This window comes from Blautia intestinihominis (genome assembly GCF_040096655.1).
GTDB lineage: Bacteria > Bacillota > Clostridia > Lachnospirales > Lachnospiraceae > Blautia_A > Blautia_A intestinihominis.
This window is the reverse complement of record NZ_JBBMEI010000001.1, coordinates 1-115,343: the sequence shown is the minus strand read 5'-3', so window position 1 is coordinate 115,343 and position 115,343 is coordinate 1. Positions and strand designations below refer to the sequence as shown.

At 44.2% G+C, this 115,343-nt stretch carries 93 protein-coding genes and 2 pseudogenes (1 of these 95 running past the window's edge); 83 read left to right on the top strand and 12 right to left on the bottom strand.

The window, feature by feature from the left end:
* Nucleotides 1-535: the 5' portion of a TetR/AcrR family transcriptional regulator gene (locus tag WMO75_RS00475; protein ID WP_022214935.1), read on the bottom strand. It extends 86 nt beyond the left edge of the window; the window shows 535 of its 621 coding nt (coding positions 1-535); its start codon is at nt 533-535; its stop codon lies off the left edge, out of view.
* Nucleotides 536-764: 229 nt separating this feature from the next.
* On the opposite strand from WMO75_RS00475, the gene WMO75_RS00470 reads away from it, so the two are divergent.
* The 16 genes from WMO75_RS00470 to WMO75_RS00395 all read left to right on the top strand — a co-directional run bounded on the left by WMO75_RS00470 (nt 765) and on the right by WMO75_RS00395 (nt 17,155).
* Nucleotides 765-2,834 carry an efflux RND transporter permease subunit gene (locus WMO75_RS00470; RefSeq protein ID WP_022214936.1) on the top strand — a complete coding sequence of 690 codons (2,070 nt, stop codon included), beginning with the start codon at nt 765-767 and terminating at the stop codon, nt 2,832-2,834.
* 50 nt (nt 2,835-2,884) lie between these two features.
* Complete coding sequence (locus WMO75_RS00465) at nt 2,885-5,734, top strand: YhgE/Pip domain-containing protein (RefSeq protein WP_302247373.1); 2,850 nt, start codon at nt 2,885-2,887, stop codon at nt 5,732-5,734.
* 128 nt (nt 5,735-5,862) lie between these two features.
* Nucleotides 5,863-7,104, top strand: a complete 1,242-nt coding sequence (locus WMO75_RS00460) for an FtsW/RodA/SpoVE family cell cycle protein (RefSeq protein ID WP_022214938.1) — start codon at nt 5,863-5,865, stop codon at nt 7,102-7,104.
* Nucleotides 7,105-7,197: 93 nt separating this feature from the next.
* Entirely contained in the window at nt 7,198-7,431 is a 234-nt protein-coding gene (gene acpP, locus WMO75_RS00455) for an acyl carrier protein (protein WP_022214939.1), read from the top strand.
* Nucleotides 7,432-7,503: 72 nt separating this feature from the next.
* Nucleotides 7,504-8,952: a glutamate--tRNA ligase gene (gene gltX / locus WMO75_RS00450; protein ID WP_022214940.1), complete on the top strand. Its 1,449-nt coding sequence runs from the start codon at nt 7,504-7,506 to the stop codon at nt 8,950-8,952.
* A gap of 10 nt (nt 8,953-8,962) precedes the next feature.
* A complete protein-coding gene (locus tag WMO75_RS00445) occupies nt 8,963-10,792 on the top strand; it encodes an ATP-dependent helicase (RefSeq protein ID WP_173905187.1) in 1,830 nt (609 codons plus the stop codon).
* Entirely contained in the window at nt 10,789-11,337 is a 549-nt protein-coding gene (locus WMO75_RS00440) for a 4'-phosphopantetheinyl transferase family protein (protein ID WP_022214942.1), read from the top strand. Before WMO75_RS00445 ends, WMO75_RS00440 begins: the two co-directional genes overlap by 4 nt.
* A gap of 82 nt (nt 11,338-11,419) precedes the next feature.
* The gene (locus WMO75_RS00435; protein WP_118251947.1) at nt 11,420-12,187 is read left to right on the top strand and encodes an O-antigen ligase family protein; all 768 of its coding nucleotides are present in this window, start codon (nt 11,420-11,422) and stop codon (nt 12,185-12,187) included.
* Nucleotides 12,188-12,197: 10 nt separating this feature from the next.
* Nucleotides 12,198-13,154, top strand: a complete 957-nt coding sequence (gene spoIIIAA / locus WMO75_RS00430) for a stage III sporulation protein AA (protein WP_179978645.1) — start codon at nt 12,198-12,200, stop codon at nt 13,152-13,154.
* Nucleotides 13,148-13,678: a stage III sporulation protein AB gene (locus WMO75_RS00425; protein WP_118251946.1), complete on the top strand. Its 531-nt coding sequence runs from the start codon at nt 13,148-13,150 to the stop codon at nt 13,676-13,678. The genes spoIIIAA and WMO75_RS00425 overlap by 7 nt, the downstream gene beginning before the upstream one ends.
* Nucleotides 13,679-13,696: 18 nt before the next feature.
* On the top strand, nt 13,697-13,891 hold the full coding sequence (gene spoIIIAC / locus WMO75_RS00420) for a stage III sporulation protein AC (RefSeq protein WP_022214945.1): 195 nt from the start codon (nt 13,697-13,699) through the stop codon (nt 13,889-13,891).
* 12 nt (nt 13,892-13,903) lie between these two features.
* Nucleotides 13,904-14,290: a SpoIIIAC/SpoIIIAD family protein gene (locus tag WMO75_RS00415; RefSeq protein ID WP_022214946.1), complete on the top strand. Its 387-nt coding sequence runs from the start codon at nt 13,904-13,906 to the stop codon at nt 14,288-14,290.
* A complete protein-coding gene (locus WMO75_RS00410) occupies nt 14,287-15,504 on the top strand; it encodes a stage III sporulation protein AE (RefSeq protein ID WP_118251945.1) in 1,218 nt (405 codons plus the stop codon). The genes WMO75_RS00415 and WMO75_RS00410 overlap by 4 nt, the downstream gene beginning before the upstream one ends.
* A gap of 8 nt (nt 15,505-15,512) precedes the next feature.
* The gene (locus WMO75_RS00405) at nt 15,513-16,115 is read left to right on the top strand and encodes a stage III sporulation protein AF (RefSeq protein ID WP_118251944.1); all 603 of its coding nucleotides are present in this window, start codon (nt 15,513-15,515) and stop codon (nt 16,113-16,115) included.
* Nucleotides 16,003-16,386 carry a SpoIIIAG-related protein gene (locus WMO75_RS00400; protein WP_227222093.1) on the top strand — a complete coding sequence of 128 codons (384 nt, stop codon included), beginning with the start codon at nt 16,003-16,005 and terminating at the stop codon, nt 16,384-16,386. The genes WMO75_RS00405 and WMO75_RS00400 overlap by 113 nt, the downstream gene beginning before the upstream one ends.
* A gap of 10 nt (nt 16,387-16,396) precedes the next feature.
* A complete protein-coding gene (locus WMO75_RS00395) occupies nt 16,397-17,155 on the top strand; it encodes a SpoIIIAH-like family protein (RefSeq protein WP_118251942.1) in 759 nt (252 codons plus the stop codon).
* A gap of 57 nt (nt 17,156-17,212) precedes the next feature.
* On the opposite strand, the gene WMO75_RS00390 is transcribed toward WMO75_RS00395, so the two are convergent.
* Entirely contained in the window at nt 17,213-18,130 is a 918-nt protein-coding gene (locus tag WMO75_RS00390; protein ID WP_022214951.1) for a LysR family transcriptional regulator, read from the bottom strand.
* A gap of 181 nt (nt 18,131-18,311) precedes the next feature.
* Here WMO75_RS00390 and WMO75_RS00385 point away from each other — a divergent pair, with 181 nt between their 5' ends.
* The 19 genes from WMO75_RS00385 to xerD all read left to right on the top strand — a co-directional run bounded on the left by WMO75_RS00385 (nt 18,312) and on the right by xerD (nt 38,252).
* The gene (locus tag WMO75_RS00385) at nt 18,312-19,901 is read left to right on the top strand and encodes a peptide chain release factor 3 (protein ID WP_022214952.1); all 1,590 of its coding nucleotides are present in this window, start codon (nt 18,312-18,314) and stop codon (nt 19,899-19,901) included.
* Between the two features lie 114 nt (nt 19,902-20,015).
* Complete coding sequence (locus WMO75_RS00380) at nt 20,016-20,402, top strand: Asp23/Gls24 family envelope stress response protein (RefSeq protein WP_118251940.1); 387 nt, start codon at nt 20,016-20,018, stop codon at nt 20,400-20,402.
* Between the two features lie 58 nt (nt 20,403-20,460).
* Complete coding sequence (gene nusB, locus WMO75_RS00375) at nt 20,461-20,991, top strand: transcription antitermination factor NusB (protein ID WP_118698985.1); 531 nt, start codon at nt 20,461-20,463, stop codon at nt 20,989-20,991.
* 4 nt (nt 20,992-20,995) lie between these two features.
* Nucleotides 20,996-22,207: an exodeoxyribonuclease VII large subunit gene (xseA, locus tag WMO75_RS00370; protein ID WP_118698986.1), complete on the top strand. Its 1,212-nt coding sequence runs from the start codon at nt 20,996-20,998 to the stop codon at nt 22,205-22,207.
* On the top strand, nt 22,195-22,410 hold the full coding sequence (gene xseB / locus WMO75_RS00365) for an exodeoxyribonuclease VII small subunit (RefSeq protein ID WP_022214956.1): 216 nt from the start codon (nt 22,195-22,197) through the stop codon (nt 22,408-22,410). Before xseA ends, xseB begins: the two co-directional genes overlap by 13 nt.
* Nucleotides 22,388-23,287 carry a polyprenyl synthetase family protein gene (locus WMO75_RS00360; RefSeq protein ID WP_022214957.1) on the top strand — a complete coding sequence of 300 codons (900 nt, stop codon included), beginning with the start codon at nt 22,388-22,390 and terminating at the stop codon, nt 23,285-23,287. The genes xseB and WMO75_RS00360 overlap by 23 nt, the downstream gene beginning before the upstream one ends.
* 16 nt (nt 23,288-23,303) lie before the next feature.
* Nucleotides 23,304-25,166, top strand: a complete 1,863-nt coding sequence (gene dxs / locus WMO75_RS00355; protein WP_349077465.1) for a 1-deoxy-D-xylulose-5-phosphate synthase — start codon at nt 23,304-23,306, stop codon at nt 25,164-25,166.
* A complete protein-coding gene (locus WMO75_RS00350) occupies nt 25,163-25,972 on the top strand; it encodes a TlyA family RNA methyltransferase (protein ID WP_022214959.1) in 810 nt (269 codons plus the stop codon). The genes dxs and WMO75_RS00350 overlap by 4 nt, the downstream gene beginning before the upstream one ends.
* 25 nt (nt 25,973-25,997) lie before the next feature.
* Nucleotides 25,998-26,858, top strand: coding sequence for an NAD(+)/NADH kinase (locus tag WMO75_RS00345; RefSeq protein WP_022214960.1), 861 nt, complete (start codon nt 25,998-26,000; stop codon nt 26,856-26,858).
* 18 nt (nt 26,859-26,876) lie between these two features.
* A complete protein-coding gene (gene argR / locus WMO75_RS00340) occupies nt 26,877-27,332 on the top strand; it encodes an arginine repressor (RefSeq protein ID WP_022214961.1) in 456 nt (151 codons plus the stop codon).
* A complete protein-coding gene (gene recN / locus WMO75_RS00335) occupies nt 27,326-29,017 on the top strand; it encodes a DNA repair protein RecN (protein ID WP_118251937.1) in 1,692 nt (563 codons plus the stop codon). The genes argR and recN overlap by 7 nt, the downstream gene beginning before the upstream one ends.
* 103 nt (nt 29,018-29,120) lie before the next feature.
* A complete protein-coding gene (gene spoIVB / locus WMO75_RS00330) occupies nt 29,121-30,347 on the top strand; it encodes a SpoIVB peptidase (protein WP_022214963.1) in 1,227 nt (408 codons plus the stop codon).
* Between the two features lie 206 nt (nt 30,348-30,553).
* Entirely contained in the window at nt 30,554-31,363 is an 810-nt protein-coding gene (spo0A, locus tag WMO75_RS00325) for a sporulation transcription factor Spo0A (protein ID WP_302247390.1), read from the top strand.
* Nucleotides 31,364-31,457: 94 nt separating this feature from the next.
* On the top strand, nt 31,458-32,906 hold the full coding sequence (glgA, locus tag WMO75_RS00320) for a glycogen synthase GlgA (RefSeq protein ID WP_022214965.1): 1,449 nt from the start codon (nt 31,458-31,460) through the stop codon (nt 32,904-32,906).
* A 277-nt stretch (nt 32,907-33,183) separates the two neighbouring features.
* Nucleotides 33,184-34,245 carry a recombinase RecA gene (gene recA / locus WMO75_RS00315; RefSeq protein WP_022214966.1) on the top strand — a complete coding sequence of 354 codons (1,062 nt, stop codon included), beginning with the start codon at nt 33,184-33,186 and terminating at the stop codon, nt 34,243-34,245.
* Between the two features lie 8 nt (nt 34,246-34,253).
* Nucleotides 34,254-34,754: a regulatory protein RecX gene (locus tag WMO75_RS00310; protein WP_022214967.1), complete on the top strand. Its 501-nt coding sequence runs from the start codon at nt 34,254-34,256 to the stop codon at nt 34,752-34,754.
* Nucleotides 34,755-34,871: 117 nt separating this feature from the next.
* Nucleotides 34,872-36,431: a ribonuclease Y gene (rny, locus tag WMO75_RS00305; protein ID WP_022214968.1), complete on the top strand. Its 1,560-nt coding sequence runs from the start codon at nt 34,872-34,874 to the stop codon at nt 36,429-36,431.
* Nucleotides 36,432-36,542: 111 nt separating this feature from the next.
* Nucleotides 36,543-37,136: a stage II sporulation protein M gene (locus tag WMO75_RS00300; protein ID WP_022214969.1), complete on the top strand. Its 594-nt coding sequence runs from the start codon at nt 36,543-36,545 to the stop codon at nt 37,134-37,136.
* 231 nt (nt 37,137-37,367) lie between these two features.
* Nucleotides 37,368-38,252, top strand: coding sequence for a site-specific tyrosine recombinase XerD (gene xerD, locus WMO75_RS00295; protein WP_118698994.1), 885 nt, complete (start codon nt 37,368-37,370; stop codon nt 38,250-38,252).
* 133 nt (nt 38,253-38,385) lie between these two features.
* Here xerD and WMO75_RS00290 read toward each other — a convergent pair.
* Together WMO75_RS00290 and WMO75_RS00285 are read right to left on the bottom strand one after the other, a co-directional pair.
* Nucleotides 38,386-39,426 (bottom strand): annotated as a pseudogene (locus tag WMO75_RS00290) (3-deoxy-7-phosphoheptulonate synthase); the annotation flags it as partial.
* Nucleotides 39,427-39,630: 204 nt separating this feature from the next.
* The gene (locus WMO75_RS00285; RefSeq protein WP_302247392.1) at nt 39,631-40,968 is read right to left on the bottom strand and encodes a polysaccharide biosynthesis protein; all 1,338 of its coding nucleotides are present in this window, start codon (nt 40,966-40,968) and stop codon (nt 39,631-39,633) included.
* Between the two features lie 126 nt (nt 40,969-41,094).
* Between WMO75_RS00285 and WMO75_RS00280 the strand changes: the two genes are divergently transcribed.
* The 29 genes and pseudogenes from WMO75_RS00280 to WMO75_RS00140 all read left to right on the top strand — a co-directional run bounded on the left by WMO75_RS00280 (nt 41,095) and on the right by WMO75_RS00140 (nt 74,016).
* Nucleotides 41,095-41,529 (top strand): RrF2 family transcriptional regulator, encoded by a 435-nt coding sequence (locus WMO75_RS00280; RefSeq protein ID WP_022214973.1) that lies wholly within the window; start codon nt 41,095-41,097, stop codon nt 41,527-41,529.
* Nucleotides 41,530-41,564: 35 nt separating this feature from the next.
* On the top strand, nt 41,565-42,749 hold the full coding sequence (nifS, locus tag WMO75_RS00275) for a cysteine desulfurase NifS (protein ID WP_022214974.1): 1,185 nt from the start codon (nt 41,565-41,567) through the stop codon (nt 42,747-42,749).
* 49 nt (nt 42,750-42,798) lie between these two features.
* Entirely contained in the window at nt 42,799-43,239 is a 441-nt protein-coding gene (nifU, locus tag WMO75_RS00270) for a Fe-S cluster assembly scaffold protein NifU (RefSeq protein WP_022214975.1), read from the top strand.
* A 102-nt stretch (nt 43,240-43,341) separates the two neighbouring features.
* On the top strand, nt 43,342-45,768 hold the full coding sequence (locus WMO75_RS00265; protein ID WP_299318893.1) for a cation-translocating P-type ATPase: 2,427 nt from the start codon (nt 43,342-43,344) through the stop codon (nt 45,766-45,768).
* Between the two features lie 275 nt (nt 45,769-46,043).
* On the top strand, nt 46,044-47,735 hold the full coding sequence (locus tag WMO75_RS00260; protein ID WP_302247393.1) for an acetate and sugar kinases/Hsc70/actin family protein: 1,692 nt from the start codon (nt 46,044-46,046) through the stop codon (nt 47,733-47,735).
* A 17-nt stretch (nt 47,736-47,752) separates the two neighbouring features.
* Complete coding sequence (locus WMO75_RS00255; protein WP_302247394.1) at nt 47,753-49,576, top strand: hypothetical protein; 1,824 nt, start codon at nt 47,753-47,755, stop codon at nt 49,574-49,576.
* A complete protein-coding gene (locus tag WMO75_RS00250; RefSeq protein ID WP_302247395.1) occupies nt 49,566-50,798 on the top strand; it encodes a coiled-coil domain-containing protein in 1,233 nt (410 codons plus the stop codon). Before WMO75_RS00255 ends, WMO75_RS00250 begins: the two co-directional genes overlap by 11 nt.
* Nucleotide 50,799: 1 nt before the next feature.
* Nucleotides 50,800-51,297, top strand: coding sequence for a hypothetical protein (locus WMO75_RS00245; RefSeq protein ID WP_302247397.1), 498 nt, complete (start codon nt 50,800-50,802; stop codon nt 51,295-51,297).
* Between the two features lie 20 nt (nt 51,298-51,317).
* Nucleotides 51,318-51,788 (top strand): hypothetical protein, encoded by a 471-nt coding sequence (locus WMO75_RS00240; protein WP_302247398.1) that lies wholly within the window; start codon nt 51,318-51,320, stop codon nt 51,786-51,788.
* Between the two features lie 14 nt (nt 51,789-51,802).
* A complete protein-coding gene (locus WMO75_RS00235; protein ID WP_302247399.1) occupies nt 51,803-53,026 on the top strand; it encodes a hypothetical protein in 1,224 nt (407 codons plus the stop codon).
* Between the two features lie 11 nt (nt 53,027-53,037).
* Entirely contained in the window at nt 53,038-53,781 is a 744-nt protein-coding gene (locus tag WMO75_RS00230; protein ID WP_302247401.1) for a hypothetical protein, read from the top strand.
* Nucleotides 53,782-53,806: 25 nt separating this feature from the next.
* Nucleotides 53,807-54,280, top strand: coding sequence for a hypothetical protein (locus tag WMO75_RS00225; protein WP_302247403.1), 474 nt, complete (start codon nt 53,807-53,809; stop codon nt 54,278-54,280).
* Nucleotides 54,277-56,589 (top strand): ATP-binding protein, encoded by a 2,313-nt coding sequence (locus WMO75_RS00220; RefSeq protein ID WP_302247405.1) that lies wholly within the window; start codon nt 54,277-54,279, stop codon nt 56,587-56,589. The genes WMO75_RS00225 and WMO75_RS00220 overlap by 4 nt, the downstream gene beginning before the upstream one ends.
* A 68-nt stretch (nt 56,590-56,657) precedes the next feature.
* Nucleotides 56,658-57,707: an AAA family ATPase gene (locus WMO75_RS00215; RefSeq protein ID WP_302247407.1), complete on the top strand. Its 1,050-nt coding sequence runs from the start codon at nt 56,658-56,660 to the stop codon at nt 57,705-57,707.
* 16 nt (nt 57,708-57,723) lie between these two features.
* Complete coding sequence (locus tag WMO75_RS00210) at nt 57,724-58,689, top strand: hypothetical protein (RefSeq protein ID WP_302247409.1); 966 nt, start codon at nt 57,724-57,726, stop codon at nt 58,687-58,689.
* Nucleotides 58,667-60,220 carry a BspA family leucine-rich repeat surface protein gene (locus tag WMO75_RS00205; RefSeq protein ID WP_349077461.1) on the top strand — a complete coding sequence of 518 codons (1,554 nt, stop codon included), beginning with the start codon at nt 58,667-58,669 and terminating at the stop codon, nt 60,218-60,220. The genes WMO75_RS00210 and WMO75_RS00205 overlap by 23 nt, the downstream gene beginning before the upstream one ends.
* 31 nt (nt 60,221-60,251) lie before the next feature.
* Nucleotides 60,252-63,650 carry a BspA family leucine-rich repeat surface protein gene (locus WMO75_RS00200; RefSeq protein ID WP_302247413.1) on the top strand — a complete coding sequence of 1,133 codons (3,399 nt, stop codon included), beginning with the start codon at nt 60,252-60,254 and terminating at the stop codon, nt 63,648-63,650.
* Between the two features lie 22 nt (nt 63,651-63,672).
* On the top strand, nt 63,673-64,932 hold the full coding sequence (locus tag WMO75_RS00195; protein WP_349077460.1) for a BspA family leucine-rich repeat surface protein: 1,260 nt from the start codon (nt 63,673-63,675) through the stop codon (nt 64,930-64,932).
* A 55-nt stretch (nt 64,933-64,987) separates the two neighbouring features.
* Entirely contained in the window at nt 64,988-66,484 is a 1,497-nt protein-coding gene (locus WMO75_RS00190) for a BspA family leucine-rich repeat surface protein (RefSeq protein ID WP_302247417.1), read from the top strand.
* Nucleotides 66,485-66,520: 36 nt separating this feature from the next.
* A complete protein-coding gene (locus WMO75_RS00185; RefSeq protein WP_349077459.1) occupies nt 66,521-67,519 on the top strand; it encodes a BspA family leucine-rich repeat surface protein in 999 nt (332 codons plus the stop codon).
* 16 nt (nt 67,520-67,535) lie between these two features.
* Nucleotides 67,536-68,564, top strand: a complete 1,029-nt coding sequence (locus WMO75_RS00180; protein WP_302247420.1) for a hypothetical protein — start codon at nt 67,536-67,538, stop codon at nt 68,562-68,564.
* Nucleotides 68,565-68,634: 70 nt separating this feature from the next.
* Complete coding sequence (locus tag WMO75_RS00175; protein WP_349077457.1) at nt 68,635-69,693, top strand: BspA family leucine-rich repeat surface protein; 1,059 nt, start codon at nt 68,635-68,637, stop codon at nt 69,691-69,693.
* A gap of 136 nt (nt 69,694-69,829) precedes the next feature.
* Nucleotides 69,830-70,531 carry a DUF3990 domain-containing protein gene (locus WMO75_RS00170; RefSeq protein ID WP_302247423.1) on the top strand — a complete coding sequence of 234 codons (702 nt, stop codon included), beginning with the start codon at nt 69,830-69,832 and terminating at the stop codon, nt 70,529-70,531.
* Nucleotides 70,518-70,937, top strand: a complete 420-nt coding sequence (locus tag WMO75_RS00165; RefSeq protein WP_349077455.1) for a hypothetical protein — start codon at nt 70,518-70,520, stop codon at nt 70,935-70,937. The genes WMO75_RS00170 and WMO75_RS00165 overlap by 14 nt, the downstream gene beginning before the upstream one ends.
* A gap of 30 nt (nt 70,938-70,967) precedes the next feature.
* Entirely contained in the window at nt 70,968-72,608 is a 1,641-nt protein-coding gene (locus WMO75_RS00160; RefSeq protein WP_302247425.1) for an AAA family ATPase, read from the top strand.
* 70 nt (nt 72,609-72,678) lie between these two features.
* Nucleotides 72,679-73,191 carry a hypothetical protein gene (locus WMO75_RS00155; protein WP_349077453.1) on the top strand — a complete coding sequence of 171 codons (513 nt, stop codon included), beginning with the start codon at nt 72,679-72,681 and terminating at the stop codon, nt 73,189-73,191.
* Nucleotides 73,192-73,200: 9 nt separating this feature from the next.
* Nucleotides 73,201-73,254, top strand: a pseudogene (locus tag WMO75_RS00150) (hypothetical protein); the annotation flags it as partial.
* Nucleotides 73,246-73,539, top strand: coding sequence for a tetratricopeptide repeat protein (locus WMO75_RS00145; RefSeq protein ID WP_349077451.1), 294 nt, complete (start codon nt 73,246-73,248; stop codon nt 73,537-73,539). The pseudogene WMO75_RS00150 and the gene WMO75_RS00145, both read left to right, overlap by 9 nt.
* A gap of 48 nt (nt 73,540-73,587) precedes the next feature.
* Complete coding sequence (locus WMO75_RS00140; RefSeq protein WP_302247427.1) at nt 73,588-74,016, top strand: DUF1810 domain-containing protein; 429 nt, start codon at nt 73,588-73,590, stop codon at nt 74,014-74,016.
* A 145-nt stretch (nt 74,017-74,161) separates the two neighbouring features.
* On the opposite strand, the gene WMO75_RS00135 is transcribed toward WMO75_RS00140, so the two are convergent.
* Together WMO75_RS00135 and WMO75_RS00130 are read right to left on the bottom strand one after the other, a co-directional pair.
* Entirely contained in the window at nt 74,162-76,459 is a 2,298-nt protein-coding gene (locus WMO75_RS00135) for an alpha-amylase family glycosyl hydrolase (RefSeq protein WP_349077449.1), read from the bottom strand.
* Between the two features lie 55 nt (nt 76,460-76,514).
* Complete coding sequence (locus WMO75_RS00130; RefSeq protein WP_173905207.1) at nt 76,515-77,333, bottom strand: histidinol-phosphatase HisJ family protein; 819 nt, start codon at nt 77,331-77,333, stop codon at nt 76,515-76,517.
* A gap of 209 nt (nt 77,334-77,542) precedes the next feature.
* Here WMO75_RS00130 and gap point away from each other — a divergent pair, with 209 nt between their 5' ends.
* The 9 genes from gap to WMO75_RS00085 all read left to right on the top strand — a co-directional run bounded on the left by gap (nt 77,543) and on the right by WMO75_RS00085 (nt 92,928).
* Complete coding sequence (gap, locus tag WMO75_RS00125; protein ID WP_015541145.1) at nt 77,543-78,562, top strand: type I glyceraldehyde-3-phosphate dehydrogenase; 1,020 nt, start codon at nt 77,543-77,545, stop codon at nt 78,560-78,562.
* A 123-nt stretch (nt 78,563-78,685) separates the two neighbouring features.
* Entirely contained in the window at nt 78,686-79,882 is a 1,197-nt protein-coding gene (locus tag WMO75_RS00120) for a phosphoglycerate kinase (RefSeq protein ID WP_298088927.1), read from the top strand.
* Nucleotides 79,883-80,035: 153 nt separating this feature from the next.
* The gene (tpiA, locus tag WMO75_RS00115; RefSeq protein ID WP_022213724.1) at nt 80,036-80,785 is read left to right on the top strand and encodes a triose-phosphate isomerase; all 750 of its coding nucleotides are present in this window, start codon (nt 80,036-80,038) and stop codon (nt 80,783-80,785) included.
* A gap of 192 nt (nt 80,786-80,977) precedes the next feature.
* Nucleotides 80,978-82,273 (top strand): homoserine dehydrogenase, encoded by a 1,296-nt coding sequence (locus WMO75_RS00110; protein ID WP_022213725.1) that lies wholly within the window; start codon nt 80,978-80,980, stop codon nt 82,271-82,273.
* Between the two features lie 51 nt (nt 82,274-82,324).
* Nucleotides 82,325-83,473: a DUF2974 domain-containing protein gene (locus tag WMO75_RS00105; protein WP_349077448.1), complete on the top strand. Its 1,149-nt coding sequence runs from the start codon at nt 82,325-82,327 to the stop codon at nt 83,471-83,473.
* 84 nt (nt 83,474-83,557) lie between these two features.
* A complete protein-coding gene (gpmI, locus tag WMO75_RS00100; protein ID WP_349077447.1) occupies nt 83,558-85,099 on the top strand; it encodes a 2,3-bisphosphoglycerate-independent phosphoglycerate mutase in 1,542 nt (513 codons plus the stop codon).
* Between the two features lie 209 nt (nt 85,100-85,308).
* Nucleotides 85,309-90,495, top strand: coding sequence for an Ig-like domain-containing protein (locus WMO75_RS00095; protein WP_349077446.1), 5,187 nt, complete (start codon nt 85,309-85,311; stop codon nt 90,493-90,495).
* 261 nt (nt 90,496-90,756) lie between these two features.
* Nucleotides 90,757-92,610 (top strand): L,D-transpeptidase family protein, encoded by a 1,854-nt coding sequence (locus WMO75_RS00090; RefSeq protein ID WP_022213684.1) that lies wholly within the window; start codon nt 90,757-90,759, stop codon nt 92,608-92,610.
* A gap of 21 nt (nt 92,611-92,631) precedes the next feature.
* Nucleotides 92,632-92,928: a DUF3784 domain-containing protein gene (locus WMO75_RS00085; RefSeq protein ID WP_022213683.1), complete on the top strand. Its 297-nt coding sequence runs from the start codon at nt 92,632-92,634 to the stop codon at nt 92,926-92,928.
* Between the two features lie 70 nt (nt 92,929-92,998).
* Here the strand turns inward: WMO75_RS00085 and WMO75_RS00080 are convergent, their stop codons facing one another.
* The gene (locus tag WMO75_RS00080; RefSeq protein ID WP_022213682.1) at nt 92,999-93,619 is read right to left on the bottom strand and encodes an HAD family hydrolase; all 621 of its coding nucleotides are present in this window, start codon (nt 93,617-93,619) and stop codon (nt 92,999-93,001) included.
* Between the two features lie 179 nt (nt 93,620-93,798).
* Between WMO75_RS00080 and mutY the strand changes: the two genes are divergently transcribed.
* Both mutY and WMO75_RS00070 read left to right on the top strand, forming a co-directional pair.
* The gene (mutY, locus tag WMO75_RS00075; RefSeq protein ID WP_022213681.1) at nt 93,799-94,845 is read left to right on the top strand and encodes an A/G-specific adenine glycosylase; all 1,047 of its coding nucleotides are present in this window, start codon (nt 93,799-93,801) and stop codon (nt 94,843-94,845) included.
* Between the two features lie 23 nt (nt 94,846-94,868).
* Nucleotides 94,869-95,882, top strand: a complete 1,014-nt coding sequence (locus tag WMO75_RS00070) for a glycosyltransferase family 2 protein (RefSeq protein WP_118251907.1) — start codon at nt 94,869-94,871, stop codon at nt 95,880-95,882.
* Nucleotides 95,883-95,957: 75 nt separating this feature from the next.
* On the opposite strand, the gene WMO75_RS00065 is transcribed toward WMO75_RS00070, so the two are convergent.
* Nucleotides 95,958-96,884, bottom strand: a complete 927-nt coding sequence (locus WMO75_RS00065; RefSeq protein WP_118251906.1) for a diacylglycerol/lipid kinase family protein — start codon at nt 96,882-96,884, stop codon at nt 95,958-95,960.
* Nucleotides 96,885-97,042: 158 nt separating this feature from the next.
* Between WMO75_RS00065 and WMO75_RS00060 the strand changes: the two genes are divergently transcribed.
* The 3 genes from WMO75_RS00060 (at nt 97,043) to WMO75_RS00050 (ending at nt 101,508) form a co-directional block, all read left to right on the top strand.
* Nucleotides 97,043-97,708 (top strand): response regulator transcription factor, encoded by a 666-nt coding sequence (locus WMO75_RS00060; RefSeq protein WP_022213678.1) that lies wholly within the window; start codon nt 97,043-97,045, stop codon nt 97,706-97,708.
* Nucleotides 97,709-97,790: 82 nt separating this feature from the next.
* Nucleotides 97,791-99,983 (top strand): DNA topoisomerase III, encoded by a 2,193-nt coding sequence (locus WMO75_RS00055; RefSeq protein ID WP_349077444.1) that lies wholly within the window; start codon nt 97,791-97,793, stop codon nt 99,981-99,983.
* Nucleotides 99,984-100,023: 40 nt separating this feature from the next.
* Nucleotides 100,024-101,508 (top strand): AAA family ATPase, encoded by a 1,485-nt coding sequence (locus tag WMO75_RS00050; RefSeq protein ID WP_349077442.1) that lies wholly within the window; start codon nt 100,024-100,026, stop codon nt 101,506-101,508.
* Nucleotides 101,509-101,633: 125 nt separating this feature from the next.
* Here WMO75_RS00050 and WMO75_RS00045 read toward each other — a convergent pair whose 3' ends face one another.
* Both WMO75_RS00045 and pckA read right to left on the bottom strand, forming a co-directional pair.
* The gene (locus tag WMO75_RS00045) at nt 101,634-103,421 is read right to left on the bottom strand and encodes an alpha-amylase family glycosyl hydrolase (protein WP_349077441.1); all 1,788 of its coding nucleotides are present in this window, start codon (nt 103,419-103,421) and stop codon (nt 101,634-101,636) included.
* Nucleotides 103,422-103,547: 126 nt separating this feature from the next.
* The gene (pckA, locus tag WMO75_RS00040) at nt 103,548-105,152 is read right to left on the bottom strand and encodes a phosphoenolpyruvate carboxykinase (ATP) (protein WP_118699011.1); all 1,605 of its coding nucleotides are present in this window, start codon (nt 105,150-105,152) and stop codon (nt 103,548-103,550) included.
* 324 nt (nt 105,153-105,476) lie between these two features.
* On the opposite strand from pckA, the gene WMO75_RS00035 reads away from it, so the two are divergent.
* Nucleotides 105,477-107,279, top strand: a complete 1,803-nt coding sequence (locus WMO75_RS00035; RefSeq protein WP_173905221.1) for a glycoside hydrolase family 2 protein — start codon at nt 105,477-105,479, stop codon at nt 107,277-107,279.
* Nucleotides 107,280-107,297: 18 nt separating this feature from the next.
* Here WMO75_RS00035 and WMO75_RS00030 read toward each other — a convergent pair whose 3' ends face one another.
* Together WMO75_RS00030 and WMO75_RS00025 are read right to left on the bottom strand one after the other, a co-directional pair.
* The gene (locus tag WMO75_RS00030; protein ID WP_022215717.1) at nt 107,298-108,656 is read right to left on the bottom strand and encodes an MATE family efflux transporter; all 1,359 of its coding nucleotides are present in this window, start codon (nt 108,654-108,656) and stop codon (nt 107,298-107,300) included.
* Between the two features lie 123 nt (nt 108,657-108,779).
* On the bottom strand, nt 108,780-109,832 hold the full coding sequence (locus WMO75_RS00025) for an AraC family transcriptional regulator (protein WP_118699013.1): 1,053 nt from the start codon (nt 109,830-109,832) through the stop codon (nt 108,780-108,782).
* A gap of 145 nt (nt 109,833-109,977) precedes the next feature.
* Between WMO75_RS00025 and WMO75_RS00020 the strand changes: the two genes are divergently transcribed.
* The 4 genes from WMO75_RS00020 (at nt 109,978) to WMO75_RS00005 (ending at nt 115,210) form a co-directional block, all read left to right on the top strand.
* Nucleotides 109,978-111,546 carry an alpha-L-rhamnosidase-related protein gene (locus WMO75_RS00020; protein ID WP_349077440.1) on the top strand — a complete coding sequence of 523 codons (1,569 nt, stop codon included), beginning with the start codon at nt 109,978-109,980 and terminating at the stop codon, nt 111,544-111,546.
* Between the two features lie 65 nt (nt 111,547-111,611).
* Complete coding sequence (locus tag WMO75_RS00015) at nt 111,612-111,845, top strand: HPr family phosphocarrier protein (protein WP_118251899.1); 234 nt, start codon at nt 111,612-111,614, stop codon at nt 111,843-111,845.
* Between the two features lie 9 nt (nt 111,846-111,854).
* Nucleotides 111,855-114,368, top strand: coding sequence for a glycoside hydrolase family 3 protein (locus tag WMO75_RS00010; RefSeq protein WP_349077438.1), 2,514 nt, complete (start codon nt 111,855-111,857; stop codon nt 114,366-114,368).
* Between the two features lie 137 nt (nt 114,369-114,505).
* Complete coding sequence (locus WMO75_RS00005) at nt 114,506-115,210, top strand: hypothetical protein (RefSeq protein ID WP_022215712.1); 705 nt, start codon at nt 114,506-114,508, stop codon at nt 115,208-115,210.
* Nucleotides 115,211-115,343: the final 133 nt, after the last annotated feature.

Below are 115,343 nucleotides of genomic sequence, written 5' to 3'. Positions count from 1 at the left end.
GTGAAACCGGCTGCTGATAAAGAATACAGCTGTAACAGGTGGAGCTTGCCAGCTCGATCACCGAAAACAACATCATATCCGGATGTTCATACGTATGTTCATCCTTCTCAAGAAGTCCGAGATACGCATCATAAAATACAAGATCTTCGTCTGGAACTTTGTCATCCAGAGCTGCCTGAAAGACACCCCAGGAAAGATTGCGGGAAATAAACATCAGAAGAGGAGAGTCACTTTCCAGGGCATCCAGAATAAAATCGATCATAAAGTGAAGCTGATTCCTAAAGCCTGTGATCTCCTGGTCGATCACGGCACGGTAAGCCTGGTAAAAAAGCTCCGAGGTCTTGTGTGATACCAGTTTATTTCGAATATCATATTTGTCTTTAAAATAAAGATAAAAGGTCCCCTTGGCGACGCCTGCTTTGTTTACGATATCAGAGATGGTCGTCTGGTTGGTGCCTTTGGTGGTAAAAAGCTCGAATGCAGTATTGAACAGCGCATCTTTCTTTTTCTGCTTTTTTACTTCTACTTTTCCCATAAAATCTCTCCTTCTGACCATACCTTTTGTGCTTTATTATAATCAAAAATGACCAGAAGTCAATATTAATTACGGACCAATCAACACAATGAAAAAAATAAGTTGTTTTTTGGACACTTTCGCATAATCGTATATTGACTAACAGTCAGTTTTGGTATATAACTCTTAATGATGAAAAGAAAATGACTGATAGTCATAAATGAAAAAGATAGTCAACAAGGAGGACATGATGATTAAGGTCGGTAAATGGATAGCGAAGCATAAAGTGCTGATCGTACTGATCAGTATGATTCTGCTGATACCGTCAGTGATCGGTATGGCGGCAACAAGAGTCAATTACGATATCCTTAGTTATCTGCCGGATTCCCTGGAAACTGTAGAAGGCCAGGATATCATGGTAGATGAGTTCGGAATGGGTGCGTTTTCCATGGTCGTTGTGGAAGATATGGACCTCAAGGACGTAGCAGCATTAAAAGAAAAGTTTCAGGATGTAGAGCATGTAAAGGATGTTCTGTGGTATGACAGTGTGGCTGACTTAAGCATCCCGGTAAGCATGATCCCTGATAAATTCAAAGATGCATTTTTTAATGGCGATGCGACCATGATGATCGCACTGTTTGACAATACAACTTCCTCTGATGCTGCGATGGAAGCAGTTACAGACATGCGTAAGATCGCAAATGAACAGTGCTTTATCAGTGGTATGTCAGGTGTTGTAACAGATATCAAGAACATTGCCCTGGAGGAGATGCCGATCTATGTTGTGATCGCAGCAGGACTTTCCCTTCTGGTACTGCTTCTTGCAATGGATTCACTCGTGGTTCCAATTCTGTTCCTTTTGAGTGTAGGTCTGGCGGTCCTGTATAACCTTGGAAGTAATATTTTTCTCGGTCAGGTCTGCTACATTACCAAATCACTGACGGCGGTACTTCAGCTTGGTGTTACAATGGACTATTCCATTTTCCTGCTGAACTCGTTTGAAGCATATAAGAAGAAATATGATGAGAAAGAACGTGCGATGGCACATGCGATCGCAGATACCTTCAAATCCGTAGCGGGAAGTTCCGTTACTACGATCGCCGGTTTCCTTGCACTGTGTGTTATGACCTTTGCCCTGGGACGTGATATGGGTATCGTTATGGCGAAGGGTGTTGTGATCGGAGTTGTCTGCTGTGTAACTGTTCTTCCGGCAATGATCCTCGTATTCGACAAGGCAATCGAGAAGACAAAACACAAGGCTCTGCTTCCGAACATGGACAAAGCTTCCGGTTTTATCACCAAACATTACAAAGTATGGCTGATCGTATTCCTCGTACTTCTGTACCCGGCAATCTATGGAAACAACCATACACAGATCTACTACAATATTGATAAATCTCTTCCGGCAACCCTGGCAAGTAATGTTGCAAATGATAAACTGAAAGAGGATTTTGATATGAGCACGATGCATATGATCCTGCTCAGGAATGGTCTGGACAGCAAACAGAAAACACAGATGCTCGACAAGATCGATGAAATAGACGGAGTAAAATGGTCTCTGGGTATGAACTCCCTGATCGGACCAAGTTTCCCGGAATCCATGATCCCTTCCAATGTCAGGGAAATGCTGGAATCAGACAACTACGAAGTGCAGTTTGTCTGCTCTGAATATTCATCTGCAACAGATGAATGTAACGCACAGCTTGCTTCCATTCAGGAGATCGTTAAGGAATATAGTCCGGACTCCATGGTCATCGGTGAGGCACCTCTGATGAAGGACCTTCAGGATACGACAGATGTCGACCTTCAGCGAGTAAATATCCTTTCCATGGCAGCAATCTTCGTGATCATCCTGTTTGTATTCAAATCCATCTCCCTGCCGTTTGTACTTCTGGCGGTTATCGAGTTTGCGATTTATGTAAATATGGCAATCCCGTATTATCAGGGTGTAACCCTTCCGTTCGTTGCAAGTATCGTCATCGGTGCGATCCAGCTTGGAGCAACCGTAGACTATGCGATCCTGATGACAAGCAATTACCAGAAACAGCGTCATCTTGGCAAGACCAAGAAGGAATCTATTTCTATTGCACATAAATTCTCCATGAAGTCTATCATCGTAAGCGGATGCAGCTTCTTTGCAGCAACCTTCGGTGTAGCTCTTTACTCACAGGTAGATATGATCGGTTCGATCTGCACTCTGCTTGCGAGAGGTGCGGTGATCAGTACGGTCGTTGTACTGCTTGTACTTCCGGCGATGTTTATGGTATTTGACCCGATCATTGTTCGTACATCAAAAGGCTTTTTGCCGGACAAAAAATAAAATCAACACATAAATGAATGAAGCCCCCGGGCTGGAAAAGGAGTCAAGATATGAACAGAAACAGAAAGAAAGTAGTGGTAGCTTCTCTGGCAACAGGAATGGCAGTTGTTATGGGAACAGTGCCGGTACTGGCTGCGGACAGCAGTGTTTCAAAACAGGAAACTGTATATGTAAACGCTTCAGCAAGTGGTACTCCGCAGGAAATCACTGTATCTGAATGGCTGAAAAACTCAGCTTCCTCAGGAAATTTAAGCGATGTGTCCGATCTTAAAGATATCAAGAATGTCAAAGGTGATGAGACCTTTGACCAGGACGGCGATGACCTGACCTGGAATACAGAGGATAAGGATATTTATTATCAGGGAACTACTACCAAGGAACTTCCGGCATCTGTAGAACTTACCTATTACCTGGACGGTGTTCAGGTAAGTCCGGATGATCTGGCAGGCAAGAGCGGTCATCTCAAGGTCGAAGTAAAATACACAAACAATGCCAAGAACAAAGTAAAAGTCGGCAAGAAAAAGACAGACATGTATTCACCATTCGTCATGGTGACAGCAATGATCCTTCCGGTCGATAATTTCACAAATGTAACGATCGACAATGGTAAAGTCCTTTCTGACGGACAGAGAAACATTGCAGTCGGCGTAGGTCTCCCGGGACTGGCAGACAGCCTGGATCTCAAGAGCATCGATAAGGATATCGACATTGACATTCCGGAAGGCTTCACAATGGAAGCAGATGTGACAGATTTCAGCATGAGTTCTACCTTTACTTTCGGAATGACAGACCTTCTGGATTCCATTGATACAGATGATATTGACGGTCTGGATGATCTTAAGGATTCCATGAAAGAACTTACAGATTCTGCAACTAAGCTGGTGGATGGGGCCAAGGAACTTTCTGATGGTACTACCACATTGAATACGAAATACAAAGAACTGGATGACGGTATTGCTTCACTGAAAAGCGGCGTAAGTACATTAAACAGCGGTGCTGCAAGCCTGAAGAGTGGTGTTGCATCTTATACTTCCGGTGCAGATACCCTTGCGTCCGGTGTAAATCAGTATGCATCCGGTGTAAGTAAGCTGACCAGTTCCCTCACAGAATATAATCAGGGTGTAAATACTCTTGCAGCCGGTGCAAAAGCTTACGTCAGCGGAACAAACACTCTTGGAAGTGGTGTAAAGGCTTATGTACAGGGCGCTACACAGCTTGGAAACGGAATTACTACGTATGTTGATGGAATCGGAACACTGGTAGAGGGTGTTGGAAAGAGCGCAAAGGGTGTCAAGGAAGCGGCAGCAGGAATCAGTGCTTTTGCAGAAAAAGCAGGTTCAATGGTAGGAGAACTTTCCGATACAGTTACAAAGATCAACACATATGCAGACAGTGTAAGTGCTTATGCACAGGGAACAGCACAGTTTGCAGACAGCGTAAAAACATATGCGGCAGGCGTTGCACAGGCACAGCCGGTTGCTGAACAGCTTGCACAGCTTCTTGGAAGCATGACAGGAAGCAGCGAAAGTGAAGACTCCAAAACAGAGCAGATCACAAGCGGTCTTGCACAGGCAATGGAGGCAGCAGATTCCATTGAGGCATCTACAGATGATTCCGTAGCGGATCAGGTGAGTGAAGCAGCAGATGCAATCAGCGAAGCAGCGGGTGCAGGAGCAGCAATTCAGGGTGATGCAGGAACGATCGCCGGCGGTCTTGCAAGTGCAGAATCTGCAATTGATATTCTGAGCAGCATTGATACTTCTTCTATGGATGATGTAACAGCAGCGGCTGTAAACAGCGCAGTGGAAAGTGCGATCGGAGCAATTTCCAGTGGTGTGGATACCGCGCAGAGTGGAGTTGACAGTCTTCAGGAACATGCAGATCAGGTATCTGGTCTTTCTGAACAGGCTGGAGAAGTTCAGGCAGCAGCAGCTACGATCAGTGCACAGGGCAGCCAGAATGAGGCGGCAGCAGATGCAGTATCACAGCTTAAGGATGGTCTGGATCAGATTTCTGATGGTCTGGATGAGGATGACGATGCTGATTCCACAGGAGATGCAATTGACAGTGCAGCACAGCTTGCAGCAGGTCTGAATGCAGCCCTGACACAGCTTACCGGTAATAATGAAGCGTTAGAGACAGTAGCTGACAATCTGATCACGAACGGAACCGGAGAGGGAGAATCCCTGACAAATGCTTCCGCTCAGGTAAAAGAAGGAACAGCAGCACTTCAGACAGAAGTCGGAAGTATGCTGGATGGCGACCAGTTAACTAAACTTCAGAAAGGTGCAGAAGAACTCCAGACTGGTGCAGATCAGCTTCAGGAAGGTTATAATACAGCAAAGAAGTCAGCAACACAGCTGAAATCTGGTGCACTGAAACTGCAGTCTACCAATAAACAGCTTACAAATGGTGTAAGTCAGCTTCAGAAATCAGGAACAACGCTGACAAGTGGAGCAAACCAGCTTACAAGTGCAAGCAAGCAGGTTCAGAGCGGAGCAAGTCAGATTGACAGTGCAACAAGTACTCTGACAAGCGGAGCAAACCAGCTTTCTGCAAACAGTGGTACACTGAACAGCGGAGCAAGTCAGCTTGCAAGCGGAACACAGCAGCTTGCAAGTGGAACAGGCACACTTGTAAGTGGAAGTTCGCAGGTTAAGAGCGGAATCAATACGCTTGCCAAAGGAGCCAAGAAACTGGCTGACGGAACAAAGGAATTCAATGACAAGGGAATCAAGAAACTTGATGAAGCTGTAAATGATGATCTTCAGGATGTTCTGGATCGTCTGGATGCGCTTCGTTCTGATGATAATGCATACACAAGCTATGCAGGAAAGTCCGATAAGATGGATGGAAATGTGAAGTTTGTCATTGAAACAGAAGCAATTGACAACGACTGATAATGATGATAACTTTTTCAGGGGAACGGTTTCAGACCGTTCCCCTGTTTTGTCTTGCGATGGCGGAGGGAGTCTGCTATACTGTATAGCAGGACATAGAAATCACAGAGAAAGTATCAGGTGATAAAATGGAAAAAACGAAACAGCGGGGCAATGTACCGGTTTCGAAAAAGACCAAAAAGAAATCCAAAACCAAATCCAGATCCAGAAATAATATCGGAGTGAAGCTTATAGAGAAACCAGAGTATTATGATTACAATCTGGTAGCGGCGATTATCCTTCTGACCTGTTTCGGTCTGGTTATGCTGTACAGTACCAGCGCATACACATCAACGATCAAGTATGGTGATGATATGTATTTCTTTAAGAAACAGGCGGCGATCAGCTTTGTATGTATTGCCGGTGCTCTGTTTATATCCATGTTTGATTATCATATCCTGGCAAGGTTTACAGGGGTTCTGTATGGTGTTGCTGCCGGCTCTATGGTACTGGTAAGAACACCTCTGGGAACTGTTTCCAATGGTGCCAGGAGATGGCTCAGAATCGGACCGATTCAGTTTCAGCCGGCAGAGATTGCCAAGATCGCCGTGATCGTCTGTCTTTCCTACATGATCGTTCACATGGGCAAGAAGATGAATTCACTCAAGGCATGTATGACACTTGGGGCAATGGGAACATTTCTTGCATTGCTGGCATATGTCTGCACAGATAACCTCAGTACAGCCATTATTATTTTCTGTATTACAGTGGGAATGATTTTTGTGGCACATCCCAAGACCAGGATTTTTCTGATTCTTGTGGCGGTGGCAATTGCGTTTCTGGCGATTCTTGTATTTGTTATTGGTCAGAGTGTAAAGGAGACAGATGATTTCCGTCTGAATCGAATCATCGCGTGGCTTCATCCTGAGAATGCCACAGGAACTGCGGCATACCAGACCATACAGGCGCTTTATGCAATTGGTTCCGGAGGCTTTCTGGGACGTGGACTTGGTAACAGTATTCAGAAGCTTGGAAGCGTACCGGAAGCACAGAACGATATGATCTTTTCTATCATCTGTGAAGAACTTGGAATCGTAGGGGGCGTGATTCTTCTGCTTCTGTTTGGATATCTTCTTTACAGGCTGTGTTTTATCGCACAGAATGCACCGGATCTTTTTGGGTCGCTGATTGTCAGCGGTATCTTTATACATATTGCACTGCAGGTAATTCTGAACATTGCAGTTGTAGTAAATCTGATGCCAAATACCGGTGTCACGCTGCCGTTTATCAGCTATGGAGGTACCTCGATCATGTTCCTCATGGCCGAGATGGGACTGGCCTTAAGCGTGTCCAAACAGATTAAACTCAAGACACCCGAAAGGGCAGCCTAAAATAACAGAAAATCTATTGACAAATAGTTTTCCAGAATATATACTTTGCACATCAAAGTAGTGAAAAAGCATACTTGATAAAGGAGAAAAGCAATGTTAGATGAAATGAAAAAAATGCTCGCAGAACAGTTAAACTGCGACGAAAACGAGATCACAGCAGATACTTCTTTTAAAGATGACCTTGGAGCAGATTCCCTTGACCTGTTCGAACTGGTTATGGCACTGGAAGATGAGTACAACATCGAGATACCTGCTGAGGAACTGACAGAACTGGAAACAGTGGGAGACGTGATCGAGTATCTTAAAGGCAGAGGAATTGAGGCATAATTGCAAAAACACTCCCTGAGGCATATAATTGTCTCAGGGGTTTTACATTTTTGAAAGGCAGGAAATAATAAAATGACAAAGATCAGAACCAGATTTGCACCGAGCCCGACAGGCAGGATGCATGTAGGAAATCTGCGTACCGCACTGTACGCATACCTGATTGCAAAACATGAAGATGGAGACTTTATCCTTAGAATCGAGGATACAGACCAGGAGCGTTATGTAGAAGGAGCTGTAGATATCATCTATCGTACCATGGCAGGTACAGGACTTCTTCACGATGAAGGTCCGGACAAGGACGGCGGCGTAGGTCCTTACGTACAGAGTGAGAGACAGGCATCCGGAATCTATCTCAAATATGCACAGCAGCTTATTGAACAGGGTGATGCTTACTACTGCTTCTGCGGTCCGGAGGAACTGGAATCCATGAAACGTGTCGTTGCAGGCAAGGAGATCTCCATCTATGACAAGAGATGTCTGCACCTTTCCAAAGAAGAAGTACAGAGACGTCTGGATGCAGGCGAACCGCATGTTATCCGTTTCAATATGCCGACAGAGGGAACCACTACTTTCCACGATGTAATTTACGGAGACATCACAGTAAACAACGAAGAAATGGAAGACCTGATTCTGATCAAGTCTGACGGATACCCGACCTACAACTTTGCAAACGTTGTAGATGACCATCTGATGGGAATCACTCACGTTGTCAGAGGAAATGAGTATCTTTCTTCTGCACCGAAATACAACCGTATCTACGAAGCATTCGGATGGGAGATCCCGGTCTATGTTCATTGCCCACTGATCACCAACGAGGAGCATCAGAAGCTTTCCAAGCGTTCCGGACATTCCTCTTATGAGGATCTTCTGGAGCAGGGATTTGTGACAGAAGCGATCGTAAACTTCGTAGCTCTGCTCGGATGGAGCCCGCAGGACAACCAGGAGATCTTCTCTCTTCCGGAACTTGTCAAGGCATTTGATTATCATCACATCAGCAAATCACCGGCAGTCTTTGATATCACCAAACTCCGCTGGATGAACGGCGAGTACATCAAAAAAATGGATCCGGAAGAATTCTACGAGAAAGCACTTCCATACATGAAGCAGGTCCTCAAACGAGACTACAACTTCCGCAAAATCGCAGGAATGGTTCAGACAAGAATCGAGACATTCCCGGATATCCCGGCACTGATCGACTTCTTCGAGGAAGTTCCGGAATACGACAGCGCAATGTACTGCCACAAGAAGATGAAGACCAACGAGGAGACATCTCTGGCAGTCCTCAAAGAAGTTCTTCCGGTTCTGGAAGCTCAGGAGGACTATACTAATGATCCGCTGTTCGCATCTTTAAGTGCGTTTGTTAAGGAGAAAGGATACAAGAACGGTTATGTTATGTGGCCGCTTCGTACCGCTGTATCCGGCAAGCAGATGACACCGGCAGGAGCAACTGAGATCATGGAGATCATCGGCAAAGAAGAAACACTGAAACGTGTCAAAGCAGCTATCGAAAAACTCAGCTGATCACAGATATATGAAACGTAATCCATCTCAACAACGGGCAATCGCCCACCTGTCAGGACCCATGATGGTTCTGGCAGGCCCTGGTTCGGGGAAAACTTCCGTAATTGTAGAAAGAACAGCATATATGACAACCGAGGGCGGGATTTCTCCTTCCAATATCCTTGTCGTGACTTTTTCAAGGGCAGCGGCGAAGGAAATGAAAGAACGATTTCTGAATTTTACCGGTCAGGAGTATACACCGATCACATTCGGGACTTTCCATGGCGTTTTTTATGGAATTCTGAAGCAGGCGTATGGATTTACTGCGGCGAATATTCTGTCAGAGGAGGAGAAGTCTGCAATTCTCCGGGAACTTGCACTGAACCATGGCGGGGAACTGGCAGAGGAAGGTGATTTTTCGGAAGAAGTTGCCAAGGAGATCAGTGTTGTCAAGGGAAACAGGATTTCGCTGGAATATTATTATTCTTCGTGCTGTCCGGATGAGGTTTTCCGTCAGATCTACCGGGAATATGTCAAAACCTGTCAGGCGAGACGGAAACTGGATTTTGATGACATGATCCTCTACTGTTATGACCTTTTTGATAAGCGGAAGGATATTCTGGCAGCGTGGCAGAATAAATTTCAGTATATCCTGGTCGATGAGTTTCAGGATATCAACCAGCTTCAGTATGACATCGTGAAGCTTCTTGCGAAGCCGCAGGATAATCTGTTTATCGTGGGGGATGATGATCAGTCCATCTATCATTTCCGTGGAGCAAGACCGGAGATCATGCTGAATTTCACAAAGGATTATCCAGAGGCAGAGACGGTGACACTGGATGTGAATTACCGATGTAGCAAGAGGATCCTTTCTTCTGCAATGCAGGTGATCGGAACGAACAAGAAAAGATTCCAGAAGCATCTGCAGACTCCCAATCCGGAAGGTGATCCGGTAAAGATCCGTGAATTTGAAAATCCGAGAGAAGAATATCTCGAAGTTGTATCAGAACTCCGGGCGCGTCTGGAACAGGGCGACAAGCTGGAAGACACAGCGATCCTTCTTCGCACGAACCAGGAGGCGGAAGGTCTGGTCGGTGCGCTGATGGAACGTCAGGTTCCATTTAACATGAAAGAAAAACTTCCGAACCTGTTCCACCACTGGATCTGCCGGAACATTCTGGCATATCTGAGATTTGCGGCGGGCGATGAGAGCCGGAAGAATTTTGTTGAATTTATGAACCGCCCGAACCGTTATATAGCCAGAGATGCGGTATCACTTTCCCCTGTGATCTCCTTCGACCAGCTCAAGGATTTTTACAAGGATAAGGACTGGATGTGTGACCGGCTGACAACACTTGAGACGCATCTGCGTATCCTTCGGGGTCTGACACCTTTTGCGGCGATAAATTTCATCCGAAAGGGCATGGGATACGAAGAATACTTGCGGGAATACGCGGAATATCGTAAAATAAAACCAGAAGAATTAAGTGAGATCCTGGATCGGCTGACCGACAGCACGAAGGGAATGGACAGCCTCGGAGACTGGGAAGACTACATAGAAAATTACACCAGGAAACTGGAAGAACAGGCGAAGAAACAGGAGCAGGAAAGAGAGGGTGTACTGATCTCAACACTCCATGGAGTCAAAGGTCTGGAATATGACAAGGTATATATCCTGAATGTAAATGAAGGCAGCATGCCGTACAAGAAAGCAGTCCTGGAACCGGCGATCGAAGAAGAACGGAGGCTTTTTTATGTAGGGATGACCCGTGCCAGGAAGGAACTTGATCTGTGTTACGTGAGGCAGCAGCATGAGAAGAAACGGGAGCCTTCCCGCTTTCTGGAGGAGGTGCACATATGAAGGCAGTGATTTATTTTACAGAGGTCCCGGAGAAATATCTCCACAAGAATATGGAGCATATGATCGGAGAGAAACTACTTGCGACAGGACTTTACAAGGAATATGGACTGAAGCTTGCATTTGAGCCGCGGGCAGCAGGAGAGCACGGCAAACCATTCCTGACCCTGCAGCCAAAGATCCACTACAACATCAGCCATTCCGGCAAATATGTAATGTGCATCATCGCCGGAGAAGAAGTCGGCATCGATGTCCAGGAACACAAGAAAGTCAACTACGAACGAATGCTCACCAGAATGGTCCCGGCAGACATGGTACGCGAGATTCTTGAGAGCGAGCAGATGGAGAAAGCCTTTTTTACCCAGTGGGTGCTCAGAGAAGCCTACATCAAATGGACGGGAGAAGGTCTTTCCAAAGACCTCCGCAAGATCTCCCTGGACAAAGGCAGCTACCTGATGCTTGAAATGGAACCAGGCTACAGCGGAGCCGTCTGGTCCCGCGACCCGTTGGAACTGCGGTGGGTGCATGAGGAGATACAGTTGCCGTAATCGTGCGTAAAAATTAAAGTGAAACAATGAATAACAGACTGGACAAATAAAAATACCCTCCTTATACTGAATGTAACTACTTTTGGTACAGGGAGGGCATTTTTATGAATTCTGTCCGGTATCGTCAGATGAGGGAGATTCTCTGACAATCTATGATGAAGACAGGAACAGAATTCCTGCATACTGGGACATGGATCAGCAATGTTTTGTCGCGCAGGATGACGCGCTGAAAGAACTAAAATTTGACAGCTACATGGATTCAGGTACGCAGAATCTTCTGATGCAGTATCAGGATATCACCTGGGAATTTGTCAAGGCAAATGGATCACCACAGTTTGTATATATTAACTTTTATAAACGCGGAGACGAGATCCGGACAGCCGACAGCGTTCTGAAAGGCTATGAAAAGCTTTTTACCGGACGAGGCTATATCTGGGGCAGGGCGATTCCACTTCTGAAAGAGCATATTCTGGTCGGAAGCGGACCGGATACTTTCGTAGAAGAATTTCCACAGCAGGATTATGTTATGAAAGCAAACACAGGACGCTGGATGCTGGAGCAGATTCCGTCCAAGGCGCACAGTCTGTATTTGCAGAGTGCACTTCAGACAGGCATTCTGTCGCTGCTCTGTCTTCTGATATTCTGGGGAAGTTATGCAGTTTCGTCTGTTCGAAGCCTGAAACAGAAAAAAGACAGCAGTTTTTTTGCGGTGGATGCTGTGATTCTGCTGAGTGTGACTGCTTTTCTTTTCATGGGGCTTATGAATGATTCCAACCTGGCAGTATCCCCGTTGTTCTGGGGAATGCTCGGACTTGGCTGTGCCATGAAAAAAACGGATTTTTCCCGGTAATAAAAACAGATTGTCCACATATATTAACTGTAAAGAGGTGAGGACGATCGACAGGGAGAGTATTCAGAATCTGTTTGCAGGAAATATCCGCAAACTTCTCATTGAGGCGGGACCGGATTATGAGAAACTTTATGAGATCCGACTCCGGGTGGGACGCCCCCTGTTTCTTGTATATGCAGGGGGTGAACGCTTTTTGCAGATAAAAAGAGGCGAGCCGTATTTTGTGACGCGGCAGGATCTTAAGGAAACGCTGGAGTATGTGTGCGGATATTCGCTGTATGCGTATGAAGATGAGATCCGGCAGGGATACATAAGCGTACAGGGCGGACACAGAGTGGGCGTTACCGGCAAGGTACTTCTGAATGGCGACAGGATCCGTGGAATGAAATATATTTCCTGCATCAATGTCCGGCTGTCACATCAGATCCCGGGCTGTGCAGATGCAGTGATGCCGTATATTCAAAGTCGAAACCATATTTCACACACATTGATCATCTCACCGCCGAGGTGTGGCAAGACGACACTTCTGCGGGATGTGATCCGACAGCTCAGTAATGGGAGAGAGGGCATTCCTGGAGTGACAGTTGGGGTGGTGGATGAACGAAGTGAGCTTGCCGGAAGCTGGCAGGGTGTTCCACAGAATGACCTTGGAATGCGGACAGACATTCTCGATGCCTGTCCGAAAGCGGAAGGAATGCAGATGCTGGTGCGTTCGATGTCGCCGGATGTGGTGGCGGTAGACGAACTTGGCAGAGAAGAAGATTTCCGGGCGGTTGAAAGCGTGATCCATTGTGGATGCAGGCTGATTGCGACGGCACATGGAAATTCTGTGGAGGATATCTTAAACCAGCCGTTTTTTCAGAAGTTAAAAAAGATGGAAATATTTGAAAAATATATCGTTCTCGGAGACAGGAAGCAGATCGGTATCATAAAAGGAATCTACGATGAAAAAGGACAAAAATGCTGAAAATGGCGGCAAGCCTGTTGCTGATCCTGGGTGGAGCAGGAATCGGGTATGCCAGAAGTCGGGAGATCACAGAAAGAGAAAAGAACCTGGAGATTTTGCTTCAGATTCTTTTTTTTCTGAAAGGAGAGATCCGATGCGGCAACAGTTCTCTTCCAGACGCATTCCGGGAGATTGCAGCAAAAATCAGTGGATTTTTTGGGACAATCCTTCGGGATGCCGCACAGGAAATGGAAGACACCGGAGGCAAAAATCTGGAAGAGATCATGGAATTTTGTATACAAAGAAATTTTTATCAGGGAAATCCCGGAGGGTCGCAGAGGAAAGAAGAAATGGAGATTCTTCGGACTCTTGGGCGCAGACTTGGCTATCTTGACAGAGAAATGCAGATAAAACAGATCGAACTTCTGGAAACGGATGTGGAAGAACAAAGAAGACAGCTCAGAGAAAAAATGCCGGAGCAGAAGAAAATCTGCCAGTCCTTAGGGATTATGGGAGGCATTTTGCTTGCAGTATTGTTTTGGTAAGAGGAGAAGGGGGAGAGCGTGGAAGTCACCATTATTTTCAAAATAGCGGCGGTCGGGATTCTGGTTTCCATTCTCTCTCAGGTATTGAAACACAGCGGGAGAGATGAACAGGCATTTCTTGTAAGTCTCGCCGGCCTTCTTATCGTATTATTCTGGATCGTACCGTATATTTATGAATTGTTTGTGGATATTCAGAAATTGTTTGTGCTGTAAGCAGGAGGAAAGATGGATATTATAAAAATTTCTCTTCTGGGGATCTGCGGTGTTATATTATGCTTTTTTCTGAAAGAAACCCGGCCGGAATATACCGCTTTTATCACGATGGGAATTGGCATCATGATCCTGGGACTGGCTGTCGGAAAGCTGGAATATCTTTTCGGAACGCTGCGGCAGCTCAAGGACAGCCTGCCTGTGGAGCAGGAGTACCTGACGACGTTAATTAAAATGATCGGAATCACTTACATCGGACAGTTTTCGGCAGGAATCTGCAAGGATGCGGGGCATCAGGCTACGGCGGCGCAGATTGAATTATTCTGCCGGCTTTCTGTACTGGTACAGAGCGTTCCAATCCTTCTGGCACTACTGGAAACGATTCAGGAGTTTATGGCATGAGAGGGAAAAACTGGCTGGCGGTGCTGGTGCGTGTGGTATGTCTGGTAATTCTGATGGTAGCATGTGTAGCAGAAGTTTATGGAAGCAGTACAGGAATTCAGAGCCAGACACCAAAGAAAAGCCAGTCAGACGACATATCTGATTCTAATCAAAACGACACAGACATCGCACAGGAACTTCTGAACGAGATCGAACTGACAGATGTCCAGAACATGCTGGACGAACTTCTGGGCGAAGACAGTTTTTCCATGAAAGATGCGCTCATAAAACTGACAAAAGGTGAACAAGCATTTTCAAAAGAAGCGGTACAGGGAGTGGTGTACCGCTTTTTCTTTTATCGTCTGGAACAGGAGAGGGGACTTTTGGTCAAACTTCTCCTTCTGGTACTGTTTGCGGCTGTTTTTTCCAGCTTTGCGGATGTGTTCGAAAACGAACAGGTTGGAAATATCAGTTTTTTTGTCGTTTATCTGCTGGTTTTTACACTGCTGACAGATTCCTTTTCTGAAATGAGCCTGTCGTTGGAAAAGACGATCGACTGGATGACGGAAGTTATGAAAGGGCTGGCACCGGCGTTTTACATGACAGTCTGTGCCTCGTCCGGCGCGGCATCGGCGGCAGTTTTTTATGAGGGGGTTCTGATTCTGGTATGGCTGATCCAGTGGCTTCTTGCGACTGTCATCCTGCCTGCGTCCAGCCTGTATGTCCTTTTACAGCTCGTAAACTCCCTATCAAAAGAAGAAATGCTCGGAAAAATGGCAGAATTCCTCAACACGGCGATCTCCTGGAGCCTCAAAACACTCCTCGCGGCAGTGGTCGGCCTGCAGATCATCCGAAATCTGGTTGCACCGGTCATGGACAACCTGAAACGAGGACTTCTCGGAAGGGCGGCAGGGGCACTTCCGGGAGTAGGAAACGCCGTAAATATGGTGACAGAGCTGGTCGTGACAAGCGCAGTCCTGATCCGAAATTGTCTTGGCGTTGTGATACTCGTCGTATTTGTACTGGCGGGAGCAGGACCGATGCTGCATTATGGTGTCCTGTCGCTTTTGTATCGCTTTCTTTCGGCGGTATCACAGCCGATCTCAGATAAACGGATGGTCAGCGCGCTCAGTGCAATGGGCGAGGGATGCACCCTGCTTCTTCGGATCGTTTTTACTGCGGAAGTTCTGTGCATGCTGGCATTCCTTGTCCTGATGGCAGGGATCCAGAGTTAGGAGGGCAGATGAAGGCAGAAATCTATCAGTGGGTCAGGATCCTGGCGACGTTTTATATTTTATTTACTGCGGTCCTGCAATTGATGCCGGACAGAAAATATGAACGGTACATCCGGTCTTTCATGGGACTTCTTTTGATCTACATGCTGTGCACGCCGCTTTTTTCTTTCCTGCGGGGAAGCAGGGAGATGATTGGGGATTTCGCAGACTATTATAACGAGGAAGTACACCTTCTGGAGCAGAAAGAAACGCAGGATCTTCAGGGCTTTTACATCCGTAAAGGCTTTCGTCAGGAACTTGCATCCCAGATTGCAAAAAAATGTGAAGATGCAGGAATAAAAATACAGGAGACCATCGTAGATATAGAAGGAGAGACGATATCGGTGGAACTGAAGGCAGATCAGAACATGGACGGCGAACAGGAAAGGAGGATCCAGGATGAACTCCGGCAGAGCTTCGGGATCGAAGAGCAGAATATCAGAATTTTTGCAGAAGGGAATGACGAAACAGCAGTGGATCGTGATCCTGCTTCTGGGACTTCTTCTGTCGGTGATCGCACTTCCGGTATCCAAAAAGAGCAGTACACCAAAGCAGACGATCCTGATGGATAACAGTACACAGAGCACAGATGAAATCCAGTCCTCCCTGGAACGCAGGCTTCAGAATATTCTGGAGAATGTAGAAGGAGTTGGTGAAGTCAAAGTGATGCTGATGACGGAGGAACAGCAGGGAATCTATCGTTCCGGTGAAACAGAAGTCAGAGGAGTGCTGATCGCGGCAGAGGGAGCCTCTGATCCGGTGGTCGTGCAGAAAATTCAGCAGGCGGTAATGGCATTATTTCAGATCGAAGCCCATAAAATAAAAATAATGAAAATGAAATGAGGAGAGTAAAGTGAAAAAAATCGTAAAAAGGAATCAGGTCATCATCACTTCACTGGCAATCCTGATCGCAGTGGCGGGATACCTGAATTTTGCAGACGTGGATCTGGGATTCAAGGACAAAGAAGCGAGCACGGACAGTGCAAGTATTTTGGATCAGGTGGATTATGACATTACCGACGAAAGCGCACTTCTGGAAGAAAACAGTCAGAGCAGTCTTACCGATACAGAAGAAGACACGACAACGCCGGGGGAGGCGGTGCTGACAGGGGCATCCGGATTTGCGGCACAGGCAAAGCTTTCCCGTGAACAGGTGCGCTCCCAGAACAAGGCGGACCTGCAGGAGATCATCAACAATGCGGATATCTCGGATGATCAGAAACAGACCGCCATCAACACCATGGTAGAGATGACAGACGTATCCGAAAAAGAAGCTGCAGCAGAAATGCTTCTTGAAGCCAAAGGATTCGAGAATGCGGTAGTAAATCTTACCGGAGAGACAGCAGACGTAGTTGTGCCGGAAGCAGACCTCGAAGATGCAAAAAGAGCACAGATCGAGGATATCATCAAGAGAAAGACAGGGATCGCAGCAGAAAATATCGTGATCACGCCGCTTGACCAGACAGAGGATACAGGGGAAGAAAGCAGTTCGATGGAAGAAAATGCTGACGAGACCGCGGCCTATGACAGCACGGACGAAGCAGATACTACATACGAAGACCAGGAAACTTCCACCGATCAGGTGATCCAGACAGACGGTATCTATGATTAAGAAATGACACAGATCAAAACAGAGGGGAGCTTCCTCTCTGTTTTGACATAAAAAGCATTAAGAATGCCATACAACGCCGACTGGGATATGGAGATGCCGTTTTTCAAGAAAATGTTCCAGCTCGTGCTCAAAATATTCAACAGCGAGCTTGTTGGAAACCTTGGGATAACGATGCCGGATTTTGTAGCAGACACGGTTTGGCGGGGTGTTGACCAGTTCGCTGACATACAGAGAACGGTAATGCGAAAGCTCCTGAATGACAGATTCCGGTGCGATCATCCAGTTTTCGTCCTTTTTCCACAGGCGGTCAAGCAGAGTGATCGTGTCTGCTGAGATATGAGGTCTCGTAACAGAAGAAAGCCAGCGGTCATGCCAGATCTGGAAATTGTCATCCCAGCTCAGAAACAGTTCCATGGAGGAATCCAGTTCATCCGTATGTACCTGCGCCCGCGGGATCACCGGATGTTCGGACTGCACCAGATAAAGTTTTTCTTCAAAGATCTGCTCTGCGATGATGTTTTTGTAATGAAGATGCTGATAGACAAAACCGATATCAAATTTGTGCTCACTGAGCAGATCGTACAGTTCATTGGAGTGATGAGATTCAATATCCAGATCCAGATGAGAATGTGACTGAAGGATCTCATCATACAGCGGAGCAAATACGGCGATGTTCAGGCTGTCCGTGCAGCCGATTGTCAGAAGCATCCGTTCCTGGTTGTGCTGAAGTGTGAGTGTTTCTTTCCACAGGGACATCCACCGTTCGGCGAGGACGACAAAATCCATTCCTTTGGGTGTGAGTTCGACCTGCTTATGTCCTTTGTTTCGGATGACAAGAGGAAATCCCAGTTCATTCTCAAGGGAATTCAGACGATGGCTGACAGTTGGCTGGGACAGAAATAAAAGATCAGCGGTGCGGGTAATACTCTTGGTGTTTACGATAGTCAAAAAAGTTTCTATTTCTGCGAGATTCATAAAATTTCCTCCTGGCACGTATTCAAAAAATATGCCTCTATTATACAGAGAAAAGATTTGCTTTTCAATTATAACTTTATATCCTTTATATAAGGAAATTTCTTGACAGTCCGGCATAGTCTATAATAAAATAAAAAGTTGTATAGAAATTGGAAATAGGATAACAGACAGGAGGAAAAACGTGTCTAAGTACGCGAACGAAATAGAAAAAAGAAGAACTTTTGCCATTATCTCTCACCCGGATGCCGGTAAGACAACCCTGACAGAGAAATTTCTGCTGTATGGAGGTGCGATCAACCTGGCAGGTAGTGTTAAAGGTAAGGCAACTGCCCGCCATGCAGTATCTGACTGGATGGAAATAGAGAAAGAGAGAGGTATTTCCGTAACCTCTTCCGTATTACAGTTTCATTATGATGGATATTGTATCAATATTCTGGATACACCGGGACATCAGGATTTCTCAGAGGATACCTACCGTACTCTGATGGCAGCGGATTCCGCAGTCATGGTCATCGACGGAAGCAAGGGTGTCGAGGCACAGACAAGAAAGCTGTTCAAGGTCTGCGTCATGAGACACATTCCGATCTTTACTTTTATCAACAAGATGGACAGAGATGCAAATGATACGTTTGATCTTCTGGATGAAATAGAAAAGGAACTCGGGATCGCAACCTGCCCGATCAACTGGCCGATCGGTTCCGGTAAGAAATTCCGTGGAGTTTATGACAGAAATACACACAAAGTCCTGACCTTCTCTGACACACAGAAGGGAACCAAGGAAGGTGTGATCGAAGAAATCGATATTGACGATGCAAGACTTGACGACATCGTAGATCCGGATCAGAAGGAACAGCTCATGGATGAGATCGAGCTTTTGGACGGAGCAAGTGTGGAATTTGACCAGGAACAGGTAAGCAAGGGAAATATGACACCGGTATTCTTCGGTTCCGCGCTTACAAACTTCGGTGTGGAGACTTTCCTTGAGCACTTCCTCAAGATGACAACCTCTCCACTTCCGCGAGTATCCGATGAGGGTGAGATCGATCCGATGTCTGATGATTTCTCCGCATTCGTATTCAAGATCCAGGCAAACATGAACAAGGCACATCGAGACAGGATCGCATTCATGCGTATCTGCTCCGGTAAATTCGATGCATCCCAGGAAGTCTATCATGTACAGGGAGACAAGAAGATGCGTCTTCTCCAGCCTCAGCAGATGATGGCAGAATCCCGTCATGTGGTAGATGAGGCATATGCCGGAGATATTATCGGAGTCTTTGACCCGGGTATTTTTTCCATTGGTGATACGATCTGTGCGCCGGGACGTAAGTTTGCATTTGAGGGAATCCCGACTTTCGCACCGGAGCATTTTGCACGTGTGCGCCAGCTTGATACCATGAAGCGTAAGCAGTTTGTCAAGGGTATCAACCAGATCGCGCAGGAAGGTGCGATCCAGATCTTCCAGGAATTCAACACCGGTATGGAAGAGATCATCGTAGGCGTTGTCGGTGTCCTGCAGTTTGATGTCCTCAAATACCGTCTGGAAAACGAATATAATGTCGAGATCCGTCTGGAAAACCTTCCATATGAGCATATCCGCTGGATCGCAAACAAAGAAGAAGTCGATGTGGCCAAGATCACAGGAACTTCAGACATGAAGAAGGTTACAGACCTCAAGGGCAACCCGCTTCTTCTGTTCGTCAATGCATGGAGCGTCGGCATGACAGAAGACCGAAATCCGAATCTCGTACTGACAGAATTCAGTAAATAAACGCTTTTAATTTGCGGACAAATTTGATATACTAAACCTATGCAAAATTAGAATTTGATAGCTGTGAGAGGATTTCTTGCAGCTATGAGTCGGAGCCCGCAGGAGGTATTAGATATGGCAGAAAAGAGAACAACCTATAAATTACAGGATGTAGGAGGGATCGGTGAAGTCAAGATCGCAGATGAAGTAGTAACAGTCATCGCAGGACTGGCAGCAACCGAAGTTGACGGCGTTGCATCCATGGGAGGAAATATTACAAACGAGCTGGTAAGCAAGCTTGGAGTGAAGAACCTTTCCAAAGGAGTTAAGGTAACCGTCCTTGAGGGCGTTGTTACTGTTGACCTGACACTGAATATCGAGTTCGGCAAGAATATTCTTGAAGTAAGCAAGAAGGTTCAGGACAAGGTCAAATCGTCCATTGAAAACATGACAGGCCTGGAAGTGGCAGATGTAAATATCCGCATCGCAGGCGTTGATATGGAAAACGGAAAAGGAAAGTAAACTCTTTCCTTTTTTCTTTATAAAAGTCCCGGAGGGGGATATTGGTTTAGGAGGAAACATGCGAAGAAGCGAGCAGAGAGAACATATTTTTAAACTGCTGTTCATGACACAGTTTAATTCAGAAGATGAAATGTCAGATCAGGTGTCCATGTATTTTGAGACACTTGGAGAGCTGGAAGAGAAGGACCAGGAGGCAATGCAGGCGAAGTATCAGAAGATCCTGGAGAAGCTTGACGAGATCGACCAGATCCTCAACGACTACAGCCGTGGATGGAAGACAAGCCGTATGAGCAGAGTCGACCTGACAGCACTCCGTCTGGCAGTATATGAGATGAAATTTGATGAGGACGTTCCGGTTGGCGTTGCGATCAACGAGGCAGTAGAACTTGCCAAGATGTTTGGTGGAGACGATTCCGGTTCTTTCGTAAACGGGATCCTCGGCAAGATCGCCAGCGGTAAGAAGGACTCCGGTGAAGCACCGAAGAGACACCGTCCGACCCATCAGGCCAAGATCATCATCCGTTCATCCAAGAAAGATGCACCGAAATCCGAAACAAAGGCAGAGCCAGAAGAAAACTCTGATAATTAATTAAATGAAAACAGTTTATTCCGTAGGACAGGTCAACCGTTACGTCAAGAACATGTTCATACAGGACTATGTTTTAAGAAAAGTATACGTCAAGGGTGAAGTATCCAACTGCAAATATCATACCAGCGGACATATTTATTTTTCGCTCAAGGATGAGACAGGGGTGCTTTCCTGTGTCATGTTTGCGGGACAGAGACGCGGACTTGCTTTCCGTATGAAGGACGGAGACCGTGTTGTAGTCGGCGGCGCCGTGGATGTGTATGAGAGAGACGGCCGTTATCAGATGTATGCGAAGGAAATCACTCTGGAGGGCGCCGGCGCACTTTATGAGAGATTCCTTGCACTGAAGGCAGAACTGGAAGAAATGGGAATGTTTGCACCGGAGTATAAGCAGCCGATCCCGCGGTTTATCCGCAGACTGGGAGTGGTGACTGCGCCTACCGGCGCGGCTGTGCAGGATATCCGGAATATTTCCCTGCGGAGAAATCCGTACCTGCAGATCATCCTTTATCCGGCACTGGTACAGGGCGATGGAGCAGCAGACAGCATCGTGAAAGGCATCCGTATGCTTGACGAGGCCGGCGTAGATACGATCATCGTAGGACGTGGCGGCGGTTCGATCGAGGATTTGTGGGCGTTCAATGAGGAGAAGGTTGCCAGAGCAATCTTTGAGTGCCGTACACCGATCATATCAGCAGTTGGACATGAAGTGGATTTTACGATCGCTGACTTTGTGGCAGATCTCCGTGCGCCGACACCATCAGCAGCAGCAGAGCTTGCAGTGGATGATATGGCGCAGGTGATGTATACGCTTTCCAGTTATCAGGAGCGTTTCCAGCGTGACATGAGGGAGAAAATCGAGTTTCAGAGAGTACGGCTTGGGCAGTATCAGATGCGGCTTAAATATTTAAGCCCGGAAAGCCGTCTCAGAGACCGGCGGCAGGCCCTTGTGGATTTTGAGGATACACTGCGAAGGGCGATGGATAATAAACTCCAGCAGTACCGTCATCGTCTGGGAATCTATCTGGAACGCTACCAGGGACTGTCACCACTTGCGAAGCTGAATCAGGGATATTCTTTTGTTGCAGATACTGATGGCAGAGGGATCACTTCTGTTTCGCAGGTCAAGCCCGGGGACAGAGTCGAAATTTCTGTGACAGACGGTGTGATCCAGGCGGAAGTTTCGGACAGCAGGAGGGAAACATGGCAGAAATAACAGAATCAAAGACAATAGAAGAGGTCTTTCAGGAACTGGATACTCTTGCTGCGAAGCTGGAGGACAGTGAAACGTCCCTGGAGGATTCTTTTCGTTTTTATAAAGAAGGAATGGAGCTACTCAAATACTGCAGCGGCAGGCTGGACACAGTAGAGAAGAAGATGCTCCAGATGGACGAGGATGGAACATTACGAGAATTTTAAAGAAGAATTGCAGATAAGAACAGCACATGCAGAGGAAATCATCCGCAGATATCTGCCGGAGGAAGCCGGCTTTGCCAGGACAATGGCAGAGGCGATGAATTACAGCATGTGTGCCGGCGGCAAGCGCCTGAGACCGATCCTTCTTCTGGAAACATTCCGGATGTTTGGCGAGGATGAGCGTGTTGCAGAGCCTTTTATGGCAGGGATTGAGATGATCCATACACATTCCCTGATCCACGATGATCTCCCGGCGATCGACAATGATGATTACAGGAGAGGACGCCTGACTACCCACAAAGTTTACGGAGAAGCAATGGGAGTCTTAAGCGGTGTCAGTCTGCTCAATTATGCATATGAGACAATGCTCGGTGCATTTGATCTGACTTCCGATAAGGACAGAGTGATCCGTGCACTGAAGATCATGTCAAATAAGACAGGGCTTTATGGAATGCTCGGAGGACAGAGCGTGGATGTCGAGAATGACGGCAAGGAGATATCCAGAGAGATGCTGGATTATATCTACGAGCACAAGACTTCTGCGCTGATCGAGGCTTCCATGATGGCAGGTGCCATCCTTGGCGGAGCGGATGAAGAACAGACAGCACAGATTGAGAAGGCAGCTTCTGCTATCGGACTGGCATTCCAGATCCAGGATGACATTCTGGATGTGACAAGCACCAGCCAGGAGCTTGGCAAACCGGTTCACAGCGACGAGAAAAATAATAAAGTCACGTATGTGACACTGTTTGGTGTGGAGAAGGCATCTGAACAGGTTCAGAAACTTTCAGAGCAGGCAGAGACTGTTCTGGAAGGGTTAAGCAGCAAAAATAAATTTCTGACGGCACTTGTTATGGAGATGGCAAGCCGCAGAAAATGAAAGAGGGATACAAAGGATGTTGGAAAAGATCAATAAGCCAAATGATATACACAAAATAGCTTTAGCAGATTTTCCACAGCTTGCAGAGGAGATCCGTCAGTTCCTGATCGAATCTGTAAGCCAGACAGGAGGTCATCTGGCATCCAATCTGGGGGCAGTGGAACTGACACTGGCACTCCATAATGTACTGGAACTTCCGCAGGATAAGATCGTCTGGGATGTAGGCCATCAGGCATATACCCACAAGATCCTTACCGGAAGGAAAGAGGGTTTTAAGAAACTTCGCAAGGAAGGCGGCATGAGTGGTTTTCCCAAGCGAAGCGAGAGTGACTGTGATGCATTTGATGCAGGACACAGTTCGAACTCTATCTCAGCAGGTCTGGGATATGTGCGGGCAAGGGATCTTCTGGGACAGAATTACCGTGTGGTCTCAGTGATCGGAGATGGTGCGCTTACTGGCGGAATGGCATATGAGGCACTAAATAATGCCGCGGAACTTAAGACAAATTTCATTATTGTCCTGAATGACAACAATATGTCCATTTCCAAGAACGTAGGCGGGATGTCTTCCTACTTAAGTGCACTCCGGACAGCGGAATCCTACACGGGAATGAAGATCAATGTGACCAAAAATCTCAAGAAGATACCACGTGTCGGAACTGCACTGGTAGATACGATGCGCAAGACCAAGAGCAGCATCAAGCAGCTCATCATCCCGGGAATGCTTTTTGAAAACATGGGGATCACATATCTGGGACCGGTGGACGGACACGATATGCGCCAGATGATGCGCCTTTTTAATGAGGCGAAGAGAGTTGAGGGACCAGTGATCGTTCATGTCCTGACAGAGAAGGGCAGAGGATACGAACCGGCACGGAAGCATCCGGATCAGTTCCATGGAACAGGACCGTTTGACATCAAAACAGGGAAAGCATTATCGCAGAAAAAAGGACCGACCTATACGGATGTTTTTGCGGATGCGATGGTGAATCTCGGTGAAGAACATGACAGACTGGTCGGCATCACTGCAGCCATGAAAGAAGGAACCGGACTTGTCAGATTTGAGAAGAAATATCCTGACAGACTGTTTGATGTGGGAATCGCAGAGGAGCATGCTGTTTCTTTTGCAGCAGGACTGGCACTTGGCGGGATGATTCCGGTTGTGGCGATCTATTCTTCCTTCCTGCAGAGAGCAGTGGATCAGATGATGCATGATGTCTGTATGCAGAATCTTCATGTGATCTTTGCCATTGACCGCGCGGGTCTTGTCGGTGCGGACGGAGAGACACATCAGGGATGTTTCGACCTTTCTTATCTCACGATGATGCCAAACATGACCGTGATGGCACCAAAGAATGCATGGGAACTCAGGAAAATGCTGGAGTTTGCAGTCTGCGCCAGTGGACCGGTTGCGATCCGCTACCCGAGAGGCGGCGCATATCTGGGACTTGAAGAATTCGAAAGCCCGATCCAGTATGGCAGAAGTGAAGTCCTGTACAGAGGCGAAGATCTGGCAGTCATTTCCGTAGGAAGCATGACTGAGATCTGTGAACAGGTCTGTCGTGAACTTAAGGAGCGTGGCAGAAGGCCGACGTTTGTCAATGCAAGATTTGTCAAACCACTGGATACTGCGCTTCTGGATGAACTTTCCAGAGATCACAAATTAATCGTAACAGTAGAAGAAAATGTCAAAAACGGCGGATTCGGCGAACATGTGGCAGCCTATATGGAAGCCTGTCATCCGGAAGTACGTGTTCTTCCGATCGCGATCTGGAACCGTTTTGTAGAGCATGGAGAAGTCGGAAGCCTGCGGGCAAAGATCGGTCTGTCAGCACCGGACATTCTCGATGCAATAGAGAAATATGAGGAGCAGCAATGAAAAAAAGACTGGATCTTTTGATGGTTGAGCGTGCACTTGCACCTTCCAGAGAAAAAGCAAAAGCATATATCATGTCCGGAGATGTATATGTAAACGGACAGAAAGAAGACAAAGCAGGAACCATGTTCCAGGAAACAGTAAAGATCGAAGTGCGCGGAAACACACTTCCATATGTAAGCCGCGGCGGTCTGAAACTCGAGAAAGCCATGAACAATTTCGGCGTTTCCCTGGAAGGCAAGGTCAGCATGGACGTAGGGGCTTCCACGGGTGGTTTTACCGACTGCATGCTTCAGAACGGGGCAGTCAAGGTATATTCTATCGATGTAGGCTATGGTCAGCTTGACTGGGGTCTGCGCAACGACCCGAGAGTTGTCTGCATGGAAAAAACAAACATCCGTTATGTGGTTCCGGAGGATATTCAGGAAGCACCGCAGTTTTCTTCCATTGATGTTTCCTTTATTTCTCTGACCAAGGTCCTGCTTCCGGTAAGAAATCTTCTGACAGAGGATGGAGAGATCGTCTGTCTGATCAAACCGCAGTTCGAAGCCGGCAGGGAAAAGGTCGGCAAGAAGGGCGTAGTCCGTGATCCGGCAGTCCATCTCGAGGTCATTGAGAAAGTCATGGCTTATGCGATGTCGATCGCGCTGGAGCCGCAGCATCTTTCTTTCTCTCCGATCAAGGGACCAGAGGGAAATATCGAATATCTGCTTCATCTCAGGAAAAGACCGGAAGGCACGATCTGCGAATCCGCACTGGAAGTATCACCGGAGGCGGTGGTGCAGGAAGCGCACGGTCAGCTCGACTGATGACCGGGGAAGGCAGAATTGAGGGATGGATAAATTTTATATCATTACCAACAGTGACAAGGACAAAGACCTTGAATTCACAGGCCAGATCGTAGAATATCTGAAGGCAAATGGCAGGAAGTGCATGGTACAGCAGGCGGAGCGCAAGCAGGAAGGTGCGTATCATTACACCAATCCTGCACTGATACCGGAGGACACAGAATGTATCCTTGTTCTCGGCGGTGACGGTACACTTCTTCAGGCGGCGAGAGATGTTGTACACAGAGAGATCCCGATGCTTGGTGTCAACCTTGGAACACTGGGATTTCTTGCAGAAGTGGACAAACAGTCTGTTTACAGTGCACTTGACAAGCTGATGGAGGACGATTACGAGATCGAGGAGAGAATGATGCTTACGGGAACTGTCTGGAGAGATGGTAAGATCATAGGCAGGGATGTGGCTCTCAATGACATCGTGATCGGCAGGGACGGACATCTTCGAGTTGTCCGCTTCAAGAACTATGTCAATGATGTGTACCTGAATTCCTATAATGCAGATGGTATCATCATTTCGACACCGACAGGGTCGACAGGATACAGCCTTTCCTGTGGAGGCCCTATCGTGGCACCGAATGGTTCCATGACACTGATGACTCCGATCGCGCCACATACGCTGAATACAAGAAGTATTATCTTTCCGGCGGAAGATGTGATCACGGTGGAGATCGGTGAGGGCAGACGACAGGTTCAGGAATACGGTGTGGCTTCTTTTGATGGAGATACAGTGATCCCGATGGTAACGGGAGACAGGATTGTGATAGAGAAAGCAGCTGTAAGCACAAAAATACTCAAGTTAAATCATTTAAGTTTTGTTGAAGTACTTCGCCAGAAAATGCGCGACAGTTAAGTGTAATGGAGGTTGGATGTGAAGGTAGCAAGACATGAAAAAATAATAGAACTGATCCGTCAGTACGATATAGACACACAGGAGGAACTGGCAGCACGGCTCAATGAAGCCGGGTTCAAAGTAACTCAGGCTACCGTTTCCAGAGATATCCGTGCACTCAAGATGACAAAGGTCGCAGGAAAAGACGGGAAATCGCATTATGCGATCCTCTCAGGTTCTTCCGCGGAACTGGGCGACAAATATACAAGAGTGCTCCACGATGCACTCACATCGATTGACGTAGGTCAGAATATGATCGTGATCCGGACGGTTCCGGGCATGGCGATGGGGGTGGCGGCAGCACTGGATGCACTGAAATGGAAAGAGATCCTGGGCAGCATCGCAGGGGATGACACTGTGATGTGCGTGGCTCGGGATGGAGAACAGGCACAGACTGCGGCAAGGAAACTGAAAGGAATCTTGAAATTATGTTAGTACATCTTCATGTGAAGAATCTCGCACTGATTGAAGATATTGAAGTAGAATTTGGTCCGGGGCTGAATATCCTCACCGGTGAGACAGGTGCAGGTAAGTCGATCCTTCTTGGTTCGATGCAGCTGATCCTGGGCGGCAGAAGCACCCGGGATATGATCCGGGCAGGAGCATCCTATGCACTTGTAGAATTACTGTTCCAGGTGGAGAATCCGCGTGCAGAGGAAGCTCTTGGGGAACTTGGAGTAGAACTGGAGGACGGACAGATCCTTCTAACACGTAAACTGATGGACGGCAGGAGCATCAACAAGATCAACGGCGAAACCTGCACGGTAAGCCAGATGAAGGCGGCAGCTTCCTGCCTTCTTGATATCCACGGACAGCATGAGCACCAGTCTCTTCTGTACCAGGACAAGCAGCTTGAGATCCTGGATGCATACGGCAAGGACGAGATCTATCCTGCAAGGGACAAAGTCCAGGAGGCATACAGAGCATACCGCAAATGCATGCAGGAACTTAAGAAACTCGATACAGATGAGGAACAGAGAAACAGGGAGAGAGCTTTCCTGGAATTTGAGATCAACGAGATCGAGACAGCACAGCTTCGCCCGGGAGAGGACGAAGAGCTGGAAACTCTTTACCGTAAATTAAACAATGGCAAGAAGATCCTCGAGACACTCCAGAGTGTCCGTGACCTGACCGGATATGATTCCGCACAGGGTGCAGGAGACTCTGTCGGAATGGCAGTGAGAGAACTGACCAGAGTGACAGAATTCGACAGCCAGCTGGAATCCATGTCAGGGACTCTTCAGGAAGTGGACAGCCTTCTGAATGATTTCAACAGAGAGCTTTCTTCCTATGTGGAGGATCTGAATTTTGATGATGAGACTTTTTTTGAGACAGAGAAGCGTCTGGATCTTATTAATAATCTCAAGGCAAAATACGGTCAGAGCATAGAAGAGATCCAGAAATATGGTGAACGCCAGAAGCAGAAACTGTCAGATCTTGACAGATATGAGGAACTTTTCCAGGAAGCCAGAGAAAATCTTTTGAAATCCCAGAAAAAACTTGAAGAAGTTTCGTATGCACTTTCAGAGATCAGGCAAAAATACAGTAAGACACTTACCGACAAGATCATCGAAGGTCTCAAAGATCTCAATTTCCTGGACGTGCAGTTCAGGATTGATTTTAAACGCAAAGAAGAATATACAGCAGGCGGATTTGACGACATTGAATACGAAATTTCGACAAACCCAGGAGAGTCTGTGAAACCGCTTGGAAGAATCGTATCCGGTGGTGAGCTTTCCAGGATCATGCTGGCGATCAAGGCGATCCTTGCAGACAGAGACCAGATCGAGACACTGATCTTTGACGAGATCGACACTGGTATCAGCGGAAGGACAGCACAGAAGGTTTCAGAGAAGATGTCTGTCATAGGAAGACATCATCAGGTACTCTGCATCACACATCTGCCACAGATCGCTGCGATGGCGGACACGCATTTTGAGATAGAGAAGCACCAGAGGGGTACGGAGACGATCACGGAGATCCATCCGCTTGAAGGTGAGGATTCCATCCAGGAACTCGCGAGACTTCTCGGCGGTGCAGAGATCACACAGGCTGTGTACCAGAATGCAAAAGAAATGAAAGAATTGGCACAGGTACATAAAAATACAAGACTCAAATAAAACGAATTACAGCATAATAAGAGAGGAAGATCCGAAAGAGATCTCTTCTCTTTTTTATTGCTTTTTGATGCAGAAATAATCACAAAAGAAAGGATGTGACAGAGTGAATACAAAAAAACGGTACAGAAAGCTGATCCTCTGGTGTCTGGGGCTTGATCTCATTGCAATGCTGTGCCTTGGGTATCGTTATCTGGACCGGAGGATTCCGGATGAACTCCATGTCGAAGAAGACCAGGAAAGTCAGGTTCAAAAGGTTCTGGAGCATCCGCTTCTGACCTTTGAGGATTCAGTCTCCGTTTCCGGCGAGGGCAGTTATACGCTGAAATGCAGCATTCTCGGAGTGATTCCGTTCAAAGAGATCAAGGTCACACCGTCCGTCAGCCCATCGGTTTATGTCAGCGGAAGCACCGCGGGCATTTACATGGAAACAGACGGCGTACTTATCATTGATACCGGCGAGATCCTGTCTGAAGAAGGTACGACAGAAGAACCGGCGAAAGACGTTGTAAAACCAGGAGACTATATCGTAGCTTTTGACTCACAGACCATCCGTTCCAAAAAAGATCTGATCGAGGATATCAGGAATCTCAATGGAGAAAGTGTAGAACTGGAGGTGCTTCGAAATGACAGGATCATTCCGCTCTCACTTACTCCGGTAAAAGATATGCAGGGCTCTTATAAACTTGGAATCTGGGTCAGAGATAATACACAGGGTATAGGGACGATCACTTTTGTTGATGAAAACGGCAGTTATGGTGCACTGGGACATGGGATCAGCGATGTGGATACAGGAGATCTCCTCAAGATAGAAAAAGGCGCTCTGTACCAGGCAGAGATCCTTGGGATCCAGAAGGGAAGCAACGGAAGCCCGGGGGAGCTTGCCGGACTGATCCGCTATGATCCTGACAGGGTGATCGGGACGATACAAAAGAATACGGAGAATGGCATTTATGGTGAATTTACCGGCTTGGCGGACAAGATCGCAATGACAAAGATGACGGTTGCCTACAAACAGGAACTGGAAACAGGACCGGCCAAGATCCTATGCTGTGTGGATGGAAGTGTGTCCGCATACGATGCGGAGATCGTGAAGATCGACCTCAACCACGAGGATACAAACAAGAGTTTTGTGATCCGTGTGATTGATCCGGATCTGCTTGAAAAAACAGGAGGGATCGTACAGGGAATGAGTGGAAGCCCGGTGATCCAGAACGGGAAATTTGCCGGGGCAGTCACCCACGTATTTGTACAGGATTCTACAAGCGGCTATGGAATATTTGCGGAGACTATGCTGGAGAATGAAGAAAACGTGCAGGAACGAGCCGCATAAAAAGTCACAGAGAATGCCGCCGAAAAACCAAAATAAAGGATTTCTGGTGATAATAAAAGTCGAAACAGGTAGATTTAAAGTGAACGAAAGTTCAGTGTTTCTCCCTGTTTCGGCTTGATTTCGCAGGGAAGTTTACTCTATAATATTTCCTGTCAGCACATAAAATATTTGATAAGTGGCAGTAAGGTTAGGAGGAAACGGGCCTCATGGAAAAGTTAAATGTAGCAATCGCAGACGATAACGAAAAAATGGTAGAAATACTTGGTCGTATGATCGAAGAAGACAAAGACCTCACCCTGGTAGGTAAAGCACACAACGGAGAAGAAATCTGTAATATCATAAAAGAAAGAGAACCGGATGTTGTCGTTCTTGACATCATCATGCCGAAGATGGACGGGCTTACTGTCATGGAAAACTGTCAGCACGATCATATGCTCAAGAAAACGCCGGCGTTTATCGTCGTATCAGCGGTTGGACAGGAACGGATCACAGAGGACGCTTTCAGCCTTGGCGCAGAATATTATATGCTGAAGCCTTTTGACAAGCAGGTCCTTCTGAACCGCATTAAGAACCTGAGACGAAGAAGCGACCGCAGGATCCGCGAAAATGTCCGTCCGAGTGTTGCGAGAGAAGAACCGGGCGCATACGGAACAAGAAACCTGGAGACAGATGTCACAAATATCATCCATGAGATCGGTGTTCCGGCACATATCAAAGGTTATCAGTACTTAAGAGATGCGATCATCCTGGCAGTAAATGACATCGAAATGCTCAATTCGATCACCAAAGTCCTCTATCCGACGATCGCCAAGAAACACCAGACAACGCCAAGCCGTGTCGAACGTGCGATCCGCCATGCGATCGAGGTGGCGTGGAGCCGCGGCAAGATGGATACGATAGATGCTCTGTTTGGCTATACAGTAAGTACGGGCAAGGGTAAACCGACAAATTCTGAGTTCATTGCCCTGATTGCGGACAAAATTCGTCTGGAATATAAAAATCGCTCTTTCCAATAAGTACTTTTTAGGGTATAATAAACAAAAAAGCCGTTTCAGGACTGAGATATCTGTACAGCTTTTATAGAAATGGAAGCAAGGAGGGCAATCACAGATGAAAAATATTTTATTTGCAACATCAGAGGCAGTGCCGTTTATAAAGACAGGAGGACTTGCCGATGTAGCAGGAGCACTTCCGAAATGCTTTGACAAGCGTTACTTTGATGTGCGAGTTATTCTGCCGAAATACGCCTGCATGAAGCAGGAATGGAAAGACAAAATGGAATATATCACCCATTTTTATATGGATCTGGGATATAAGAACTGTTATGTAGGAATCATGCATATGGAGTATGATGGAATCCAGTTCTACTTCATTGACAATGAATACTACTTCAGTGGACCGAAACCATACGACAGCGCACCTTGGGATCTGGAGAAATTTGCATTCTTCTCCAAAGCAGTCCTCTCTGTGCTTCCGGTCATCAACTTCCGTCCGGATGTGATCCACTGTCATGACTGGCAGACAGGTCTTGTACCGGTTTATCTGCATGACTCTTTCCAGCAGAATGAATTCTTCTGGGGCATCAAGACTGTTATGACGATCCATAACCTCAAATTCCAGGGTGTATGGGATGTCAAGACCGTTCGGGGAATCACAGGACTTTCCGATTACTATTTTGCACCGGACAAACTGGAGGCTTACAAGGATGCAAACTTCTTAAAGGGCGGTATCGTCTTTGCAGATGCAGTAACAACAGTAAGTAACACTTATGCAGAGGAGATCAAGACACCATTCTATGGAGAGCGTCTGGATGGACTTCTCTGTGCGAGATCTCATGATCTCCGTGGTATCGTTAATGGAATTGATTACGATGTATTCAATCCGGAGACAGATGCCTGTATCACCCAGAAATACAACGCAAAGAACTTCCGCAAAGAAAAAGTCAAAAACAAGATCCAGCTCCAGCGTGATCTCGGACTCAATGAGGATCCGAATGCAATGCTCATTGGTATCGTTTCCCGTCTGACAGACCAGAAGGGCTTTGACCTGATCGCCTATGTGATGGATGAACTCTGCCAGGATGCAGTGCAGATCGTTGTTCTTGGAACAGGTGAAGAGCGTTATGAGAATATGTTCCGTCACTTCGACTGGAAATATCACGGCAAGGTATCTGCACAGATCTACTATGATGAGCCGCTGTCCCATCGTATCTATGCGGCTTCTGATGCATTCCTTATGCCGTCACTGTTCGAGCCATGCGGCCTCAGCCAGCTTATGAGCCTCCGCTATGGAACACTTCCGATCGTTCGTGAGACAGGCGGACTTAAGGACACTGTAGAGCCGTACAACGAGTTCGAAGGAACAGGAACAGGATTCAGCTTCACAAACTACAATGCACATGAAATGCTTGCAACTGTACGTAATGCAGAGCGTGTCTTCTACGACAACAAACGCGAGTGGAACAAGATGGTCGACCGTGCGATGGCAGCAGACTTCTCATGGAATCATTCTGCAAAACAGTACGAAGAGATGTACAACTGGCTGATCGGAGACAAATAAATTCTATTTAGATAAGGCAGATTTTTCGGGGGATACCAGATAAAACGGTATCCCCTTTTTCTTTCCGGAATCGAAAAAACAGAGATTTTGGCGAAAAGTTTTCCTTGACATCAGAGGGGATTTATAATAGCATATAAGAAGAAAAACGAACATAGGTTTGTGAAACATAAGTTCGCATGAACCATATTTTCATAATCAGATTCTATTTTGAATAATCTTTTGTCTACCTATGCATGAGGTAGTGAGTTGAAATTTAGAAAAAAGGAGATCCACAGGTATGATAAACGAAGAGAAACAGAAGGCACTGGAGGCGGCACTTGGACATATCGAGAAGCAGTATGGCAAGGGCTCGGTAATGAAACTGGGAGATTCCAGTGCACATATGCAGGTAGAGGCGATTCCGACAGGATCTCTTGGATTGGATATCGCACTCGGTGTAGGCGGCGTTCCGAAGGGACGTATCGTCGAGATCTACGGACCGGAATCCAGTGGTAAGACAACCGTTGCACTTCACATGGTTGCAGAGGTTCAGAAGCGCGGCGGGATCGCAGGATTTATTGATGCAGAGCATGCACTTGATCCGGTCTATGCCAAGAATATCGGTGTAGATATTGATAACCTTTATATTTCCCAGCCGGATAACGGCGAGCAGGCACTTGAGATCACAGAGACCATGGTACGTTCCGGAGCCGTGGACATCGTGATCGTTGACTCTGTTGCAGCCCTTGTTCCGAAGGCTGAGATCGAGGGAGACATGGGAGACAGCCATGTAGGTCTTCATGCACGACTGATGTCACAGGCACTCAGGAAGCTCACAGCTGCGATCAGCAGATCCAACTGCGTGGTCATCTTTATCAACCAGCTTCGTGAGAAGGTCGGTGTTATGTTTGGTAACCCGGAGACCACCACAGGTGGACGTGCTCTTAAGTTCTATGCATCTGTCCGTATGGATGTCAGAAGGACTGAGACTCTCAAGCAGGGCGGTGAGATGGTCGGCAACCATACCAAGGTCAAGGTAGTCAAGAACAAGGTTGCACCGCCATTCAAGCAGGCAGAATTTGATATCATGTTTGGTACAGGTATCTCCAGAGAGGGTGAGATCCTGGATCTTGCAGCAGAGTGCAACGTAGTCAATAAGAGCGGCGCATGGTACTCTTACAACGGTGAGCGGATCGGTCAGGGACGTGAGAATGTCAAGATCTATCTTAAGGATCATCCGGAGATCTGCGATGAGATCGAGAAGCAGGTAAGGATCCAGTACCACCTGCTCCCGGAGGAAGAGAATGCCGCTAAGGAAGCAGACAAGGCAGCAGCATCGGCTGAGACTGAGGAAGAATAAGCAGTACCATGACAGACTATTATCAGGAACAGCAGCAGGCACGCAGGAAGGCCCTCCGTCTTCTGGAACATATGGACAGGACGGAGCGGGGACTTACAGACCGTCTCCGCCAGGCTGGTTTTTCGGAGGAAGCAGCAGAGGATGCCGTCTCCTATGTGAGAGAGTTTGGCTATATTAATGATGAGAGGTATGCATTCAATTACATCATGTACCGGATACATGACAAGAGCCGCCAGAAGATTTTTCAGGAACTTCAGCAGAAGGGGGTGGACAGACAGACGATCCAGTCTGCCTGGGAGGAAGCAGAGGAACTTGAAGCCCCTGACGAACACGCACTTCTTCTGAGCCAGATCGAGAAGAAATATCCGCCGGATACAGAAATTGATGAACGGCAGATGCGCCGTCTTCTGGGATACTTTGCAAGAAGAGGATTCAGGCAGGGTGAGATCACCTCTGCACTGGAAGAACTGCACATTACATTATGTAAAAATATTCAAACAAATGGATAGAAAAACTTGACATAATTCCTAAAAACCGCTAAACTTGTATTGTTGTATTTGGTTACTGTTCACAGCATGGACGGTACCTGTATTTGTACAATGAAAACTAAATAAGGAGGTGCTCCTGTGGCAAGCACAATTATTGTTGCAATTGTCGCTGTAGTGGTCGCACTGCTTATTGCGGTTCCTGTTACTTGCAAGGTTGCTGTTAACAATAAAACTCAGAAGGACGCTGAAATTGTTGGCACAGCAGAAGACAGAGCAAGAAGCATCATAGATGAAGCTTTAAAAGCTGCTGAAACAAAAAAGCGAGAAGCATTATTGGAAGTAAAGGAAGAATCTCTCAGAACGAAAAACGAACTGGAGAAGGAAACCAAGGAACGTAGAAACGAACTGCAAAAATACGAAAGGCGTGTATTATCAAAGGAGGAATCCGTTGATAAGAAAGCTGATGTAGTTGAGAAGCGTGAGGCTGAGTGCACAGCAAAGATTGCTGAGTTACAAAAACGAGAAAAGAAAGTAGAAGAACTTGAACAAAAAGGAGTACAGGAACTGGAAAGAATTTCCGGTCTGACCTCCGACCAGGCAAAAGACGAGTTGCTCAGAAGTGTAGAAGATGATGTCAAGGTAGACGTAGCCAGACTCTACAAGGAATTAGAACACAAGGCAAAAGACGAAGCAGACAAAAAGGCTAAGGAATACGTGGTCAATGCCATTCAGAAATGTGCAGTAGATCATGTGGCTGAAACCACAATTTCAGTAGTACAGCTTCCAAGTGATGAAATGAAGGGAAGAATCATCGGACGTGAGGGACGTAACATCCGTACCCTTGAAACACTGACCGGTGTAGATCTTATCATTGACGATACTCCGGAAGCAGTTGTTTTATCTGCCTTTGATCCGATCCGCCGTGAGATCGCCAGAGTTGCTCTGGAGAAACTGATCGTTGATGGACGTATCCATCCGGCAAGAATCGAAGAGATGGTAGAGAAAGCACAGAGAGAAGTAGAAGCACAGATCCGTGAGGATGGTGAGAACGCAGCAATGGATGTTGGCGTTCATGGTATCCATCCGGAACTTCTCAAACTCCTTGGACGCATGAAATTCCGTTCAAGCTATGGACAGAATGCACTGAAGCATTCTATCGAAGTAGCACAGCTTTCCGGAATTCTTGCAGGAGAGATCGGTGTAGACGTACGTATGGCGAAGCGTGCCGGACTGCTTCATGATATTGGTAAATCTATTGACCATGAAGTTGAGGGCTCTCATATCCAGATTGGTGTGGATCTTTGTAAGAAATACAAAGAATCTCCGATTGTTATCAATACAGTTGCATCACATCATGGAGATGTTGAACCGGAATCTCTTATCGCATGTATCGTTCAGGCTGCCGATGCAATTTCAGCAGCAAGACCGGGCGCAAGAAGAGAGACACTTGAGACCTACACAAACCGTTTGAAACAGCTGGAAGATATCACCAACGAATTCAAGGGTGTAGACAAGTCCTTTGCTATACAGGCGGGCAGAGAAATCCGTGTTATGGTAGTACCGGAACACGTGACAGACGCAGATATGGTTCTGCTGGCAAGAGACATTGCCAAACAGATTGAAGCTGAACTGGAATATCCGGGACAGATTAAGGTAAATGTCATCCGAGAGAGCAGAGCTGTAGATTACGCGAAGTAATCAATTCTGGATTATAGAAATACTTACAAAGAGTGTGATACATAAAGTGTCGCACTCTTTTTTTTGTTCTAATTCCTGTCCGGGATCCGTAGACTGGTACAGGGTGAAGCTATGAAAAAAATTCCGAACTGGCACAGGAATACAGGATGCCCGGTGCAGATCCTGTTTATGGCAGGCTTCCTTATTGGGATGATCCTGCCGGATATCGCGTGGAAGATGGAATGGCATCAGAAGACGATCTCTGCAATGTACCTTCTCAGGAGTTTTGCAGCAGGAAGTGAAGCAGGAGTGGAGTACTTTCTGCAAGTGCTGGGGATGAGAGGAAGTGTTTATCTCCTCGGGGCAGCCTGTGGAATCTCTGTTTTTGGAGTACCGTTTGCTGTCGCAGGCAGTATGTATCTTGGAATTAAAATAGGGCTTCTGCTTACCATGTCTGTTCTGCAGTTTGGATTTCAGGGAGGGATGGTCGGTGTGGGACTTTTGTTTCCACAGTATCTGTTGTATATTCCGTGTATTTTTTATCTTTACAGGCAGAGTTATGAACAGTCAATGAGGATCTGGAAGAACAGGGGAATGCTTACCGGGGGCGTCTCCAGGTACTTTTTACGTGTTTTTCTGTGCGGTATCCTGTATCTGGGAGGGATGATAACAGAAGCATACTGCAATCCATTTATCCTGGAATGGCTGGTAAAAAAAGTGTTATAAAAAATTAATATTTTCAAAAATACAATATATAGTATGGTTTACCATAATCGGAACGACATTTTGTATAAATCGTCAAAAACATTGATTTTACGTTAAATTTCGCGAAAAAATGGTTTGATTTTATGTAAAATAGCAAGTATAATCATGGTACATCAGATATATAACAAGAATCGACAGGATTATCCTCCTGTTGGACAGACATGGTACAGGGTTAGGCAGGAAATAAAAGAAATGGAAAGAACACTCGCGGAATTTATTGCGTATTTACATACGACAAAGAATACATCAAATAATACAGAAATTTCATATCAGAGGGATTTAAAGAAACTGATCCGTTATCTGGACGGACAGAATATTCATGATTTCGCAGAAGTGACAAGTCTGGATCTCAAGGGCTACTTAAGCGAACTTAAGTCTGAGAATCTGGCATCTTCCACGATTTCCAGGAATATTGCGTCCATCCGTGCACTTTTTCAGTATCTTTTCAAGGAAGGCAGGGTTACAGCAGATCCGTCCGAAGAACTGAAACCGCCCAAGGTAGAGAAGAAGATGCCGGAGATCTTATCCGTTCAGGAAGTGGACCGTCTCCTGAAGCAGCCAAATATCAATACAGCGAAGGGACTTCGCGACAGTGCGATGCTGGAACTCCTCTATGCGACAGGCATGCGTGTAAGTGAACTGATCCATCTGCAGGTGTCCGATCTGAATCTGCAGTTTGGGTATGTTATCTGTCATGATACGGATAAGGAGAGGATCATCCCGATCGGAAACGTCAGCAAGAGAGCACTTGCAGAATATATGGAGCACGGACGGGATTATTTCGTCAAGAACAAGAATGAGAAATCCCTGTTCACCAACTGTTCCGGCAGATCCATGAGCCGTCAGGGATTCTGGAAAGTCCTCAAGGGATATGCAGAGGCGGCAGGCATTTACCGTGATATCACGCCGCATACACTCCGGCATTCCTTTGCAGTACATATGCTTCAGAATGGAGCAGACATCAAGAGCGTGCAGGAAATGCTCGGTCATTCCGATATTTCATCCACGCAGATCTATCTTGGGATGAATGTGGCAAAAATGCGCGATGTCTATATGAAGGCACATCCGAGACACTGAAATTAAAATAGACAACAAAGCAATGAAATAAGAACCCCGCAGTACAGAATATCACGGTTCTGTACTGCGGGGTTTTTGCATCATAAATTACTATTTCAAAAGTTACTGCTTCTGATCAGAACAATAACAATACTTAGCAAAGTTCAGCAATCGTATAAAGCAGTTTTTCAGACTCATCCCATCCAAGACACGGGTCAGTGATGGATTTTCCATAAATATGGTCGCCGCCGATCTTCTGGTTGCCTGGCTCGATATAGCTCTCGATCATCAGACCCTTGACAAGTTTATGAAGTTCCGGATCAACATTGCGGCTGTGCAGAACTTCCTTGGCGATACGAACCTGCTGGTCGTACTGCTTGTTGGAGTTGGAGTGGTTGGTATCCACGATTACTGCCGGGTTCTTGAGATCTTTTTCCTGATATTTTTCAAGAAGAAGACGAAGATCCTCATAATGATAGTTTGGCATTGCCTCACCATGTTTATTGACCGCACCACGCAGAATTGTATGTGCGAGAGGATTTCCATCTGTCTCCACCTCCCAGCTTCGGTAGATGAAACGATGAGAAGCCTGAGCTGCAACAACAGAATTTATCATAACACTGAAATCACCGCTAGTAGGATTTTTCATTCCGGCAGGGATATCCATACCGCTGACAGTCAGACGATGCTGCTGATCCTCAACAGAACGTGCACCTACTGCAACGTAGGAAAGGATGTCGGAGAGATAACGGTAGTTCTCCGGATAGAGCATCTCATCTGCGCAGGTAAATCCACTTTCCTGGATTGCATGAATATGCATTTTGCGGATAGCAACCAGTCCTGCGAGCATGTCAGGAGCTTTCTCCGGGTCCGGCTGATGGACCATACCCTTGTATCCCTCACCGGTAGTACGCGGTTTATTGGTGTAAACCCGTGGAATGATCAGAACTTTGTCTTCGATCTTTTCCTGAACCTTGCGGAGACGCAGAAGATAGTCACAGACAGCATCTTCATTGTCAGCAGAGCATGGACCGATGATTGCGAGAAATTTATCTGATTTGCCTGTAAAGACATCACGGATCTCCTGATCACGTTTTTCTTTTAATGCCTGTATTTCAGCATCAATGGGATACTGATTGCGGATTTCAGCAGGTGTAGGTAATTTCTTAATAAAATTGAATCCCATGTTTTCCTCCCTTTTGCGTTTTAACGCAACGCTTTTGTATACAACTAACGTAACTGTTCAGTACCCTCACAGTTACGAGTCAAAATGCATTCCAAATCACCTTCGGTGATGGCATTTTGCCTTGCATGTCTCGGGATTTTGGCAAAAAACATGCCAAAACGCCTCGCGGGATACTACCTACTGAACAGTTGTCAATTAACTATTATAAACGATTCAAAACTTCTTGTCGATAGGTAATGCAATGGAATTATGCATAAGTGCATAAATATGAAGGCTGCTGGAAAGAATCTCGCTGAAAAGGATTCCATATAGATAACCGCGGATTCCGGCAAGCGGAATCGCGAATACTACAAAAAGGATCCGGACAAGGATCCCCAGAGCACTGTGTACAAGACTTCGTCCTGTCTGACCAAGCCCATGCAGGATACTCGTAAGCGTTGTGTTCAGATAAAGAAACGGGCAGACGAAAGAAAGCGTCTGTATGTAAGTCCCGGCAGTCGGACTGTGAAACAATACTGTCCCCATAAACGGACCGATGCAGTAAAAACCAAACGCGCACAGAAATCCAAGCAAAAGGCTTGCACGGATCGTCTGCCAGGTAACATACCGGATACGTTTCCGATATCCAAGCGCCTGCATCTCTGCAACAGAAGGCATGAGCATCATGGAAGCAGAGTTTGTGATCGTAGCCGGAAAAAGAATGCACGGAAGCGCCAGTCCTGTAAAAATCCCGTAGATACTGAGTGATTCCGAAACGGAAAGCCCATACATCCGAAGTCGCTGCGGGATCAGAACGACCTCGATACCGGCGAGTACAGAAAGCAGCAGGCGGTTCAGCGTCACAGGGAAAGCAGTCCGGCAGATTTCCTTCAGACAGGCAAAAGGCAGTTCAATGTGAAAAATTTTATGCGCATATTTCTGAAAATGCAGAGAGATCATAAGCAGCGCCAGAACAGCTACAACGAGTTCCGAGACCAGTGTGCCGCCAGCAGCAATCACGGCAGTCACAGGCGTACCTTCAGAAATACAGACAAGATACAGAAGATACGAAGAACCGACGCGTACGATCTGCTCAATAAGCTGTAATCCGGAAGGAAATTCCGTTTTTTTACGGGCAAAATAATAACTGTTGATGCAGGAATGGAGCGTGGCAAAGGGAATACTGAAAGAAAGGATCCGAACAAGTTCCTCCGTGCGTGCTTCCTTTAAGATCTGCACAGCAAAAAAATCTGCCCGCAGATAAAGCAGGGCAGAGGCTGCACAGGAAAGTGCAAAGGCAAAAAAAGTCCCCAGACAGAAAAAGTCCCGGGCTTTTTTGTCCTCACCTGTTGCGAGATGAGCGGCGACCAGCCGTGAAAGGGCGGTCTGTATTCCAGAGGCAGTGACGGCAAGCAGAAGTGTCTGAAGCGGAATGGCAAGCTGGAACAGGCCGATCCCCTCTGCACCAATCGCATGAGACAGGAATATCCTATAAAAAAAGCCGATCACGCGGCTCAAAAGACCGGCGCATGTGAGAAGAAAAGTCCCCTTAAAAAAAGCTTTTTTTGACATAGAAAGCACCTGGTGCTTTTTTTGTCAGTATATGCACGAAACCTCCTTGACAGAACAAATGTATTCTGTTAAAGTAAGTCTTGAAATAAATCCGACGAAAACACTAGGAATTAAAGAGGTGAGTGGATGAAACTGTCAACAAGAGCAAGATACGGTCTTAAAGCACTGATCGACCTGGGTCTGCATTGTGAAACAGAAGCCGTCTCCATTCAGAGCATTGCAGGCCGACAGAATATTTCAGACAGTTATCTGGAACAGCTCATGGCGAAGCTCAAGAAAGCAGGTCTGGTAGAGAGCACCAGAGGTGCGGGCGGCGGTTATCGTCTGGGTCGACCGGCAGAGGAGATTTCCGTGGGGGATGTCCTGAGGGTTCTAGAAGGAAGCCTGGAAGCGGCACAGTGTTCCGGGATGGAAGATGAGAGTGCCTGTGAGAACCATGATATCTGCGTCACGAAATATGTGTGGAAACGAATCAACGACAGTATCACACAGGCGGTAGACACCATGATGCTGGATCAGTTGATCGAGGAAAGCCGGAAAAAACAAAAAGAAAAAATGTAAAATTCATTTTTATTTTTAAGCAGGAGGAAAAAAACATGAGTAAATTAATCTATCTGGACAACGCAGCTACAACAAAGACTGCTCCGGAAGTTGTTGAGGCAATGCTGCCATATTTTACAGAATACTACGGAAACCCGTCAAGCATCTATGATTTTGCACAGAAAAGCAAAGAAGCAGTGACCAAAGGAAGACAGCAGATCGCAGATGTTCTGAACGCAAAGAAAGAAGAAATCTACTTCACAGCAGGCGGAAGCGAGGCTGACAACTGGGCACTCAAAGCTACTTTTGAAGCATACAAATCCAAAGGAAACCACATCATCACAACCAAGATCGAGCATCATGCGATCCTTCATACATGTGAATACCTCGAAAAAAGAGGCGCAAAGATCACATACCTCGATGTAGATGAGAACGGTATCGTGCGCCTTGATGAACTGGAGAAAGCGATCACACCAGAGACCATTCTGATCTCCGTTATGTTTGCAAACAACGAGATCGGTTCCATCCAGCCGATCAAAGAAATCGGACGTATCGCCAAAGAACACGGCATCCTGTTCCACACAGATGCAGTTCAGGCATTCTGTCAGGTTCCGATCGATGTAGATGAATGCAACATCGATATGTTAAGCTCCAGCGGACACAAGATCAACGGACCGAAGGGAATCGGTTTCCTCTACATCCGTAAGGGCGTTAAGATCAGATCCTTCGTACATGGCGGCGCACAGGAGCGTAAACGTCGTGCAGGTACAGAAAATGTTCCTGGAATCGTAGGATACGGCGCAGCAGCAGAGCGTGCAATGAAAAACATGAAAGAGCGTACAGAGAAGGAGATCGAACTGAGAGATTATTTGATTAATCGTCTTACAACAGAGATCCCATACTCCAGACTGAACGGTGACAGAGTGAAACGTCTTCCGAACAACGTAAACGTAAGCTTCCAGTTCATCGAGGGAGAATCCATGCTTCTGATGCTCGACCAGAATGGCATCTGTGCATCAAGCGGATCTGCCTGCACATCAGGTTCCCTGGATCCGTCCCATGTACTTCTTGCTATCGGCGTGCCTCATGAAGTTGCTCATGGTTCTCTGAGACTTACCTTAAGTGAAGAGACAACTAAGGAAGACATTGACTTCACAGTAGACAAACTGAAAGAAATCGTGCCATATCTGAGAAGCATGTCTCCTCTGTATGAAGATTTCATGAAAAAACATCAGCAGTAATAATAAGACAATAATCGGATAAAAGACGAAAACAGGAGGAATAAATATTATGTACAGTGAAAAAGTTATGGATCATTTTCAGCATCCAAGGAATGTAGGAGAAATTGAGGACGCAAGCGGTGTAGGAACAGTTGGTAACGCAAAATGCGGTGATATCATGAGAATGTTCCTTGACATTGATGACGAAACACATATCATCAAAGAATGTAAATTCAAAACATTCGGCTGTGGTGCAGCAGTTGCAACAAGCAGCATGGCAACAGAGATGGTTAAGGGAAAAACGATCGAAGAAGCAATGCAGATCACAAATAAAGCCGTTATGGAAGCACTTGACGGACTTCCGCCGGTCAAAGTACACTGCTCCCTTCTTGCAGAAGAAGCAATCCATGCAGCTCTGTGGGACTACGCACAGAAACATAACATCGTGATCGAAGGACTGGACAAACCGAAGTCAGACATCAGCGAAGGCGAAGAGGAAGAAGAATATTAATTAAAAAGCGGCTGTGAGGGGAGAAACATCGACGGTAAAATAGAAATCACTGTTTGCAGGAAATTGACTGTGAACAAAGTGATCAGTAAATTGTGAGGTGAAATGTTGACAGGACTTACAGACGAACAGGTAAATGAACGGATCGAGCAGGGTAAGGTCAATGCGGACGAGAATCCGAATACCAGGACTTACAAGCAGATCGTCAGAGAAAACACCCTGACTTTCTTCAACTTCCTGAATCTGGTGCTCCTTATCCTGGTACTGATGGTTGGCTCTTACAAGAACGCGTTTTTTGTAGGGATCATCATCATCAATACTCTGATCGGAATCGCACAGGAGATCCGTGCGAAAAAGACGATTGACAAGCTGGCTATCCTGACAGCGAAGAAATCCATCGTCATCCGGGAAGGAAAGAAATGGACCGTTCCTACCGAAGACCTGGTACTTGATGATCTGGTCTGTCTCAAGACCGGAGATCAGGTTCCGGCGGATGCGAAGGTGCTGGAGGGCAGTGTAGAGGTCAATGAATCTCTCCTGACCGGTGAATCCGACAACCTTCCAAAGAACGTGGGTGATGAGCTTTTTTCCGGAAGCTTCGTGACATCAGGAGAAGCCTGCTGTCAGATTATTCATGTTGGCAAGGATAACTATGCAGCACAGATCACCAGCGAAGCGAAGGAATTCAAGCGTCATAACTCAGAACTTAAGAATTCCCTGAATGCGATCCTGAAAGTGATCAGTATCATCATCGTTCCGCTGGGCGCACTGTTATTCTACAAACAGTACTATGTAGTAGGAAATACTTTCAAGGATTCTATCGTAAGCATGGTGGCCGGTGTTCTGGGAATGATCCCGGAAGGACTGGTCCTCCTTACCAGTGTGGCACTGACGCTCGGAGCACTCGTTCTGGCGAACAAGAAAACTCTGGTACAGGAGCTGTATTGTATTGAAACACTGGCAAGAGTAGATACCCTCTGCCTGGACAAGACAGGAACCATCACAGAAGGAACCATGTGCGTGGAGCGCGTGGAACCATGGAGTGAAGCTTCCGAGAATAAAGATACTGATGAAATTCCGACAGAAGATGAGGATGAGCCAGATCTTCACGAGATCGAGAACATGATGGCAAACCTCATGTACGTTCTCAAAGATCAGAATGCGACGATCGACGCTCTGCGTAAACGTTTCCCGGCGAAGTCTTCCATGACACTGGAGCATATCGTTCCGTTTTCGTCCGACAGGAAATACAGCGGAGCCGTATTTGAAGACAACGGAACATACCTGATGGGAGCGGCACAGTTCCTGTTCCCGGAGGGAAGAGAAGATATCCTGGATGTCTGTCAGAACTATGCCGAAGAAGGACTTCGTGTCCTGGTGCTGGCGCACAGCACGCAGATGGCAGAGGGAACAGAACTTCCAGAGAACCTTGAACCGGCTGCACTTCTCCTTCTGACAGATGTCATCCGAGAAGAAGCACCGGATACGTTACAGTTCTTTGACAGCCAGGAGGTTGACCTCAAGGTGATCTCCGGTGATGATCCTGTCACAGTTTCCGCAATCGCGAAACGTGCAGGGCTCAAGAATGCCGAGAACTACGTAGATGCGACAACACTGGAAACAGAAGAACAGCTTGAGGAAGCTGTTGCGAAATACAGCGTTTTTGGACGTGTAACACCGCAGCAGAAGAAAGAAATGGTACAGGCTCTCCAGAAACAGGGCCATACCGTAGCGATGACAGGTGATGGTGTCAACGACGTTCTTGCCCTCAAAGAAGCCGATTGCAGTATTGCAATGGCACAGGGCAGCGATGCCGCAAAGAACATTGCAAATGTGGTGCTTCTGGATTCAAACTTTGCATCCATGCCCCACATTGTAAATCAGGGACGAAGAGTCGTAAACAACATCCGTACAGCAGCATCCATGTTCCTGATCAAGACGATGTTTTCCGTTATGCTGTCGCTGCTGACCATTTTCTTTGGAAACGCTTATCCATTTGAGCCGATCCAGATGTCACTGATCAGTGCCTGTGCAGTCGGAATCCCGACATTCCTTCTTGCCCAGGAAAACAATTACGACAAGATTGATCACACCTTCCTGAGACATGTGTTCCTGAATGCGTTCCCGGCAGCACTTACCATTACATCCTGTGTATTCGCAGTCATGCTTGTCTGTCAGAACGTTTACCATTCCAATGACATGCTGAGTACGGCGTGTGTGCTGGTAACGGGATGGAACTACATGGCAGCATTAAAGACTGTCTACGCACCGCTGAACACTTACCGTAAGGTCATCATCTACGGCATGCAGTTCATCTTCTTCAGCGCGGCAGTCATCTTCCAGAAGCTTCTTGGACTTGGCTCCCTGGACTTTGGAATGATCATCCTGGTATTCATCCTGATGACCTTCGCACCGCTTCTGATCGACGTGATCACAAGCTGGATCAAAGGCGTCTACGCGAAATCACTGGACAAAGAAAATCCGGGCAAGTTTACAAGCTTTGTGAATAAACTCAGCAGAAAAAAGAAATAACGAGAATTAAGAATGCAGCATTGTAGTGTGAAGCTATGATGCTGTTTTTGATATCCGAAACACAGAAAAAACAAATTTGATAAATTCTTTGTTATCATATATGGATGAAAGTATATGGATGAAAGAATTGTTCGATAAGTACAAAGATAACGGAAATTGAGAAATACTTTTGTTGCTTTTGATAGTTCAAGACGGTATAATAAAAAAGAAGTACTCTGAATATTTATAAAAATTCAGAAAACAGAGAAAAAATAGCAGTTTTAGGGGAGAACAGTATGAATCTGGGAATTGATTTTGGAAGTACTTATACGATTGCATCGTTATACGATGAAAATAATAAATCACTGGATGCACTGCTGCTCGGTGGAATGACATCACCGTGTATTCCTACTGTCGCAGCACTGAAAAAAGAAAAATTAAGCTTCGGTGTCACAGCCAAGAATGCCACCGGTCAGATCAAAACAAGAATGTTTGGTGGATTTAAGATGCTTATTTCCGAAAATGATCAGGATGAACTGGCTAAGAGAGGATTTGACCAGGAATATACACCAGTACGTTTGACAAAGGAGTTTCTTGAAAATATCGTACAGATGGCAGAAGCAAAATGTGGAGAATCAGAGATTGATAATCTGGTAATCGGAGCACCGGAAGTCTGGTTTCAGGAAATGAATACCGTATCAGGAAGAGGAACACTCAGAGATATCTGTCAGCAGCTGCCGAACGTGAGACCAGAGGGAGTCAAGGTTGTCAGTGAACCTTCCTGTGCAGGTGCTTTTTTTGCGTATAATTATATGGTCCTTAAGGGAAAACCATTTTCCGGACACATCCTTCTTGTCGATTACGGTGGAGGAACACTGGATATTAATCTGACCAGTATCAGTGCAGAACCAGGACCGGATGGCAGACAGGCGATGCAGATCAAAGTCCTGGAAAGTACAGGAGCCGGGGAGAATACAGAAGGTAAGATCGGGCAGGCAGGTATGCGTTACATGGAAAGTGTGGCAGAGCGTGCCCTTATCAAAAACGAACTATGGGATCCGGATGATCTTCCACAGCCGGACGGCAAATTTTACCGCCTTGTAAATCAGTTGGAGGCAAGCATTGTAGCGAGAACCGGAGAGATCAGAAGCCAGTTTATTGCCTACAATGGAATGGATCTTGAGGATCTGGAGGAAGAAGAATTCGATACACTGGAATACAAAGATGAAGAAGTTGTCATCAGTTATGCAACACTTCTGGAAGTTTACGATGAAGTGATCCGTGACGTTCTTGGCTCCAAACTTGTGGAGATGAAGAATTTTATTAAGAAGCATAACATTGATACCAGTGATGATGAGAAATTCAAGATCGCACTTGTAGGCGGTTTCGGCAATTATTATCTTGTTCGCAAACAGGTAGACGAAGTCTTTGAAAACGGCAGTCTTGACGGCAGCATGAAGGACATCATCCAGAAGGAAGAAGACCGTGAGAAAGCAATTTCCTATGGTGCGGCATTGTTTGCATCAGGAATCGTAGGAATCCGTCAGACAGCACCATATTCGATCGCACTGTACCAGACAGGACAGGACGGAAACCCGGAAGTAAATTATGCATTCCGATACAGAGCAGATATCAAATACGATATCCCATATTTTCCAAGCTACGAGAACGGACAGCCGGTGATCGTCTTTATGGCGTCAGGCGGCGTAAAGGAATTCGTTATCAACATGGGACATGAAAAAGAAACAGCTCTCCGAGTGCCGCTGAGAGAAGAATTCAGAAGCAAACTACTCGGTCTTATCACAAACCAGTACAAGACTGCAGCAATCGGATTTTCACTGGATTCCTCAGAAATCCTGAGAGTTCATGTACATGAGTACGACCTTCTCAAACAGAAATTTACAGAAAAAGGCAAGCTCATAGAACTTGCCAAATTCTCAGATCTGTTTGATATCACAGCTGTAAGACCGGTATATTCTTCCAAATAAAAAAGGAGAATGAGCGTATGAAAGGATTTGATTCAAAAGAAGGACTGATTCATTTTCTGTTTGCAGAAGAAGATGATTATTATCTGGACTGTCTTCTCAAACTGGATCTGACACATTTCCTTTATCATAATATCAGTAAACAGAATTACGATGGAATTTATTTTCTGAAACAGGAAAACGCCATCAAGACATTTCTTGGAAGCAAAGAAGAAATCTCCGTATACTGCATGGATCAGAAATCAGCGGATGCTTTTCCGGTAGAGGCAGGCTATCTTGGTGGAATGATCTACAAAACAGAAACAGCACAGAGAAAACACAGACAGTACTGTATGCGTGGCAAAAAAGAAGCAATCCTGACGCGCATTCAGATACTGATGAAGCAAGATAAGAAATACGCATTTGTAATTCCACTGTCTATGATGCTGAACCTGCTTCGAACCGGCACATTCAGGGAAAACTTAAGAGCTGCCTCAGATGGAAATAAAGACAATTGTATGATCCTGCTTGTTGCATCTAAGGCGGCAGAGGACTCCTTTGGAGAACTGTGTGCTCTGGCAGAAGAAGATGCTTTTTTGTTTAAAGAAGTGGCGGACATATTGAAGAGCCGGGAGAAACTTTCTTTTTATCAGAATATGAATCTGAAATATGGAAAACGAATGCAGGTATGGAATCAGATGGATCAGAATTCCATTTCCAATATGCTTCATAGGATGATCATTGAGGGAACTTTCCAGGGTGACAGAAACAGATGGAAAACATATGCGGATCTATTGTACATATATGCCAGTGACCAGCAATCACTGATGGAGCTGAAACCTTTTATGGAAAGAGAATCAGCACATTCTCTCAGAGCCATGCGCAGGAGCCTGGATAGTGGCAAAACATGGGATAAAATAAATCATCTTCTGGCAGAGGAACCGAAGGACGAAGTCTGGAAACAAAAAGTCAAAAATGTGCAGTGGAAGCGAGGTGTACGCTACCCTGTATTTACCAGAGAAGGCTCGACCCTGAATGCAATGAATCTTCTTAAGAAAGAATTAGAAAAACAGCGTGAAGAATACGGGATCCGCTGGGATGAAAACTGCCTCAAGGTTCAGAGAATCATGGATCATGTGCGGACACCGTGGAATATTTCCAATGACTATGAAGATATCGAAACCTACGTTACACAGTGTGTGATTCAAATGCAGAAATATACAGGACTGTATCAGACACATTCCAGAGATCTGAGATACAGTCCCGTTACAGTGATCATCAATGATATCTGGTACAAGATTGCGGGAAATGGCAGTTATTACGAAGAAGGAATCGAAAAAGAAAAACAGCAGACTTACGATGCTGCGATCAGGATGTCAGTAACATTGATGGAGTGTCTGAATAATTATGAATCTCAGAAGCAGGAGATCAATCGCCGCATGTCAGAATTAAACCGGAACCTGGAAAAGAGATCTGGCTTTGCGGGCTCTATAGACGAAGAACTGCAGATGAAAGACAGCGTGTTTACAGCGGAACAGAGCCTGCGGCTCAAAGAATTGGATGCCAATATTTCTGCTGCGGAAAAGTGGATCAAGCGTTATGCGAAATTAAATGAAGTACTGCTTAGTAATATCCAGAGCATCAAAGAAACACTGGATTCGGCAAGTCTTGGACTTTCGCAGCCGACGGGAGGAAGTGTGGCAGAGATGTCGGAACTTTTGAAACGGCTGAATAATCTGAATGGTTCTATGCAGAAACAGATGACAAAGGCAGATATCGCAAAACAGGAACTGGCAAGCGAGATACAGAACATGGATGACCTGTACGAAAGCCAGAAAACGGAGGTACATATATATGGAATTTAAACTGACGGAGGATACGCTGCAGCGTCTGGAACAAAAAGAAGAGATCACTGTCCGGGATATTATGGGATTTGTAGTTACAGATATCTGTCGGGATCTCCAGAATGGCTGTGGAGAACTGACCCGCCTCAAACTTGGGAATGATGACCAGGAAGAGGACGATGCAATTCTTTTTATCTGTAATCTCGCCCGGAAACTTGCCAAGATCCAGAGCAGAAATCAGGAGAAATTCGACGATCCGGATCACCGCCCGGTATGGAACGGAGCAAATAAGAAACTCCAGGAAGCTATGGAACAGCTTACATCCATAGAGGAAGAAATAAACAAAAAACAGCAGATCGTTGCCGAACTGGAAGAAACTCTTCAGAAGATTGGAGACAATCGGGCAAAGATCGATGAATATGAGAAACTGATCGAAGAAAAAGAAAACGCAATCCGGCTTGCCGAGAGTATCGAAGAGAAATGCCAGGAACTCCGGGAAGAAACTGCACAGATCAAGGAAACCAAAATTCCGGCAGTAATGCAGCAGCAGAAAGTACGGGAAGACGAATTTCAGGCGGCCGGGCAGAAACTGGAAAATGAAAAACAGAAATACCAGCAGTACATTGCAGAACAGGAAAAGGAACTGGAAATCAAAAAACAGGAGATACAGCAGCACATTGCGGAAATGGATCAGAAACTGGAAAATAAGAAACAGGGACTACAGCCGCATATTTCAGAGTTGAATCAGAAAAATCAGGAACTTCAGGATCTGGAAGAACGGGTAGAAGATCTGCACAAAAAAAAACGGACACTCATGGAAACAGCAGAGTCCATGCGAAATCAGAAAGCAGAAACCGAAAGAGAAATCCAGCAGACAGAAGCTGCGATCGAAGAGATCCAGCAGAAGATCAATGCAGACAAACAGCTCCTCACAGACAAAAAAGAGGAATACTCCTGGCAGTGCAAAGAACAGAAGCACGTGGACAAAGAACTGGAGAAACTGGAAGAAAGCTTTGGAGAGTCGCTTCTGACGGTACGAAGAAATCAGGAAGATCTGAAAGAACTCTACGAGTCCTTCACAAAAGAACAGATTCTGGAAAGCGGATGGTTCTTCGATCAGAGCAGGGCAATAGAACTGCAGAGACATTTTCAGGACAGTCTGACACAGACAAAGGAAAGTATAGAACAAAGCAGAGAGATTTATAATCAACTTTTGAATTATCTGGAAAATGGAGGAAATTAAAATGAAATGTCTTATATGTAATAAAGAACTGACAGGCAATGTATGCGAACGCTGCGGTTTCCCAAAGATTTCTGTTGTCGGCGGAGCAGAAGATGATCCGGTAGTAAAAACAGCGGTCCATGACTACAAAGAAAACATCCTCAAAAAAATCACTGTCGAGATGGAAACCTATCAGTACAAAGAAGACGGAAACAAACTGGTCCTCGCGCAGACAGACCGGATTCCGATTGGAAAACAGTTACAGAATCTGGATAAAGATCAGTGTACCTGGTTTCAGGAGGACTTCGCAAGAATGGAAGCCGGTGAGCCTATGACACTGACCCTGTTTATCAACAATGACGGCAGAGAAGTACGAAGAGAGATCAGCCTCAAAGCACCGGACATCCGTTCCTTCTGGAAAGCAGGACTTAAGTCACAGGGCGGTATGGATTACACAGTTGTTCTCGGAACGGCAGATCGCTATGCAGAGACAGAGAGCTTCTGCATACTTGATAAATAAGCAAAGGGACGGGGACAGGAATGAGAAACAGAAGAAATTCAGGAAATCTGTTTTCACAGCTCGGAATGATGGGAATCGGATCTGTTGTCTTTATTGCAATTTTGTTTGTGGCAGGAATCTTTGCATGGATGTATTTGTTTTCGGCAGGCAGTGAGATAAGTACAAAAGCGTTGCTTGTAGAGGGAATCGTTTATGGATTGATCTTTGTACTGTCCATGATCGGCATTTTTGTGACAGGATACGAAGATGATACAATGAAATATATCGGCCATTGTTACAGAGGCGGGATCTTGCTGACTGTGATCGGCTTTTATATTACGAAACTTCCGGTGCTGACTGCACCTGATAAACTTCAGGGACAGTACATTTATTATGGACTGCAATTCATCATTTATGTATTACTGGCAGCAGTGCTTGCCATGGTACCGATACTGGTCATCGCCGGAATTCGCCACATCATCCTGGATATATTTGATCTGATAACAAGATAGAAGGAGTGCAGAAAATGTTAGATTTTTTAAAGAAAAACAAAAAAGAAAAAGAAGCCCAGGCTGCCCGGGAGGCAGCAATGGAAGCTGAAAGGCAGCGTAAAGAAGAAGAAAAAAGAAAACTGGCCGAACAGAGAGCAAAGATTGACGAACACGCAAAAGGCGGCAAAAGGATTCAGCGTGCACTGGACAATATTGATCTTGAAAATATTGAAATGCTGGCAGAACAAAAGGAAAGCAGAATCAGTGTTGAAGCGGTCAGAAACTATGCAAAGGTGATAGATAATATTAGATGGATACTGGAGGATGCAACGATTTCCGATGTAGATACCAGAGAAATTGATGAAGATATTTTACAGCTGGTTGGTCTGTTCGGGGCGGCAGTGGAAGCTGGTAATGAAAAAACAGCGACACAGCTTCTTAAGGGAATCGCAGAGGGCGTGAAGTTTACAAGAACACCATTTATCTATTCTAATGAAGAGCACAAAGAAATGATTGCCCGTAAACGAAGAAAAGAAATCGATACACTTCTTCTGCTCGGAAGATGTCAGGAATACATAGATCGCGTAAACGAGTCGCTTGACAAACTGGAAATTTATACAAAGGAACTAAAAGACGATAGAGATAAGGCAGAGAAACAGGAAAAAGAACTGCGAGATTATGATCCGGATCTTCCTGATAAAGTTACAAAGGTCAAAATGAAAAAAGAGCCTCTTACCAGACAGGTGCTGCAGTATGTAAATGCATTAAACAATGCAATAGATGCCCGAAACAAACTCAAAGCCGTAGAACTTCTCAAAGGCAAAAAAGAACAGAATCTCCAGGTTATCGGAAATACAGTGAAAAATATCAATCTTATGGCATTTGGTTCACCGGAACTGTTTGGAAATGTAGCAATGGGACAGTTGGAGCGTCTTCATCAGGACTTTAAAGACGATGTAAAAGCAGCTGAGAACGAAACGGAACGTCTCAAAAACTTTAATCAAAATGTTGATGTCACAATAGAAACGATGTTCCAGAATGCGATTACTGACGAAGATCTTCGAAAGATGAGAGAATACTACGGAGATATTCAGGCAGAAAGAGAAGAAGAAGAACGACGCAAAAAGGCCGAAAAAGAACAGAAACGTAAAGAACAGGAAGAAAAAGAAAAGGCACAGAAAGAGCGTGAAAGAGAACTTCAGCTTGAGGAGCGCAGAGAAAGACACAGCGAAGAGCATCGCAGCACAATTATACAGTAGGGGTGATAAGAATGGGAAAACCGATTTTAGACAGATTATTCGAAAAGAAAAATAAAAACAAAATGACTGCTGCCGAAAAGAAAGCACAGGAAAGAGAACGCAAAAAAGAAGAAAAAACCCAGAGAAGGATTGAAGAAGAAAATATCAGAGATGATATTTTTGATACAGAAGAATTACTTCTCAAATCAGAAAAACAGTTTCAGAAAATGTTCTGGAGCGAACTGGAACAGGCAAGAATCGAGGAACAGGAAGGCAAAAAAAATCCAAGAAGACGTGCCAAGATGGGAGTGGCTTATTACTCCAACCAGATCATCCAGGCTGCCAAAATCCGTATTGAGGAACAGAGAGAAGATTTTGAACTTAAAAAGACCATGACAGATATGCAGGAAGCCCTGACCGCAATCAATCAGCTGAGTGGCGACATCGGAACCTGGGATATCCGCAAGATCAAGAAAGAGGCTGCAAAAATGGATGCTTCTTCCGGTGGGGCAGGCAAGAGCCTTATGAAAACACTTAAGATCTTCCGGAACATGGACATGGTTCAGGATGACCGTACTCCGCTTCAGAACATTATGGATGTAGAGGATATCGAGAAATGGATCCAGGATCCTGACTATGCAGCAAAATGCTGGAAGAGTGGAGATGCAATAAATATTTCACCAGATGATATTCTGGACAATATGTACCAGAACCGTGATATGGACAAGGAATACGAACAGATCCGCAAAGAACTTGAATCAGAAAGTCTGAACTGACTGTAAATATAAGGAGGATACCGCTATGAAATTCAGTGACGTAAGAAAACTTATGGAAAGAAACAGGGCTCTGACAGAATTCAGCTCCCTTCCTTTCGTTATAACAAAAGATGGAGAAAAAACAGTAACATGGTTTAATTTCTCTCTCGGAAAATCAGAGGATCAGTTATGTGTAAAGGTTCGTGAGATCCTTGATACAAAAGACGGAGTAGAACTCAACAAAGAAGCTTCTCAGATTGCAGTACCGGCAGACAAAGCAAAGAATTCTGTTCCGGAGATCACCGAAAAAGAATATTATCAGGAACTGGAGAAGATTTATGAGAAGTATTCCAGAAAAGAGATGGAAGCACTGATCCAGAAAGCTGCAAACGGACTGTTTGTGGAAACATATCACGAAGTCATCCTGCATGAAGCGGACGAAGAAAAAGAGACAGAAACAGAAGCACCAAAGATGACTTTTGATTTTATTACAGGCAGCAAAGCGGAGGATAAGAAATGAGTGTAGATAATTATCTGGAGATGCTTCAGGATATTCAGAGAGAATATAGAAGAATCCATAATAGGATCGAAATCAGTACTGCAGCGGATCCGTATACATCAGAACTGGCAGAACTTCATTCTGAAGCATCAGAATGCTGCCGCAAGATTACTTCACTTCTGGGAAATCGAGAGGATTCTTATGAACTTCGTAAATGGGAAAAAAGAAGGGCAGAGCATCTGGATGCATGCAAGAGAATCCTGGAACACATCAAGAGTAAGAAAAATGAAAACATTGCAGCCGCCAGTAAGTCTTCGGAGGATGACAATACAGTAGATGATGAGACAAAAAAAGGCTGGTTCTGTGAAACTCCGAAACAGTCGTTTGATGATGTTGCCGGAATGGAGTACATGAAGGAAGAACTCAGGAAGCATGTCAAAAATGCAGACAAAAAAGGACTCTTTGAACTGTTTGGAATGGATGCAATGACTGGTTTCCTTTTCTATGGACCTCCTGGATGCGGCAAAACTTACCTGATCGAAGCTTTTGTCCATGAACTGATGAAAGACGGATACAAATATATGAGTATTGAATCCGGTGACATTCTGAGTAAATATCAGGGTGAATCTGAAAAAAGAGTTAAGGAAATCTTCCGTACAGCAGAGGATTGTGCTCCGTGTATTCTGTTTCTGGATGAAATCGATAACCTGTGTACAGATCGTAATACTCCGGATCTGCCACCTCATAAGGTGTCCCTTACGGAAGCTTTTCTTACAGCGTTCAACCATATGAAGAGTTCAGGAAAAGAAGTATTCTTTATGGCGGCAACAAACTTCCCACAGAAGATTGATATTGCCATGAGCAGCAGAATGAAGCTGGAAAGAGTGCCGCTTCCGGATCAGGCAGCGATCACACATTACCTTGAGTTTAAATTTAATAAAGCCTCGATACAGATTGATGACAGTATTTCCTGGGAAAAAATGGCAAAAGATTTTAAAAACTGCAGCTACCGTGATATCGATGCCCTGATTAATAATGTAAAGCGTGAACTTATCACAATCAGCGATGAGCAGGGATTAAATGATGAGGAATCTGTAGAAGCTGTAGTTTCAGGAAAAATCCGTCTGAATGCGGAAATCTATAAGAAGTCACTGAGCAAAGTAATCTTTGCACCGATCAACAGTTATATGAAAGAACTGGAGGCCTGGGAAGCCAAGATGAACATCAACAGGACTCAGGACGGCGATGAGGGAGAAAATAAAGGCGGTAAAGACGACAAAGGTAATCAGGAAAATAGTGATACACCACGGAAACATACAAGAAAATCACTGTTCGGCGACAAGAGCAAGAGCGTATTAAAAGAAGGTAATACTCATTTCCAGAGCATACCGCAGGATGGAAACATGTTTAATTCCAATCCGTTTATGGATATTCAGAAGGCATTTATTTTTAATGAATGTATATGTCCTGCCACAGTTGCGCATCAGGAGTCTGGAGAACGTTATCTGGAATACCTGGAAAAATTAAAAGAAGCACTGCAGGCAGCAGGAGACAGCGAGACGGTTGAAGCACTGAACAATGAGATAAGCGGAGTCAGAAATGCGCTGTATTATCCGGCAGATGAGTTGCATACCAGATTCAGCGGAATGGCTGATACAGCATTTGATATATCCTATGATCCCTTCTTTACTCTGCTGCAGGGAAATTCGGTGCAGGGATTTTACGGAACCTGTGGAATTATTGCTTCCTGTAATATGGTAAACCAGCAGACGGGATCCCGGCTTACAGAAGCAGATGGAGTTGCTGAATTTACAGCAGCAGGTATCTGCACGGAAGAGGGAGGTACATCGACAGAAAACAGAGAATGCTTTATCCGAAGCAAAAATCTTCAGTTTGAGGCAGTTGAGCAGGATTGGATGGAGGATATACCGGGGCTGCCAGGACAGGAACTGGAGGAAGTCGCACGGAGATTTCGTGAGGGAGAAAGCGTGATGCTTGGTGTGATGGCAGAAGATCTTTCTCAGGACGAACTTTTCAGCAGAGAAGTGGATCCTGAATTTCAGATGGAAGTTCTGCTGAGAATGCTGGAAGATCCGGAAAGTGTACCGGTAGAAGACCAGATTGCAGCCTTTTATCCTGGTTTACGCAATCATATGGTATCTGTTGCAGGATTTTCCTACGCACAGGATGGAAGTGTGACCGGATTCTGGATCAATGATACCGGTGGATGGGCAAGCCTGATCACAAACAGAATTTTCCTTTCTGCAGAAAAATACAATCTGATGAAAGAAGCTACCAGAGGATTTTCTGTTGAATTCGTAAAAAAATAAACAGTACTTAATCCAAAAGAAAACTCCTTGTGAGTTTTCTTTTGGCATATAAACCGGGAGAAAATGATATGGGACTGCAATGGGAGAAAAAGATTATCCAGGAATATCATGGAAAACTAAGTTTTGGAGATCTGGTAGGAAGAAAAAACTGGATCAATTATTTTAACTATGCATTTGATCCGGAAGAGAAAGGTCTGTTATTCATCGGAGAACTTCATCTTGGCAAAAAAACTCTGATCAGGGCAGCAGCCGGGGAGTGGGAAGAGAAAGGCTACAAGGCATATGAGGTATATGGCGAAGATCTTTCCAAAGACAAAAAAGAACTCAGAGAACAGATAGAAACTATCTATAACGAAATTACGACTGGTAAAAAAATCCTTCTTTTGTATTCGCTGGATCAGATAAAAAAGAAAGAAGCAAGAACAACGCTTGCATTTGGGATAGAGCAGATTATGAATGATGCAGAAGATGCAGTCATACTGGCAACTGCACAGAGTGCGGAGATATTGCCAGAGCGTTTGCAGAAGTTTTTTACAATCTGTCCTGTCCGTAAGTTTGGAGAAGAAGAGCTTACAGAAGTTATGAAATCTTTTCTTGCACCATGCTGGCCAGAAAAAGAAGAAAGGCAGGAAAAACTTAAGAAATATCTCAAAGATCGAAATTGCTGGGAACTGGAGCGGATTGCAAATCTGGCAGTCAACTACGCTGTTCTGGAGCTGACGGATGAACAGCATAAGACACTGGAAGAAGCCCAGGAGCTTATCGGAGAAGGAAAAGTAAAGATCACTACGGTACAGATTAAGAAAGCCGCAGAAGATATAGAAACTGTACGCTGGAAAAAAGAACCAAAAGAATATATTTACTCGGACAGATTCATCGAAAGACCACAAGTGCGGGAAAAAAATGCAGAACAACCAAGCAAAGATGATATCATTCCAGATGAAAAAATAACAGGTTTGGCAAATCTTGATGATCAGGAAGTTCAGAGTGGTTTGGATAAAACGGCTGAAATTTTGAACTCCAAGGAGCCAACGATGGAAGAAGCGACAGAAATACTGGCAAATAAAGGAGAACTTGAAGAGCTGGTTGATCTTTCTGGAATGGAAGTAGTTGATTGATATGAGGGAGAAAGGTATGTCAGAAATCAGAATAAAAGAAGTGATGGAGGAAATTTACCATAAACTTCAAAATGGAGATACACGTCTGAGTGATGAACAGGCAGAAACATACAAGGACATATTGATGAAACTCTGGAAGAGTACAGAGGATGAAGCACCGTTCGAACTTGGAAATATAGACAAAGAGATCATCAGCATGCTTGGCTTTTTTGAAAATGCTCTGATTCGTGGAAATGAAAAAACAGCGAATCAAATTCTGGCAGCAGTGACAGAAGGAATCCATTTTGCCAGACTTCCGATCGCAGGAGCTACAAGTCAGGAACAGGAAAAAATCCGTAAGAAAAGAGAAGAGAATCTTCACAGACTGAATCTTCTTATTAAATTTCAGGATTATTATGATGAACTGCAGATTAAAATCAATGCGATGCAGGAGAAGCAGGATGAATACCTTGCTGAGATCGATCTTGCAGAGAAGGACGTGGACACTTACCAGGATGAAAGATCTTACTATGAGCAAAAAGTAAGCCGTGTTATCAGTGGCAAGGAAAAACTTACATCAGATGTCAAAGAATTCGTAAACAAGATGAACCGTCTGGCAGATGCAAAGAATAACTACAAACGATATAAACTTCTGCAGCAGCTTCTCGCAGAGCGAAGCCAGACTCTGCTGAATTCCATCCACACGATCAACCAGATTGCTTTTGGCAGTGTGGAAATTCTCGGTCAGGAAACCATAGACGACCTGAAAAATACCATGGATCGGTTCGAACAAAACATACAGGACCAGAAGCAGCAGAACAAAGAACTCAAAAAGATCACCCGCCGTATGGATGATATTCTGGATAATGCCATTGATAATGATGACGAATCCTACCAAAGAAGCGAAGAACTGGCAGCCGACCAGAAACGCTGGAAACAAATGAACCAATCCCAGAACGAAAAGAAACGAGGACAGACAGATGTGGAAGTGCGTACGCTGTAACAAAGAAAACCAGGATTCCGCAGAAAAATGTATAAACTGTGGACATGGAAAAACAATGGACTACACAGGTCACCGCTCAGTCAGCAAACTCTGCCCGGAAATGACCAATAACTGGAAGAAGAAAAAAGAAAAGTCAATGCTGATGGCTGACTGCATGGGTAATGATGAGACGGTATTTGGTAGTAAACTTTTGAGAAAGGAAGTTTGCAAAATTGATTTTGTAAAAATGAATCTTGCGAGTATTCCATCCGGTGCCTGGGATGTATCAGAAGATCAAGACAGAACAATCTGGGCGTGGAAAAGAGAAACACCAGAAGGATACACCTTGTATATAGGATCAGAAAAAGGTGTTTATGCGAATAAAAACTGTGAGGATCTGTTTTGCTATTATTTGAATGTTAAGAAAATAAATTTTAATAATTTATTCGATACCAGTCATGTTACGAATATGGTGGGGATGTTTTCTCATTGCGAGAGTTTAATAGAAGTAGATCTAAGTAACTTTGATACAAGAAATGTTACAAATATGGAGGATATGTTTGGTGGATGTAAAACTTTGCAAGCGCTAGATGTGAGCAGGTTTGATACAGGCAGCGTTGAGAATATGTATAGTATGTTTAAAGAATGTGAGAGTCTGGAAGAATTGGATGTGAGCAGATTTGATACAAAGCATGTTGAGAATATGACGTTTATGTTTGAAGGCTGTAAAAATCTGAAAAATCTAGATGTGAGCAAATTCAATACAGGTAGCGTTAAATCTATGTATAGTATGTTTAGTAAATGTGAGAGCCTGGAAGAATTGGATGTAAGTAGGTTTGATACGAGAAATGTTATAGATATGAGATGGATGTTTTATAACTGCTTCAACCTTACACAACTGGATACCTCGAATTTTTATTATGCACCAGATGTCAATATACGGGATATGTTTACAGATTGTGGCGTAAGTAAAGATAATACTGCCCATGATTCGGTGCGTGAATCACGAACACTTTTTAATACAGAAAAGTCTGGCGTGAGTAAAGAATATAGCACAGAAAGTCAGAGTGCCCAGCCACCGACATTGCCAGTAGGCTGCTATTATGCTGGAGGCAGTATTAAAGAAATCTGTGCAGATTTTTTGTCTCATCAGAAAAATGCAATTTTCAATAATGGCCGAAAAGATAAACAATGGGTTTTGTGTCATGCATTGGAAATACCATCCGAGGAAAAAATATACCTTCTTCATGATGCGTCCATAAATTCATTGACGAATCTCCTTGTGGGAAAAATCGCAGTTACAAAAGCAGAGGGATTTGCAATTACAGACAAAGGAATTTACATGAAAAAAGAATATGATAAAAGAAAAGTATTTATGCCTTGGGAAAGATTAAAAGAAGCTAATATAGACATAGATTCTCTTTCAAATGTGAGGGTAGATGAAATCCCTGTAGCTTTTAGTCGGAAAAATTCGGTTGACAGGGCAAAACTACAAGAATTGGTATACTTGTTCTCTTCAATTCGTAGATTACTGAACAGGAGAAGATTTTGATATTTTTACGGAAGTATGAGGTAAGAAAAATATGTGGAAATGCATACGATGTGAGAAAGAAAACCAGGATTCAACAGAAAAATGTATAAACTGTGGTCACGGAAAAACAATGGATTACACAGGTCACCGCTCAGTAAGCAGACTCCGCCCGGAAATGACCGAAACCTGGAAAAAGCAAAAAGAAAAGCCAATGTTGATGGCAGACGATGTAGAGGATGATGAGGAACAGCCTGCTGTATTTGGCAGCATACTTCTCAGGCAGCAAATTAACAAAATAGAATTCGTCAAAATAGATCTTAAAAATGTTCCAACAGGAGCGTGGGATGTTTCAGCAAACAGAGACAGAACAATATGGGCATGGGCGAGCAGAGAGGAAGATGGAATCATTCTTCAAATCGGCTCAGAAAATGGTGTTTACGCAAATCCAAACTGCCAAAATCTTTTCTGGAGATATAGGAATGTCAAAGAAATAGTATTCAATGATCTTTTTGACACCAGTCGTATTATAGATGCAAATGGAATGTTTGGTGAATGTATAAACTTGACTGCACTGAATCTGGATGGATTTCAAATGGAAAATATCAGAGATATGGGATACATGTTTCTGAACTGTAAATCTTTGCAGGAATTGGATCTGACTAATGCCAGCACTGACAATGTAGAAAATATGGCGTATATGTTCATGAATTGTGAAAAACTGAGAGAATTGGATTTACGAAGTTTTAAAACGGGCAAACTCAAAAACACGAGATCTATGTTTTATAACTGTAAAGAAATTAAAAAAATAGATGTAAGCAGTTTTGAAACGGATAAAGTTGAGGACATGTTTGCAATGTTCAAGGGTTGTATAAATCTGGAAGAATTGGATGTAAGCAGATTCAAAACTTCAAATGTCAAAACAATGGTTGCCATGTTCAGAGAGTGCTCTAAGTTGAGAAGAATAGATGTAAGTAATTTTGAAACAGGCAACGTAGAGGATATGTGCTGTATGTTCATGGAGTGCAGTGGTCTGGAAGAACTGAATATAAGCAATTTTATAACAGATAAGGTTGAAAATATGCATGATATATTCTATAAATGTGCGAATTTGAAAGAACTCGATGTCAGCAGATTTAACACAAAATGTGTTAAAAATATGAGCAATATGTTCAAGGGTTGCGGAAACCTGGAAGAGTTAGATGTAAGTAATTTTGATACACGATCTGTTGAGAATATGTATGACATGTTTAATGGCTGCGAAAAACTGGAAAGACTGGATGTAAGCGGATTTGATACAAGCAGAGTCACAGATATGTATGGAATGTTCTATGAATGCAGAAAACTGGAAAGACTGGATGTAGACAGCTTCAACACAGAACTTGTAAAAGATATGGGGTTTATGTTCTGTAAATGCGAAAGGTTGACAGAGATTAATGTAAGCCATTTCAAAACGGATCAAGTTGAAAATATGGAAGCAATGTTTAATGGCTGTTACAATTTACGAAAGCTGGATGTAAGTGGATTCGATACAAGGAAAGCTACAAATATGAAAGATATGTTTTCTTTCTGCGAAAACCTTACACAGCTGGATACCTCGAATTTCCGCTATGCACAAAATGTTAATATACAGGATATGTTTACAGGCTGTGGTGTAAATCAAAATACATCAAAACCAGTATTGATGGCAGACTGTATTGGTGATGATGAAGAAAATGGAACAATATTTGGAAGTTCCATCTTACGAAATGACATCTACAGAATCGAATTTATCCGTATAGTATCACCAATTCCAGGAGGAGCCTGGGATGTATCAGAAGATCGAAGTGAAAAAATCTGGGCATGGGTGAGCAAAACAGGAGAAGGAGATATCCTTCGAATTGGCTCAGAAAATGGTGTTTATGCAAATCCAAACTGCCGAAATCTTTTTTGGAAATACAAAAATGTCAGAGAAATCGTATTTAACGATCTTTTTGATACCAGTAAAGTTACAGATGCGAATGGGATGTTTGGTAATTGCATAAAACTGCCTGTCCTCAATCTTAGAGGATTTCAAATGGAAAATATCAGAGATATGGGATACATGTTTTTGAACTGTAAATCTTTGCAGGAATTGGATCTGACCAATGCCGGCACTGACAATGTAGAAAATATGGTTGCCATGTTTAGGGATTGTGAAAATCTGAGAGAATTGGATTTACGAAGCTTTAGAACGGGTAAACTCAAAAACACGAGACAGATGTTTTTTAATTGTAAAGAAATTAAAAAAATAGATGTAAGCAGTTTTGAAACCGATGAAGTTGAGGATATGTGGGCAATGTTCATGGGCTGTATAAATCTGGAAGAACTGGATGTAAGCAGATTTAAAACGTCAAATGCCACGACGATGGTAGCAATGTTCCGGGAGTGCGCTAAACTGAGAAAAATAGATGTAAGAAATTTTGAAACAGGTAAAGTAGATAACATGTGTAATATGTTTTTGAGATGCGGAAACCTGGAAGAGTTGGATGTAAGTAATTTTGATACACGATCTGTTGAGAATATGCATGACATGTTTAACGGCTGCGAAAAACTGGAAAGACTGGATGTAGGCGGATTTGATACAAGTAGAGTTACAAATATGGACGGAATGTTCTATGAATGCAAAAAACTGGAAAGGCTGGATGTAGGCAGCTTCAATACAGAACTTGTAAAAGATATGAGTTTTATGTTCTGTAAATGCAAAAGGTTGACAGAGATTAATGTAAGTCATTTCAAAACAGATCAAGTTGAAAATATGGAAGCAATGTTTTGTCGTTGCGGTAACTTACGAAAGCTGGAAGTAAGTGGATTCGATACAAGGAAAGCTACAAATATGAAAGATATGTTTTCTTTCTGCGAAAACCTTACACAGTTGGATACCTCGAATTTCTATTATGCACCAAATGTCAATGTAGAAGGCATGTTTAAAGAGTGTGGCGCAAGTAAAGATAATACTGTTCCTGACTTTGCGAGGAAACAGAAGACACTTTATGTGTTCAATGGGGAAGAAATGGATAAACGAGAGAATCGTAGACATTACATTGGAAACAGTATTGAAGAAATCTGCCAGAACTTTCTTTCCTATAAGGACAATAAATCTATTAATAATGGGCAAGGCAAAGTCAGAAATACACTAAATATATCAGACAGTGACAAAATTTATCTTATACATGATGATTCATGGTTTTCAAGAGGTAAAAATGGATTTGCAATTACAGATAAAGGTGTGTATGTTGCAGATTTTGGAGAGAAAGCAGAATTTATGTCATGGAAAGAATTTAGAGAGTGCGAGAAAGTAAATATACAGGGCTGCTGTATACGATTTGATGGAAAAAGGGTCGCTTATTATACTGGTGGAGATAGAGTGAGGCTGCAGATAGAGGCATTGTTTATTGCAATTCATAAATATCTGAATAACAGAAGTCTGGAATAGAATAAATACGAGGTAACTGGCTATGTGGAGATGTATACGTTGTAATAAAGAAAATCAGGATTCCATAGAGAACTGTACAGGGTGCGGTCATGGAAAGACCATGGATTATATCCACCACTGTACCCTGTCCAGAATCAAACTTTCCACAGCAGATAACTGGAAAATAAATAACAACAGCTCATCCACAACATATGATTATTCCACGGATGGAGAAAAAACCACGAATGGAGCACCACGAAAATATCCGCTGACTCAGAATCCAACGTCCGTAACACGAGTTCTGGAAACAAATGAAGATAACTGGGCCGAATTGAAAAAACGAAAAATCAACAGAAGTTATACAGGATACAGTATCAAAGAAATCTGTGAAAAATTCCTTTCTTATGAAGCCAATAAGAGTGTTGATAATGTACAGCGAGAAAATTCTGAGCTTTTAAAAACTCTGCAGATATACCAGAATCACAACATTTATCTGCTCCACGACGATACGTGGAGAAAAAACGGGCAAAGCGGATTTGCAGTTACTGATCAGGGAATTTATGCGAAAGCGTTATTTAGAAGAATAGAATTTACATCCTGGAAGAAATTTCAAGAATCTGATTTTATATGTATAGGTGGAGATTCTGAATTATCAATAGGACAAAACTCCATCGCTTTTTTTAGCGGTGACAGAGACACACTTCTGGAACTTGAATTGATGTTTGCCGTAATCCACGAATATTTGAATCGGAAACCAGTTAGTCAAACAGAAAAGAAAGAAAAACCGACTCTGATGCAGGATAGCAGTAATAAAAGCTGGATCGTCACAAATGTTTTTGGAAAAAGCATTCTTCGAGAGAATATCCATGAGATAGAATTTATAAAAACTACAAAAGCTCAGGTCCCATCCAGAGCCTGGGATGTGTCCGCAGATCAGAGCAACACAATCTGGGCATGGGTCACAGCACGCCCTCAGGGAACAACCCTGTACATCGGTTCAGAAAACGGAGTTTACGCAAATCCAACGTGCGAAAGACTTTTTATGGCTTATACAAATGTAAAAAGAATAAAATTCAATAACCTCTTCGACACCAGCCGGGTTGAGGATATGGAAGATATGTTTTCTTACTGCAGAAACCTTGAAGAAATAGATGTAAGCGGCTTTGATACCAGCAAAGTAGTATTCATGCAAAGTATGTTTGAGGAATGCAGAAAACTCAAAACCCTGGACATTTCAAATTTCCGTTACAAAGAAAATGTTATCACAGACGATATGTTCAAAAACTCCGGAATAACGCGATAAGTCCGAGATAATGGATAGATCATAAGGGAAAATCGAGGCAACAAGGGGGAAATATATGTGGAAATGCATACGCTGTAACAAAGAAAATCAAGATTTTATAGAGAACTGTGAAAACTGTGGCCACGGAAAAGCTATGGACTACATAGGTCACCGCTCAATCAGCAGACTCCGTCCGGAAATGGTGAGTAATTGGAAGAAGAAAAAAGAAAAGTCAATGCTGATGGCAGATTGCATAGAGGATAATGAGAAAAATGGAACTGTATTTGGAAGTAGATTTCTCAGGAAAGAAATCATCAAAATAGAATTTGTAGAAATAAATTGTGATAGTGTTCCGGTAGAAGCCTGGGATGTATCAGATGACAAAAGTAAAACAATTTGGGCATGGATAAGCAAAACGTCGGCCGGATGTATCTTGAATATTGGATCAGAAAATGGTGTGTATGCAAATTCAAATTGCCGAAATTTGTTCTATCGATATGAAAATGTTAGGGCAATATGTTTTTACGATTTATTTGATACCAGTTATGTTACCGATATGCATGGAATGTTTGACGATTGCAAAAGGTTAACAACTTTTGCTGGAAATACTTTTCATAATGAGAAAGTTATGGATATGAGCTTTATGTTTCTAAACTGTGAGCAACTGAAGAATTTGTATATAATAGCTGAGATAAAAACCGACAAGGTTACAGATATGCGGGCAATGTTTCAGTATTGTGAGAAGCTGGAAAAACTGGACATAAGTGGGTTTAATACTGAGCAAGTCAGAGATATGTCATGGATGTTTTATGATTGCAAAGAACTGAAGGAAGTGGATATAAAAGAATTCAGAACAAGTAATGTCACGAATATGGAGGCTATGTTTTGTGGTTGTGAAAAACTGGAAAATTTAAATGTAAGAAGTTTTGACACAAGACAGGTTACAAATATGAATTTCATGTTTTCGGACTGCAAAAGTTTAATAAATTTGGATACATCAAATTTTTGTTTTGGACAAGATGTTACTACAGAAAATATGTTTAAAAATGTTGGGGTGAATAAAGAGTGTAGCACAGAAAAACAAGGTGCATCAGCACGGAAAATTTTTGCTTCAGAAAGATATTATAGTGGAGATAGCATAGAAGAAATCTGTGCAGATTTTTTGTCTTATCAGAAAAATGCAGTATTTAATAATGGCTGGAAAAATAGAAACCAGGTGTTGCACCAGGTGTTGGAAATACCACATGATGATATAATATATCTTCTTCATGACGCTTCATCAAACTTCCTGGCAAGCTTTGTTACGGGAAGGCCTACAGTTAAAAATGCAGAGGGATTTGCAATTACAGATAAAGGAATTTATACGAAATATTTGTATTACGATAAAAGTAAAGTATTTATTCCATGGGAAATGCTGAAAAAAGCTAAAGCAATAGATGTAAAAAATAATAGTGTGAGGATTGATGAAATAGCAATCGCATTTAATTATAAAAATTCGAGGGATAATTCGAATCCATGGGAGTTAGTAAGGTTGTTTGACTCAATTCGTGCATTTTTGAAGAGAACTTTTTAATTGCTTTACAGAAATAGGGGAGTGACATAAACATATATGTGGAAATGCATACGCTGTAACAAAGAAAATCAGGATTCTATAGAGAACTGTGCAGAGTGCGGGCATGGGAAGTCTATGAATTATATCTCCTACAGAACTTTGTCAAAAGTGCAGGAGTCCATAACTGAAAATTGGAAAGTAGAGCAGAATACTCCCCAATATTTTATGGAACAGGGAAGAGAACATCTTCAAAAAGTAATAGAGTGTTTTTACAAAATAAATATGGAAAATAAAAATATTTGGGGTATGACAGTGTTGGAGTTGAACCAATATTTTATGAACGAAGAGAGTATCGAAACAGCAGAAATAAAGCCGACATTGATGGCCGATAATGATGGAAAAAAGGTTCTGGGATCAGATATTCTTCGTGAAGATATTACCCAAATAGAATTTGTAAAAAACAGAAAAAATAGCTTCCCAGATGGAGCCTGGGATGTATCTGAGGATCGAAGTAAAACCATTTGGGCGTGGATAGAGGACAGAGATAACGAAAAGATTCTCAAGATTGGATCAAGGAACGGCGTATATGCAAATTCTGATTGTGAGAGCTTTTTTCAGAATTATACACAGGTAACAAAGATTTCGTTTAATAAGCTCATTTCGACAAAAAATGTTAGGAATATGTGGAAGATGTTTGCGGATTGTTATAATTTGGAAAAAATAGATGTGAGTAATTTTGACACAAGCAATGTTATAGATATGGGAATGATGTTTGACAGTTGCTATAATCTGCAAAAAGTGGATGTAAGTGGCTTTGATACCAGTAATGTTGGAGATATGAGCTATATGTTTTGCGATTGTCGTACTCTTGAAGAACTGGATGTAAGTAATTTTAATGTTAAATCGGTAGCAGTTATGACACGTATGTTTGGAGGATGTCATAAATTAAAAAATTTAGACATATCAAATTTTAATATAGATGGAGATGAGATAGGTGTGGAGTCAATATTTGATGGTAGTGGAATCGAGTTATCTACAATAAAGTTAATACGGTAAAGAAGGAAAGAAAAATATGTGGAAATGCATACGCTGTGAAAAAGAAAATCAGGATTTAGCAGAGCAATGTGAAAACTGTGGACATGGACGAACCATGGATTATACAGGTCATCGTGTGGTCAGCAAACTTGAAACAGAGATGATTGGTGCTTGGAAATATGATCAAAATGATCCAGAATATATCAGAAAACAGGCAGTCGAACATCTGCAAAAAGCAGTAGAGCTTCTGGTAAAATCCGGTTTAAGTGGATCTGCTGAGAAGACAAAAAAAGTAATCACAGAAGTAAAAAAAGCTTCTGGGTTAAATAAAAATTTCAATATACAAATGGTCGAAAATGATCATCAGACAGAGCAGAATATAAGTCCATTTCGTTATGGGGGACAAAACGTATTAGGACAGAAAGAATCTGATACAGACAGGAAAAAAACACAATCACGGAAAAGAAAAATATCAAGTAAAATATCAAAAAAAGAACTTCGTGTGCTTAATCAGAGTGACCTGGATAACTATAAAGATAAAAGAAATTATACAGGAAAAACTATCGAAGAAATTTGCCAGAACTTTCTTTCTTACGAAGATCTGCAGCATATTAATACTGGACAAAAAGATAACATTATAAACACATTAAAAATACCATCGGATGATAAAATCTATCTTATTCACGATGATTCATGGTTTAAAAGAGGAATCGAAGGATTTGCAGTTACAAGCAGGGGAATTTATTCTAGGCAGGCAAGATGTCAGGAAGTATTTATATCATGGAAAGAATTTAAGGAATGCACAGAGATAACCACCAAAGGAAGTCATAATGCTATACTTCTTGATAAAAAAGAAATTTTTACAGGTTTTTATGATACTTTGCATATAGAATTGCTGTTTATTTCACTGTATAAAATGCTTAATGCGGAAAAGCCTGTTGTTGATATTGGCGAGTTTGACTTCGAGAAGAGCCTGCTTAAATTGCTTGATGAAGAAGATTCTGATGCTGATATGGATGATATTGATTTTGAGAAAAAACTGGAAGAATCTCTAAGAGATCTGTAATCTGGTCAGGAGCAGAAGTTGTAACGTGAAAGTGTAGCTTGCTATTTTTACCAGAGGAAAGGAAAGTTATATGTGGAAATGCATACGTTGTGAAAAAGAAAATCCGGATTCAGCAGAGAACTGTATGGAATGCGGACACGGAAAGACAATGAATTACAGAGATTACAGAACTTTGGCAAAAGTTCAGAGTTCTGTACTGGAAGGCTGGAAAAAAGAGCAGAATACTTCGGAATATTTTAAAAAGAAAGGTATGGAATACCTCCAAAAGACAATAGAATGTTTGCAAAAAGCAAACGAAAGCAACAGAAACATCCAGTATATGATCACTGCAGAATTAAATAAATATTTCACTGTCAGAGAAAATAAAGAAAGACCGATACTCATGGCCGATAGCATGAGAAAGACTGCTTTTGGATCTAATATTCGACGTGAAGACATTGCTGAAATCGAATTTATAAGAATCAACAAAGATATTACGCCAGATGGAGCGTGGGATATTTCAGCAGATCAGAGTCAAACGATATGGGCATGGACGGAGAAGGCAGAGAACAAAATACTGGCTCTCAAAATTGGTTCGGAAGATGGGATATGTGCAAACTCCAGCTGTGCCCATCTCTTTGAGGGATATTCAAATGCGACCAAAATAGTTTTCCATGATTTATTTGATACCAGTCGGGTAACGGATATGTCCTATATGTTTGCAAACTGTGAAAAACTAAAAGAAGTGGATGTTGACAGTTTTGATACAGGCAAAGTTACAAATATGTACGCGATGTTTTCCAACTGTAAAAAAATAGAAAAAGTGGATGTGAGCAGATTCAACACAAGCAATGTTACCAACATGGGGCTTATGTTTGCGATTTGTGCAAAGCTGGAAAAGCTGGACACGGGTAGTTTTGACACCAGAAAAGTTACGAATATGAAAACGATGTTTTGCGGCTGTTCAGAACTCAAGAAACTGGATGTAAGTGGCTTTAACACCTGCTTAGTAACAGACATGTCCAGCATGTTCCTGGGCTGCAAAAACCTTAAGAATCTGGATATCTCGAATTTCCATTTCCAAAAAGAAGCCAAGACCAGCAACATGTTCAGATATAGTGGGATGGATGGAATTGTAATTGGAAAATAAATTCTCTGGAAATCTATATTACTGTAAAAAATAAATTTTCTTTGCATTTACTCCGGTTGTCTCAAAGCTGTTTTTTGTGTATACTGAAAATAATTAAAATAAAATGTTGTATATAGAAGGGGCGTTCAAATAATCTATGATAACAGTATTCCACGGTTCAGATCACATAATTAAAGAACCAAGATATCTTGGAGGAAAAAAAGACAATGATTATGGAAATGGATTTTATACAACAGAATACGAGGAACGGGCGAGAAGCTGGGCAACGTTAAATGGAGATCCAGAGAAATCTGTGGTAAATGAATATACACTTGCATTAGAAAATCTGGAAGTGCTGGATCTGAACGAGAAAGGCGTGCTGGCATGGATCGCGGAGGTTGTAGCCAACCGAGGAATTAACGAAGAAAATGCTGCTATTGTCGGCGAGGAACTTGTGAAGAGATATCGTCCGAATACTACAGATGCAGATATCGTAAAGGGATACAGGGCAGATGACAGTTATACACAGGTGATAGAGGCTTTTTTGCTGAATCAGATTAATCTGTACGAAGTAGAGAGACTTTTTTATAAAGGAAGTCTGGGAAATCAGATATTCTTAAAATCAGAAAAAGCATTCAAAGAAATTCACTGGCAGAATGCATATCAGGTAGCTTTATCAGAAGAAGACAAAAAATTCGATTTATATGCGCGGCGGGAAGTAAGTAAATTTTTGGCAGAAAGAATGAGATCAATTTTGCTAAATGGGTACGAAGTTCCGGGAATTACTGCGCGTTATGCAGTCAGCCATTTGTTAAAGTATGACAAGGAAAGTGGGGAATACGAAAATGCCGGCATATGACGAGGTTTATCTTGACAGTATGTTAAAAAAACACAGATATCTGTTCAAATTAATTGGAAGAAACTGTGATGATGCGTTTTCTGTAATCAGTCGCTATCTTTGCTGTGAGTACAGGAAGCGTATGGATGAGGGAAATCCATTATATCTCAACAAAACTCCGAAGCAGATCCTGGGAGAAATGGGTATTCGAATAGATTCTGAACTGCAAATTAGCGAAAAGTATGACGAGTTTATCCTGGCATGGATGGCAGATATTTATACCTACATGCAATGGAAATACGCTATCCCATCCGAAAAAATCGCAGAAAAGATTCGTCCAGAAGATCTTTACAAAAAATATTACCCACTGCACGAAGCATCAATCGAAAATGCAGTGGATAAGCTGAAAAAAATTTATTCTTTATAAGGCAGAGCTTGAGAGAAAGGAGTGCTCACAGTGGGTGTTTATCTGGACAGTAAAACAGGATATACTTTATACAAAAACGAAACAGAGAAGCCATATTTTGTGGACAAGTCGCGATTATTAGCAGAGCTTTTTCCTCTTGTAGAAGAAGGCAGCAGTTATATATGCATTACCCGTCCACGCCGTTTTGGAAAGACTGTGATGGCGAATATGCTGACAGCTTTTTTCTCAAGAGCCTGTCAGTCGGATGACATTTTCCATAAACTTCAGATTTCTGAAATGGAAGGGTATCATCAGCACAGAAATCAATACGCGGTGATTCACATATCATTCAACGATGTTGTCGGAGAATGTTCTTCATACAGTCAGTATATCAATAGAATCGAAAAGAGGTTGATCCGAGATCTTAAACGTGCTTATCCAGAAGTTGCTCTGGAAGAGGAAGAATATGTAGTAGATGTTTTAACGGATATTTATGAAGAAAATGAAAATGCAAAATTTATTTTTGTTCTGGATGAATGGGATTATATTTTTCATCAGGATTTTGCAACAGAAGCAGATAAGAAAAAATATCTCACATTTCTGAGATCTCTGTTAAAAGACCGTCCATATGTGCGGCTGGCATATATGACAGGAATTCTCCCGATAGCGAAATATTCCAGTGGTTCAGAATTAAATATGTTTGCAGAATACACTATGGCGGGTGAGGAGAGATTTTCAGAATATTTCGGCTTTACAGAAAGGGAAGTAGATCAGTTATTTACGCGATATCAGCAGAACTGTAAATTTACTCAGAAAGTAACAAGAGAGGGGCTGCGGACATGGTACGATGGCTATCATACCCAAGCAGGAGAACGTTTATATAATCCAAGATCTGTAGTAATGTCATTGTCAAATAACAATCTTGGAAACTACTGGACAAGTTCTGGACCATATGATGAAATTTATTACTATATCGAAAATAATGTAGATGAGGTCAGAGATGATCTTGCAAGAATGGCAGCAGGAGAATCTGTTCCGGCAAAAATCCGCGAATATGCAGCAACCTCACAAAATCTCCAGACAAAAGAAGAGATTTTTTCAGCGATGGTGGTTTATGGCTTCTTAAGTTACGACAAAGGAAAAGTTTCCGTCCCAAATAAAGAACTCATGGATAAATTCACAGATATGCTACAGAAAGAACCCTCTTTGGGATATGTGTATCGTTTGGCAAAAGAATCTGGAAGGATGTTAAAAGCCACGCTTGAAAATGATACAGATACTATGTGTGAGATACTGGAAAAAGCGCATAATACAGAAATCCCATTGCTGAATTACAATAATGAGACAGACCTTACAGCAGTCATTAATCTGGTCTATCTGGCAGCACGGGATATGTACCGTGTTGAGCGTGAAGACAAAGCGGGGATTGGATATGTAGATTTCATTTTTTATCCAGAAATAGATAAAAGTTCAGATGCGATTATTTTGGAACTCAAAATAGATCACACTCCAGAAGAAGCAATAGCTCAGATTAAAGAAAAACAATACGCACTTAAATTTCAGGGAAAATTAGGTGAAACTTCCAGATATACAGGAAGAATTCTAGCGGTAGGAATCGGATATGACAAGAAGACGAAAAAGCATCGTTGCAAGATTGAGGTATTGTCTGAGCAAAAGATAAAATGTTGCTAATTGAAATCCACAAATTTTACAGGAATAAATTGATTTTAATTCTGCCGTTAAATATAGGAAGGTTACACCAATGAAAAGAAAAATAAAATGTCCCCAATGCGGGAGAGAGGTTACAGAGAAATTATGTTTTTGTGGATGGGACCTTACAGTGGATTTTGTGGCATATCCGTCTGTCAGCAGAATCCATGAAGAAACTACCCAATTTCATAAGGTCACAAATATTTATATAGAAAAAGCCCAGGAAATGCGAAAGAAAGCAGAAGAAGCATATCGGGCAAGTCTGAGTGTAGATCTGGAAGATTTGGAAAAAACAGTGTCAGATCTGAAAGAAGCTGAAAATTTAATGAAAACGATTCTACGCAGAGATGCCAGTGATGAAAACTTCGAATGGTTTGGCAAAATTTATATGCAGAGGGAAATCATCCAGAGGAAACTTCAGAAACCATCCGGGCTCAAAATAAATTTGAATGTGTCAAAGCAGAGGCGGGTACCGGAATATGCAGAGCAGCTTAAATTTTCCAAAACTCTCCGTGAAGCAGACAAGGGAAATACAGAAGCACAGTTTGCAGCTGGATATATGTAGGAGTACGGAAAAGGAACAGAGATTGATTATGGTCAGGCGGTAAAATATTATCAGATGGCAGCCAGGGCAGAACATAGAGGAGCACAGCACAATCTGGCAGTGCTCTGCTATACAGGGCACGGCGTGGAAAAAGATTTAAAACAGGCGTATGAATGGTTCAGGCGTGCAGCGCAAAATGGTCTGGGACTTTCCATGACAATGCTTGGAACTATGTGCGAAAATGGCGAATACATACGAAAGAATCTGAAAACTGCACTTTATTGGTACCAGGAGGCTTACAAAGCCGGTGACAAAGCTGCCTACGACAAGTGGCAGAAAGCAAAAACAAAGGCAATAAGGAATTCATGAGTCAGGCGTATTGAATATATAATGAGAAATGATTGGAGGGAAAAAATAATGCGAGATCGTCTGGAAAGATTTATAGAACCGCAGGAGCAGGATTATGAACAGGCTCTTAAAGAAATTCGTAATGGAAGGAAAGTAAGCCATTGGATCTGGTATATTTTTCCACAGTTAAGAGGACTTGGAAAAAGCTATATGTCGGATTATTATGGAATCCGAGACTTGGATGAGGCAAAGGCATTTTTGCAGGATCCATATCTGGGAAAGCATTTACAGAAAATTTCAGAAGCATTATTAAATCTGGACAATGACAATGCAACTCAGATCATGGGAAGACCGGATGACATGAAACTGAAATCTTCCATGACCTTATTTGCCTGTGCAGACCCGGAAAATGCTGTTTTTGAGAAAGTACTGGAAAAATTTTATAATGGACATAAAGATGGGCGGACATTAAAAATGCTTTCGAAAGAAAATGGGTAATACGAAAATGCAGTGGATGAACTGAAATGGAGTAAGCGCTTACGAAATGGATTTATTCTCTATAGAAAATACAGGAATAAAAACCAGCCCCATGAATCAAAATTTTCATGATTCACAGGGCTGATTTTTATTTTACAGAAAAAGTCTATTTCTTCCGTCTGCACAGCCAGAAGCATCCGAATGCAGGAATCTGCACTCCTTTGGCTTCGAGTTCGCGGCCGGAGATCAGGTCAGTGTACATACCGTCGTCTTCGTTGATCCATGCAACCTTGTCAAATTCACTGAAGTTGTAGATACCGATGAACTTCTCTTCATCATTTTCACGCACGAGAGCAAGGATAGAATCATCCCAGGTATCAATAGTGCGGATCGGTACCTCACTGTTGAATACGCTGTGTTCCATACGGAGATGTTCCAGCTTGTCAAGTACAGGGAAGAGTTTGCCCTGAACAGTTTCCGGACGATTACGGTTCTCGGCGAGATCCCATCGGAAGTTTCCTCTGTGGAGGTAACGGGAATCGGCAGCTTTGTCCGGATCATCCTTGTAGGAGTAATCGTTGAGCTGTGCAATCTCATCACCGCTGTAAATGACCGGAATACCGGACTGTGAAAGCATGAATGCATGCAGTGTGATGTCATAACGGATCGCACGGTCAACACCTTCTTCATTTCCTTCAAATCCGAAACGTTCAATACCGCAGAGAGAAGCAGTAGTACCGCAGAGTCTTGCATCACCAAGACGCGGGTCGTCATTGTATAGCTCGCCTCTTGCGAAAGAATCCGGATATTTTCCTGTAAGGAAATCATTCAGATATTTCTTATGAGGAACTTCCTGGATTCCGAAGTTCTCAAGGTAGTCATAATCCAGACCCCAGCCGATATCATCATGGCAGCGGAGATAATTCTGGAATACGTAATCTCTCGGAAGTCCGGCAACAATATCAAGCTGACGGCGCAGCAGGGAGACATCTCTTGTTGCAACAGTGTGCCAGGTGCTTGCCATAGTAGTTACATTGTAAAGCAGGTGGCATTCCGGTTTATCTACAGTTCCGAAGTATGGAACGACTTTTTCAGGAGCCATGACAACTTCCCCAAGGAGCAGTACGCCCGGGCAGACGATCTCGCAGATCATACGCATCATACGAACGATAGTGTGTACCTGCGGCAGGTTACGGCAGTTGGTTCCAAGCTGTTTCCAGATATACGGTACGGCATCGAGACGAACAATGTCCACACCCTGGTTTGCAAGATACAGCATGTTAAAGATCATTTCATTGAGAACGATCGGATTGCGATAATTCAGATCCCACTGATAAGGGTAGAATGTAGTCATAACATGTTTATGGATATCATCCAGCCATGTGAAGTTTCCAGGTGCAGTAGTCGGGAATACCTGTGGGCAGGTCTGCTCGTACAGAGACGGAATATCATAGCTGTCAAAGAAGAAGTAGCGGTCCTGATATTCTCTTTCACCGGCGCGTGCACGTTTTGCCCATTCATGATCCTCAGAAGTGTGGTTCATAACAAAGTCCAGGCAGACACTGATTCCACGTTTGTGGCATTCGGAAGTCAGATGTGCAAAATCATCCATGTTTCCGAGCTCTTCCTGTACCTTACGGAAGTCAGCAACTGCATATCCGCCATCGCTGCGTCCTTTAGGGGACTCAAGAAGAGGCATAAGATGGAGATAATTTACATTGCATTCCTGTACATAGTCCAGTTTCTTTTCCAGACCGGAGAGAGTACCGGCAAAAGCATTGACATACATCATCATTCCGGTAAGGTCGTTGCGCTTGTACCATTTCGGGTCCTTTGCACGGCGGATATCGGATTCTTTGAGGTCATTGCTTCTCATATCATAAAATTTCTTGAGTACAGTAAGCAGGTCATTGAGATGCATGGTAACATACGGATTGTCCTGATACAGTTCACAGTAGAGCCATTTCAGCTCGTCAAGATGTCTGGAAAGACGCTCGCAGTAGATCGCATCGTCATCTCTTGCAGGAATCTTGGCAGCCGCTTCTTTGGCAGAAACTTTAGGAGCTTCTGTCTTGGAAGTTTCTACTTTGGCAGTGTCCTCTTTGTGGGACTCGATTTTGACGGATTCTGTTTTGGCAGTTTCCACTTTCAAAGGTTCTGTCTTGGTGGTCTCAACTTTGACTGGTTCAACTTTCTTGGTTTCCACCTTAACAGGCTCAGTCTTGGAAGTTTCTACTTTGACTGCATCAACCTTCTTGGTTTCGACCTTAACCGGCTCAGTCTTAGTAGTCTCGACTTTTGCTGGTTCAACTTTTTTGGTTTCGACCTTAACCGGCTCCACTTTCTTAGTTTCCACTTTCGCCGTTTCAGCCTCTACTTTTACAGCTTCTTTCACAGGTGCTGTACTTTTGGAAGCAGCAGTCTTGGTTGCTTCACGTTTTTTCTGAAGGCGTTTTTTTGCCATGATTTATTTCCTCCCTGTTTGTTTTTTCTTATATTATAAAGCCCGAATCATAAAATCACAGTTTTATAAATTCCGGCTTACGGTCTTTAAAGACAGTATAATATGTAAAACCGCAGTCGGCAAGAATATCTGCCGCTTTATCAAATGCATAGGCGATCTTGTCCGGACCATGTGCATCGGCACCGATCGTGATGATCTCCCCACCAAGCTGTCGGTAGCGTCGGATGACTGCACGGCAGGGGTTCGGCTCGCCAAGCCCGTAATGGAACCCTCCGGTGTTCAGCTCGATTCCGCAGCCCTTGGAAATGATCGTCCGCAGGATCTCATCAAGAATGTCCTGATAGCGTCCGTAAGAGTATTCGCGGTTCTGGTTGGGACCATATCGTACCACATAGTCGATGTGCCCGTAAACATCCATTTCCGAAAATACAGCCAGATTCTCAAGAATGGACTCAAAATATTCCATATAACATTCCGATTCCTTACGCCCCTTGAAGAATTCCCTGTAATAAGGATCCTGACCATGGACGACATGAGAAGAGCCGATCACGAAATCAAAAGGAACCGATTCCAGAAGTTCCTTAAAAGAATGTTCCAGATGCGGCTGAAGCCCAAGCTCGATCCCGAAACGGACATCCAGTTTCGACTGATACTTGTCCCGAAGCATGAAAAGGTTTTCCTGATAGGCAGACAGATCCAGTTCAAAAGTTTCATTATCCGGAGTCGGCGGGTAATCCGGGTCAAGATGCTCGGTAAAGCATACACCATGAAGTCCCCGTCGGATCGCGTCCTGGATCATATCTTCCATAGGAGTGTCAGAATCTGCAGAAAAAGAAGAGTGCATATGACAGTCCCATAAGATTTGATTTGACATTTTTCTGTCCTCCTTTACATGAACTGCACCTATTATAGCATGAGAAAATGCTTCGTGCTACGCTTTCATTTCTATTTTACACATTTTTTATCATGTTTTTTTTAAAATGCACTTGAATTTTTGTACGAGATTCGATACAATATGCAATAGGTTGACGTTTCTTTAACAAACGCCATAATCAACCATTTAATTCATAGGAGGAATTTATCATGGCAGTAAAAGTTGCAATTAATGGATTTGGCCGTATCGGTCGTCTGGCTTTCCGTCAGATGTTTGGAGCAGAAGGATTTGAAATCGTTGCTATCAACGACCTTACATCCCCGAAAATGCTGGCTCACTTATTAAAATATGACTCAACACAGGGAAGATACGCTCTGGCTGACAAAGTAGAAGCAGGAGAAGATTCCATCACAGTTGACGGAAAAGAAATCAAAATCTATGCAAAAGCTAACGCTGCAGAACTTCCGTGGGGAGAAATCGGTGTAGACGTAGTTCTCGAGTGCACAGGTTTCTATACCTCCAAAGACAAAGCTCAGGCTCATATCGATGCAGGTGCTAAACACGTTGTTATTTCCGCTCCGGCTGGAAACGACCTTAAGACAATCGTTTACAATGTAAACCACGAAGGTCTTACAAACGAAGATAAGATCATCTCCGCAGCATCCTGTACAACAAACTGCCTTGCACCAATGGCTAAGGCTCTTAACGATCTTGCACCGATCAAATCTGGTATCATGTGCACAATCCACGCTTACACAGGCGATCAGATGACACTTGATGGACCGCAGAGAAAAGGCGATCTGAGAAGATCCCGTGCAGCTGCAGTTAACATCGTTCCGAACAGCACAGGTGCTGCTAAAGCAATCGGTCTGGTTATCCCAGAACTGAACGGCAAACTGATCGGATCCGCTCAGCGTGTACCAACCCCAACAGGTTCTACAACAATCCTTACAGCAGTAGTTGAAGGAAACGTAACAAAAGAGCAGATCAACGCAGCTATGAAAGCAGCTTCTAACGAATCCTTCGGATACAACGAAGATGAGATCGTATCCAGCGATATCGTTGGTATGAGATTTGGTTCTCTGTTCGATGCTACTCAGACAATGGTTCTGCCACTTGAGAACGGCACAACAGAAGTACAGGTTGTTTCATGGTATGACAACGAAAACTCCTACACAAGCCAGATGGTTCGTACAATCAAACACTTCGGCAAACTTCTGAACGCTTAATCAAGTCCATAAGTTAGAGTGTGGAGCAGGTTATTGCATTGAGCAATAGCACAAATAGACTCAGTCAGGGTCCGGTCTGATTTGGACCGGACCCATTTTTTATGAATTTGGAGGAATATTAGCATGGGATTAAACAAGAAATCCGTTGATGATATCAATGTAAAAGGCCAGAAAGTTCTGGTAAGATGTGACTTTAACGTACCTCTGCAGGACGGCAAAATTACAGATGAGAATCGTCTTGTAGCAGCTCTTCCTACAATCAAGAAGCTGATCGCAGATGGCGGAAAGATCATTCTTTGTTCACACCTTGGCAAACCGAAGGGAGAGCCGAAACCGGAATTATCTCTTGCACCTGTTGCAAAACGTCTTACAGAGCTTCTCGGACAGGAAGTTAAATTCGTTCCGAGCCCGGTTGTTGTTGATGATACTGTCAGAGCAGCTGTAGAGGCAATGAAAGACGGAGAAGTTATCCTTCTTGAAAACACACGTTACCGTGCAGAAGAAACCAAAAACGGTGATGAGTTCAGCAAAGATCTGGCTTCCCTTTGCGATGTATTCGTAAACGACGCATTTGGTACAGCCCACAGAGCACACTGCTCCAACGTTGGTGTTACCAAATATGTGGATACAGCAGTAGTTGGATATCTGATGGAGAAAGAAATTGCATTCCTCGGAAATGCTGTTGAAAATCCGGAGAGACCATTCGTAGCTATCCTTGGTGGAGCTAAAGTTTCCAGCAAGATCTCTGTTATCAACAACCTTCTTGACAAAGTTGATACTCTGATCATCGGTGGCGGTATGTCTTACACATTCTCCAAAGCACTTGGCGGACACATTGGTAATTCCCTCTGCGAGGATGATTACCTTCAGTATGCATTAGACATGCTCAAGAAAGCAGAAGAAAAAGGTGTTAAACTTCTTCTTCCAGTTGACAACAGAATCGGAGATGATTTCTCCAACGATTGCAACATTCAGGTTGTAGACCGTGGATGCATCCCGGATGGCTGGGAAGGAATGGACATCGGACCGAAGACAGAGCAGCTTTTCTGCGACGCTGTTAAGGATGCCAAGACTGTTGTTTGGAACGGACCGATGGGCTGCTTCGAAATGCCGAACTTTGCTCATGGTACAGAAGCAGTTGCCAAAGCACTTGCTGACACTGAAGCTACAACTATCATCGGTGGTGGAGACTCTGCAGCAGCAGTTAACATCCTTGGTTATGGCGACAAGATGACCCACATCTCTACAGGTGGTGGAGCATCCCTGGAATTCCTCGAAGGAAAGGAACTGCCAGGTGTAGCAGCAGCAAACGACAAGTAAAAAGCTTAGTGATTGACAAGCCGTAGGCGCAGGCAGAACTTAGCGTTTACTTGGTTCGCCGCTCTTAATGAACGCAAGTCGCAGACGCAGTGTGAATTTAGAGCCAGGCGAACAATGGCTGGTCAAATTACAATATAAAGGGAGATAATAAAAATGGCAAGAAAGAAAATCATCGCTGGAAACTGGAAAATGAACATGACTCCAAGCGAAGCAGTTAAATTAGTAGAAACCCTGAAACCACTCGTACAGAACGACGAAGTTGACGTAGTATTCGGTGTTCCGGCTATCGACATCGTTCCTGTTGTAGAAGCTTGCAAAGGAACAAACATTGCTGTAGCAGCAGAGAACATGTACTTCGAAGAAAAAGGTGCATACACAGGCGAGATCGCTCCGGCTATGCTGGTAGACGCTGGTGTTAAATATGTTATCCTTGGACATTCCGAGAGAAGAGACTACTTCGGAGAAACAAGCGAAGACGTTAACAAGAAAGTCCTCAAAGCATTTGAGCACGGCATCACACCGATCATGTGCTGTGGAGAATCCCTTGAGCAGAGAGAGCAGGGAATCACTATGGACTGGATCCGTCAGCAGGTTAAAGTTGGCCTTCAGAACGTAACAGCAGAGCAGGCTAAAACTATGGTTATCGCTTACGAGCCAATCTGGGCTATCGGAACAGGCAAAACTGCTACAAGCGAGCAGGCTCAGGAAATCTGCAAAGGTATCCGTGAGTGCGTAGCTGAGATCTACGATACAGATACAGCAGAAGCTATCCGTATTCAGTACGGCGGATCTGTAAATGCAGGAAATGCAGCAGAACTGTTTGCTATGGCTGACATCGACGGAGGTCTTGTTGGTGGAGCATCCCTCAAACCAGACTTCGGAAAGATCGTTTGCTACAAATAATAAAACGATAATTAATAAAGCCAGATACTTTGGACCAGTCAGGTGTAAAGTATCTGGCTTTTTATATTTTTCATGCACGTACAAATGTCCGCGCTTGACAAAAAACATTTTATGCCATACTATAAAAACCGAGTGGTAGAATACACCCTGAAATAAAATAAACAGGGACGAGGAGAAAGGAGCCATTTTCCAATGGAGAAAAAAGTGATTCGAGCAGCCCTTCTGGGTCTTGGTACAGTAGGTACAGGTGTTTACAAAGTAATAAAAAATCAGAAAGAAGAAATGATCCCGAAACTTGGAAGCGAAATAGAGATCAGCAAGATCCTGGTGCGCAATCTTGAGAAAGCAGCAGCCAAGGTAGATGATCCGAAGATCCTGACAAACAATTGGGATGATATCGTAAATGATCCGGAGATCGATGTGGTGATCGAGCTGATCGGCGGCATCGAGCCGGCAAAAACTTACATTTTATCAGCTCTGAATGCAGGAAAACACGTAGTTTCCGCGAACAAAGACCTGATCGCTGTTCACGGTAAGGAGCTTCTTGATGCAGCAGAGGCACATCATGTGGACTTCCTCTTTGAAGCAGCAGTTGCAGGTGGAATTCCGATCATCCGTCCGCTCAAAGAATGTCTGGCAGGCAATCACATGGCAGAAGTTATGGGTATTGTCAACGGAACAACCAACTTTATCCTGACCAAAATGACACAGGAAGGAATGGAATTCAAGGATGCACTGGCTCTTGCGACAGAGCTTGGATACGCAGAGGCAGATCCGACCGCAGATATCGAGGGACTCGACGCAGGACGTAAAGTGGCGATCCTTGCTTCCGTAGCATTCAATTCCAGAGTCGTTTTTGACGACGTATACATCGAAGGAATCACCAAGATCACAGCCAAAGACATCAAATACGCCAAAGAAATGGGCTGTGACATAAAACTCCTCGGAGTAGCAAAGAATACAGAAGAAGGGATTGAGGCATATGTCTGCCCGATGCTGATCCCAAGCAATCATCCGCTTGCAACAGTCAACGATTCTTATAATGCCGTTTTTGTAAACGGAGATGCAGTTGAGAATGCAATGTTCTACGGACGTGGTGCCGGCGAACTTCCGACAGCAAGTGCTGTTGTCGGAGATGTTTTTGAGATTGCAAGAAACATCAAAGCAGACTGCTGTGGACGTATCGGATGTACCTGCTACAAGGAAATCCCGGTAAAGAAAATGGCAGACACCCACAATCGTTATTTCATGCGGCTGATCGTAGAGGACCGTTGCGGTGTGCTGGCTGAGATGACCGCTGTGTTTGCAAAATACGGAGTCAGTGTTGCACAGATCATCCAGAAGGCAGCCCGTGCAGAGGAAAGTGCAGAGGTTGTTGTGATCACTGCCCAGGTTCGTGAGGGAGATTTCCGTACAGCAATGGAAGAATTAAGCGGCAGAAGCTCCGTGCGCAAGATCAGCAGCATGCTTCGCGTTTACGGGGAATAAGATTCAGATAAACGTATGTGATTGGAAATAAATATAAGGAGAGTGCGGCATATGGGAAATATCATGGACTATATCGAGTGGAGAGGCGATCTTCCCTTTACACAGTCAGAATTTAATGACGTAGACAATCTGATCCTGGCATGTTTTTCCTATGTCAATCTGGATGGGATCCCGGAAGCAGCCAGCCAGAATGGAATAGAACTCAAAGCGCTCACAGAGAAATTTCTTCGACTTCATACTGAGAAAGAACTCAAAGAAGACAAATCTTTTATCCGCTTTGCACCGTTTATGATGCTTGAAATGGCAAAGACCGAACGCTTCGGACAGTGTGTGATCCGTAATTATGTGAATGAGATCGTGGCGGAGGAAGCGCAGCAGTTTTCGGCGGTGGAAATTTGTCTGAGTGATGGAACTTCTTATATATCTTTCCGCGGGACCGATGATACGATCGTCGGCTGGAAAGAAGATTTTAATCTGAGTATGGGCGTTGTTCCAGCGCAGGAGAGGGCAGTGGAATATTTAAGAAGGATTGCCGGCAGTTTACAGGAAATGGTCCGCGTCGGCGGACACTCCAAAGGTGGAAATCTTGCTGTTTATGGTGCCGTGATGTGCAAAGAGATCCATCCGTGGATCCTTCAGGTTTACTCAAATGACGGACCGGGATTTTCCAGAGAGTTTCTGGAACTTCCTGAAACAGAAGCACTTCTTCCAAAAGTCACCAGGATCATTCCAGAATATTCGATCATCGGAACACTTCTGGAGCATTCCAAAGAACCGGTTCTTGTTGCAAGTTCCAACAAGGGGCTGCTGCAGCACGACGGTTTTTCCTGGGAAGTCAGTGGAAATCATTTCGCCAGCAAAGAACAGCTGAGCAGCAGGGCAGAAACTTTTGTCAGTATTCTGCACAAGTGGATCGACGGCATGGATGTAGAACAGAAAAAAGTCCTGATCGAAGATCTTTTTTCCACGATCGAAGCGTCTGGCTCTGAGAATTTAAGTGAGATCCAGGCAGGTGGTCTCAAGAGCTTCACTGCCATGCTAAAACGGATTGAAAGTTTTGCCCCGGAATCAAGAGAAATGGTGCAGGAACTTTTTCTCGCATTGTTCGGCGGATGGCTGGAGCAGCTGAAACTTCCTGACATGGAAAAAATCCCATTTTTACCGCAGAGCTTTTCCGATAAAATCCTTGAAAAATTCTAAATTTTTGGTACTATATAATAGAAAGAAACACCTACACACATTCTGCAAAATGCAGAGAAACTATATACAATAAAGGAGAACATTATGAGCAAAAAACCAACCGTTTTAATGATCCTGGATGGTTATGGATTGAATGACAAACATGAGGGAAATGCGATCTACGAAGCAAAAACTCCTGTTATGGATAAATTAATGGCAGAATATCCATTTGTTAAGGGAAATGCCAGCGGACTTGCAGTAGGTCTGCCGGATGGACAGATGGGTAATTCTGAGGTAGGTCATATGAATATGGGTGCAGGCCGCATCGTATATCAGGAACTTACCAGAATCACCAAAGAAATCAACGACGGCGACTTCTTCAAGAACGAAGCACTTCTCGCAGCAATGAAGAACGCGAAGGAAAACGATTCTGCTGTACATTTTATGGGACTTCTTTCTGATGGTGGTGTACACAGCCACAATACTCATCTCTACGCACTGCTTGAGATGGCCAAGAGAGAGGGACTGAGCAAAGTTTATGTACACTGCTTCCTCGACGGACGTGACACACCGCCGGCATCCGGTAAGGAATTCATCGAGCAGCTTGAAGCTAAGATGAAAGAAATCGGTGTTGGACAGATCGGTGTTGTTTCCGGACGTTACTACGCAATGGACAGAGATAACCGCTGGGATCGTGTAGAACTTGCATACAAAGCACTGACAGAGGGCGAGGGTGTCAAGGGTACAGACGCAGCTGCAGCAGTTCAGGCTTCTTACGACAACGACAAGACAGACGAATTCGTACTTCCGACAGTTATTGAGAAGGACGGACAGCCGGTTGCCAAGATTCAGGACAAAGACTCCGTAGTATTCTTCAACTTCCGTCCTGACCGTGCACGCGAGATCACCAGAGCATTCTGCGATGACGACTTCAAGGGATTTGAGAGAGCTAAGAAACTGGATCTTACCTATGTATGTTTCACAGATTATGATGAGACGATCCAGAACAAGCTGGTTGCATTCCACAAAGTTCAGCTTAAGAATACATTTGGCGAATATCTTGCAGCTCATGATATGACACAGGTTCGTATCGCTGAGACAGAGAAATACGCACACGTTACTTTCTTCTTCAACGGTGGTGTTGAGGAGCCGAACAAAGGCGAGGACAGAATCCTTGTAAAATCCCCGAAAGTTGCTACTTATGACCTCCAGCCGGAAATGAGCGCACCGGAAGTTTGTGACAAACTGGTAGATGCGATCAAATCTGACAAACACGATGTGATCATCATCAACTTCGCAAACCCTGACATGGTAGGACATACCGGTGTTCAGGCAGCAGCAGTTAAGGCAATCGAGACTGTTGACGGATGCGTTGGAAGAGCAGTAGAAGCCCTCAAGGAAGTAGACGGACAGATGTTCATCTGTGCAGACCATGGAAATGCAGAGCAGCTCATCGACTATGAGACAGGCGAGCCATGGACCGCACATACAACCAATCCGGTTCCGTTCATCCTTGTAAATGCAGATCCGAAATACACTCTGAGAGAGAACGGATGCCTGGCAGACATCATTCCTACACTGATCCAGTTAATGGGAATGGAACAGCCGGCAGACATGACAGGAGAAAGCCTTCTGATCGAGAAATAAATAATAAATTTTCTAAAAACGCTCCCGCATATCAAATGGTATGCAGGAGCATTTTTTTGCACAAAAAACAAGGGGGTTAGAGAAAATTCACAAAATTTGGACGTATTTAAGAAAAACGTTGCCTTTTCTGAATATTTTCTATATACTAAAAATATGTAAAAAAGAATGCGGTATATCGAAATACCGACATAAAAAAGGGAGGAAGGCGAATGAGACCTAAAGGAAAACGAATGCTGGCATGGCTGCTGGCGACGACGGTGACGCTTAGTGGCAATTCATTTACGGTACTGGCAGATGAACTGGATTTTACAGATGCACAGGAAGTACATGAGGAAGAAACTACGGAAGAACAGGCTGCTCAGGATGAGAATGCAACAGCCGAAATACAGATTCAGGATGATTTTCAGTCAGAGGAGATCGAAGAACCTGTAGTGGAAGAAGCGGAAGAACCACAGATCGAGGAAACAGAAGAATCAGAAATCACGGCAGAAGAAGTGGATGAAGAGATTCAGGAGGAACCATTATTTTCCGCAGGTGAAGAAGAAAATAATCAGGATCCGGAAGAATATAAAATCTGGTTTGAGAACCTCAGAGATGACGAATACTCTACGTATTTCTTTGACAATGAAAACGGGGAACTTCGATTAAACACAGAGAATCTGAATGGAAAAAATGCCTCTATTTCATGGGAGGTGGGAAGCAGAACAAATGATCCGGGCGGACTTGGAAATGATGAGTTTACCACAGATACAGGTCTTTCGGAAGAGATGATTTTCTGGTCAGAAAATGCGGAGAACAACAGTGTTCTTGAAATTGATGGAGCGAAATTACAGGAAGCCATCAGATGGCTCAGCGACAACAAAGGAGACGAGTACTGGTTTGAAGTACGTGCGTATGTGAATACAGAAGGTAATGACGAACCGGTATATCAGGAACAGGCAGGGCTTTATTCGAGAGAGCATGTAGAAGATTATCACCTTCCAGATGATGAGGTGCTTCTGACAGACTGGAATTACTGGGTAGGTCGATACAACTACAGCTGTTATGTAGAAAATGAGGAGTATCTGAACGGCGGTGATATTGCACTGGAATTAACAGATGTATCTGTTGTAAATGCACCCGAAGAAGAGGATGAAACACCAGTCTGCGAAATTGAGCTGGCGGATGAAGATGGCTGGAATATTCGGGCAAAGAGATTCGGAACGGCAATAGTAACACTTACTTATAAGGATATTTCCGGCGAAGAACAGCAGCACAGTTTCAGAATTTATGTAGACGGACATAAATTTACTCTGGAACCACAGTGGCCGGCATCCGGCAATAATATGCTGAAAAACAGTGAGATGACAATTTCGTTCGTCCTGCATCACGACTGGAAAAACAGCGATGAAGACCAGGGATCGGAAGATATGACTGGATGGACTCTGGAGCTTGATCCGGATGAGGGTGGATACGCATATGACACAAATCTTCTGGATGTTGAGGTTCATGGAGAAGAACATACGATTACGATCAGATCAAAAGACAATACATGGGGAACTGGTATTGCCCTCAGAGCACTGCATCCGTCAGAGGATGAGTCAGAAGAACCGACATACAGTTATGTCAATATCCCTGTTCAAGTCTGCGAAGAGTATGATGTACTCTATCCAGAAAGCATAGAGAATATTCAAGCAGGAGATGTTCTGGATTTTAATACCTGTGATCTGAAAGTAGAACGCATCAAAGAAAATCAAGAGTCTTATATCAGAGACGATGTAACATATGGTTTTGAATACGACAAAAATCAGTGGACAGATGAAGCGGCAGACGGACAGCTTCCGATTCTGAGAAGAAAAACAGCAGATGGTACCTGGGTAAATGTGATTGCCAGAGATGGAGATGGCAATGAAATTGGCCGCCGCGAATACTGGTTTGATGATCTTGATTATTCGATCTGGTTTGAAAATCTGAGAGAGGGGGACTATTCCACCTATTTCTTCAGCGATGAAAATGGTGAACTCAAATTAAACACGGAGAACCTGAATGACAGAGACACCTACATTTCATGGGAAGTAGGCTATAGAACAGATGACCAGAATGGCGGGGACGATAAGTTTACCTCAGATATGGAATTACCGGAAGAGATGATTTTCTGGTCAGAAACGGAAGATAACAGTATACTTGAGATCAATGGACAAAAACTCTGGAATGCAAACAGGTGGCTTGATGAAAATGTAGGAAATAATTTCTGGTTTGAAGTACGTGCATCTGTAAAAGTCGGAGAGGAAAACGTATATATGACTCAGGCGGGTATTAATCCGAGAGAGACACGTGAGGATTATTACTTGCCAGAAGATGAAGTGATCCTGATGGACGATGATTACTGGATAAACAGAAATTATGATGGATGGGTACAGAATCAGGAAAATCCTGATGGAAGAAATTTCGATTTTGCTGTAGCAGATGTGACTGTTTCCAATGCTGAGGACGAAGAGGATGAAACACCAGTCTGCGAAGTTGAGTATCAGGATGAAAACGGATGGAACATTCAGGCAAAGAGATTCGGAACAGCGGTAGTAACACTCACGTATGATAATCTTTCCGGTGAAGAACAGCAGCATAGTTTTAATCTTTATGTGAACAGTGACAGATTTATTCTGGAACCACAGTGGCCGACAGATGGCAGCTGCATGCTGAAAAACAGCGAGATGAAACTTTCCTTTGTTCTGACGCATGACTGGAGACACAGTGACGAAGACCAGGGTTCAGAGGAAGTTAAGGACTGGAAACTGGAATTTGCACCAGACGAGAACGGATATGCGTATGAGACAAACCTGCTGAAAAGCGTGGAGATCAACGGACATGAACTTACGATTAAATCAGGAGAAGAAACATGGGGAACCGATATTCTCCTGAAAGCGATGATTCCTTCAGAAAATGAAACCTGGGAAGATGTAGCATACAATAACCCGCATATCGAAGTCTGCGAAGAGTATGATGTACTTTATCCTGAAAGTATAGAGAATATTAATGTAAATGAAACGCTGGATCTGACTCAGTGTGGAATCAAAGTAGAACACATCAAAGAAAATGAAGAACCTTATGTTAGAGACGATGTGACTTTTGATTTCGAATATGACACAAACCAGTGGACAAACGAAGCTTCCGAAGATCAGTTCCCGATTCTGAGAAGAAATACAACAGATGGTACACGGGTAATTGTAATTGCCAGAGACGGAGATGGAAATGAAATCGGCCGCCGTGAATACTGGTTTGACGGACTGGACTATTCTGTTTGGTTTGAGAATATGAGACAGGGTGAGGATTCTACCTATTTCTTTGATGGCGAAACCGGTGAACTTCAGTTAAATACAGAAAGCCTCAAAGACAAAAAGAATGTCTCCGTCGAATGGGAAGTTGGATACCGGACAGACGTGGATGAAAATGAAAACGACCAGTTCACTCTGGTACCGACCAGTCAGAAGTTCTGGTCCGAGAAAAAAGGTGACGACAGCGTACTTGTAATTAATGGAACAAAACTCTGCAAAGCTGATAAATGGCTGGAGGAGAATGACAGAAGCGAATACTGGTTTGAAGTACGGGCGCACATAAAAATAAACGGAACAGAAGTATTTACATGCCAGTCTGGTCTTTACGGCAAAGAAAATGTTGAAGAATATTATATTAATTTTGGAGCAACACTGGAAACTGTTCCTGGCGAAAACGTATGGCTGAATCAGAACCTGAACTGCTACGTCGAAAATCCGGAGCATCCATATGGAGAACTGCTTCAGGCAAAGATAACAAAAGTCAAAACCTTAAATAAACAAATTTATAGCATTGCCTACCTCAAAAACGGATGGCGCATGAAAGCAGAAAAACCGGGAGAGACAAAAATCGAAGTTACTTATACAGATATCCATGGAAACCAGCAAAAAGGATTTTTCAATATTTCTGTAACAGATGTCTTTTACTGGTGCAACTGTATACCGGAAAACAACAGTGATTCTATTCTTGCAAATGAGGAAAAACGGTATGACCTTTCCGTATATCGCAGAGATGCGAAACATTTGGATGGCGAAAAAGTTGACAGTTCAGAGTATGAATTTGAATTAATAGAGGATTCCTATGACGAAAATGCTGTTGGATATGTAAATATCGAAGGCAATACACTGACGATCAAAGCCAAAGATGTTCAGGATCAGGAGATCTTTGTTGGATTAAGAGTAGTTTCAAAAGAAAGAGATGAGGAAGATAATCCGCTGTGGAGTGCAGAAACACAGATTTATGCTCAGGCAGTGAAGGAGTATTCAGCACAGATCCGACTGAAAGAGATCATTGATACGAATCCAAACGTTGGAGAAACAATTGATTTAAATGAACATCATCCTGGTATTTTCAAGTACAACGATGAAACGCAGGAATGGGAAGAAATACAGGATGACGAGAATGTCAGAATTCGTCTGGAATACGACGAAACAGTATGGGAGGCAGTGAATGAAGAAGCAATTCCGACACTGCGTCGTATAGCTCAGGGACAGAGTGATCTCCACCTGATTGCCGAAGAACGGCACATTGACAGATATGGAAATGAAGTGTGGGAAAAAATTGCCGAAGAAAACTGCTATTTCCCTACAGTATATGACAAAGATGCAGAATGCAGTCATATCTGGGAAACTGTGACAGACAGCAATGCAACCTGCGGCAAAGCAGGAAAACGCCATCAGGAATGTACCGCATGCCAGGCAAAGAAAACTCTTTCAGATATTCCGGCGACAGGCAAGCATAAATGGGGCAAATACACTGTAACCAAGAAAGCAACCGTATTTGCACAGGGACAGGAAACGAGAACCTGCAGTGTCTGCAAAAAGAAAGAAACCAGAAAAACAGCGAAATTAAAAGCTGCATTGAATCTTTCAGCATATGCATTCCCGCTTCAGAGAGGAAAAACAGTAACCATAAAATCATCCGGTCTCAAAAACGGAGATTACGTGAAACTGGTAAGTTCAGCAAAAAGTTCTGTTTTAAAAGCTGTAAAACTCAAAAACGGTAATATCCGGCTGACAGCTCAGAGAAGCACAAGCAAAAAGGCAGTAGCTGTAAAAGTACTGGTCAAAACCGCCGGCGGTGCAAGCAGAACTATAACAGTTACCGTCCAGAGCAACCAGGTAACAACAAAGAAGATTACCGGCATTGCCAGAAGTCTTAGCGTAAAACGGGGAAAAACCATTACGTTAAAACCTGCTCGTTATCCGTTTACCAGCCAGGAAAAAATAACCTATACAAGTTCCAATAAGAAAATCGCGACAGTAGATGCAAATGGGAGAGTAAAAGGAATAAAAACAGGAAGTGCCGTGATCACGGTAAAATCCGGAAAAGCAGTATACAAAACTACGGTAAAAGTTACAAAGTAATTTAACCAAAGCGCGGGATGCAGAAATGTATCCCGCGTTTTTTGCGGGAATAGAAAGTATAAGCAAGGATACAATAAATAAAAGATTTTTTGTTATACTGAGAAATGACATAATATAACACCTGTGCAGAAATTTGGCATTTCATAAAAAAAGATGCAATTTAAGGTGCAAAAAGGCAGAAGTATGTTATAATAGAAGCGTTACAGAAAAATGGCAGCAATGAGGAATTCATCCATTTTGCTGATTGCAGGGGAGTATAGAATGAACAACGAAGAAAATAAGGGAACTTTGCCGGAGGATGATGTAGGCAGACCAGATGAGACTACAGATATCGAAGACAGAATCAATGCGACATTGGATAAAATTCTGGATGATGACGAGGATGAGTTTGACGATATACAGGTTGATTACGAGGATCCGGAAGATGAAGAACCAGATAATGAAGCTCCGGACGAGGAAAATCGTGAGATAAGGGAAACTGAGGACGACTACGAGAAGACAAAAGTATGGACTGATTCTTCGGAAGAAGCAGATGAAGAGGAATCAGAAGAAGTGATGGAAGAAGAACCGGAACAAGAGGAAGAAGTTCCGGCAGTTCGAAGCAGACACAAGTCAGCACGTCCCGGTCCGGTAATTTATGTTCCAATGGATGAGCTGGATCAGAATTCAGATGTTCCACCAGGAACCAGAGCCAAGAAGAAAACTCACAAAGGCCTGAAAATCTTTGGTCTGGTGATGCTGATGATAATAGTTCTGGGTGGATGTGCCTACGGCGGAATCAGTTATTATTTTACAGATCGTTTCTTTGAGGGAACCTGGATCAATGGAGTTGACTGTTCGCAGAAGACAGCATATGAAGTAGAGCAGCTTATGGCAGAAAAACTCAGTGAATACTCCATTGAAGTTTCTTCCAGAAATATAGCTGCGCAGACGATCAGAGGCGAGGACATTGATTACCAGTATATGTCTACTGGCGAAATCCTTCAGCTTCTTAAGAAACAGAAACCATATGAATGGATCAGGGGTCTCTACGAACAGAAAAGCTACACCGTATCCGAGAATGTCGGCTATAATAAGACACTTCTTCAGGAACAGCTCAAATCTCTGAATTGTGCACAGGCCGAGAATCAGGTAGAACCGGAGAATGCCTATGTGGCATTTCGGGATAATCAGTTTGTGATCGTACCGGAAACAGAGGGAAGCAAACTGAACATCAAAGAAGCATACAAACTTCTTGATGCGGCAGTGGAAGCTAATGAAGCAAGTATAGATTTCAGTGATAACCAGGATGCTTACGTATCCGCAGAAGTGACCCAGGATGATCCGGCACTTCAGTCAGCACTGGAAGCATGCAACAACTATACGAAGGCAAGCATTACTTATACATTTGGTGACCAGAGTACGACACTGGATGGTAATACGATTAAGGACTGGCTGCAGTTTGATGAGAAAGGTCAGCTGGTATGGGATGACAATTCTTTCCAGCAGCACGTGGCAGATTATGTTGCACAGCTTGCAGCAACTTATGATACTGTTGGTACAGAGAGAGAGTTTCAGGCAACAAGCGGAAGAACAGTGTATGTATCCAGTTCCGTCTATGGATGGAAGATCGATCAGGCGGCAGAAACTGCTCAGCTGAGTCAGGAGATTCAGTCAGGAACACAGACAACGCGGGAACCTGTTTATTCTCAGACAGCGAATGCTTATGGTGTGAATGACCTGGGTAATACTTATATTGAAGTGGATCTCAGTGAACAGCATATGTACTATTATCAGGACGGTGTGAATATTTTTGAATCAGATTTTGTGTCCGGTAATATGAGTTATGCTGACCGTCAGACACATGCCGGTATCTTCACCTTATATTATAAGAAGAGTCCGGATGTACTGAGAGGCGGACAGAAGGGAACTGCAAATTATTATGAACAGCCGGTACAATACTGGATGCCGTTTGACGGAGGTATTGGTTTCCATGATGCAGACTGGAGAGACGAATTTGGCGGTGACATTTATCTGACAAGTGGATCTCATGGATGCATAAATCTTCCACCGGAAAATGCAGAGGTACTGTATGATCTGATTCAGTATGACGTTCCGATCGTATGCTTTTACTAAAGAATTACAGGAGAGAAAATAATGGGAAAATCATTTGATTTTTTGCTTACGGCAGCAGCACTGATCGCAGGAATCCTGCTTCTGACAGGACACGGAGATTTTTTACTCAAAGGAGGAAATGCAGAACTCCGCAAAGCGAAATACGATGAAGCCAAGATGACCAAGGGTTCCGGCGTGGCACTGATTTTGATCGGTATTCTGACAGGAATTGACTCCTATACAGAGGGAATAGCATCAGAAATCATTTATGTGATTCTGTTACTGCTCGTTATGGTAGGACTTGGACTTTACCTCAAATACAAATGCAAAAAGAAATAAAAATAATCAAAACAGGAGCGTGGAAACGATTTCGAAGTTTCCACGCTCCTGTTACTTTTCAGGATATTTTTTAACAAAAAAGATCGACGAGATCCATTGGCTTACGGATGATCTCATCCGGTTCCGGTACATCTCCGAATCCATAGGAAGCAAAGACAAACGGAACGCCAGCCTTGCGGCAGGAAAGGAAATCTCCCATGGTGTCACCGACATAAACCGGGGATTTCATATCATAAGTTCTGGCGATGAGGGAGATGTTGGAACCCTTATCGAGATTGTTATCACCATTGCACAGATGACCTTTGAAATATTTGCCGAAGCCGGTGGCTTCAAGAAATACTTCAATATAGCCGGCCTCACAGTTGCTCACGATATACAGCGGGTATTTCTCAGCTAAAAGCTGGAGGGCTTTCTCCAGATCTTCGTACAGAGGGGCGCATTCCTTAAGAAGTGCTTCATGCTCTGCGTTACAGCATCGGTCGATCAGACGGAGCTGTTCTTCTCTGGAGGCATCTGGAAAAATCTGCTTTGCAATATCCGGAAGCGGCTGTCCGAACATAGAAGCAATGATCTCAGCCGTCAGAGGAAGTTCGATCTGTTCAACATTGCGGAGATAGTTTTCCCAGGCTTTCGCCACGATTCCGGTGGAATTCCACAAAGTTCCATCTACATCAAAAATAATACTGTCCATAATATAGTCCTTTCAGGAAAAAATGAGATTTATCATACCGGTAAAATTGCCTTAATTCATATTCTATATGGTAAAATAAAAAAAATCAACTGTCTTTTAGCGGGATTTATGGTATACTGAGGGTACTGTTTACTGATACTGATAATAATAAGACAAAAAAACAAGACAGGACTAGAAGAATGCTGAATGACATTGTAAAGCCACTGACAGAGTGGTACAGGCAGAATAAGCGCAGCCTTCCATGGAGAGACCGGCACAATGCCTATTATACCTGGGTATCGGAGATCATGCTGCAGCAGACGAGAGTGGAGGCAGTGAAGCCATATTTTCGCAGGTTCACAGAAGAACTTCCGGATCCGGCGGCACTTGCAGAGTGCCCGGAGGAGAAGCTTCTCAAACTGTGGGAGGGACTTGGGTATTACAACCGCGTCCGGAATATGCAGATTGCGGCACAGACGGTTGTGGAGGAATATGATGGTGTGCTTCCGGCATCTTACGAGAAACTTCTTTCCCTTAAGGGAATTGGAAGCTATACAGCAGGAGCAATTGCATCGATCGCTTATGATATACCGGTTCCGGCAGTAGATGGAAATGTACTTCGCGTGATCACCAGGATTATAGAGGATGATGGTGATATCATGAAGCAGTCTGTAAAGAAACGGATAGAAAATAAGCTTCAGGAGATCATGCCAGGGGAGTACCCCGGAGATTTCAATCAGGCACTGATGGAACTCGGCGCAGTTGTCTGTGTGCCAAATGGCGAACCCAAATGCGATGTCTGTCCGGTGGCTTTTTGCTGCGGGGCAAGAGCTCATGGAACGATCGACAGATTTCCCGTCAAAGCACAGAAGAAAGACAGGAAGCTGGAAGATCGGACCGTTCTTGTGATCCAGGATGGAGAAAAGACAGCAATCCGCAGGCGTCCATCGAGAGGACTTCTTGCGGGATTATATGAGCTTCCGAATCTTAAGGGACATCTCTCTGAAGAGGAAGTACTGGAGAGCGTCAAAGCCATGGATCTGGAACCGCTTCGTATAGAAGCACTTCCGGAAGCAAAGCATATTTTTTCACATATTGAATGGAGGATGACTGCCTACAGGGTCCGTGTTTCCTCACTGGAAGAAATACGTCAGAATGATCTGCTTTTTGTCGGTAAAAGGCAGTCCGACGATCAATATGCGATCCCATCAGCATTCAGCGCGTACACAAAATATATCAGGGAATAACACACACAGGAGGAATAATACCGATGAAAATTTTAAGTATTGCAATTCCATGTTATAATTCAGAAGCATATATGGAGAAGTGCATTGATTCCCTTCTTGTAGGAGGCGAAGATGTGGAGATCCTTGTCGTAAATGACGGATCATCCGACCGCACAGCAGAGATTGCAGATGCTTATGCAAAGAAATATCCGACGATCGTCAAGGCAATCCACCAGGAAAACGGCGGTCACGGCGAAGCAGTCAACGCAGGAATCAGAAATGCAAGCGGACTTTATTTTAAAGTCGTGGACAGCGACGACTGGGTAAATGCAGAAGCGTATGAGCAGATCCTCAAGACTCTGGAAGAACTTATCCGCGGACCAAAGACTGTTGATCTTCTGATCAGCAATTTCGTATATGAGAAACAGGGCGTAGCAAGGAAAAAGGTCATGCAGTACAGACACTGTCTCCCGGTAAACGAAATCTTTGAGTGGGACAAGGTGCGTATGCCTAAGGGAAAATATCTCCTCATGCATTCCATGATCTACCGTACTGAACTGCTCCACGAATGTGGTCTGGAGCTTCCGAAGCATACGTTTTATGTAGACAACCTGTTTGCATTTGAGCCGCTTCCATATGTTCAGAACATGTATTATCTGGATGTGAATTTTTATCGTTACTTCATTGGCCGTGATGATCAGTCTGTAAATGAGAGGGTTATGATCAAGAGGATCGACCAGCAGATCAGAGTCAACAAACTGATGGCAGATGCTTTCCACAGATGTCAGTTCAGTAACAAGCACCTGAAGAAATATATGCTCAGTTACCTGGATATCATCACAACAGTTTCTTCCATCATGCTGGTACGCGCCGGCACACAGGAAGCACTCGATAAGAAAAAAGAACTCATGGAATACATCCGTGAGCTGGACCGCTGGCTGTACCATAAACTTCGCTACAGTGTCCTCGGACGTGCAGCAAATCTTCCAGGCAGAGCCGGCAGAAAGATGTTCGTGGCAGCTTATAAAGTATGCCAGAAATTCTATGGATTCAACTAAAGAAATAATATAAGAAACGAAAGGCTTTCAGCAGGGATACGATAATTCCTGTCGAAAGCCTTTAATAGTTTCTGTTTACGGAAGAATGATCTTCACCGGTTCTTTCTCGATAGAAACGGAAAAAGTCTCCTGAATGCCGGCGGATTCTCCGTCTTTATGTACCGCAAGTGGGACAGTACTGAATACTTCGACCTTTTTGCAGCGGAAGATATGGATTCCGGTGAACTGTGTATGCTTGCCCCAGAATGCAGTCGGAAGACAGAAGAGAACCTTAAGCTTGCTCAGTCCGTCGACAACGATCACATCAAGATATCCGTCAGAAGGGCTGGCATCAGGGCAGAATTTGAAGCCGCCGCCCTCGTATTTCTGGTTCATCACTGCCGCGAAATATACCTTGTGGAATGGGTAGATACGTTCTTCATCCATCCGGAGTGTCACAGGAACAGGCTTCAGGAACAGAAGCTGTTTCAGCGCGACAAAGAGATAAACAAGTTTCCCCAGGCCCACACGGTTAAGTATTTTTTTCATAGGGGTGACGCTTACTTCGTGGCATACTGCAGCGTCAAACCCGATACCGCAGCTGATCGCGAAATGACTTTTGCGTCCCTTGATGGAGATGACCGGGACATCCATGGATGCGATGTGTTTTCTTTTGAGGATGCAGTCCAGTGCCTCGTGCGGGTCCTGTGGGAGCTGCATGCTGCGGCAGAAATCATTCCCGGATCCTGTCGGGATATAACCAAAATAAATACAGGACAGATCCTTAACACCGGAAAGAACCTCCTGGATCGTACCGTCACCGCCGACTGCGATCAGATAAACAGGATGTTCCGGTGATGCTTTTGCTGTGACGGAAGCCGCCAGTTTGACCGCATGACCGCGGTATCCGGTAAAGACAGCCTTGTAAGAAATATGTTTCTGTCGAAGAGTCCTGCGAAGTTCCTTCCATATAAGAGCACCTTTCCCTGAGCGGGAATTAGGATTTACGATAAAATAATACATAATATCCTCCAAAACGATTCTTTTTTTATGATAACATTGTTTTCTGTAATTTACAATCAGGACTTGCCTTTACAAAGATTTAACAGTCAAAAGACTAAAGATTTTACGAAGCGTGCGTATACTTGGCTTAAATTGAAAAATGAGAGAGGTAAAAATAAATGATCTACTTGGTAGAAGATGATGAAAGTATCCGCGAGCTTGTGGTATATACACTAAAAAGTCAGGGATTGGATGCAAAAGGATTCGAACGCCCATCCCTTTTCTGGAAGGAACTGGAGAAACAGGTTCCGTCCTTGATCCTTCTGGATGTGATGCTTCCGGAGGAGGACGGAATCTCCATTCTTAAGAAACTCAGGACAAGACCGGACACCAGGAAACTTCCGATCATCATGCTGACAGCAAAGGGAAGCGAATATGATGTCGTGATGGGACTGGACAGCGGTGCAGATGACTATATTCCGAAGCCGTTCCGGATGATGGAACTCATCTCCAGGATCAAGGCAGCACTTCGAAGAGCAGAGGACAAAGGCGCAGAAGAATACCGGCTTGAGAACCTTTATGTATGCCCGGTCCGCCATGTAGTGACTGTTGACCAGGAGCCGGTTACCCTGACACTTAAGGAATATGAGATGCTGTGCCTGCTGCTTAAGAACAGCGGAATGGTCCTTTCCAGAACACAGCTTCTGAACCAGATCTGGGGTTATGAATTTGATGGAGAAAGCAGAACAGTGGATGTACATATCCGTACGCTGCGGCAGAAACTTGGCAGTGCCGGAGATCTGATCGAAACAGTACGGGGCGTCGGTTACAAGATAGGAAGATGAAAATCTTCCTTTTTTGTTGGTCAAAATGCAATTCTATGATATACTCATTTTCAGAGAAAACTTCTGAGAGGATTTAGAATAAATGAAATCATTGGTAATTGCGGAGAAGCCTTCCGTGGCAAGAGACATTGCAAGGGTTTTCCATTGTAATCAGAAAGGGAACGGAGTCCTGGAAGGAAAGGACTATGCTGTGACCTGGGCACTGGGACACCTGGTAACTCTGGCAGATCCTGAAGAATATGATAAGAAGTACATGAAATGGGATATGCAGACGCTCCCTATGATGCCGGATAAGATGAAGCTGGTCGTGATCCGCCAGACATCGAAACAATATCAGGCGGTCAAGACGCAGCTTTTCCGTAAGGACATCGGAGACATCATCATCGCCACAGATGCCGGAAGAGAGGGCGAACTCGTAGCAAGATGGATCCTGGACAAATCCGGATGCCATAAGCCAATCAGGCGATTATGGATCTCATCCGTGACAGACAAAGCGATCAAAGACGGATTCCAGAATCTTAAAGATGGAAGAGAGTACAATAACCTGTACAGAGCGGCTGTGGCGAGAGCAGAGGCAGACTGGCTGGTAGGAATAAACGGAACACGAGCCCTGACCTGCAAATACAATGCGCAGCTTTCCTGCGGTCGTGTGCAGACCCCTACCCTTGCGATCATAGCAATGCGCGAAGAAGAAATACGAAACTTCAAACCGAAGGATTACTATGGAATATCTTTACAGGCAGGAGAAGTACAGTGGACCTGGAAAGATCCAAAGAGCGGAAGCTTCCGTACTTTCCAGAAAGAACGTGCAGAGGAGATCACACAGAGCGTCCAGAATGGACAGATCGAGATCACTGCTATCACAAAGAAACCAAAGAAGACAATGGCACCGGGGCTCTATGATCTGACAACTCTCCAGAGAGAGGCAAATCAGAAATACGGATTTTCTGCCAAGGAAACCCTGAATATTATGCAGCGCCTTTATGAAAATCACAAAGTCCTGACCTATCCGAGAACAGATTCACGTTATATCGGCAAGGATGTAGTCCCGACACTCAAAGAAAGACTCAAGGCCTGCGGTACAGGTCCGTATCGTAAACTGGCAGGAGCACTTCTGAACAAACCGATCCGCACAAATGGAAGTTTTGTGGACGATAAACGGGTCAGTGACCACCATGCGATCATTCCGACAGAGCAGTTCGTGCAGCTTGACTATATGACAAACGAAGAGCGCAAGATCTATGATATGGTGGTAAAACGCTTCTTAAGTGTTCTGTATCCGCCATTTGAATACGAGCAGACTTCAATGGAGGGGACAGCAGGCGGTTATACCTTTGCTGCCAACGGAAAGACAGTCTTAAGTGCCGGCTGGAAAGAAGTCTACGAGGGTGGATTCCAGGAAGAGGACGACACAGAAGAAGAAAAACTCAAAGACCAGAAACTTCCTGTCTTTGAAAAGGGACAGAAACTTCGTATCACACAGGTACACCTGAATTCCGGCAAGACCAAAGCCCCGGCACGTTTCACAGAGGCAACACTGCTTGCAGCGATGGAAAATCCAGTCAAATACCTTTCCACGAAGGACAAACAGGCTGCAAAGACTCTGGGAGAAACGGGAGGACTTGGAACCGTAGCAACCAGGGCAGACATTATAGAGAAACTTTTCCACAGCTTTATGATGGAAAAGAAAGGCAACGAGATCTATCTGACTTCCAAAGCAAAACAGCTTCTGGAACTGGTTCCGGAGGACTTAAAGAAACCGGAACTGACAGCAGACTGGGAAAAGAAACTTTCTGACATTGCGAAAGGAAAACTTAGACAGGACACCTTTCTGAGTGATATCCGCGGCTATACAAATGAGATCGTCAGTGAGATAAAAACGGGACAGGGAACATTCCGGCACGATAACCTGACGAACAAGATCTGCCCGACCTGTGGCAAGCGTCTTCTGGCAGTCAACGGAAAGAACAGCAAGATGCTGGTCTGCCAGGACAGAGAGTGCGGCTACCGTGAGACGATCTCACGAACAACAAATGCCCGCTGTCCGAAATGCCACAAGCGTATGGAAATGCTGGTCAAAGGCAAAGAAGAAACCTTCGTATGTGCCTGCGGTTACAAAGAAAAACTGTCTTCTTTCCAGGCAAGACGAGAGAAAGAAGGGGCAGGAGTCAAGAAACGTGATGTCCAGCGATACCTGAAACAGCAGCAGAAAGAAGCCAACGAGCCGGTAAACAACGCTTTTGCACAGGCGCTGGCAGGACTGAAACTCGACTGATACAAAACTACAAAATAATTAAGATAAAGGAGAAGCCGTTATGCCTGTATTTGATTTCAGCAATGCAACAACCGAAAAGAAAGATCCGGAATGCACCTACACCACATTCCACTCCAATGAAACAAAACCATCTCCGGAGAAACCGATCCTGGTCCTGGACAACACAAGCCGCCAGTGGAATCATCATTCCTGTGGCGTCTTCTCTAATCCAAACCAGAAATCTTCTTTTGAATTCAAAGAAGAGGATGGCGTATTCCCGGCAGATATCCTCAAGATCGATGCACGTTTCGTAAGCCTTGTCAAATGGCTTGGTGAAAACCATATCAGTGTACGATTATCAGGACAGAATACTGGAGAAGGCTATGCAGTCTACAAGATCCGAGAGACCGCATTCGGAGGCGGCACCAAGCTTTCTGCAGAGGATGGATTTCTTCAGTTTATGATCGAGCGTCTGCTCGCAAGCAATGCACCGACAGAACTTCCAGAGAACGAGGACGAGAATGAAGAGGGCGACAACATGAAGCTCACCAGTATCCAGAGCATCACAGACTTTATGACCTGTGCGGGAAGGACCATGCCGGATAACATCCGCCTCTGGGCAAGACGAAACCTTGCCGTAGCACGTTCCCATGAGGTCTCTCAGGAAGAAAGAAGACATGCACAGAGAGCACTGTCCATTATGATGAACATCCAGTGGAAGAATAATTACTTTGAATCCATCGACCCGGTAGAGGCACGCCGTATTCTTGACGAAGAACTTTACGGAATGGAGAAAGTAAAACAGAGAATCATCGAGACGATCATTCAGATTAACCGTACCCATACACTTCCGGCGTATGGACTTCTGCTTGTAGGACCGGCAGGAACAGGTAAATCCCAGATCGCATATGCCGTAGCACGTATCCTGAAACTTCCGTGGACAACTCTTGATATGAGTTCCATCAACGATCCTGAGCAGCTTACAGGAAGTTCCCGTGTTTATGCCAATGCCAAACCGGGAATCATCATGGAGGCATTTTCCATGGCAGGAGAATCCAATCTTGTATTTATCATCAATGAGCTGGATAAAGCAACCAACGGTAAAGGAAACGGAAATCCGGCAGACGTGCTTCTGACACTTCTCGATAACCTGGGATTCACAGACAACTACATGGAATGTATGGTTCCGACCGTCGGTGTATATCCGATCGCAACAGCAAATGACAAAGCACAGATCAGTGCACCGTTAATGTCCCGTTTTGCGGTCATTGAACTTCCGGATTATACAGCAGAAGAGAAGAAAGTCATCTTCTCCAAATTTGCCCTTCCAAAAGTTCTCAAGAGAATGAACTTAAGAGAAGAAGAGTGCGTGATCGCACCGGATGGACTGGATGCAGTGATCGAGCAGTTTGCGGATACTACAGGAATCCGTGATTTGGAGCAGGCGGCAGAGCATATCGCAGCAAATGCGCTGTATCAGATCGAGGTAAATAAGGTATCCTCTGTAACATTTGATGCAGAGATGGTGAAGAAATTATTTGAGTAAGGCGCAAAGATCAGTATATAAACAAAATAGTATAGAATACAGACAGGGAGCAGATCCATAGTGGAAATGCTCCCTGTCTGTATATTATCTGCGTAAATTGATATTGCAGATATGTTTCTTTGATTTTATCGGAAACTCTTGAGCCAGTTTACAAGAGAATCATGCCAGATGTTGTCATCGACAGTCTTTTTCATCTGATCGGTGACAGGTCCGTTGCTAGCCATCTTTGCAAGGATGGCAGCCTGGAGTTCTTCGACGGTCATGTCTTCCGGAGCCTTGTTCGGGTCAACCTTGACAGGCTCTTTTGCTGTGGATTTTTCTGATGCCTCGGTAACTTTTTCTTCTGTAGCGGCAGTTTCCTTTGTGGCAGTGCTGATAGTATTTACATCTGTACTTTCGGAAGCAGTTTCTTTTTCCTCTGTCTTTGTGGCAGATGTTTTTTCAGCAACTGTAGTCTCTTCAGCAACAGTAGTCTCTTCAGCAACAGCAGTCTCTTCGGCAGCAGGAGTCTCTTCTTTGACAGATTCTTTAACAGCTTTTTCCTTCACCTCTACCTTGACAGGCGTGTACTCCGGCATATCACCGGCAGGTACCCAGATCTCACCGCTGTTTGCATGAACACATACATTGATGCGTTCGCCCTCGACAGAAACTTTCTGACCGGTCAGAGTGCCGACATATTCAGATGCATTTCCGGCAGGGAGGTTCATCCAAGCATCGTTGTCATCATTGTTGACAGTTACGACCACGCGCACACCGTCCAGATCACGGGCAAAAGCAAACTGGCGGTTAGTAAGCTGCAGTTCTGCATAACTTCCGTAGCTCAGAGCCGGGGTATTCTGTCTGATCTTTCCAAGAGCGGCAACCAGAGCTGTACATGGATTTGTTTCTTTCGCATCTGCGTAGTCTGCAAGAACCAGGGCAGGTCTCAGGCTGTCATCAGAGGAACGTTCCTTGCGTCCTTCAATTCCAAACTCAGAACCATAATAGATACTTGGAACTCCCGGAAGAGTATAAAGAAGTACATGAACCGGATTAAAATGCGCTTTATTGGACAGTTTGGTGTAGATTCGTTCTACATCGTGATTGTCAACAAAGTTGTACAGATCAAGATTTCCCATGTTCTGGAGATATTTCACTGTATGTGCGATCTCGAAATAGTTATGGTCATTGTGTCCACTGTAAAGAGCTTTGTGCAGAGCATAGTTTGTGACACTGTGCAGTGTCTCGCCATTTACCCAGCGGCTGTAATCGCCATGGATAACTTCACCCATCAGCCAGAAATCAGGTTTGACTTCCTCGGCAGTACGGCGGAGTGCACGCATGAAATCAAAATCCAGGACATCAGCGGCATCCAGACGGATTCCATCGACATCAAACTCAGAAACCCAGTAGCGGATCACATCACAGATATAATTCTGGACTTCCGGATTTCGCTGGTTCAGCTTGACAAGCAGATTGTATCCGCCCCAGTTGTCATAGGAAAATCCGTCATTGTATTCATTGTTTCCCCAGAAATTGACATTGCAGTACCAGTTAAGGTACTGAGAATGTTCGCGGTTCTTCTGGATATCCTTGAATGCAAAGAAATCACGTCCTGTGTGGTTGAATACACCGTCGAAGATTACTTTGATGCCTTTTTCGTGACATGCTTTGACAAAAGCGGTCAGGTCTTCGTTTGTTCCAAGACGGGAGTCAAGCTTCTTATAATCGGTGGTTTCATAACCATGTCCGACACTTTCGAAGAGAGGTCCGATGTACAGGGCGGTGCATCCGATCTCTTTGATGTGGTTGATCCATGGGAGGAGAGTGTTCAGACGGTGGACAGGAGTGGTGTACTCATTCTGTTTCGGTGCACCGCAAAGTCCAAGTGGATAGATGTGATAAAAAATTGCTTCATTGTACCAACTCATAGGTTATCATCTCGTTTCGTAGTTATTTTTTTATCGCCGGAATGCTGCATGAAACAGAACATGCCCGGTAAAAAATAATGGGGCTGTCCGTATGTACGGCAGCCCCTCTTTGGTTCAAATATGAAATTATAACTGAGGACCAGCAGCAACAAGTGCTTTACCAGCTTCATTTCCTTCATATTTAGCGAAGTTCTTGATGAATCTTGCAGCAAGATCTTTTGCTTTTTCTTCCCACTGAGCAGCATCTGCGTATGTGTCACGTGGGTCAAGGATTCCTGTATCAACGCCTGTAAGTTCTGTAGGAACTTCAAAGTTGAAGTATGGAATTGTCTTGGTAGGAGCGTTGTTGATATCTCCGTTGAGGATAGCATCGATGATACCACGAGTGTCTTTAATGGAGATACGTTTGCCTGTTCCATTCCATCCTGTGTTAACGAGGTAAGCTTTTGCTCCGCTCTGTTCCATTTTCTTAACAAGCTCTTCTGCATATTTTGTTGGGTGCAGTTCCAGGAATGCCTGGCCGAAGCAAGCTGAGAATGTAGGTGTAGGCTCTGTGATTCCACGCTCTGTACCAGCAAGTTTTGCTGTGAATCCGGACAGGAAGTAGTACTGTGTCTGAGCTTCTGTCAGGATAGATACTGGAGGAAGTACGCCGAATGCATCTGCGGACAGGAAGATTACGTTCTTAGCTGCCGGTGCAGAAGAGATCGGGCGAACGATTTTTTCGATGTGGTCGATCGGATAGGAAACACGAGTGTTCTCTGTTACGCTCTTATCGTTGAAGTCAATCTTTCCGTTTGCATCAACTGTTACGTTCTCAAGAAGAGCGTTACGTTTGATTGCATTGTAGATGTCCGGCTCAGAGTCTTTGTCAAGGTTGATAACCTTAGCATAGCATCCGCCTTCAAAGTTGAATACACCGTTGTCATCCCAGCCGTGCTCGTCATCACCGATCAGGAGACGTTTCGGGTCTGTGGAAAGAGTTGTTTTACCTGTTCCGGAAAGTCCGAAGAAGATAGCTGTGTTTTCGCCATTCATGTCTGTGTTAGCAGAGCAGTGCATAGCTGCGATGCCTTTCAGTGGAAGGAAGTAGTTCATCATAGAGAACATACCTTTCTTCATTTCTCCGCCGTACCATGTGTTGATGATAACCTGCTCTTTGGATGTAATGTTGAACATTACAGCTGTTTCAGAGTTGAGGCCAAGTTCTTTGTAGTTTTCAACTTTTGCTTTGGAAGCATTGTATACAACGAAATCTGGCTCAAATGTCTCAAGTTCTTCAGCTGTTGGCTGGATGAACATGTTTGTAACAAAGTGTGCCTGCCATGCAACTTCAACGATGAAACGGATAGCCATACGAGTATCAGCGTTAGCACCGCAGAATGCGTCAACTACGAAAAGTTTCTTGTTGGAAAGTTCTTTCTGAGCAAGTGCTTTACAAGCTGCCCAAGCTTCCTGTGTTGCAGGATGGTTGTCATTCTTGTATTCATCAGAAGTCCACCAAACGGTATCTTTGGAGTTCTCATCCATAACGATGAATTTATCTTTAGGAGAACGTCCTGTATAGATACCTGTCATAACGTTAACAGCGCCAAGTTCTGTTTCCTGTCCTACTTCGAAGCCTTCAAGACCTGCTTTAGTCTCTTCCTCGAATAATACTTCATAAGAAGGATTGTATACAACTTCTGTTGTACCTGTGATGCCATACTTAGTTAAATCGATTTTTGCCATCTTACATTTACCTCTCTTCTTTATTGGAGCCATCTATATGCTGGCTGCTTTAACCTCTAAGAAGTGGAACACTCCGACTTCTCATAGAGATTATTATACATAATTCATCAATAAAAGCAATAAAAAAACCATTAAATTTTGAAAAAATGATAATAATTTAACACTGCATGTCGTGTTTGGGCAGTGATTTCAGCATTATCCTGCTTTCTTGACATAAGTATTCCCCAAATGTACAATGAATAAAAAAAAATCTTCTATATATAATATAGAAAGCATTTGCTGGCATCACCAGGCAGAAATATCATCAGAAAGGACGGGAATCTTATGAAGCAGCTTTACACAAGATGGGGAAAAAATCTCGACAGGGATCATGTGCTGGAGGAATATCCGAGACCACTTCTGATGAGAGAAGATTATCAGATCCTCAATGGCTGGTGGGATTATGCTTTTACTATAGACTATAAACAGCCACAGCAGTATGAGGGCAGGATCCTCGTGCCGTTTTCGCCTGAGACAGCTCTTTCAGGAGTCGGACGTCAGCTTAAACCAGATGAATATCTGTGGTACCGGAGAAATTTCGATCTTCCGGGCTGGGACAGAGAAAAGGGGCAAAACCGCATCCTGCTCCATTTCGGTGCGGTAGATCAGTCCTGTGAAGTTCGGATTAACGGACATAAGGTGAAACGTCATACGGGAGGATATCTTCCGTTTGAAGTGGATATTTCCAGATACGCGCAGGAAAGCGCAAATGAACTTATAGTAGCTGTCAAAGACTTGAGTGATACTTCCTACCATTCGAAGGGAAAACAGAAACTTAATGCAGGCGGCATGTTTTATACCGCCCAGAGCGGCATCTGGCAGACAGTATGGCTGGAAAAAGTGCCGGAAACCTACATAAAAGAAATAAAAACAGTTCCGGATATCGAGAAAAAGATCATCAGGATCAAAGTAAGTTCCAGTTATAGTACAGATAAAAAGAATGTGGATAAACTTTCCAGAAATCTTCCGATAGAAATAAAAATACGAAAACCAGGACTTTATCCAGATCCGGTAGTGAAACCGTCACAGATTTCTACAGAGGATATGCTGGAAACAGCAGTACTGGCTGTAAGTGACAAATGGATCGAGATCCCGATTGAGTCCATTTCTCTGTGGAACTGTGAAACTCCGTATCTTTATTATTTTGAAGTAAAGTTGGGAGACGACAGAGCCATCAGCTATTTCGCCATGCGGAAGTTTTCTCTGGAAACGAAAGTTCATGAGGAATTCCTGCGGATCTGTCTTAACGGCGAAGTACAATTCCAGAATGGCGTGCTCGACCAGGGATACTGGCCGGAGAGTCTGTACACGCCGCCATCTGATGCAGCGATGATCTTTGACATCCAGGAAATGAAAAAGACCGGCTTCAACATGGTGCGGAAGCATCTCAAGATCGAGCCGCAGCGATGGTATTATCACTGCGACAGACTTGGAATCGTAGTCTGGCAGGATATGGTCAATGGTGGAAGTTACTATAAACACTGGTTTGTAACTTACGGTGCGACTCTGCTTTCCTGGCTTCGGATCCCAATGCGTGACGTTTATCCGAGACTGCTTTCCAGAGAAGCAAAAGCCGGCCGCCTGGAATTTATCCGGGAAATGAAAGAGACGATCCGGCTTCTTGGAAATCATCCCAGCATTGCGGCATGGGTGATCTTCAACGAAGGCTGGGGACAGTTTCAGACAGAGGATATGACCAGGATCGTCCGCAGACTTGATCCGAACCGGCTGATCGATCAGGCAAGTGGATGGTTTGACCAGGGAGGCGGAGATTTTTCCAGCCTGCATAATTATTTCTTCAAATTGTTCATCCGCCCGGAACGAGAGAGGGCTTCCGTTCTTTCAGAATTTGGCGGTTACAGCTATCGGGAACCAGGTCACTGTGCAAAAGAAAAACTATACGGCTATGGAATCTGCAAAAACAAAAAAGATCTCGAGAAGCGTTTCCTCGAAAGATGGAGTGGTGTGCGAAATCTGATCCCACAGGGATTAAGTGCCAGTATCTACACACAGTGGACAGATGTGGAAGAAGAGGTCAACGGTGTTTTTACTTATGATCGTGAAGTGCGGAAGATCGAGCCTTTTTAATAAAGAATAAAAAATCAGCTACCGGACGCTGAGTTTCCGGTAGCTGACAGTAAAGTAGATGATCTCTGCGATCGATGTGATGATCCATGAAAACAGATACAGAAGAAACAGTGCCGGGATGGTGTGGACCCAGGCAAAGATCGTGTAGATCCATATGATACGGAAGACGCAGGAGCCCATGATGATAATGATCGTCGGGATGATGGTCTTTCCGATCCCACGGGATGCGGCGATCGTACAGTCCATAAAAGAGGACACACAGTAAGAAAACGCCATGATCTTGATCCGCTGCATGCCGGCATCGATAACGGCAGCATCCGTGGCAAACAGCGACAGGAACTGATGACCAAAGAGAAAGAGGAGCAGTCCAAGGATCAGTCCTATACTGAAGGAATAAAACAGGCTGATAAAGTAGCTCTTCAGAACTCTTTTTTTGTTTCCTGCACCGTAGTTCTGGCTCATAAAACTGGAACATGCGATATAAAAAGCATACATGACATTATAAATGATCGTGTCCGCATTGGTAGCCGCCGCATTTCCGGAGACCATATAGGTATCAAAGGAATTGACACCGCTCTGTACGAACAGGTTTGCGATCGCAAAAATCGCATTCTGGATACCTGCCGGGACCCCGATCATCAGGATGGCAATGCTGGTGTCCTTGTGCAGTCTGACTTTTTTCAGTGAAACATGGCATTCATCCCTGCGGCGAAGCAGATGCGTCATGATCAGAGCGGCAGAAGCATACTGTGCGATCGCAGTAGCTGTGGCAACACCCGCGGCTGCCATATGTAATACGATGACAAAAAACAGGTTCAAAATAACATTCAGAACACCGGCTGCAGCCAGATAATAAAGCGGGCGTTTCGTATCTCCGCGGGCACTTAACACTCCATTACCAAAGTTGTAAACACCCATCGCAGGAAGACCGACCGCGTAAATCTTCAGGTAAAGGGAAGCCTGCCCGATCAGATCATCCTTGGTGTTCAAAAGTTTAAGCATCCCGCCGGAAAAGAAGAAGCACACAGCACCGACCAGCAGTCCCATCAGTGCACAGAGGAGCAGAGCTGAATGAATGGTGTTCTCAGTGACCTGTCGGTCCCCGGAGCCAAGTGCGTGGGCGACCCGGACATTAACACCGCTGCCCATACCGATCAGAAATCCCACAAACAATGTTACCAGCAGCGTCGTAGAACCGACCGCTCCAAGTGCCTTATAATCTGCGAACCGGCCAACAACAGCAACGTCGCTTAAGTTAAAGATAACTTCCAGAAGCTGAGAGCACATCAGCGGAATACTGAACAGAAAAATATTTCTCCACAAAGAGCCAGTCGTCATCGTGATCGAACGGGCCTTTTTCTTTGAATTTTCACACATAACATAAACCTCGATATTGATTGATTTTCTCACCTGTCTTTAAGATACGACAGGATTCGAGGATTGTAAAGAGGATATACAAAAAAAGTCAGGAAGATAAAAAAACTTTATTTTTGTGAAAATTTATTCCTTATTTTTCCTGCGATATTCACCGGGAGTCATCCCGTAAGTTTTCTTGAAAGTACGCATGAAATGTTCCGGGCTTTCATATCCGACAAGTTCACAGATCGCAGGGTTGCTCAGGGAAGTTTCCCGCAGTGCACGGCACGCCTGATTCAGCTTGATATCCCGGATGATCTGAAGAAAAGTTTTTCCGGTACTTTCTTTGATCAGGGTACTGAAATGGGAAATACTGTAACCAAAATGACTGGCTGTCTCGCTCAACGTAACTGTCTGGTAATGCTGGTTCAGATAGTTCAGAATCTCTGTGACAGAATTTCCGGCAGTATCCTTTGTAAGTATGGATTCGATATCGTTCTCGTGATAACGAAGCAGCATCGCCCAGAACATGACCAGCATGGAGTTGAGAAAGGTATAGCTGTATTTCTCGTGGCCGAGATACTCAATATAGAGATTTTCCAGCATATCGCGGATCCGTACATCATCTCCACTATGGAAGATCAGATAATTTCCCTCCGTCTTGCGGTACAGCACATGTGCAAAAAACTGTGCCAGGGAACTGTCAGCCGTCAGTGACTGGAAGAAAGTAGACTGAAATGTTGTACCGCGCACCAGGATATTAAAAGCCGTGCTGTCATCAAAGATTCCGACACTATGTGTAGTATTCGGCGGGATGATGCAGATATCACCCGTATGCAGCGTGTGCCGTATCCCCTGGATCGTAGTATCAGCAGTGCCGTCATACACACAGAGGATCTCAAAAAATTCATGCTCATGAGAAAAAACAGGCGTGTAGCGGTAGTGCTTGTAAAGCATGATATTCTCGACCGTATCCTGAAAGAAATCTTTTTCTTCCATATAAGGAGACCAGGATCCGCTCAGAAGTTCAGGAACATACAGGTGATGTTCCAAAATAAAGTTTCGATCCAGATTGAGGCAGTAGTCCTGAAATGTCTCAGGATCCTTCTTTTTTTGTAAATAAAGTTTTTTATAAAAGGCTTCATCTTCAGTGTAAGAAAAGATGTATTTCCGAAATTCTTCTCTGGTAAGTTTCATATAGAACCTCTCCCTTATTATGTAATAAAAGTATAGCGCATATTTATCGAAAAAAACATCACTGTTTTACAGAAAAAAAGACAATTGGAAAATACAGCAGAAAAAGGTAAAGTGATATATAGAAAAAATTGGAGGAAAAAGCAGAATGCCAGCAGTAAGTATTGATTTAAATATGGTTCGAGTAACCAATGATGATTTTGTAAAAAAAGCAGAAGCGTGTGCACCGGAACTTATCAAGACAGTAGTCCGTCCGGTTTCTATCGTAGATATCGTAAAGACAGAGGAGGTTTTTCCGCAAGTTTCGAAAAAAGATGACATCGAAAATCTTTCCACCTATCATATGGCAAAAGGCGACAGGATCTGCCTGAATTTCGGTGATCATCAGGTAGGATATGTCACTCTGAAACTGAATTCTGTGGGAAGCCCGCAGGATGCACCGGCATTTTTCAGACTGAAATTTGGTGAGATCGCAAAAGAGATGACTGAGGATTCCGCAGATTATGATGGATGGATCAGCCGTGGCTGGATCCAGGAAGAATTCATCCATATCGATGTCCTTCCGGCAGAACTGAAACTTCCAAGAAGATACGCATTCCGTTATATGGAGATCGAGGCAATCGATACCTCACTGAAATGGCAGATGGTAGTGGAAGATGTATACTGCACCAGTGTTTCTTCTGTCCGCATGGAAGATGTGAAACCGGTAGAGAGTGATGACGAAATGATCCGTAAATTGGACAAAGTCAGCCTTCGTACCCTGCACAACTGTATGCAGTCCGTTTTTGAGGACGGACCGAAGAGAGACCGCCGTCTGTGGCTCGGAGACCTGAGACTTCAGGCACTTGCAAACTACGAAACATTCCACAACATGGATCTGGTAAAAAGATGCCTGTACCTGTTCGCAGGACAGACAAAAGACAACGGTCAGGTAAGTGCCTGCCTGTTCACAGAGCCAAAATTTATCGTAGATGATACTTTCCTTCTGGACTATTCCATGTTTTTCGGCGCAACGCTTCTGGACTACTATGAGGCATCCGGCGACAGAGAAACGCTGGAAGATTTAAGCAAATGTGCATACCGCCAGATGGAGATCGCCGGAGAGCAGTTTGATGCGAGACATCTGATGAAAAACGGCGAAGGATTCTGGGGCTTCATCGACTGGACGGAAGGACTGAACAAACAGACTGCAATGCAGGGCGTTTACATCTACTGTGCAAAAAAAGTACAGAAGATCGCAGAGATCCTTGGAGATACAGCAAAAGCAGAAGAACTTGCAAAAGAAGCAGAAGAAAAGACTGCAGCAGTCAGAAAATATCTTCTGGATGAGAAAACAGGCCTGTTCGTAAGTGGCGAGGAAAAACAGATCAACTACGCAAGCCAGGTATGGCTAATCCTTGCAGGTGCAGTCAGCATCGAAGAAGGCAGTGCAATGCTCGATAAGCTGGATGAGCTGAAACCGGAAAAAGGAATGGTCTCTCCGTACATGAACCATCATTATGTGGAAGCACTTCTGATGTGCGGCAAAAAAGACCAGGCAATGGAATACATGAAATATTACTGGGGCGGCATGATCAGCCACGGTGCAGATACCTTCTGGGAACTCTACAATCCGGAAAACCCGGCAGAATCTCCATATGGAAGCAGCATTGTAAACAGCTACTGCCACGCATGGAGCTGCACACCGACTTATCTTCTCAGAAAGTACTTTAACTAAATAAACAATAAGCAGGGCGGGTCGGAAGATCCGCCTGAATAAAAGCGTGAAAAGGGAGTCAGATTATGGTAAAATTAACAGTAAAGATCGTATCTATGCAGGACGCAGATAAATTTAACAAACTTTGCAGTAAATTTGACTGTGATATGGATCTGCAGAGCGGTAAATATTATGTAGATGCAAAATCCATCATGGGAATTTTCAGCCTGGACTTAAGCAAGCCGCTGATCCTGAATGCAGGTACGGAGGATGAGCAGAAAATAAAAGAAACATTTGCAGATTTTATCGGAGAGGAATAAGGAATAATCATGACACGAATTTTGAAAGAGAGAGCATTTTCCGGCACCACAGATCCGAAAGTTCAGCCATGGGAGACAGAACACCGCAAGGTTGCACGCCGTGCGGCAGCAGAAGGAATCGTTCTTCTTAAGAACGAAGACAATCTTCTTCCCCTGAAAGCCGGAAGCAACGTTGCACTTTATGGCGCAGGCGCAGGAAGGACCATCAAAGGAGGAACAGGTTCCGGAGATGTCAATGAACGTGAAAATGTTTCCGTTTTCCAGGGAATCAAAAACGCCGGATTTCAGGTGACAACAGAAGACTGGATCGCAAGTTACGACAAGATCTACGAGAATGCACGCCAGGAATGGAAGAGAAGTATCCTTTCAAAAACGGGTGAAGGCGCGGACACCATGGATTTCTTTTCGGTATACAGCACCACTCCATTCAAAATGCCAGCCGGAGATCAGGTACAGAAACCAGCTGAGGACGCAGATACGGAAACAGCAATCTATGTTCTGAGCCGGATCGCAGGAGAAGGTTCCGACCGTACTGCTGACAAGGGCGATTATTATCTGAACGACAACGAATATCAGATACTTGCAGACATCTGTGCATATTACAAAAATGTCACTGTTCTGATCAATGCAGGCGCACAGGTGGATCTTTCCTTCATGGATGAATTCGAGAACATCAAAGCACTTCTGGTGATCGTACAGCCTGGCATGGAAGGCGGAAATGCAGTTGCCGACATCCTTTCCGGCAAGGTAAATCCATCCGGCAAACTTGCAGATACCTGGGCATATGAATATGAGGATTATCCGAATTCTGAGAAGTTTTCACATAATAACGGAAATGTGCAGACCGAGCTTTACGAAGAGGGAATTTATGTAGGATACCGTTATTTCGATACCTTTGAAGTTCCGGTCCGCTATGGCTTCGGATATGGACTTTCCTATACAGACTTTGAGATAAGCAACTACCGTCTGGTAAAAATATCCGCTGAAAAAATCAGCATTTTAGCATCTGTAAAGAACACAGGCAAAGTGCCCGGCAAAGAAGTCGTACAGGTCTATGCATCCCTGCCGGGAGGCACTCTGGAAAAAGAAGCACACCGTCTGGCAGCTTACGCCAAGACTGCCGAACTGAAACCTGGCGAAACAGAAGAAGTCACCATGGAAGTGACAGTAGATGCACTGACTTCCTACGATGAAGAGAGCGCAGCATGGATCCTGGAAAAAGGCTTCTACGGCATCTGGATCGGAAACAGCCTTGCCAGTGCGAAACTCTGTGGAGGCATGAAACTGGATGCCACAGTGACGAAACGTCAGGTCAAAAACCTCTTCCCATTGAAACAGGATCTGGAAGAAATCGTACAGGAACCATCCAGAACAGCAAAACGCACAGAAACAGCAGAGAAACTTGCCGGAGAGCAGGCGATGACCGTTCTGGAACTTCATGCGGCAGACATTACGACAGAGACTGTAGAATATAAGAAAAATGCCGACCTCTATGAGAGAGAGGCGATGGATTTTGTAAATACCCTGACAGAAGAAGAACTGATCGATCTGGCAGCCGGAGACCCGGGCAAAGCACAGGGGGGAAACCTTGGGGCAGCAGGCATTTCTGTTCCGGGTTCTGCAGGAGAGACACACCGCTGTGCTGTAGATAAAGGACTTGCAAGCATCGTCCTTGCAGACGGACCGGCAGGACTTCGACTGATGAAATATTATCATGTCAATGAAGGCAGCATTGTCAGCATGCCGTTCGAATTCAGTCTGGAAGGTGGATTATTCTATGATGATTCCAGAGAACTTCCGGGAGAAAGATATTATCAGTACTGTACAGCGATTCCGGTAGGAACTCTGCTTGCACAGACCTGGAACCAGGAACTGATCCGCGAAGTCGGAGCAATGATCGGAACCGAGATGGAGCACTTCGGCGTGACACTCTGGCTGGCACCGGGAATGAACATCCACAGAAATCCGCTCTGTGGAAGAAACTTCGAGTACTACTCAGAGGACCCATATGTATCCGGAACGATCGCAGCAGCTATGACAGAGGGCGTGCAGTCCAATTATGGATGTGGAACAACGATCAAACATTTTGCATGCAACAATCAGGAAGACAACCGTATGGGATCAAACAGCGTTGTATCTGAGCGTGCACTTCGCGAGGTTTATCTGAAAGGATTCGAGATCGCGATCAGACAGGCACAGCCGATGTCCATCATGACCAGCTACAACCTGATCAATGGTGTTCATGCAGCAAACAACTATGATCTCTGCACAGAGTCCGCAAGAAATGAATGGGGATTCAAAGGTGCGATCATGACAGACTGGACGACTACAGAACAGGGAGATAACTGTACAGCATCCGGCTGCATGAGAGCAGGAAACGACCTGGTAATGCCGGGATGCTTCGGAGATCACGATAATATGCACAAAGAACTGGCAGAGGGAACTCTTAAGATCGAAGACCTGAAAGCGTGTATCGCACGACTGGTGAGTGTGATCTGGAAATCTAACCAGTATCTTCAGTAAAAAATAAATGAGATAGAAACGGGACAGCAGTAGTGAAAGCTATATGTTGTCCTGTTTTTGTGCATATTTTTGGTTTACAAGATGGCAAGTTCAGTATATGATAGAGAATCAGTGAACGAAATACAAATGGAGAAATCATGGACGACAGAAATTATACAGATCTGTATGCAACACTACAGAAAGAAACGACAATACTGACGGCGCAGATCCGTGCCCTCTACCGGGAACTGGATCGGAAATTTCATCTTCGCGGAGCCCAGATCCCGATCACTTTTGGATTTGAAACAGACACTCTGGGTTCCTATACAAGAGCAGGGCATCATGAAAAAGAACACTTTCATTTTTCCCTTCTCTTCGTAGGATACGGGGTAAAAAATCCTCTTACAAAAGAAGACCGGATGGATCTCTACAGACACGAATATGCCCACTACATGGAACATCATATTACGATCCCACGTGAATATCAGTGGCAGCCAGGACTTCACGGAAGCGCGTGGAAATACTGCTGTTCTCTGGTAGGGGCCGCGCCGACACCTTACTACAAGGCAGGGGAAGCCCTGATGAAACATGACTACGAAAAGAAACTCAAAAGTCCGATCCACGACAAGACTGTGGCAATCCGTGACACATATAGGAGGCAGCAGGAGCACAAAAACAGTCAGGCAAGTATCGTGAAATATGAGGTGGGAGAAGTGATCTGTCATCCGAAATTCGGAGAAGGATGCATTGAAGAAATCGAACAGGGAACAGGTTCCGTAAGCCTTCATATCCGGTTTGGAGAAGAACTCAAAGTCATCGACCAGAAATGGCTGCTCCGCACAAAATACCAGAAAAAAGAATAAAAACAGAGACCTGAAAAGGAAGAATCGGCCATGCGAAACTGCCTTTTGAGCTCTTTTTTATATTGCACAATTATTTTATACGAGCATATAAATTGCAATGCAGACAGAACTGTTGCATGCCGGATACGGCAGG

Coding starts and splice junctions, on each gene's coding strand:
- WMO75_RS00470 (WP_022214936.1), top strand. CDS start 765: ATGATTAAGGTCGGTAAATGGATAGCGAAGCATAAAGTGCTGATCGTA.
- WMO75_RS00465 (WP_302247373.1), top strand. CDS start 2,885: ATGAACAGAAACAGAAAGAAAGTAGTGGTAGCTTCTCTGGCAACAGGA.
- WMO75_RS00460 (WP_022214938.1), top strand. CDS start 5,863: ATGGAAAAAACGAAACAGCGGGGCAATGTACCGGTTTCGAAAAAGACC.
- acpP (WP_022214939.1), top strand. CDS start 7,198: ATGTTAGATGAAATGAAAAAAATGCTCGCAGAACAGTTAAACTGCGAC.
- gltX (WP_022214940.1), top strand. CDS start 7,504: ATGACAAAGATCAGAACCAGATTTGCACCGAGCCCGACAGGCAGGATG.
- WMO75_RS00445 (WP_173905187.1), top strand. CDS start 8,963: ATGAAACGTAATCCATCTCAACAACGGGCAATCGCCCACCTGTCAGGA.
- WMO75_RS00440 (WP_022214942.1), top strand. CDS start 10,789: ATGAAGGCAGTGATTTATTTTACAGAGGTCCCGGAGAAATATCTCCAC.
- WMO75_RS00425 (WP_118251946.1), top strand. CDS start 13,148: ATGCTGAAAATGGCGGCAAGCCTGTTGCTGATCCTGGGTGGAGCAGGA.
- WMO75_RS00415 (WP_022214946.1), top strand. CDS start 13,904: ATGGATATTATAAAAATTTCTCTTCTGGGGATCTGCGGTGTTATATTA.
- WMO75_RS00410 (WP_118251945.1), top strand. CDS start 14,287: ATGAGAGGGAAAAACTGGCTGGCGGTGCTGGTGCGTGTGGTATGTCTG.
- WMO75_RS00405 (WP_118251944.1), top strand. CDS start 15,513: ATGAAGGCAGAAATCTATCAGTGGGTCAGGATCCTGGCGACGTTTTAT.
- WMO75_RS00400 (WP_227222093.1), top strand. CDS start 16,003: ATGACGAAACAGCAGTGGATCGTGATCCTGCTTCTGGGACTTCTTCTG.
- WMO75_RS00390 (WP_022214951.1), bottom strand. CDS start 18,130: ATGAATCTCGCAGAAATAGAAACTTTTTTGACTATCGTAAACACCAAG.
- WMO75_RS00380 (WP_118251940.1), top strand. CDS start 20,016: ATGGCAGAAAAGAGAACAACCTATAAATTACAGGATGTAGGAGGGATC.
- nusB (WP_118698985.1), top strand. CDS start 20,461: ATGCGAAGAAGCGAGCAGAGAGAACATATTTTTAAACTGCTGTTCATG.
- xseA (WP_118698986.1), top strand. CDS start 20,996: ATGAAAACAGTTTATTCCGTAGGACAGGTCAACCGTTACGTCAAGAAC.
- xseB (WP_022214956.1), top strand. CDS start 22,195: ATGGCAGAAATAACAGAATCAAAGACAATAGAAGAGGTCTTTCAGGAA.
- WMO75_RS00360 (WP_022214957.1), top strand. CDS start 22,388: ATGGAACATTACGAGAATTTTAAAGAAGAATTGCAGATAAGAACAGCA.
- dxs (WP_349077465.1), top strand. CDS start 23,304: ATGTTGGAAAAGATCAATAAGCCAAATGATATACACAAAATAGCTTTA.
- WMO75_RS00350 (WP_022214959.1), top strand. CDS start 25,163: ATGAAAAAAAGACTGGATCTTTTGATGGTTGAGCGTGCACTTGCACCT.
- WMO75_RS00345 (WP_022214960.1), top strand. CDS start 25,998: ATGGATAAATTTTATATCATTACCAACAGTGACAAGGACAAAGACCTT.
- recN (WP_118251937.1), top strand. CDS start 27,326: ATGTTAGTACATCTTCATGTGAAGAATCTCGCACTGATTGAAGATATT.
- spo0A (WP_302247390.1), top strand. CDS start 30,554: ATGGAAAAGTTAAATGTAGCAATCGCAGACGATAACGAAAAAATGGTA.
- glgA (WP_022214965.1), top strand. CDS start 31,458: ATGAAAAATATTTTATTTGCAACATCAGAGGCAGTGCCGTTTATAAAG.
- recA (WP_022214966.1), top strand. CDS start 33,184: ATGATAAACGAAGAGAAACAGAAGGCACTGGAGGCGGCACTTGGACAT.
- WMO75_RS00310 (WP_022214967.1), top strand. CDS start 34,254: ATGACAGACTATTATCAGGAACAGCAGCAGGCACGCAGGAAGGCCCTC.
- WMO75_RS00300 (WP_022214969.1), top strand. CDS start 36,543: ATGAAAAAAATTCCGAACTGGCACAGGAATACAGGATGCCCGGTGCAG.
- xerD (WP_118698994.1), top strand. CDS start 37,368: ATGGAAAGAACACTCGCGGAATTTATTGCGTATTTACATACGACAAAG.
- WMO75_RS00285 (WP_302247392.1), bottom strand. CDS start 40,968: ATGTCAAAAAAAGCTTTTTTTAAGGGGACTTTTCTTCTCACATGCGCC.
- WMO75_RS00280 (WP_022214973.1), top strand. CDS start 41,095: ATGAAACTGTCAACAAGAGCAAGATACGGTCTTAAAGCACTGATCGAC.
- nifS (WP_022214974.1), top strand. CDS start 41,565: ATGAGTAAATTAATCTATCTGGACAACGCAGCTACAACAAAGACTGCT.
- nifU (WP_022214975.1), top strand. CDS start 42,799: ATGTACAGTGAAAAAGTTATGGATCATTTTCAGCATCCAAGGAATGTA.
- WMO75_RS00265 (WP_299318893.1), top strand. CDS start 43,342: ATGTTGACAGGACTTACAGACGAACAGGTAAATGAACGGATCGAGCAG.
- WMO75_RS00260 (WP_302247393.1), top strand. CDS start 46,044: ATGAATCTGGGAATTGATTTTGGAAGTACTTATACGATTGCATCGTTA.
- WMO75_RS00255 (WP_302247394.1), top strand. CDS start 47,753: ATGAAAGGATTTGATTCAAAAGAAGGACTGATTCATTTTCTGTTTGCA.
- WMO75_RS00250 (WP_302247395.1), top strand. CDS start 49,566: ATGGAATTTAAACTGACGGAGGATACGCTGCAGCGTCTGGAACAAAAA.
- WMO75_RS00245 (WP_302247397.1), top strand. CDS start 50,800: ATGAAATGTCTTATATGTAATAAAGAACTGACAGGCAATGTATGCGAA.
- WMO75_RS00240 (WP_302247398.1), top strand. CDS start 51,318: ATGAGAAACAGAAGAAATTCAGGAAATCTGTTTTCACAGCTCGGAATG.
- WMO75_RS00235 (WP_302247399.1), top strand. CDS start 51,803: ATGTTAGATTTTTTAAAGAAAAACAAAAAAGAAAAAGAAGCCCAGGCT.
- WMO75_RS00230 (WP_302247401.1), top strand. CDS start 53,038: ATGGGAAAACCGATTTTAGACAGATTATTCGAAAAGAAAAATAAAAAC.
- WMO75_RS00225 (WP_302247403.1), top strand. CDS start 53,807: ATGAAATTCAGTGACGTAAGAAAACTTATGGAAAGAAACAGGGCTCTG.
- WMO75_RS00220 (WP_302247405.1), top strand. CDS start 54,277: ATGAGTGTAGATAATTATCTGGAGATGCTTCAGGATATTCAGAGAGAA.
- WMO75_RS00215 (WP_302247407.1), top strand. CDS start 56,658: ATGGGACTGCAATGGGAGAAAAAGATTATCCAGGAATATCATGGAAAA.
- WMO75_RS00210 (WP_302247409.1), top strand. CDS start 57,724: ATGTCAGAAATCAGAATAAAAGAAGTGATGGAGGAAATTTACCATAAA.
- WMO75_RS00205 (WP_349077461.1), top strand. CDS start 58,667: ATGTGGAAGTGCGTACGCTGTAACAAAGAAAACCAGGATTCCGCAGAA.
- WMO75_RS00200 (WP_302247413.1), top strand. CDS start 60,252: ATGTGGAAATGCATACGATGTGAGAAAGAAAACCAGGATTCAACAGAA.
- WMO75_RS00195 (WP_349077460.1), top strand. CDS start 63,673: ATGTGGAGATGTATACGTTGTAATAAAGAAAATCAGGATTCCATAGAG.
- WMO75_RS00190 (WP_302247417.1), top strand. CDS start 64,988: ATGTGGAAATGCATACGCTGTAACAAAGAAAATCAAGATTTTATAGAG.
- WMO75_RS00185 (WP_349077459.1), top strand. CDS start 66,521: ATGTGGAAATGCATACGCTGTAACAAAGAAAATCAGGATTCTATAGAG.
- WMO75_RS00180 (WP_302247420.1), top strand. CDS start 67,536: ATGTGGAAATGCATACGCTGTGAAAAAGAAAATCAGGATTTAGCAGAG.
- WMO75_RS00175 (WP_349077457.1), top strand. CDS start 68,635: ATGTGGAAATGCATACGTTGTGAAAAAGAAAATCCGGATTCAGCAGAG.
- WMO75_RS00170 (WP_302247423.1), top strand. CDS start 69,830: ATGATAACAGTATTCCACGGTTCAGATCACATAATTAAAGAACCAAGA.
- WMO75_RS00165 (WP_349077455.1), top strand. CDS start 70,518: ATGCCGGCATATGACGAGGTTTATCTTGACAGTATGTTAAAAAAACAC.
- WMO75_RS00155 (WP_349077453.1), top strand. CDS start 72,679: ATGAAAAGAAAAATAAAATGTCCCCAATGCGGGAGAGAGGTTACAGAG.
- WMO75_RS00145 (WP_349077451.1), top strand. CDS start 73,246: ATGGCAGCCAGGGCAGAACATAGAGGAGCACAGCACAATCTGGCAGTG.
- WMO75_RS00140 (WP_302247427.1), top strand. CDS start 73,588: ATGCGAGATCGTCTGGAAAGATTTATAGAACCGCAGGAGCAGGATTAT.
- WMO75_RS00135 (WP_349077449.1), bottom strand. CDS start 76,459: ATGGCAAAAAAACGCCTTCAGAAAAAACGTGAAGCAACCAAGACTGCT.
- WMO75_RS00130 (WP_173905207.1), bottom strand. CDS start 77,333: ATGTCAAATCAAATCTTATGGGACTGTCATATGCACTCTTCTTTTTCT.
- gap (WP_015541145.1), top strand. CDS start 77,543: ATGGCAGTAAAAGTTGCAATTAATGGATTTGGCCGTATCGGTCGTCTG.
- WMO75_RS00120 (WP_298088927.1), top strand. CDS start 78,686: ATGGGATTAAACAAGAAATCCGTTGATGATATCAATGTAAAAGGCCAG.
- tpiA (WP_022213724.1), top strand. CDS start 80,036: ATGGCAAGAAAGAAAATCATCGCTGGAAACTGGAAAATGAACATGACT.
- WMO75_RS00110 (WP_022213725.1), top strand. CDS start 80,978: ATGGAGAAAAAAGTGATTCGAGCAGCCCTTCTGGGTCTTGGTACAGTA.
- WMO75_RS00105 (WP_349077448.1), top strand. CDS start 82,325: ATGGGAAATATCATGGACTATATCGAGTGGAGAGGCGATCTTCCCTTT.
- gpmI (WP_349077447.1), top strand. CDS start 83,558: ATGAGCAAAAAACCAACCGTTTTAATGATCCTGGATGGTTATGGATTG.
- WMO75_RS00095 (WP_349077446.1), top strand. CDS start 85,309: ATGAGACCTAAAGGAAAACGAATGCTGGCATGGCTGCTGGCGACGACG.
- WMO75_RS00090 (WP_022213684.1), top strand. CDS start 90,757: ATGAACAACGAAGAAAATAAGGGAACTTTGCCGGAGGATGATGTAGGC.
- WMO75_RS00085 (WP_022213683.1), top strand. CDS start 92,632: ATGGGAAAATCATTTGATTTTTTGCTTACGGCAGCAGCACTGATCGCA.
- WMO75_RS00080 (WP_022213682.1), bottom strand. CDS start 93,619: ATGGACAGTATTATTTTTGATGTAGATGGAACTTTGTGGAATTCCACC.
- mutY (WP_022213681.1), top strand. CDS start 93,799: ATGCTGAATGACATTGTAAAGCCACTGACAGAGTGGTACAGGCAGAAT.
- WMO75_RS00070 (WP_118251907.1), top strand. CDS start 94,869: ATGAAAATTTTAAGTATTGCAATTCCATGTTATAATTCAGAAGCATAT.
- WMO75_RS00065 (WP_118251906.1), bottom strand. CDS start 96,884: ATGTATTATTTTATCGTAAATCCTAATTCCCGCTCAGGGAAAGGTGCT.
- WMO75_RS00060 (WP_022213678.1), top strand. CDS start 97,043: ATGATCTACTTGGTAGAAGATGATGAAAGTATCCGCGAGCTTGTGGTA.
- WMO75_RS00055 (WP_349077444.1), top strand. CDS start 97,791: ATGAAATCATTGGTAATTGCGGAGAAGCCTTCCGTGGCAAGAGACATT.
- WMO75_RS00050 (WP_349077442.1), top strand. CDS start 100,024: ATGCCTGTATTTGATTTCAGCAATGCAACAACCGAAAAGAAAGATCCG.
- WMO75_RS00045 (WP_349077441.1), bottom strand. CDS start 103,421: ATGAGTTGGTACAATGAAGCAATTTTTTATCACATCTATCCACTTGGA.
- pckA (WP_118699011.1), bottom strand. CDS start 105,152: ATGGCAAAAATCGATTTAACTAAGTATGGCATCACAGGTACAACAGAA.
- WMO75_RS00035 (WP_173905221.1), top strand. CDS start 105,477: ATGAAGCAGCTTTACACAAGATGGGGAAAAAATCTCGACAGGGATCAT.
- WMO75_RS00030 (WP_022215717.1), bottom strand. CDS start 108,656: ATGTGTGAAAATTCAAAGAAAAAGGCCCGTTCGATCACGATGACGACT.
- WMO75_RS00025 (WP_118699013.1), bottom strand. CDS start 109,832: ATGAAACTTACCAGAGAAGAATTTCGGAAATACATCTTTTCTTACACT.
- WMO75_RS00020 (WP_349077440.1), top strand. CDS start 109,978: ATGCCAGCAGTAAGTATTGATTTAAATATGGTTCGAGTAACCAATGAT.
- WMO75_RS00015 (WP_118251899.1), top strand. CDS start 111,612: ATGGTAAAATTAACAGTAAAGATCGTATCTATGCAGGACGCAGATAAA.
- WMO75_RS00010 (WP_349077438.1), top strand. CDS start 111,855: ATGACACGAATTTTGAAAGAGAGAGCATTTTCCGGCACCACAGATCCG.
- WMO75_RS00005 (WP_022215712.1), top strand. CDS start 114,506: ATGGACGACAGAAATTATACAGATCTGTATGCAACACTACAGAAAGAA.